Source organism: Rhodococcus sp. DMU2021 (assembly GCF_019641445.1).
In the GTDB taxonomy this organism is placed as follows: domain Bacteria; phylum Actinomycetota; class Actinomycetes; order Mycobacteriales; family Mycobacteriaceae; genus Rhodococcus; species Rhodococcus pyridinivorans.
In genome coordinates this window covers 166582-281924 of the sequence record NZ_JAIFKB010000004.1, presented here as the reverse complement: position 1 = coordinate 281924, position 115343 = coordinate 166582, and the positions used below count along the sequence as shown (strand labels likewise).

At 67.0% G+C, this 115343-nt stretch carries 99 protein-coding genes, 3 tRNA genes and 2 pseudogenes (2 of these 104 only partly in view); 48 read left to right on the top strand and 56 right to left on the bottom strand.

The genetic code is table 11. From position 1 onward, the window contains the following. From K3M35_RS09675 to K3M35_RS09665, 3 genes are all read right to left on the bottom strand, one after another. Positions 1 to 278 carry the 5' end (the start) of a glutamate synthase subunit beta gene (locus tag K3M35_RS09675; RefSeq protein WP_006553332.1) on the bottom strand. Its footprint begins 1174 nt before the window's first position, so only the first 278 of its 1452 coding nucleotides appear in the window; it begins with the start codon at positions 276 to 278; its stop codon lies beyond the left edge, outside the window. Further along, positions 271 to 4866 carry a glutamate synthase large subunit gene (gene gltB, locus K3M35_RS09670; RefSeq protein ID WP_220666339.1) on the bottom strand — a complete coding sequence of 1532 codons (4596 nt, stop codon included), beginning with the start codon at positions 4864 to 4866 and terminating at the stop codon, positions 271 to 273. Before gltB ends, K3M35_RS09675 begins: the two co-directional genes overlap by 8 nt. A gap of 300 nt (positions 4867 to 5166) precedes the next feature. Next, positions 5167 to 5736 (bottom strand): TetR/AcrR family transcriptional regulator, encoded by a 570-nt coding sequence (locus K3M35_RS09665; protein ID WP_259443801.1) that lies wholly within the window; start codon positions 5734 to 5736, stop codon positions 5167 to 5169. Positions 5737 to 5795: 59 nt separating this feature from the next. Between K3M35_RS09665 and K3M35_RS09660 the strand changes: the two genes are divergently transcribed. From K3M35_RS09660 to K3M35_RS09635, 6 genes are all read left to right on the top strand, one after another. Continuing rightward, a complete protein-coding gene (locus K3M35_RS09660; RefSeq protein WP_220666337.1) occupies positions 5796 to 6824 on the top strand; it encodes an FAD-dependent monooxygenase in 1029 nt (342 codons plus the stop codon). 94 nt (positions 6825 to 6918) lie between these two features. Then, on the top strand, positions 6919 to 7236 hold the full coding sequence (locus K3M35_RS09655) for a type VII secretion target (protein ID WP_220666336.1): 318 nt from the start codon (positions 6919 to 6921) through the stop codon (positions 7234 to 7236). Further along, positions 7237 to 9603 (top strand): hypothetical protein, encoded by a 2367-nt coding sequence (locus K3M35_RS09650; protein ID WP_220666335.1) that lies wholly within the window; start codon positions 7237 to 7239, stop codon positions 9601 to 9603. Between the two features lie 91 nt (positions 9604 to 9694). Next, positions 9695 to 10462 (top strand): hypothetical protein, encoded by a 768-nt coding sequence (locus tag K3M35_RS09645; RefSeq protein WP_230811237.1) that lies wholly within the window; start codon positions 9695 to 9697, stop codon positions 10460 to 10462. Positions 10463 to 10466: 4 nt separating this feature from the next. After that, the gene (locus tag K3M35_RS09640) at positions 10467 to 11258 is read left to right on the top strand and encodes a hypothetical protein (RefSeq protein ID WP_259443800.1); all 792 of its coding nucleotides are present in this window, start codon (positions 10467 to 10469) and stop codon (positions 11256 to 11258) included. 13 nt (positions 11259 to 11271) lie between these two features. Continuing rightward, positions 11272 to 11571 carry a YbaB/EbfC family nucleoid-associated protein gene (locus K3M35_RS09635; RefSeq protein WP_220666334.1) on the top strand — a complete coding sequence of 100 codons (300 nt, stop codon included), beginning with the start codon at positions 11272 to 11274 and terminating at the stop codon, positions 11569 to 11571. A gap of 122 nt (positions 11572 to 11693) precedes the next feature. Here K3M35_RS09635 and K3M35_RS09630 read toward each other — a convergent pair whose 3' ends face one another. From K3M35_RS09630 to K3M35_RS09615, 4 genes are all read right to left on the bottom strand, one after another. Then, a complete protein-coding gene (locus tag K3M35_RS09630) occupies positions 11694 to 13811 on the bottom strand; it encodes a catalase (protein WP_019290428.1) in 2118 nt (705 codons plus the stop codon). A gap of 97 nt (positions 13812 to 13908) precedes the next feature. Beyond that, positions 13909 to 14565 (bottom strand): superoxide dismutase family protein, encoded by a 657-nt coding sequence (locus tag K3M35_RS09625; RefSeq protein ID WP_033098111.1) that lies wholly within the window; start codon positions 14563 to 14565, stop codon positions 13909 to 13911. An 85-nt stretch (positions 14566 to 14650) separates the two neighbouring features. Next, positions 14651 to 15397 carry a Clp protease N-terminal domain-containing protein gene (locus tag K3M35_RS09620; protein WP_220666333.1) on the bottom strand — a complete coding sequence of 249 codons (747 nt, stop codon included), beginning with the start codon at positions 15395 to 15397 and terminating at the stop codon, positions 14651 to 14653. Between the two features lie 49 nt (positions 15398 to 15446). Continuing rightward, positions 15447 to 16868: a wax ester/triacylglycerol synthase domain-containing protein gene (locus tag K3M35_RS09615; protein ID WP_259443799.1), complete on the bottom strand. Its 1422-nt coding sequence runs from the start codon at positions 16866 to 16868 to the stop codon at positions 15447 to 15449. Positions 16869 to 17087: 219 nt separating this feature from the next. Here K3M35_RS09615 and K3M35_RS09610 point away from each other — a divergent pair, with 219 nt between their 5' ends. From K3M35_RS09610 to K3M35_RS09580, 7 genes are all read left to right on the top strand, one after another. Next, positions 17088 to 18143, top strand: coding sequence for an ABC transporter substrate-binding protein (locus K3M35_RS09610; protein WP_033098136.1), 1056 nt, complete (start codon positions 17088 to 17090; stop codon positions 18141 to 18143). A 20-nt stretch (positions 18144 to 18163) separates the two neighbouring features. Next, on the top strand, positions 18164 to 19567 hold the full coding sequence (locus K3M35_RS09605; protein WP_064256019.1) for an LLM class flavin-dependent oxidoreductase: 1404 nt from the start codon (positions 18164 to 18166) through the stop codon (positions 19565 to 19567). Positions 19568 to 19592: 25 nt separating this feature from the next. Beyond that, on the top strand, positions 19593 to 20480 hold the full coding sequence (locus K3M35_RS09600; RefSeq protein ID WP_220666332.1) for an ABC transporter permease: 888 nt from the start codon (positions 19593 to 19595) through the stop codon (positions 20478 to 20480). Beyond that, positions 20456 to 21178: an ABC transporter ATP-binding protein gene (locus K3M35_RS09595; protein WP_019290435.1), complete on the top strand. Its 723-nt coding sequence runs from the start codon at positions 20456 to 20458 to the stop codon at positions 21176 to 21178. Before K3M35_RS09600 ends, K3M35_RS09595 begins: the two co-directional genes overlap by 25 nt. 125 nt (positions 21179 to 21303) lie before the next feature. Then, positions 21304 to 22020: an SOS response-associated peptidase gene (locus K3M35_RS09590; RefSeq protein WP_217579324.1), complete on the top strand. Its 717-nt coding sequence runs from the start codon at positions 21304 to 21306 to the stop codon at positions 22018 to 22020. A gap of 67 nt (positions 22021 to 22087) precedes the next feature. Then, positions 22088 to 23347: a glycosyltransferase 87 family protein gene (locus K3M35_RS09585; RefSeq protein WP_217579325.1), complete on the top strand. Its 1260-nt coding sequence runs from the start codon at positions 22088 to 22090 to the stop codon at positions 23345 to 23347. A gap of 164 nt (positions 23348 to 23511) precedes the next feature. Further along, the gene (locus K3M35_RS09580) at positions 23512 to 25173 is read left to right on the top strand and encodes a catalase (protein WP_217579326.1); all 1662 of its coding nucleotides are present in this window, start codon (positions 23512 to 23514) and stop codon (positions 25171 to 25173) included. Positions 25174 to 25247: 74 nt separating this feature from the next. Here K3M35_RS09580 and K3M35_RS09575 read toward each other — a convergent pair whose 3' ends face one another. From K3M35_RS09575 to K3M35_RS26870, 10 genes and pseudogenes are all read right to left on the bottom strand, one after another. Next, positions 25248 to 26246: an MDR family oxidoreductase gene (locus K3M35_RS09575; protein ID WP_024102576.1), complete on the bottom strand. Its 999-nt coding sequence runs from the start codon at positions 26244 to 26246 to the stop codon at positions 25248 to 25250. A 46-nt stretch (positions 26247 to 26292) separates the two neighbouring features. Next, positions 26293 to 28575, bottom strand: coding sequence for a cation-translocating P-type ATPase (locus K3M35_RS09570; protein ID WP_217579327.1), 2283 nt, complete (start codon positions 28573 to 28575; stop codon positions 26293 to 26295). Positions 28576 to 28601: 26 nt separating this feature from the next. Beyond that, entirely contained in the window at positions 28602 to 29564 is a 963-nt protein-coding gene (locus K3M35_RS09565) for a hypothetical protein (RefSeq protein WP_220666331.1), read from the bottom strand. Then, a complete protein-coding gene (locus tag K3M35_RS09560; RefSeq protein ID WP_039584454.1) occupies positions 29561 to 29767 on the bottom strand; it encodes a heavy-metal-associated domain-containing protein in 207 nt (68 codons plus the stop codon). Before K3M35_RS09560 ends, K3M35_RS09565 begins: the two co-directional genes overlap by 4 nt. Before the next feature lie 29 nt (positions 29768 to 29796). After that, complete coding sequence (locus tag K3M35_RS09555; protein WP_033098102.1) at positions 29797 to 30144, bottom strand: metal-sensitive transcriptional regulator; 348 nt, start codon at positions 30142 to 30144, stop codon at positions 29797 to 29799. A gap of 247 nt (positions 30145 to 30391) precedes the next feature. Then, positions 30392 to 30598: a hypothetical protein gene (locus K3M35_RS09550; protein WP_217579329.1), complete on the bottom strand. Its 207-nt coding sequence runs from the start codon at positions 30596 to 30598 to the stop codon at positions 30392 to 30394. A gap of 45 nt (positions 30599 to 30643) precedes the next feature. Then, positions 30644 to 31285, bottom strand: coding sequence for a dihydrofolate reductase family protein (locus K3M35_RS09545; RefSeq protein ID WP_217579330.1), 642 nt, complete (start codon positions 31283 to 31285; stop codon positions 30644 to 30646). Positions 31286 to 31367: 82 nt separating this feature from the next. Then, positions 31368 to 31532: a hypothetical protein gene (locus K3M35_RS09540; RefSeq protein WP_217579331.1), complete on the bottom strand. Its 165-nt coding sequence runs from the start codon at positions 31530 to 31532 to the stop codon at positions 31368 to 31370. A gap of 115 nt (positions 31533 to 31647) precedes the next feature. Next, positions 31648 to 32082 (bottom strand): annotated as a pseudogene (locus K3M35_RS26875) (MFS transporter); the annotation flags it as partial. A gap of 65 nt (positions 32083 to 32147) precedes the next feature. Further along, positions 32148 to 32624 (bottom strand): annotated as a pseudogene (locus tag K3M35_RS26870) (MFS transporter); the annotation flags it as partial. Positions 32625 to 32681: 57 nt separating this feature from the next. On the opposite strand from K3M35_RS26870, the gene K3M35_RS09530 reads away from it, so the two are divergent. From K3M35_RS09530 to K3M35_RS26860, 4 genes are all read left to right on the top strand, one after another. After that, complete coding sequence (locus tag K3M35_RS09530) at positions 32682 to 33065, top strand: MerR family transcriptional regulator (protein WP_220666330.1); 384 nt, start codon at positions 32682 to 32684, stop codon at positions 33063 to 33065. Between the two features lie 427 nt (positions 33066 to 33492). Continuing rightward, a complete protein-coding gene (locus tag K3M35_RS09525; RefSeq protein WP_217579334.1) occupies positions 33493 to 34185 on the top strand; it encodes a pentapeptide repeat-containing protein in 693 nt (230 codons plus the stop codon). 123 nt (positions 34186 to 34308) lie between these two features. Continuing rightward, positions 34309 to 35007: an SLATT domain-containing protein gene (locus tag K3M35_RS26865; protein ID WP_217579335.1), complete on the top strand. Its 699-nt coding sequence runs from the start codon at positions 34309 to 34311 to the stop codon at positions 35005 to 35007. Between the two features lie 207 nt (positions 35008 to 35214). Continuing rightward, the gene (locus K3M35_RS26860; protein WP_217579336.1) at positions 35215 to 36750 is read left to right on the top strand and encodes a reverse transcriptase domain-containing protein; all 1536 of its coding nucleotides are present in this window, start codon (positions 35215 to 35217) and stop codon (positions 36748 to 36750) included. Between the two features lie 353 nt (positions 36751 to 37103). Here K3M35_RS26860 and K3M35_RS09510 read toward each other — a convergent pair whose 3' ends face one another. Next, on the bottom strand, positions 37104 to 37841 hold the full coding sequence (locus K3M35_RS09510; protein ID WP_220666329.1) for a methyltransferase domain-containing protein: 738 nt from the start codon (positions 37839 to 37841) through the stop codon (positions 37104 to 37106). Between the two features lie 129 nt (positions 37842 to 37970). Continuing rightward, positions 37971 to 38053: transfer RNA gene (locus K3M35_RS09505), tRNA-Leu, on the bottom strand. A 202-nt stretch (positions 38054 to 38255) separates the two neighbouring features. Between K3M35_RS09505 and K3M35_RS09500 the strand changes: the two genes are divergently transcribed. From K3M35_RS09500 to pknB, 7 genes are all read left to right on the top strand, one after another. Continuing rightward, entirely contained in the window at positions 38256 to 39578 is a 1323-nt protein-coding gene (locus K3M35_RS09500) for a DUF3662 and FHA domain-containing protein (protein ID WP_217579338.1), read from the top strand. A gap of 154 nt (positions 39579 to 39732) precedes the next feature. Next, complete coding sequence (locus K3M35_RS09495) at positions 39733 to 40194, top strand: FHA domain-containing protein (RefSeq protein WP_006550946.1); 462 nt, start codon at positions 39733 to 39735, stop codon at positions 40192 to 40194. Further along, entirely contained in the window at positions 40191 to 41720 is a 1530-nt protein-coding gene (locus K3M35_RS09490) for a PP2C family serine/threonine-protein phosphatase (RefSeq protein ID WP_200359126.1), read from the top strand. The genes K3M35_RS09495 and K3M35_RS09490 overlap by 4 nt, the downstream gene beginning before the upstream one ends. Further along, entirely contained in the window at positions 41720 to 43168 is a 1449-nt protein-coding gene (locus K3M35_RS09485) for an FtsW/RodA/SpoVE family cell cycle protein (RefSeq protein WP_006550944.1), read from the top strand. Before K3M35_RS09490 ends, K3M35_RS09485 begins: the two co-directional genes overlap by 1 nt. Further along, a complete protein-coding gene (locus K3M35_RS09480; protein WP_006550943.1) occupies positions 43165 to 44649 on the top strand; it encodes a penicillin-binding protein 2 in 1485 nt (494 codons plus the stop codon). Before K3M35_RS09485 ends, K3M35_RS09480 begins: the two co-directional genes overlap by 4 nt. Position 44650: 1 nt before the next feature. Then, positions 44651 to 46210 carry a serine/threonine-protein kinase gene (locus K3M35_RS09475; protein WP_094979646.1) on the top strand — a complete coding sequence of 520 codons (1560 nt, stop codon included), beginning with the start codon at positions 44651 to 44653 and terminating at the stop codon, positions 46208 to 46210. Continuing rightward, positions 46207 to 48111, top strand: a complete 1905-nt coding sequence (gene pknB / locus K3M35_RS09470) for a Stk1 family PASTA domain-containing Ser/Thr kinase (protein WP_006550941.1) — start codon at positions 46207 to 46209, stop codon at positions 48109 to 48111. The genes K3M35_RS09475 and pknB overlap by 4 nt, the downstream gene beginning before the upstream one ends. Positions 48112 to 48178: 67 nt before the next feature. Here pknB and K3M35_RS09465 read toward each other — a convergent pair whose 3' ends face one another. Beyond that, entirely contained in the window at positions 48179 to 48841 is a 663-nt protein-coding gene (locus K3M35_RS09465) for an aminodeoxychorismate/anthranilate synthase component II (RefSeq protein WP_006550940.1), read from the bottom strand. Between the two features lie 102 nt (positions 48842 to 48943). Continuing rightward, on the bottom strand, positions 48944 to 49669 hold the full coding sequence (locus K3M35_RS09460; protein WP_024102564.1) for a DUF881 domain-containing protein: 726 nt from the start codon (positions 49667 to 49669) through the stop codon (positions 48944 to 48946). A 103-nt stretch (positions 49670 to 49772) separates the two neighbouring features. Here K3M35_RS09460 and crgA point away from each other — a divergent pair, with 103 nt between their 5' ends. Both crgA and K3M35_RS09450 read left to right on the top strand, forming a co-directional pair. Further along, on the top strand, positions 49773 to 50036 hold the full coding sequence (gene crgA / locus K3M35_RS09455) for a cell division protein CrgA (RefSeq protein ID WP_006550938.1): 264 nt from the start codon (positions 49773 to 49775) through the stop codon (positions 50034 to 50036). Positions 50037 to 50142: 106 nt separating this feature from the next. Beyond that, positions 50143 to 50601: a PH domain-containing protein gene (locus K3M35_RS09450; protein ID WP_217579339.1), complete on the top strand. Its 459-nt coding sequence runs from the start codon at positions 50143 to 50145 to the stop codon at positions 50599 to 50601. Here the strand turns inward: K3M35_RS09450 and K3M35_RS09445 are convergent. Then, positions 50586 to 51512 carry a rhomboid family intramembrane serine protease gene (locus K3M35_RS09445; RefSeq protein ID WP_006550936.1) on the bottom strand — a complete coding sequence of 309 codons (927 nt, stop codon included), beginning with the start codon at positions 51510 to 51512 and terminating at the stop codon, positions 50586 to 50588. The genes K3M35_RS09450 and K3M35_RS09445 overlap by 16 nt on opposite strands. A gap of 10 nt (positions 51513 to 51522) precedes the next feature. Next, positions 51523 to 52050: a peptidylprolyl isomerase gene (locus K3M35_RS09440; RefSeq protein ID WP_024102562.1), complete on the bottom strand. Its 528-nt coding sequence runs from the start codon at positions 52048 to 52050 to the stop codon at positions 51523 to 51525. Between the two features lie 101 nt (positions 52051 to 52151). Here K3M35_RS09440 and K3M35_RS09435 point away from each other — a divergent pair, with 101 nt between their 5' ends. Then, entirely contained in the window at positions 52152 to 52616 is a 465-nt protein-coding gene (locus K3M35_RS09435; RefSeq protein ID WP_006550934.1) for a hypothetical protein, read from the top strand. A 354-nt stretch (positions 52617 to 52970) separates the two neighbouring features. Beyond that, a complete protein-coding gene (locus K3M35_RS09430) occupies positions 52971 to 54926 on the top strand; it encodes an acyl-CoA dehydrogenase family protein (RefSeq protein ID WP_220666328.1) in 1956 nt (651 codons plus the stop codon). A 73-nt stretch (positions 54927 to 54999) separates the two neighbouring features. Here the strand turns inward: K3M35_RS09430 and K3M35_RS09425 are convergent, their stop codons facing one another. After that, positions 55000 to 56292, bottom strand: a complete 1293-nt coding sequence (locus K3M35_RS09425) for a lipase family protein (RefSeq protein WP_220666327.1) — start codon at positions 56290 to 56292, stop codon at positions 55000 to 55002. A gap of 215 nt (positions 56293 to 56507) precedes the next feature. On the opposite strand from K3M35_RS09425, the gene K3M35_RS09420 reads away from it, so the two are divergent. Next, the gene (locus K3M35_RS09420; RefSeq protein ID WP_006550931.1) at positions 56508 to 57614 is read left to right on the top strand and encodes a hypothetical protein; all 1107 of its coding nucleotides are present in this window, start codon (positions 56508 to 56510) and stop codon (positions 57612 to 57614) included. Positions 57615 to 57642: 28 nt separating this feature from the next. Here K3M35_RS09420 and K3M35_RS09415 read toward each other — a convergent pair whose 3' ends face one another. The 4 genes from K3M35_RS09415 to K3M35_RS09400 form a co-directional block, all read right to left on the bottom strand. After that, positions 57643 to 58620, bottom strand: a complete 978-nt coding sequence (locus K3M35_RS09415; protein ID WP_016931505.1) for a R2-like ligand-binding oxidase — start codon at positions 58618 to 58620, stop codon at positions 57643 to 57645. A gap of 45 nt (positions 58621 to 58665) precedes the next feature. Beyond that, positions 58666 to 59841, bottom strand: a complete 1176-nt coding sequence (locus K3M35_RS09410; RefSeq protein WP_220666326.1) for a Dyp-type peroxidase — start codon at positions 59839 to 59841, stop codon at positions 58666 to 58668. Then, entirely contained in the window at positions 59834 to 60340 is a 507-nt protein-coding gene (locus K3M35_RS09405) for a copper chaperone PCu(A)C (protein WP_024102556.1), read from the bottom strand. Before K3M35_RS09405 ends, K3M35_RS09410 begins: the two co-directional genes overlap by 8 nt. Before the next feature lie 77 nt (positions 60341 to 60417). Then, positions 60418 to 60918: a hypothetical protein gene (locus K3M35_RS09400; RefSeq protein ID WP_220666325.1), complete on the bottom strand. Its 501-nt coding sequence runs from the start codon at positions 60916 to 60918 to the stop codon at positions 60418 to 60420. A 142-nt stretch (positions 60919 to 61060) separates the two neighbouring features. Here K3M35_RS09400 and K3M35_RS09395 point away from each other — a divergent pair, with 142 nt between their 5' ends. From K3M35_RS09395 to K3M35_RS09385, 3 genes are read left to right on the top strand one after another with little or no spacing between them, the layout of a single operon-like run. Continuing rightward, positions 61061 to 62191, top strand: a complete 1131-nt coding sequence (locus tag K3M35_RS09395; protein WP_033098092.1) for an FtsX-like permease family protein — start codon at positions 61061 to 61063, stop codon at positions 62189 to 62191. Beyond that, positions 62188 to 62868 (top strand): ABC transporter ATP-binding protein, encoded by a 681-nt coding sequence (locus tag K3M35_RS09390; protein WP_006550926.1) that lies wholly within the window; start codon positions 62188 to 62190, stop codon positions 62866 to 62868. The genes K3M35_RS09395 and K3M35_RS09390 overlap by 4 nt, the downstream gene beginning before the upstream one ends. 31 nt (positions 62869 to 62899) lie before the next feature. Further along, positions 62900 to 63472: a TetR/AcrR family transcriptional regulator gene (locus K3M35_RS09385; RefSeq protein WP_019290462.1), complete on the top strand. Its 573-nt coding sequence runs from the start codon at positions 62900 to 62902 to the stop codon at positions 63470 to 63472. A 36-nt stretch (positions 63473 to 63508) separates the two neighbouring features. On the opposite strand, the gene K3M35_RS09380 is transcribed toward K3M35_RS09385, so the two are convergent. The 17 genes from K3M35_RS09380 to dnaA all read right to left on the bottom strand — a co-directional run bounded on the left by K3M35_RS09380 (position 63509) and on the right by dnaA (position 83724). Then, positions 63509 to 63946, bottom strand: a complete 438-nt coding sequence (locus tag K3M35_RS09380) for a trans-aconitate 2-methyltransferase (protein WP_064256040.1) — start codon at positions 63944 to 63946, stop codon at positions 63509 to 63511. Between the two features lie 97 nt (positions 63947 to 64043). Next, a tRNA-Ala gene (locus K3M35_RS09375) sits at positions 64044 to 64116 on the bottom strand. Between the two features lie 137 nt (positions 64117 to 64253). Continuing rightward, a tRNA-Ile gene (locus K3M35_RS09370) sits at positions 64254 to 64327 on the bottom strand. Between the two features lie 75 nt (positions 64328 to 64402). Next, positions 64403 to 65665 (bottom strand): DUF3566 domain-containing protein, encoded by a 1263-nt coding sequence (locus K3M35_RS09365; RefSeq protein ID WP_220666324.1) that lies wholly within the window; start codon positions 65663 to 65665, stop codon positions 64403 to 64405. Then, on the bottom strand, positions 65666 to 68170 hold the full coding sequence (gene gyrA / locus K3M35_RS09360; RefSeq protein ID WP_024102549.1) for a DNA gyrase subunit A: 2505 nt from the start codon (positions 68168 to 68170) through the stop codon (positions 65666 to 65668). It abuts the gene before it with no gap. 148 nt (positions 68171 to 68318) lie between these two features. Beyond that, positions 68319 to 69152, bottom strand: coding sequence for an MHYT domain-containing protein (locus K3M35_RS09355; protein WP_039584437.1), 834 nt, complete (start codon positions 69150 to 69152; stop codon positions 68319 to 68321). 133 nt (positions 69153 to 69285) lie between these two features. Further along, positions 69286 to 70125, bottom strand: a complete 840-nt coding sequence (locus K3M35_RS09350) for an MHYT domain-containing protein (RefSeq protein WP_220666323.1) — start codon at positions 70123 to 70125, stop codon at positions 69286 to 69288. A 146-nt stretch (positions 70126 to 70271) separates the two neighbouring features. Continuing rightward, on the bottom strand, positions 70272 to 71084 hold the full coding sequence (locus tag K3M35_RS09345) for an MHYT domain-containing protein (protein ID WP_006550920.1): 813 nt from the start codon (positions 71082 to 71084) through the stop codon (positions 70272 to 70274). Further along, positions 71084 to 71638, bottom strand: coding sequence for an ATP/GTP-binding protein (locus K3M35_RS09340; protein ID WP_024102547.1), 555 nt, complete (start codon positions 71636 to 71638; stop codon positions 71084 to 71086). The genes K3M35_RS09345 and K3M35_RS09340 overlap by 1 nt, the downstream gene beginning before the upstream one ends. A gap of 13 nt (positions 71639 to 71651) precedes the next feature. After that, positions 71652 to 72026 carry a DUF742 domain-containing protein gene (locus tag K3M35_RS09335; RefSeq protein ID WP_006550918.1) on the bottom strand — a complete coding sequence of 125 codons (375 nt, stop codon included), beginning with the start codon at positions 72024 to 72026 and terminating at the stop codon, positions 71652 to 71654. A 13-nt stretch (positions 72027 to 72039) separates the two neighbouring features. Then, positions 72040 to 72456: a roadblock/LC7 domain-containing protein gene (locus tag K3M35_RS09330; protein ID WP_006550917.1), complete on the bottom strand. Its 417-nt coding sequence runs from the start codon at positions 72454 to 72456 to the stop codon at positions 72040 to 72042. Continuing rightward, positions 72453 to 75938, bottom strand: coding sequence for an ATP-binding protein (locus K3M35_RS09325; RefSeq protein ID WP_220666322.1), 3486 nt, complete (start codon positions 75936 to 75938; stop codon positions 72453 to 72455). Before K3M35_RS09325 ends, K3M35_RS09330 begins: the two co-directional genes overlap by 4 nt. Before the next feature lie 349 nt (positions 75939 to 76287). Beyond that, positions 76288 to 78324, bottom strand: a complete 2037-nt coding sequence (gyrB, locus tag K3M35_RS09320) for a DNA topoisomerase (ATP-hydrolyzing) subunit B (RefSeq protein ID WP_019290470.1) — start codon at positions 78322 to 78324, stop codon at positions 76288 to 76290. Between the two features lie 215 nt (positions 78325 to 78539). Next, positions 78540 to 79112 carry a DUF721 family protein gene (locus K3M35_RS09315; protein WP_019290471.1) on the bottom strand — a complete coding sequence of 191 codons (573 nt, stop codon included), beginning with the start codon at positions 79110 to 79112 and terminating at the stop codon, positions 78540 to 78542. Next, positions 79109 to 80341, bottom strand: a complete 1233-nt coding sequence (gene recF, locus K3M35_RS09310) for a DNA replication/repair protein RecF (protein WP_220666321.1) — start codon at positions 80339 to 80341, stop codon at positions 79109 to 79111. Before recF ends, K3M35_RS09315 begins: the two co-directional genes overlap by 4 nt. A gap of 22 nt (positions 80342 to 80363) precedes the next feature. Next, a complete protein-coding gene (gene dnaN / locus K3M35_RS09305; RefSeq protein WP_220666320.1) occupies positions 80364 to 81548 on the bottom strand; it encodes a DNA polymerase III subunit beta in 1185 nt (394 codons plus the stop codon). 502 nt (positions 81549 to 82050) lie between these two features. After that, positions 82051 to 83724 carry a chromosomal replication initiator protein DnaA gene (gene dnaA, locus K3M35_RS09300; protein WP_220666375.1) on the bottom strand — a complete coding sequence of 558 codons (1674 nt, stop codon included), beginning with the start codon at positions 83722 to 83724 and terminating at the stop codon, positions 82051 to 82053. 659 nt (positions 83725 to 84383) lie between these two features. Here dnaA and rpmH point away from each other — a divergent pair. The 9 genes from rpmH (at position 84384) to K3M35_RS09255 (ending at position 91325) form a co-directional block, all read left to right on the top strand. Next, positions 84384 to 84527: a 50S ribosomal protein L34 gene (rpmH, locus tag K3M35_RS09295; RefSeq protein ID WP_006550910.1), complete on the top strand. Its 144-nt coding sequence runs from the start codon at positions 84384 to 84386 to the stop codon at positions 84525 to 84527. 20 nt (positions 84528 to 84547) lie between these two features. Further along, positions 84548 to 84943: a ribonuclease P protein component gene (gene rnpA / locus K3M35_RS09290; protein ID WP_024102541.1), complete on the top strand. Its 396-nt coding sequence runs from the start codon at positions 84548 to 84550 to the stop codon at positions 84941 to 84943. Beyond that, positions 84940 to 85230 (top strand): membrane protein insertion efficiency factor YidD, encoded by a 291-nt coding sequence (gene yidD, locus K3M35_RS09285; RefSeq protein ID WP_006550908.1) that lies wholly within the window; start codon positions 84940 to 84942, stop codon positions 85228 to 85230. The genes rnpA and yidD overlap by 4 nt, the downstream gene beginning before the upstream one ends. 69 nt (positions 85231 to 85299) lie before the next feature. Beyond that, positions 85300 to 86394: a membrane protein insertase YidC gene (yidC, locus tag K3M35_RS09280; protein WP_064061425.1), complete on the top strand. Its 1095-nt coding sequence runs from the start codon at positions 85300 to 85302 to the stop codon at positions 86392 to 86394. Positions 86395 to 86416: 22 nt separating this feature from the next. After that, a complete protein-coding gene (locus tag K3M35_RS09275) occupies positions 86417 to 86962 on the top strand; it encodes a R3H domain-containing nucleic acid-binding protein (protein WP_006550906.1) in 546 nt (181 codons plus the stop codon). Positions 86963 to 87072: 110 nt separating this feature from the next. Further along, entirely contained in the window at positions 87073 to 87753 is a 681-nt protein-coding gene (gene rsmG / locus K3M35_RS09270; RefSeq protein ID WP_033098073.1) for a 16S rRNA (guanine(527)-N(7))-methyltransferase RsmG, read from the top strand. A 623-nt stretch (positions 87754 to 88376) separates the two neighbouring features. Next, positions 88377 to 89348 carry a ParA family protein gene (locus tag K3M35_RS09265; protein ID WP_006550904.1) on the top strand — a complete coding sequence of 324 codons (972 nt, stop codon included), beginning with the start codon at positions 88377 to 88379 and terminating at the stop codon, positions 89346 to 89348. Then, complete coding sequence (locus tag K3M35_RS09260) at positions 89345 to 90577, top strand: ParB/RepB/Spo0J family partition protein (protein ID WP_254707478.1); 1233 nt, start codon at positions 89345 to 89347, stop codon at positions 90575 to 90577. Before K3M35_RS09265 ends, K3M35_RS09260 begins: the two co-directional genes overlap by 4 nt. Positions 90578 to 90635: 58 nt before the next feature. After that, positions 90636 to 91325, top strand: a complete 690-nt coding sequence (locus tag K3M35_RS09255) for a hypothetical protein (protein ID WP_033098129.1) — start codon at positions 90636 to 90638, stop codon at positions 91323 to 91325. A 75-nt stretch (positions 91326 to 91400) separates the two neighbouring features. Here the strand turns inward: K3M35_RS09255 and K3M35_RS09250 are convergent, their stop codons facing one another. The 4 genes from K3M35_RS09250 to K3M35_RS09235 form a co-directional block, all read right to left on the bottom strand. After that, the gene (locus tag K3M35_RS09250; RefSeq protein ID WP_220666319.1) at positions 91401 to 92579 is read right to left on the bottom strand and encodes an N-acetylmuramoyl-L-alanine amidase; all 1179 of its coding nucleotides are present in this window, start codon (positions 92577 to 92579) and stop codon (positions 91401 to 91403) included. Positions 92580 to 92714: 135 nt separating this feature from the next. Beyond that, positions 92715 to 93044: a thioredoxin gene (gene trxA / locus K3M35_RS09245; protein WP_220666318.1), complete on the bottom strand. Its 330-nt coding sequence runs from the start codon at positions 93042 to 93044 to the stop codon at positions 92715 to 92717. A 46-nt stretch (positions 93045 to 93090) separates the two neighbouring features. Further along, entirely contained in the window at positions 93091 to 94056 is a 966-nt protein-coding gene (trxB, locus tag K3M35_RS09240) for a thioredoxin-disulfide reductase (RefSeq protein ID WP_220666317.1), read from the bottom strand. A gap of 200 nt (positions 94057 to 94256) precedes the next feature. Continuing rightward, entirely contained in the window at positions 94257 to 95456 is a 1200-nt protein-coding gene (locus tag K3M35_RS09235; protein ID WP_006550898.1) for an NADH:flavin oxidoreductase, read from the bottom strand. Positions 95457 to 95561: 105 nt separating this feature from the next. Between K3M35_RS09235 and K3M35_RS09230 the strand changes: the two genes are divergently transcribed. After that, positions 95562 to 96113, top strand: coding sequence for a TetR family transcriptional regulator (locus tag K3M35_RS09230; RefSeq protein WP_006550897.1), 552 nt, complete (start codon positions 95562 to 95564; stop codon positions 96111 to 96113). A gap of 36 nt (positions 96114 to 96149) precedes the next feature. Here the strand turns inward: K3M35_RS09230 and K3M35_RS09225 are convergent, their stop codons facing one another. From K3M35_RS09225 to K3M35_RS09205, 5 genes are all read right to left on the bottom strand, one after another. Continuing rightward, positions 96150 to 96872, bottom strand: coding sequence for a hypothetical protein (locus K3M35_RS09225; protein ID WP_019290481.1), 723 nt, complete (start codon positions 96870 to 96872; stop codon positions 96150 to 96152). A 54-nt stretch (positions 96873 to 96926) separates the two neighbouring features. Beyond that, positions 96927 to 97475 (bottom strand): RNA polymerase sigma factor SigM, encoded by a 549-nt coding sequence (gene sigM, locus K3M35_RS09220; RefSeq protein ID WP_033098127.1) that lies wholly within the window; start codon positions 97473 to 97475, stop codon positions 96927 to 96929. A 142-nt stretch (positions 97476 to 97617) separates the two neighbouring features. Next, on the bottom strand, positions 97618 to 101436 hold the full coding sequence (murJ, locus tag K3M35_RS09215) for a murein biosynthesis integral membrane protein MurJ (protein ID WP_220666316.1): 3819 nt from the start codon (positions 101434 to 101436) through the stop codon (positions 97618 to 97620). Beyond that, complete coding sequence (locus K3M35_RS09210) at positions 101433 to 103916, bottom strand: DUF6049 family protein (protein ID WP_220666315.1); 2484 nt, start codon at positions 103914 to 103916, stop codon at positions 101433 to 101435. Before K3M35_RS09210 ends, murJ begins: the two co-directional genes overlap by 4 nt. After that, complete coding sequence (locus K3M35_RS09205) at positions 103913 to 104518, bottom strand: NUDIX hydrolase (RefSeq protein WP_033098068.1); 606 nt, start codon at positions 104516 to 104518, stop codon at positions 103913 to 103915. Before K3M35_RS09205 ends, K3M35_RS09210 begins: the two co-directional genes overlap by 4 nt. 75 nt (positions 104519 to 104593) lie before the next feature. Between K3M35_RS09205 and K3M35_RS09200 the strand changes: the two genes are divergently transcribed. The 6 genes from K3M35_RS09200 (at position 104594) to K3M35_RS09175 (ending at position 113303) form a co-directional block, all read left to right on the top strand. Beyond that, on the top strand, positions 104594 to 106048 hold the full coding sequence (locus K3M35_RS09200) for a CCA tRNA nucleotidyltransferase (protein ID WP_006550891.1): 1455 nt from the start codon (positions 104594 to 104596) through the stop codon (positions 106046 to 106048). Positions 106049 to 106189: 141 nt separating this feature from the next. Then, positions 106190 to 110245, top strand: coding sequence for a bifunctional nitrate reductase/sulfite reductase flavoprotein subunit alpha (locus K3M35_RS09195; protein ID WP_220666314.1), 4056 nt, complete (start codon positions 106190 to 106192; stop codon positions 110243 to 110245). A gap of 64 nt (positions 110246 to 110309) precedes the next feature. Next, positions 110310 to 110714 (top strand): molybdopterin-binding protein, encoded by a 405-nt coding sequence (locus tag K3M35_RS09190; protein ID WP_220666313.1) that lies wholly within the window; start codon positions 110310 to 110312, stop codon positions 110712 to 110714. Then, a complete protein-coding gene (gene modA, locus K3M35_RS09185; protein ID WP_220666312.1) occupies positions 110711 to 111463 on the top strand; it encodes a molybdate ABC transporter substrate-binding protein in 753 nt (250 codons plus the stop codon). The genes K3M35_RS09190 and modA overlap by 4 nt, the downstream gene beginning before the upstream one ends. Next, the gene (locus K3M35_RS09180) at positions 111460 to 112245 is read left to right on the top strand and encodes an ABC transporter permease (protein WP_220666311.1); all 786 of its coding nucleotides are present in this window, start codon (positions 111460 to 111462) and stop codon (positions 112243 to 112245) included. Before modA ends, K3M35_RS09180 begins: the two co-directional genes overlap by 4 nt. Further along, complete coding sequence (locus K3M35_RS09175; RefSeq protein WP_006550885.1) at positions 112242 to 113303, top strand: sulfate/molybdate ABC transporter ATP-binding protein; 1062 nt, start codon at positions 112242 to 112244, stop codon at positions 113301 to 113303. Before K3M35_RS09180 ends, K3M35_RS09175 begins: the two co-directional genes overlap by 4 nt. A gap of 3 nt (positions 113304 to 113306) precedes the next feature. Here K3M35_RS09175 and K3M35_RS09170 read toward each other — a convergent pair whose 3' ends face one another. Together K3M35_RS09170 and K3M35_RS09165 are read right to left on the bottom strand one after the other, a co-directional pair. Then, positions 113307 to 114599, bottom strand: coding sequence for an MFS transporter (locus K3M35_RS09170; RefSeq protein WP_220666310.1), 1293 nt, complete (start codon positions 114597 to 114599; stop codon positions 113307 to 113309). A 10-nt stretch (positions 114600 to 114609) separates the two neighbouring features. Then, positions 114610 to 115343, bottom strand: partial view of an NAD-dependent epimerase/dehydratase family protein gene (locus tag K3M35_RS09165; RefSeq protein WP_006550883.1) — the 3' portion only. Its footprint extends 214 nt past the window's final position; 734 of the gene's 948 nt are visible here — the last part of the coding sequence; the start codon falls outside the window, past its right edge; the stop codon is at positions 114610 to 114612.

Genomic DNA, 115343 nt, shown 5'->3' with positions numbered 1-115343 from the left:
AACTCGGGGAAGTTGTTCGTGGCGTGGAGGCGCTCGATCCCGTCCTCCCACTTACCCTTGTAGGCGAGGTCGTTCCACTCGGGGATGAGATTCCCGAGCGGGCAACCGTTGTGGCAAAAGGGGATACCGCAGTCCATGCAACGGCTTGCCTGGGTCCGGAGGGTGTCGAGCGGGAACGGCTCGTAGACCTCCTTCCAGTCGAGGAGTCGCAGCGGGACAGGCCGGCGGACCGGCGTCTCGCGGGAACCGTGCTTGAGGAAACCGGTGGGATCAGCCACGAGCAGCCTCCATGATCGCCTCGTCCACGTTCGCACCACGGATGGTGGCGTCCTTGATAGCCATGAGTACCTTCTTGTAATCGCGAGGCATGACCTTCGCGAAGTGGCTGACCTGTTGTGACCAGTCGGCCAGGATGCGGGCTGCGACCTCGGAGCCCGTTTCGTCACGATGCCGTTCGACGGCGCCCTTGAGCCACGCGAAGTCCTCGCCCTCGAGATCCTCGAGGTCGACCAGCTCGGTGTTCAGGTTGTTCTCGAAGTCCTTGTCCGGGTTGTACACGAACGCGACGCCACCGGACATGCCCGCACCGAAGTTGCGGCCGGTCTTGCCGAGGATGACGACCTTGCCACCCGTCATGTACTCGCAGCCGTGGTCGCCGACGCCTTCGACGACGGCCGTGGCTCCGGAGTTGCGGACCGCGAAGCGCTCACCCGCGATGCCACGGATGAGGACCTCACCCGAGGTGGCACCGAACAGGATGACGTTGCCGGCGATGATGTTGTCCTCGGGCACGAAACCCTCGGCCGCATTGTGCGGCGGGCGCACGATGATGCGACCACCCGACAGGCCCTTGCCGACGAAGTCGTTCGCGTCGCCGTTGAGCCGCATCGTGATGCCGCGCGGGACGAACGCACCGAAGCTGTTGCCGGCCGAACCTGCGAAGGTGATGTCGATCGTGTTGTCCGGCAACCCTTCCGCACCGTACTTCTTGGTGAGCTCGTGGCCGAGCATCGTGCCGACGGTGCGGTTGACGTTGGTGATCGGAGTGTCGAACGAGACCGACGTACCCGACTCGAGAGCGGGCTGCGCTTTCGCCATCAGCTCGTTGTCGAGTGCCTTGTCGAGAGCGTGGTACTGCTCCTTGGTGCAGTGCATGTCCTGCTCCCCGAAGATCGGGGAGGTGACCTTCTCGAGCAGCGGCGACAGGTCGAGCTTCGACGCGCGGTAGTGCTCGACGGCCTTGCGGGTGTCGAGGACGTCCACCTGGCCGATGGCCTCGTCGAGACTGCGGAAACCGAGTTCGGCGAGGTACTCGCGCACCTCTTCGGCGATGTACAGCATGAAGTTCTCGACGAACTCCGGCTTGCCGGTGAACCGCTTGCGCAGCACCGGGTTCTGCGTCGCGACACCCACGGGGCAGGTGTCGAGGTGGCACACACGCATCATGATGCAGCCCGAGACCACGAGCGGCGCGGTCGCGAAACCGTACTCCTCGGCGCCGAGGAGAGCGGCGACCACGACGTCGCGGCCGGTCTTCATCTGGCCGTCGACCTGCACGACGATGCGGTCGCGCAGACCGTTGAGCATCAGCGTCTGCTGGGTCTCGGCGAGACCGATCTCCCAGGGAGCACCCGCGTGCTTGAGGGAGGTCAGCGGCGACGCGCCGGTACCACCGTCGTGACCCGAGATGAGCACGACGTCGGCGTGTGCCTTCGACACACCCGCGGCGACCGTGCCGACACCGAGTTCGGAGACCAGCTTCACGTGGATGCGGGCCTTCGGGTTGGCGTTCTTCAGGTCGTGGATCAGCTGCGCGAGATCCTCGATCGAGTAGATGTCGTGGTGCGGCGGCGGCGAGATCAGGCCCACGCCGGGCGTCGAGCCACGGACCTCGGCGACCCACGGGTACACCTTGTGCGGCGGCAGCTGGCCGCCCTCACCGGGCTTCGCGCCCTGCGCCATCTTGATCTGGATGTCGGTGCAGTTGCTCAGGTAGTGCGCGGTCACACCGAAGCGACCCGAGGCGACCTGCTTGATCGCCGAGCGCCGCCAGTCGCCGTTCTCGTCCGGGGTGAAACGGCTCGGATGCTCGCCGCCCTCACCGGAGTTCGAGCGGCCACCGAGACGGTTCATCGCGATCGCGAGGGTCTCGTGCGCCTCGGCCGAGATGGAGCCGTAGCTCATCGCACCGGTCGAGAAGCGCTTGACGATCTCGCTCGCCGGCTCGACCTCGTCGAGCGGCACCGGCGGGCGCACGCCCTTCTTGAACTCGAACAGACCGCGCAGCGACGCGAGTCGCTCCGACTGGTCGTCGACGAGCTTCGTGTACTCCTTGAAGATCGAGTACTGGCCGGTGCGGGTCGCGTGCTGGAGCTTGAACACCGTGTCCGGGTTGAACAGGTGGTACTCGCCCTCACGACGCCACTGGTACTCGCCACCCACCTCGAGCTCGCGGTGCGCGCGCTCGGACTGGCGGTCGAGGAAGGCCGTGCGGTGACGGGCCGCGACGTCCGCGGCGATCTCGTCGAGACCGACACCGCCGAGCTGCGACTGCAGACCGGTGAAGTACTCGTCGACGAGTTCCTGCGACAGGCCGATGACCTGGAACAGCTGCGCACCGGTGTAGGAGGCGAGCGTGGAGATGCCCATCTTGGACATCACCTTGAGCACGCCCTTCGAGGCCGCCTTGATGTAGTTGGCGATGGCCTTGTCGAGGGTCATGCCCTCGGGCAGGTCGCCGTTCTGCAACAGCTCGTCGATGCTCTCGAACGCCATGTACGGGTTGACCACGGCCGCACCGAAACCGCACAGGGCGGCGATGTGGTGGACCTCGCGGGCGTCGCCGGCCTCGACGAGCAGACCGACCTTGGTGCGGGTCTTCTCGCGGACGAGGTGGTGGTGCACCGCGGAGGTGAGCAGCAGCGACGGGATCGGCGCCAGCTTCTCGTCGGACTCGCGGTCGGACAGCACGATCAGGCGTGCGCCCTTCTCGATGGCCTGCGAGACCTGCTCGCGGATCGAGGCGAGGGCGCGACGCAGACCCTCACCGCCCTCCGCGACCGGGTACAGGCCGCGGATGATGACGCTGTTGAAGCCGGGGAACTGCTTCTCGTCGTTGACGTGGATGAGCTTCTGCAGGTCGTCGTTGTCGATGACCGGCGCACCGATGAGAATCTGCCGGCACGACGCCTCGGTCGGGTTCAGCAGGTCGCCCTCGGGGCCGAGCATGCCGCCCATGCTGGTGACGATCTCCTCGCGGATCGCGTCGAGCGGCGGGTTGGTGACCTGGGCGAACAGCTGCGAGAAGAAGTCGAACAGCTGACGCGGACGCGACGACAGCACGGCGATCGGCGTGTCGGTGCCCATCGAGCCGAGCGCCTCGGCTCCGGAGGCTGCCATCGGCTTGACGAGGAGGTCGACCTCTTCGCGGGTGTAGCCGAATACCTGCTGCCGCAGCACGACACGCTCGTGCGACATGTAGGTGTACTTGCTCTCGGGCAGATCCTCGAGACGGGTGACGCCGCCTGCGACCCACTCCTCGTAGGGATGCTCGGCGGCGAGCTCGCGCTTGATCTCCTCGTCCTCGACGATGCGGCCCTTGGCCGTGTCGACGAGGAACATGCGGCCCGGCTGCAGGCGACGCTTGCTGACGATCTTCTCGGTGGGGATGTCGAGCACACCCACCTCGGAGGCCATGACGACGAGGCCGTCGTCGGTGACCCAGGCACGCGAGGGGCGCAGGCCGTTGCGGTCGAGCACGGCGCCGATGACGGTGCCGTCGGTGAAGCACACCGAGGCCGGTCCGTCCCACGGCTCCATGAGGGCCGCGTGGTACTCGTAGAACGCGCGACGGGCCGGATCCATCGAGTCATGGCGCTCCCACGCCTCGGGGATCATCATGAGCACGGCGTGCGGCAGGCTGCGACCACCGAGGTGCAGCAGTTCGAGCACCTCGTCGAAACGCGCGGTGTCGGACGCACCCGGCGTGCAGACCGGGAAGATCTTCTCGAGCTTGTCGCGACCGCCGAAGACCTCGGTGTCGATGAGTGCCTCACGGGCGCGCATCCAGTTGGCATTGCCCGTGACGGTGTTGATCTCGCCGTTGTGCGCCACGCGGCGGAAGGGATGCGCGAGCGGCCACGACGGGAACGTGTTGGTGGAGAACCGCGAGTGCACGAGACCGAGGGCCGAGACGACGCGCTCGTCCTGCAGGTCGCGGTAGAAGCCCTTCATCTGGGGCGTGGTGAGCATGCCCTTGTAGACGAAGGTCGACGCCGACAGGCTCGGGAAGTAGACGGTCTCGCTGCCGGGACCGTCCTCGCCCGCCCCGTGGTGGCCGAGCTCGTGCTCGGTGCGCTTGCGCACGACGTACGCGCGGCGCTCGAGCTCGAGGCCGGTGAGCGCGCGGGCGCCGGAGGCGATGAAGATCTGCCGGAAGGTGGGCATGGCGTCCTTGGCCATGGAACCCAGCTCGGACTCGTCGATCGGCACCTCGCGCCAGCCGAGGACCTCGAGGCCCTCTTCGGCGACGATGCGGTCGACCTCGGCGGCCGCGGCGTCGGCCTTGGCGGTGTCCTTGGGCAGGAACGCGATACCGGTCGCGTATGCGCCTTCGGCGGGAAGATCGAAGTCGACGACCTCACGGAAGTAGGCGTCGGGGACCTGGATCAGGATGCCGGCGCCGTCGCCGGTGTTCTGTTCCGCTCCCGCTGCACCGCGGTGTTCGAGATTCACCAGGGCGGTGATCGCCTTCTCCACGATGTCGCGACTGCGACGACCGTGCATGTCGACGACGAACGCGACGCCACAGGAGTCGTGCTCGTTCGCCGGGTGGTAGAGCCCTCGAGGCCCGGGGAGATGAGTCATACCTAGCCTTCGTTGATGCGATAGCACCGACGACCAGCAGCGCTGATGGCCATCTACTGCCGTAGACGGGTATCGGCCGGGTGCCCGATACCTTCGACATCGCCAGTATCCGCTCATCCGCGACGGTGCGGGTGCCTTTTCGGCAGCGCGAGCGTGGACCCGGCGACCGGTGGGACGTCGTGGTCCCACCGTCTTCGAAACGAACGATATGCCAGGTGGCGGGGGGTAATGCAAGCAAGCCTGCCCTATTCTTCCGCCCACCTGCGGAAACGCAGCCGTAACGCACCGGAATCGCGGGCGTCACCCTGCCGTGGAAAGCAGCATTCGCACCATTCGGGACACGCCGTCGCGCGGGTCCGGCCCGTCGTCCTGCGAGGTGCAGCGATGCAGGATCAGTCCGTCCAGGTAGTCGATGAGAACCCGCGCGGCGGTGGCGGAATCGTCGACGCCGAGGCCCGCGAGCACGGTCCCGATCCATCCGCGCAGTTCGCTGCGGCGGGTTTCGACCCCGGCACGCAGTTCGGGCGTCGCCATCGCCTCGACGAACATCGCGAAGCGTGCGCGGGTCCGCACGAGGTCGTCCCCCGTCACGAACATCACATATCCGTGCACCAGGTCTTCGAGCTCACGTGCGTCCCCCGGCAACGCGGCGCCGATCGCCTCGAGCTGGACCCGGTCCCGCTCGAGGAGCCTGTCGAGCACCCCTTCGACGAGAGCCTGGCGGGTGCGGAAGTAGTTCGACGTGGAGCCGGCCGGCACACCGGCGATGGCATCCACGCGGCGGTGGGTGAGGGCGCGCAATCCTTCGGTCCCCACGAGTTCGATTGCGGCGTCGAGGACGGTGGCGCGTTTGTCGGTCACGAGAGGCATTCTACGAGGATCACTACAGGGGTAGTGACTGTCCACTACATACGTAGTACCGTCATGACATGAGCGTGAAGCCAGGCAGTGCAGCGATCCTCGGCGGCGGAATCGGAGGGCTCACCGCCGCGAACACCCTCCTCCGCCACGGATGGCACATCGACGTGTTCGAACGATCTCCGGAGCCTCCGCGCACCGGCACCGCGCTCGGGATGTGGCCTCCTGCCCTGGCCGCACTCGAAGTTGCCGGCGTCGGCGGACGGGTGGAACAACTCGGCGTGACACAGCGCTCCGCGACGCTCAGACGCTGGGACGGTGTGGTGCTCGCCCACGTCGGGGACCTTCGCCGGGCACCGGTCATGGTTTCCCGGCCCGCCCTCCTCGACATCCTGCTGTCCGGCCTCCCCGACCACATCGTGAAGTTCGACGCCCCCGCGCCACCGTTCACGGCCCTCGCCGGATACGACGTGATGATCGGCGCGGACGGAATCGGCAGTGCGGTACGTGACGAGGTGTTCGGTCCGGCCTACCGGCCCGTGCACACCGGGTACGGAGCGTGGCGCGGCTGGGTCGGCGGCTCCACCACGAACCATGGAGAAACCTGGGGTCCCGGCGCGCTCTTCGGAATCACCGACCGCGACGGCGACCTCACCAACTGGTTCGCCGCCGTCCGCACCACCGAAGGCACCGGCGGCACCCTCGACGACCTGTACGGCCGCTTCCACGACTGGCACCCCGGCGTACGCGACATCCTCGGCCGCCTCGACCCCGACGACGTCATGTACCACGACCTGTACGAATCCCCCCGTCTCCCGTCGTACGTCCGCGGCAACACCGCACTGATCGGCGACGCGGCGCATGCGATGGCACCGAATCTCGGCCGCGGCGCATGCGAAGCAATCGTCGACGCCACGACACTCGCGACGCTGTTGTCCGAGCATCCGGTACCGATCGCTCTGCAGCGCTATGACCGTGCCCGTCGACGCCGCACCCAGCTCCTCGTGCCCGCGTCACGGGCGGTCGCCAGGATCGCGACCGCGTCCCGGCTGACATCTCTCCGCGACTCCTCCATCACAGCATTCGGCCGCATCGCCTGAAACGTTCCGAAAATCACCCGGTCGAGGGAACCGATCGTCACGCTGCTGCGTCCAACCCTGATGGAACGTCTGCCGGACAGGAGTTGGTGAGCTGATGTCAGCGCTGAAGGTCGACCCGGACTCGTTGAAGAGCCTGGCCTATGTCCTGGAGGGAGAAGCCGAGACCATCTACGCTTTGGAACCGTCCGCGGCGCTCGGGTCGGTAGCGGGCGCGATGCCATCCTCAGCGGTCGGTGGGGTCGCCGGACGCGCGGGAGCACCACTCGACACCGCCTACCGCGCTATGGCCAACTGCCTGCGACGCATGGCCGAGGCCACCGAAGCGGCCGCACGGAACTACGAGGTGGCCGAGGAGGAATTCGGCCGCCAACTCGCGGCCGTCGGATCCGACTTCGAAGGAACGGCCCCGTAGATGTTGCCTCCTTCCGCGATCCGCTCGCTCGATCCGGCTGCGCTCACCACGGCTGCCGACGCGGTTGAGTCCGCAAACAACACATTCCGGGAGTCGACCCACCGCGTCGACCGGAATGTGGATGCCACGTTCGGTGGATGGGACGGTGAAGGCGGGGCAGCCGCCGCGGCACGTGCGTGGAGTGACCGGGTGGCCGGCCAAGGCATCAGCCGCGCTGTCGACGAGCAGGTCGACGCCCTCCGCGACGCTGCGAACACGCTCATTCCCGCCCGCGCCACCGTCGTCGGAATCGTCGACAATGCGGTTGCAGCCGGCTTCACCGTCCACGACGACGCGCGGGTCGAGGCACCCCGAACCCACACGGGCGACGCGCAGACCGACCTCGTCGTGCAAGCGGGTCTCGACGACACCGCCATGAACTTCGAGGTCCAACTGAAATCGGCGGTGCGCACATTCGACGAACTGGATCGAGACGCCGCCGTCCGACTCGAGCAGGTCAGCAACCGGCTCTCCACGTTCGGCGGCGAATTCCGTTCCCAGAACACACATTCCATCGATTCTCCGGACGGTGCTGCCGACGCTGCGCTCCTAGCATCCGGGGCTGCACGCGATACCGATCTCGAACGCATCGGACGCACCCTGTCGCTACCGTCGGGTGCGAGCATCGAGTACCTCGACGCCTTCTACAACAGCCTCGACGAGGACGAACTGGCGAACCTGCACGAGACGTACAAGACATGGGAAGCCGAAGGCAACCCCGACGCGGCGCGCTGGGCCGACGGTCTCGGCAACGGTCTGCTCATTCTGTCGAATCCCGAATACGGCGGGTCGTGGGAGTCGGTGCCGCAGGACATCCGAGACACCATTCGATACGGCTACGAACCCGACCCGAACGCCGAGCACCCCGGTGAACCACTGGACCGGCTGGATCGACTCGGCGCGATACTCGGCGAGGCCAACCCTCAGTATCGACCCGGAACCGAGATGGGCATCGAGATGAGCCGGGTCGCCGGATATATGGCGGGCATCCCCACCTACGCCGATCCCCACATCATTCCCACCCCCGACCCTTCCTATTACGACCACACGGCAAGCACATTCCTCGACATCGCCACCCGGAACACCGACACGTCGTATCACCTGCTCACCGGCACCGACGTCGACGGCAGCCCTGCGGACTTCAGTAGGGACGAGGTGCTCGTTCCGCTGCTCACCCGCGAATGGGCCGACGACGGAGCAACTCTGGCCGGCCTGACGGAGTGGATCGCTGCCGACGCGTTGCCCGCCGACCCGGGTGACCCCGCCGCAGTAATCCGAGCCGAACGTGCGGGCGAGGCAGCATTCGGTTTGGCCGAGGTGTTGTCTGCGCCGGAATCGGAGTGGAACTCCGACAACAACTTCAACCGTTTCCTCCATATGCCGGGTGCCTTCCGGGAAGAAACCGACCTGACCATAGGTGACGTCAATCCTGTTGCTGTCCGTTCCTTCGCGACCGCCCTGTCACCGTTCGTCGGCGACATGGTCGGTTCCGTCGACGACGCCACCGCCACCAGCGGCTTCGGTGAACTCGGCCCCGTCCCGGCGACGCGCGTATTCACCCTCATGAACACCGACCCTGCGGCAGGTGCCCTTCTCAACGGTGCAGCAATCGCGCAGGCCACCGATTTCGACCGCCGGTTCGCTCTCGAACAACTCGACGGTGTGAACAAGTACAGCTACGGAACGTATTCGGGCCGGTTGCAAAGCCTCGTCGAGGTCGGTTTGAGCAGCACCTACGAGAACGAGAAGCTGGTCGAGCAGGCGGCGATCGACAACCGGAACCAGTCCAGAGCAGACGCGTATGCCGTGGCCCAAACCCTCGTCACCGGTGCGGTGACGGCGTTGCCGGGTGGCGTGGTCACGGGTCCGCTCGTGTACTCGACAGGGGTTCTGTTGCAATCCGAAATCGTCGATGCTGAAGGGCGATACGTGGGGCATCCGTCGGGGGTCGAGGGGTTCGATTCCGAAATGTATCTGACGGAGACGGGTGCTGAGAATACTCGGAGATACAACATGATCGGCGCGTTGGTCGATTCTGGCACAGTCGATCCGGCGAACCTCCCATTGGCATGGCACGAGAACGGCGTCCTCAAAGATCGCAACAACATCGGGGACGCTGCCTTGGCGAATATCGGGGATAACACGCTGGTCGAGTCAGGGATAGAACGGCATGCTATCGACGGCTATCTCCGTAGTTCCTTCTTGGGTCAGGGCGACCTCCGGAACATTGTCTACGCAGATCAAAGAGACGGTGAGGACAGTTTCCGCGACATTGTCGTGAACGATGTCGTTCCGCACGGAGGCGAACGCTGGAACTACGGTGCGTGATTTCGTGGCTGTATCTTCGTCGTCATCTTCACGAATACACGTTATCGAAAGGTCCGCAATGAATTATCCGCCGAGGCTATTCGTAGCGGTAATGAGTGCTCTTGCAATCGCTGCAACGGCATGTACAACCAACGAGATCACACCGGTCGAGACCAGCCGGCCTCCCGCCACGCCGACGATCTATCAGCCACCCGGACAGGTCCGAAACTCCACCTTCGTGTGGTCCGCAGAACCGGGAATCGACCTTGCGGATCAACGCAGCATCCTCACCCGAGCCGCGTACGAATCCATGATCATCGCCCACTACGGCGGACTCGATACCACCTATCCCGGGTTCGCCGGAGCACTCGTCCCTTCCTACGCACGCAAAGTCCCAACTGCGCTGGAAACGTCCCTCGTCGGAACATTTCGGGCGCACATCCTCCAGGTGCTCGATACGGCGGCTGGGTTCAAAGCAACCGTGTGCACCCAATGGTCGAAGGTGGGCATCAGGGTCCGAGACGGCGACTATCGCATCAACCAATTTTCCGGGCAGGAGGAATTTGTCGAGTTCACCCGTGACACCGAGGAACATCGGCTCGAAGGGCAACTCCACAGGCACGACCCGGAACCACCGACACCAAGCGATCAGTACCTGACTTCTCTCCCCACCACCGAGCACCAATGGTCCGCTCCTACGGAAGATCTGTTCACCGATACCGGACTCAGAATCGACTTCGGGGGCGACTTGGGCGAAACGATGTATCGATGCGAAGCATGGGGTCGCAGCATCGAACCCAGCTTGCCGCCCTACAGAAGTTCCGAAACCATCATCTCCCCCACCCCACCCGAAACCCTGCCCGCCTACCCGGGCTGGTGAGAACATGAACCGAATTATTTGCGCTGCAATAGCATTCCTTGTCGGATCATCCCTACTTGCAAGCTGCACACCCGATCGAGCGCCGGCACCGGTTGCGCCCCAGACCATCATCACCGCCGAGTACGAACCACCCGGACAGGTCCGAAGTTCCACCTTCGTGTGGTCCGCAGAACCCGACGTCGACCTGTTCGATGAACGCGGCAGGTTGATTCGCGCAGCACAGGAATCGAAGATTATCGCCTACTACGCAGGAATCGATGTCACATACCCAGGCTTCGCCGAGGCGCTCGATCCACACTACGCAATCGGGATCAGTACAACACTGCAGACATCTCTCGCTGGCACCATCCGCGCACATATCCTCGAAATCAACGACATACACGAGGGATTCAAAGCGACCATCTGCAGTCAAGAATCGAATTTGGCCACACGAGTACGCGATGAGGACTATCGGATCAAGGTTTTCTCCGGCCGTGAAGAGTTTGTGGAATTCGGCCCGACAACCGAAGCGCACCGCCACGAAAAATGGATGCAACGGCACGAACCACCGCGCCCCGCGCCGGAAACACAATACTTGTCGGCGCTCCCCACCTCTGAGCATCGATGGTCTGCCCCAACGGAAGATCTGTTCACCGGAACGGGACTGACAGTCACCTTCGGCTCCGACCTCGGCGAGACGATGCATCGCTGCGAGGAGTGGGGTCGCAGTATCGAACCCGATGTGCCGGACAGAGGGTCCGAGCTCATCATCTCCCCCACCCCACCCGAAACCCTCCCCGCCTACCCGGGCTGGTGAGAAAGGAACCGTGTTGACGTATCCAGAAGAACTCTCCATCGCCGTCAGGCGTGTGCAGGACACGATCGAACGGATAGTAGGCAACGGATCGGTCCACGGCATCCGTATCAGCGTCACCCCGACCGGCCGCATCGTCGCCCTCGAGATCCCGCCCGAGGCGTACAACTGGTCGCCGGACGTGCTCGCGACTCGCATTACCGCCGCCCACGACCTCGCATCCGCGGACGCCGACGAGCAGGCCCGCTACGCGCGCGTCGAGTTGGCCGACGACCCGCGTATCCGGCGCATCGTCTCTGGGATCGGGCAACGCTGACCTCGAGGTGAACGGCCCGTAAATAACAACTGGCCGCAGCGATAAGAATCAGCTGCGGCCAGAGGTAACGAAAGAATAACTTGGGGCACCCGAAACCGTAAGCCCGTCTCAGGTGAGGTCTGTCACAAAGTGTCTCGTTGCCACACCCGGTGGGTACCGAGCAGATCGAGCACCTGCGTAACCGCCGTCTGGGGATCGTCCGCGACGACGACACCCGGTGCCGCCAGACCCTCGAGTGCCGCAGCTCCCGGACCCCACGCCGCCAAGGTTTTCTGGTGGCGGAACGTCTCGTCCACGAGGATCTGCACCCTCTTATCTGCGGGTGCAGCGGCCAGAATGACCGCGTCGAACTCGATCGAGCGGGCCGTGAGGAAGGTGCGCGAGATCGGCACGACTCCCCCGAGCATCCCGCCGTGCGGGGCGACGACCAGCGGGACGCAGTCGGCCGCGTCCACGGCCTGCACGGCCGCGAGCACCTGATCGACGTCGGTGGTGTCGTCGGCGACGATGCCGATCAACCGGCCCTGCACGGGCCACGTCTTGCCGACCTGCGCCAGCGCGGGGCTCTGCGGGAGATCGGAGACCTCGACGGTCGGCTTCGGAGCGGGCAGACCGAGACCGGCCGCCACCTTCTCGCACAACCCGGTGTCGATGTTCGCCAGGATCTGCAGCTGCCGCTCCTTGATGGACTGCTCGTAGCACTTGCCCAGCTCGAAGGTGTAGGCGTAGGCCACGTGGTCCTGCTCTATCTCCGACAGGCTCAGGTAGAACTGGCGGACCTGCGTGTAGTGGTCGTCGAACGACCGGGAGACCTCACGCTCCTTCTTCGCCGCCGGTACCTCCACCGGCAGGTCGACGAAGGCACCCTCGGTGACACCGGCCATGAACGGGCATCCCGCGTCGAGCGAGTTCGGCTTGTACGGAGCGACACCGGTGTGGACGGCGTGCTGATGGAAGCCGTCGCGGAACATGTCGTTGACGGGTGCGTGCGGACGGTTGATCGGGATCTGCCCGAAGTTCGGTCCACCGAGTCGCGTCAGCTGGGTGTCGAGGTACGAGAACAGGCGGCCCTGCAGCAGCGGATCGTCGGTGACGTCGATGCCCGGGACGAGATGGCCCGGGTGGAAGGCGACCTGCTCGGTCTCGGCGAAGAAATTGGTGGGGTTGGCATTGAGGACCATCGTGCCGATGATCTGCACGGGCGCGAGTTCCTCGGGGACGATCTTGGTGGGATCGAGCAGGTCGATGCCTTCGAAGACCTGCTCCGGGGTGTCCGGGAAGACCTGTACGCCGAGATCCCATTCGGGGTAGGCACCGGCCTCGATCGCGTCGGCGAGGTCGCGGCGGTGGAAGTCGGGATCGAAGCCGTTGATGAGCTGGGCTTCCTCCCACACCAGCGAATGCACGCCGAGCCGCGGCTTCCAGTGGAACTTCACCAGCGCGGTATCACCCTCGGCGTTGACCACACGGAAGGTGTGGACGCCGAAGCCCTCCATCATGCGGTAGGAGCGCGGGATGCCGCGGTCGGACATGTTCCACATCGTGTGCGCCGTGGCCTCGGTGTGGAGCGAGACGAAATCCCAGAACGTGTCGTGAGCGCTCTGTGCCTGCGGGATCTCGCGATCCGGGTGCGGTTTGGCCGCGTGGACGACGTCCGGGAACTTGATGGCGTCCTGGATGAAGAACACCGGGATGTTGTTGCCGACGAGGTCGAAAGTGCCTTCCTCGGTGTAGAACTTCGTCGCGAAGCCACGAGTGTCGCGTACCGTGTCGGCCGAGCCACGGGAACCGAGCACCGTCGAGAACCGCACGAACACCGGTGTCTCCACGTCCTTCTGGAGGAACTGGGCACGCGTGATCGAGCTTGCGGCACCCGTCGCGCGGAAAACGCCGTGGGCACCGGCGCCGCGGGCGTGCACCACGCGCTCCGGGATGCGTTCGTGGTCGAAGTGGGTGATCTTCTCGCGGAAGTGATGATCCTGCAACAGGATCGGCCCGCGCCGACCGGCCTTGAGCGAGTGGTCGGTATCCGTCAGCCGCGCCCCCTGAGCCGTCGTCAGGTACTCGCCCTGCTGGGCACGGCCGCGCGGCAGATCCGCGGGAGTGCCGGTGGCCGTCCTGACCTCGGGCTCCGCCTGATCGGGCTTGGGCTCGGGCGGAGTCGTGGGCGTCGTGGGTTCCTCCACGGGTGGCACGGTGGACGAGGGAACACCGGGGATCTTCGGGGTGTCGGCGGGCATGGGAACTCCGATTCGTGTGCTGTCGTCGGGGCTGGACACGTCTTTCCCACGGCTACCCGGAAGGACGGCGGCCAAACGCGGCGGCGGGGCCGTCGGGTCAGAAGTCCTCGTCGATGCAGGCGAGCCGGTCGCCGGCCTGTCCGGCCTCACCCGGTGCGGTCTTGGTGTGCTGTGCGTGGAGCACCACCGAGTTGGCTTCGCCGTCGCGGAACTCCCAGTCGACGGTCGTGGACGCCTCGGCGTTGCCCTGCGCGTCGGTGGTGATGTCGAGCCAGATCTCGTTCTGCGGATTGGCGTAGGCGGGATCGGTGGACGGGGAGTCGGGGTTCGCCGCCGGGTCGACCCGGTTCTGGTAGTGCGGCCCCGAATCGGACGGGTTCGGCCCGCACGGCCGGGTGTGGACGTGCGCCCCGAAGTCCCGATCGGGTTGCAGACCCATCACCCTGAGGGTGACGGTGGTCCGGCCGTTCTCCTCTTCGGATTCGACGTCGAAGGTCGCGCCGACCGGCACGGCCGCTTCGTCGTAGGTGAAGGCATTGTCGTCGTCGCCTCCCTCGTTCGGGAGCCCGAAGGCGTCGCCACTCATCCCGGGCAGCGGCGTGGGCATGGAATCGGTGGTGGTGGTCGTGAGCGAAGTGGGTGGGGTCTCGACGGTGGTCTCGGTGTCGGTGGACGAGTCGTCGCTGCTGCACCCGGCAGCCACGAGCGTGGCGACGGAGAAGCCCGCGACGAGACATGCGTGACGTGTGTTCATGACTTCGACGTACCCCGAGGGGCCGTCGGCGAACCTGGCCGCAGGGAACGTGCCCGCGCCGGGGGCGCGCATGCCCTGCCCGGCGCTACGACCCGGCCTCGCCGTCCTCGGCCTTCTGTGCCTCGACGATCGCGGCGAGATCCTCCGCGACCTTCTTCTCCACGGCGCTCTTGTTCACGCCGGCCGCCGAGAGCACGCCGTCGCCGTTCTCGAGTTCGAGGAGCGCGAGGAGGATGTGCTCGGTGCCGATGTAGTTGTGCCCGAGTCGCAGGGCTTCGCGGAAGGTCAGCTCGAGGGCCTTGCGGGCACCCGCGTCGTACGGGATGAGTTCGGGGACGTCGCTCGACGGTTCGGGGAGTGTCGCCACGGCGGCCGAGCGCAGCGCCGCGAAGTCGACATCCTGGGCCGCGAGTGCGCGGGCGGCGAGCGACTCGGTGTCGACGAGCAGACCGAGGATCAGATGGACGGGCGTGATCTCGGGGCTTCCCGTGGCACGCGCTTCGTTCATCGACGCCATCACGGTGTTCTGCGCGCGCGGGGTGAATCGCGAGAACCCCTGCTCGGGGTCGAGGTCGTTGTCGCTCTTCGAGACGAACCGTTTCTGGGCTGCCTGCTTGGACACGCCCATGCTCTGCCCGATCTCGGACCACGACTTGCCGGACCGTCGGGCCTGATCGACGAAGTGGCCGATCAGGTGATCGGCGACCTCACCGAGGTGGTCGGCCGCGATGACGGCATCGGAGAGTTGTTCGAGCGGATCGTCGTGGACCTTCTTGATCGCATCGATGAGGTCGTCGAGCCGGATGGGATGGGACGGCCGAATGGGTTCCATGCGTCAACTCTAAGTTGACGCATGGTTTCCGTCAACCTTGGGTTGACGATCAGGTTTGCGCGGTCGTCGTAGCGGAGAGCGAGACCTCGATGCGCGTGCCCTCGCCTCCCACGGCGAGCACGTCGCCGAAGCCCTCCACCAGCGACTCGACGAGGACGGGCAGGTCGGGGACGGCGGCGGAGTCTGCGTTGATTCCGATGCAGCAGTGGCTCGTGTGCGACATCAGCGTGATGTTGACGGCCGAACCGACGGTGGGAGCGAACGGGTAGTACCTCAGCACCTCCGCCCCGGCCATGTACAGCGGGATCGGGGAACCCGGGACGTTCGACGCGAGAAAGTCGATGTGCTCGAGGATCCCACCCAGCACACCGGCCGGGAGCACGTTGAGCACACCCGCGATGGCGGACGAGAGCGGCACGGCCGGTTCGTCCCGCCACGACCGGACGATCCGGTCCACCCGGTGCATCGACGCGACCGGATCGGCGACATCGAGGGGAAGAGCGAACCGCGCCAGGGTGATCCGGTTTCCTCCGATCGCGTCACTCTCGCGCCGGAGACTGATCGGCAGCGTCGCCCTCAGTTCGGCGACCTGCGCGCCGTGCCGGGAATGGTAGTGCTTCAGCCCCAACAGGATTCCGGCCAGGAAAGCGTCGTTGAGCGAGGAGTCCGCTGCCCGTCCGGCCTGCCGCAGAGCGTCGAGCGGCAGATCGAGGGCTGCGACCTCCCGGACGGTGCTGCGGCCGATCATCACCGGGGAGAGCGTCGTGAACACCGGTTGCACGAACCGGGCCGTCGAGCGGGCCGTGTCCACCACGCTGCGCAGCGCCGCGACCGGATTCGTCACCGACCTCAGACCGGAACGCACGAGCCACGGCACACCCCTCCCCACTATCTCGCCGGCCGTCGAGAGGTACCAACCCACGGAATCGGCGAGGGCCGACGCCGGAGCCGAGGTCGGCGGATCCTCGGGCAGTGGCCCGCGGTCGGTACCGTCGCGCTCGAAGTCGACCATCTCGTTCGCGATCTGAATGCCGCCGATGCCGTCGGTGAGCGAGTGGTGCACCTTGAGAACGATCGCGGCGCGACCGTCGGCGAGGCCGTCGACGATCGTCGCCTCCCAGAGGGGACGGTCCTTGTCGAAGGCCGACATCGCCGCGGCGCGCACGAGCGGGAGCACGGCGTCCAGTCCCCCGGGATGCGGGAGCGCGATGCGCCGCAGATGCCAGGACAGGTCGAAGTCGGGGTCGTCCACCCATCGCGGTGGGGTCCGCCCGAACGGGGATTCGACGAGCTTGCGGCGGAAGCTCGGCACCGCACGTGTTCCGCGCTCCATCATCCCGACGAAGCGCTCCTGGTCGGGTGACCGGTCGAGCAGAGCCACCGCGACGATCGTGGACCGCAGGACGGGGTCCTTCTCCATCCGCCACGACATCAGATCCGGCTGCGACATGTGCCGACCGTCCGCACCCATGCGCACCACCTCCCGCCTCCGGTTCTCCTCGCACGGTAACCGCCGCGATGTGCGGATACCGGCGATATCGGCCCGCGAACAGCACCGATGGGCCGGATCGAGGACCTTTCGCTCATGCTGACGCAAACCCTGGTCCCCCGCCGACGGATCGCACAGGATCGGTGACGACTTCGACGCCGTCGAAGTTCGCTCCCCATCGCCAGTACCGTGAGGAAGTCCATGCCCCGTCTACGTCGTGCCGGATCGACGGCCGTCATCGCGCTCCTTCTGACCGCGGTCGCGGCATGTAGCTCCGGTTCCTCGGGCGACGGCCTCGCTTCCGACAGCGCGCTGCCCACGGAGATCCCGGCGGGCACCAAGCTCGTCATCGCCGACCAGGGTGAGCGACAGCTGTCCCTCCTCACCGGTTCCGGACAACTCGACGCCTTGCCGTTCGAGTACGAGTTCGCGACCTTCCAGGGCGCGCCCGCGATCCTCGAGGCCTTCCGCGCCGACGCGGTCGACGTCGCGTGGGCCGGCGAGATCATGACCGTCCAGTCGCTGGTCGCCGGTGACGACGTGCAGGTCGTCGCGGCCATGCAGACGAACAACAGCCTCAACATGGGCATCGCCCCGAACGCTTCGGACATCACGACGCTCGCGGACCTGAAGGGCAAGCGCATCGGCTACGCCGAGGGCACCTCGCAGCAGGCCTTCGTGCTCCGCGGTCTCGACAAGGCAGGCCTGTCGGTCGACGACGTCGAGCTCGTGTCGATGTCGCTGCCGGACTTCCCGGATGCACTGCGCTCCAACCAGATCGACGCCGCCCCGATGAGCGAGCCGGTCTTCTCCCGGTACATGCAGACCCCGGGTGCGACGTCGCTGCCGCGCCCCGAGATCGAGGACCTCAGCGAAGGCATCTCGTACCTCTACTCGAGCAAGAAGGCCCTGTCCGACCCGGCGACCGCCGCAGCGGTCCGCGCCTACGTCACCGCGTACATCACGTCCGTCGACTGGGCCGACAACAACCGCGACGCGTACATCGACACCTACTTCGTGAAGAGCCAGGGCCTGACGGCCGAGGCCGGCGAGCGCATCCTCGACACCTCCGGGATCACCACCTTCCCACACCTCGACGAGGAGCTCATCGCGACCCAGCAGCACACCATCGACGTGATCAATGCCGCCGGTGAACTGCCCAAGCCCGTCGACGCCGCCGACGCCTTCGATCTGCGCTTCGACGAGGTCGTCACCGAAGCGGTCGCCGAGACCGGCGCCTCCCACACCCGCAGCTGACCTTCCGAGGGGAATCCGACATGACGAACCGCCAGCTCAACCTCAACGCCTTCATCTACCCGACCGGCCACCACGAGGCCTCGTGGCGCCATTCCGGCAGCGTGCCCGAGCGTCTCTACGACGTCACCTACTTCCAGGAACTCGCCCGCCTCGCGGAGAGCGCGAAACTCGACGCGGTGTTCTTCGCCGACGGTCCGGCTCTGCGCACCGAGGTGAAATACCGTCCGGACTACGGCCTCGAACCGATCACCACGCTGGTCGCGATGGCCACGGTCACCACGCATCTCGGGCTGATCGCCACGGCGTCGACCACCTACTACGAGCCCTACAACCTCGCCCGGTTGTTCTCCTCGCTCGATCACATCTCCGGTGGCCGCGCCGCCTGGAACATCGTCACCACCGCGACCGACGCAGCGGCAGCGAACTTCGGGTACACCGAACACCCCGACGTGCACGAACGATACGCCCGGGCACGCGAATTCGTCGACGCCGCGATCAAGCTGTGGGATTCGTGGGAGGACGACGCACTCGTCCTCGACAAGACCGCCGGCGTCTACGCCGACCCGGACAAGATCCACCGCATCGACGTCGAGGGTGACTACGTCAAGGTGCGCGGCCCGTTCGGTTCGGCCCGCTCGCCGCAAGGGCGCCCGGTGCTCGTGCAGGCCGGATCCTCCAACGACGGCCGCGATTTCGCGTCGACCTACGCCGAGGCGATCTTCACCGCGCACCAGCGCATCGAGGACGCCCAGGCCTTCTACACCGACATCAAGACCCGCGCAGCAGCATTCGGACGCAACCCCGATCACGTGAAGATCCTTCCCGGCCTGAGCCCGTTCATCGGCGCAACCGAGGCCGAAGCGAAGGAACTGCATCGCGAGTTCAACGAACTCACCATCGTCGAATACGGTCTCGGGCAGCTCCAGAAGATGGGCCGCATCGACGTGTCCCGGCTCGAGTTGGACGAGAAGGTGCCGGTCGAATTGTTCGCCGGCGCAGGCGACATCACCGACAACAACAACAGCCGCCGCCTGGTCTTCGCGAAGATCGTCGAGCGCGAACAGCCGACCCTGCGTCAGCTGCTGCACAAGCTCGCCGGCGCACGCGGCCACAACGTCGTCGCGGGCACGCCGGTGCAGATCGCCGACATCATCGAGGAGTGGTTCACCAACGGCGCCGCCGACGGCTTCAACATCATGCCGCCGCAGTACCCGCAGGGCCTCGAGGCGTTCGCTTCCCAGGTGGTGCCGATCCTGCAGGAGCGCAGCCTGTTCCGGACCGAGTACACCGGCACCACCCTGCGCGACCACTACGGCTTGCCGCGTCCGGAGAGCCAGTACGCACACGAACTCGCCCTGTCCGGTGCCACCGGTGATTTCGCACCGGGCGGCGCCACCGGCGACTTCGCACTGTCCGGCGTCTGATCGAACCGACGAAAGGACTGGAGCCATGAGCGTCTCCGTCGAACCCCGGCGTTTCGGCAGTGGCCTGGCCGGTGACGCCGACACCGACCAGAAGCCCGACTCCGGCGCGACGGCCGACCTGTCGCCGCGCACGACCCGCAGCCGCCTCGCTCCCGGCAAGCCGATCAAGTTCGGCCTGGCGATCGGCCCGGCGCTGCTGCTGGTGGCATGGATCGTCACCTCGGTCACCGGGGCACTCGATCCGAAGACCCTCTCGGCGCCGTGGACGGTCGTCACCACCGCATGGGAACTGATCGGCGACGGGCGACTGCAGTCGAACCTGTGGACCTCCGTCCAGCGCGCCCTGATCGGCGGGGTCATCGGCGTCGTCCTCGGACTGGTGCTCGCACTGGCCGCCGGCCTGTCGCGCATCGGTGAGGCGCTGATCGACGGACCGGTGCAGATCAAGCGCTCCATCCCCACCCTGGCCTTGATGCCGCTGGCGATCCTGTGGTTCGGCATCGGCGAGGAGATGAAGATCCTGCTCATCGCCCTGTCGGTCTTCGTCCCCGTCTACATCAACACCTACTCGGCGCTGCGCGGCATCGACGCCCGTTACGTCGAACTGGCCGAGACGCTGGATCTGTCCCGCGCCCAGTTCGTCCGGCGCATCGCCCTGCCGGGGGCGCTGCCCGGTTTCTTCACCGGCCTGCGCCTGGCGGTGACCATCTCGTGGCTGGCCCTGGTGGTCGTCGAGCAGGTCAACGCTTCGAGCGGTATCGGCTACCTGATGTACCAGGCCCGCAATTACGGCATGACCGAGATCATCATCGTCGGACTGGTGGTCTACGCGATCCTCGGATTCGGCAGCGACCTGCTGGTCCGTGCGGCAGAGAGGAAGGCGCTGGCATGGCGCAGGACGATCGGCAACTGACCGTACGCACCCGGGGACTGAGCCGCGGCTTCGACGGACGTGCGGTGCTGAACAACATCGACCTCGAGATCGCCCCCGGCGAGTTCGTGGCACTGCTCGGCCGCAGCGGCTCGGGCAAGAGCACCCTGTTGCGTGCCCTGGCCGAACTCGACCACGGCGTGCCCGGTTCTGGCACCCTCGAGGTGCCGCAGAAGCGGGCGGTGGTCTTCCAGGACTCGCGACTGCTGCCCTGGGCGCGGGTGCTCGACAACGTGATCCTCGGCCTCGACGGCGACGACGCCGCCGAGCGCGGCCGCACGGCCCTGGCGGAGGTCGGGCTCGCCGGACGCGAGAAGGCCTGGCCCACCGAGCTGTCCGGGGGTGAACAGCAGCGGGTGTCGCTGGCGCGGTCGCTCGTGCGCGAACCCGAACTGTTGCTCGCCGACGAACCGTTCGGTGCCCTCGACGCACTGACGAAGATCAGGATGCACGGACTGCTGCAGGAACTGTGCGCCAAGCACCGGCCCGCGGTCCTGCTCGTCACCCACGACGTGGACGAGGCTATCGCTCTCGCCGACCGCGTGCTCGTGCTCGACCACGGCTCGTTCGCCGTCGAACTGACCATCGACCTGCCGCATCCGCGAGCCGATCACGTCGTCGAGATCGCGGAGTACCGCCGCACCCTGCTCGAGGCACTGGGGGTCGAGGTCGCCGTCTGAGCGATCCACGCTGTCTCCGATGGAGCGACCCCCCCCGCTCCGTCTCCGTCCGAGCGATCCGCTCCGGAGCGATCGATGAGAGAGAATCGAATCGTCGCTCCGGAGTCGCCGACGGGAGATGCATCGTGTGTGGACGCTATGCCAGCACCAGTACCCGTGGGGATCTGCTCGCGGCCTACGACGCCGTCGAGGCAGTGGGTGAGGAACTGCCCCCGTCGTACAACATCGCCCCCACCCAGCGCGTGAACGTCGTGCTCGAGCGGGCGCCACGCGAGGACCCGGATGCCGAGCCGATCCGCATCGTGTCCTCGCAGATCAAGTGGGGGCTCGTGCCGTTCTGGGCGAAGGACCCGAAGATCGGGTCGCGGATGATCAACGCCCGGTCCGAGACCATCACCCAGAAGCCGGCCTTCAAGGCGGCCGCGGCGAAGCGGCGGTGCGTGCTGCCGGCCGACGGATACTACGAGTGGATGAAGGGTGAGGACGGGAAGAAGATCCCGTTCTTCCTGCACGCGGACGGGCCGATCTCGATGGCCGGGCTCTACGAGCTGTGGCAGGACCCGGAGCTGCCGGAGGACCATCCCGACCGCTGGTTGTGGACGTGCACCGTGCTGACCCGTCCGGCGACCGACGCCGCCGGGCACATCCACGAACGGTCGCCGGTGATCCTGCCCGACACCTTCGTCGATCCGTGGCTCGATCCCGACCTGAAGAACCGCGACGACGTCGACGCCCTGCTGAATTCGATTCCCGAACCGACCCTCGAACCGTACGAGGTGAGCACGGCGGTCAATTCGCCGCGGAACAACAACCCCGACCTGCTGCGTCCTGTCGATTCGTGATATTTCGGCCGTATGGCGTTCCCCACGTCGGACCGGAACGAATATCGGAATTGACTAAAGTTGCCGGGTGCGACAATCACGGCTGACTCCGACCGGTTCGACGACGCCTCCGTTCCTCACCGGATCTCGCGGTACCGCCGTCGCGGTGATCGCGTCGCTCGTCTCCGCGGGTGTGCTCATCGCGATCCTCGTCAGAAGCGAACTCATCGACTTCCTGGTCTACCGGATGGGCGCGCGGGTCCTGCTCGACGGCGCCGACATCTACGGGCAGATGCCTCCGGTGACCGATGACTTCGCGTTGCCGTTCACCTACCCGCCGCTGTCGGCGATGCTCTTCGCTCCCCTGGCGCTGATCCCCGTGACGTTCGGCAAGATCGTCTTCACCCTCGTCTCGGTCGCCGCGCTCGTCGTCACCCTACGGGTCGTGCTGGACCGGCTCCGTCCGGACTTCGAGGCGCGGACGGCGTGGATCGTCACCGCGGTCGCGGTCGCCGGAGCACTGTTGCTCGAACCCGTGCGTGAGACGATCTCGTTCGGGCAGATCAACCTCGTCCTGATGGCGCTCGTCGCCCTCGACGTCCTGGTGAAGACCCCGAAGTGGCCGCGCGGAATGCTGATCGGACTGGCCGCCGCCGTCAAGCTCACGCCCATCGCGTTCCTGCTGCTGTTCCTGCTGCGGCGCGACCGGCGGACCAGTGCCATCATCATCGCGTCGACCTTCGGGTTCACCGCCCTCGCATTCGCCGTGATGCCCGCGACCTCCGCGAAGTACTGGCTGGACACCCTGCCCGACACCGGCCGGATCGGCGCGGCGTACTTCGCCACCAACCAGTCCTTCAAGGCCGTGATCTCCCGCTTCGGGCCGCCCGAACTCATGGCTTCCGTGCTGTGGCTGCTGGCCGTCGCGGTGATGCTGCTGGTCGCGGTGGTGGCCATCCGCCGTGCCCTCGAGCAGGGCGATCTCGTGCTCGCCCTGTTCGCGAACGCGACGGCCGTGCTGCTGGCGTCGCCGGTGTCGTGGTCGCACCACTGGGTGTGGGTCGCGCCGGCACTGCTGGCCCTCGCACTAGCGGCGGGGCGCGCAACCGATGCGCAGAGACTCACCGCGATCGCCGTCGGCGTCACGCTCGTTTTCCTGATCGGCCCGCACCACCTGTTCCCCACGGGAGGCGATCTCGAACTCGGCTGGGCCGCATGGCAGCACCTGCTCGGCACGCTCTACGTCACGGTCGGATTCGGATTCCTGCTCTGGCTCGCCTTCGGTCGGCGGACCGATCCGGACTCCGCCTCACCGAAACAACTGCCGAACGCGGAGACCGCGAGTTGATCGTGTAGACGGTGCGCCGGTTGTCGGGCATCCGGGTTGTTGTTCGCGAAAGGCCGACGAGAACCCGGAAAGAACGTAATAGTGAGAGGATGTCGCCCCCGCACAGGACGGTCGACAACTCGATTACGAGAAAGCCCATCAACTGCATCCGAGGGGAGAACACCGTGACCGATGTTTCGTCGCAGGGCCCGGCCCGGAGTGACGACCGACGTGTGTTGACGAACCGCCAGGGCCATCCCGTATACGACAACCAGAATCAGAGGACGGTGGGCCCACGCGGACCCGCGACGCTGGAGAACTATCAGTTCCTCGAAAAGATCAGCCATTTCGATCGAGAACGCATTCCGGAAAGAGTGGTGCACGCGCGCGGTTTCGTCGCCTACGGATATTTCGAAGCCACCGGGAAATGGGGCGATGAACCCATCACGAACTACACGCGCGCAAAACTCTTCGCCGAGCCGGGGAAGCGGACCGACGTCGCCATCCGGCTCTCCACGGTCATCGGTGGACGCGACTCATCGGAAACCGCCCGCGATCCGCGAGGTTTCGCGGTCAAGTTCTACACCGAGGACGGTAACTGGGATCTTGTCGGAAACAACCTCGCGGTCTTCTTCATTCGCGACGCGATCAAGTTCCCCGACGTCATCCATTCGCTGAAGCCCGACCCCGTCACTTTCCGGCAGGAACCCGCACGCATCTTCGACTTCATGTCGCAGACCCCCGAAGCAATGCACATGCTGGTGAATCTGTTCAGTCCCCGGGGCATTCCGGCCAACTACCGGACTCAGCAGGGCTTCGGGGTCAACACCTACAAGTGGGTCAACGCCGAGGGCGTGACACACCTCGTGAAATACCATTGGATTCCGAAGATCGGTGTCAAGAGCCTGACCGAGGACGACGCGGCGGCCATTCAGGCGCACGATCTCGGGCATGCCAGCAAGGACATGTACGAGGCCATCGAGCGCGGTGACCATCCCGAATGGGAACTGCGCGTACAGATGATGAGCGACGACGACCATCCGGAGTTGAACTTCGACCCCCTGGACGACACGAAGGTCTGGCCGGAGAACGAATTCCCCGCCATGCCGGTCGGCAGGATGGTGATCGACCGCAACGTCGAGAACCACTTCCTCGAGAACGAACAGATCTCCTTCGGCACCGGCGTCCTCGTCGACGGACTCGACTTTTCCGACGACAAGATGCTCGTAGGACGCACGTTCTCCTATTCCGACACGCAGCGTTACCGGGTGGGTCCCAATTACCTGCAACTTCCGGTCAACTCGGCGAAGAACGCCCACGTGGCCACCAATCAGCAGGGCGGACCGATGGCATACGGCGTCGACGATGTCGGCGACAACCCGCACGTGAACTACGAACCGTCCATCACCGGCGGTCTGCGCGAGGCCGAGGTCCCGACCCACGACGATCAGGGGCCGGAGATCCGGGGTCGTCTCACGCGCAAACGTATTCCGCGTACCAACGACTACGAGCAGGCCGGTCAGCGCTACCAGCTCATGGAGCAGTGGGAGAAGGACGACCTGGTGAAGAACCTCGTCGACGGTATCGGTCAGGCCGTCCGCGACGTGCAGGAGCGGATGGTGTGGCACTTCTTCATGTGCGACGACGAGCTCGGACAACGCGTCGGCGACGGACTCGGTATCAGTGCCGACGACGTACGGGATCTACCTCCGTTGCAGAGCCAGACCCTCGACGAGGACGAACTGCAACGCGCAGCGAATCTCGGCAAGAACGGTCCCCGTGATGTGACCGGATTACAGATGACGCATTGCGTGCCCAACGAGCGCGAGGTCCACGCGTCCTCGTAGCGTCCGTCCGTCTCGGCCCGGTGGGCAGTCACTTGTCGAAGTGGCTGCCCACCGGTCGTTCTCCGGAACCGTTCTCAGGCGGTGACGTCGACGACCACCCGGCCGCGCACCTTGCCCGCGAGGATCTCCTCGGCTAGTCGCGGGACGTCCGAGAGCGGTTCGACCCGCGACAGCGAATCCAGGGTGCTCGCAGGCAGATCGCGGGCGAGACGATCCCATGCCGACCGGCGCAGCGGAGCCGGCGCCATCACCGAGTCGACGCCCAGCAAGGCGACGCCGCGCAGGATGTGCGGCATCACCGTGGCATCGGGCATCGACGGCGACTCCGTGAGACCGCACGCGGCGACGGCACCGCCGTAGCGGATCTGCGACAGCACGTTCACGAGCGTCGAACCGCCGACCGCGTCCACCGCGGCATCCCAGCGTTCCTTGCCCAGGGGCCGGCCCTTGCCCTGCAGTTCGGCGCGGTCGACGAACGACGACGCACCGAGTTCGCTCAGGAAGTCGTGGGTCTCGGGACGGCCGGTCGCGGCGACGACCGTGTGCCCCGCGGCAGCGGCGAGGGCGACGGCGATCGACCCGACGCCACCGGCCGCGCCGGTGACGAGCAGTTCCGCGTCCGATGCGATCCCGTACCGCTCGAGCGCGTCGAGGCACAGGGCGGACGTGTAGCCGGCGGTGCCGATGGCCATGGCGTCGCGGGTGGAGAAGGCGTCGGGGATGCGCACGAGCCATTCGGGCTTCACACGCTGGCGCCGGGTGTACCCGCCAGACTGGGTCTCGGACAGACCCCAGCCGTTGACGACGACGCGGTCGCCCGGCTTCCAGTCGGGATTGCTGCTCTCGAGGACGGTCCCGGCGAGATCGGCTCCGGCGACCAGCGGGGTGCGTCGCGCCATCTTCTGCGGTCCCGCGATCACGAGACCATCCTTGTAGTTCAGCGAGGAGTACTCGACCTCGACGAGGACGTCGTGGTCGGGAAGGTCGGTGTCGGTCAGTTCGCGGAACTGTGCCACCTGGCCGTCGTCGGTGTCGTCGACGACCAGGGCACGGAAGGAGGACTGCTGTGTCATGGATCCGATCCTGACAGGCCGTCCTCCTCCCTGCAGCCTAAAGCGGTCAGGCCGCGTGTGCGCGGAACCGTCGCAGTCGCAGGCTGTTGGAGACCACGAAGACCGACGAGAACGCCATCGCGGCACCGGCGAGCATCGGGTTCAGCAGGCCCGCGGCCGCCAGCGGCAGTGCCGCGACGTTGTATGCGAACGCCCAGAACAGGTTGCCCTTGATCGTCGTCAGCGTCCGGCGCGACAACCGGATGGCGTCGACCGCGACCATGAGGTCGCCGCGGACCAACGTCAGGTCGCTCGCCTCGATCGCGACGTCGGTGCCCGTGCCCATCGCCAGGCCCAGGTCGGCGCGGGCGAGCGCCGCGGCGTCGTTGACACCGTCGCCGACCATCGCGACCACCGCGCCTTCGCGCTGGAGTCGCTCGACCACGTCGACCTTGTCGGTGGGCAGCACGTCGGCGATCACGTCGGCCTCGTCGATGCCGACCTCGGCCGCCACGGTGTGCGCGACGGCGGCGTTGTCGCCGGTGAGCAGGATCGGACGCAGGCCGAGTTCCCGCAGTTCGGCGACGGCCTTCGCGGAGGTCGGCTTGACTGCGTCCGCCACGACGACGATGCCGCGGGCCTTTCCGTTCCAGCCGACGGCGATGGCCGTGCCACCGGACTTCTGGGCCTGCTCGAACGCCTGCTGCAGCTTCTCGGAGAGGTGCTGCGACCAGTCGGCCAGCAGCTTCGGGCGTCCCACCAGCACCGCGCGGCTGGTGTCGCCCTCGACGAGCACTCCCTGGACACCGAGACCCTCGACGTTCGTGAAGTCCTCGACCTGGGGCAGGCCGCCGAACCTGTCCGCAGCAGCTTCGCTGACGGCACGTGCGATCGGGTGTTCCGACGCCGACTCGAGTGCCCCGGCGTACCGCAGCACCTCGTCGGCGTTCTCACCGTCGTCGGCGACGACCTCGCGCAGGGTCATCCGGCCGGTGGTGACCGTGCCGGTCTTGTCGAGGACCACGGTGTCGACCGAGCGGGTCGATTCGAGGACCTCGGGGCCCTTGATGAGGATGCCGAGCTGAGCGCCGCGACCGGTACCGACCATCAGCGCGGTCGGGGTGGCCAGGCCGAGGGCGCAGGGGCAGGCGATGATCAGCACGGCGACCGCCGCGGTGAAGGCCGCCGCGGGCCCGTTGCCGGTGCCGAGCCAGAAACCGAGGGTGCCGGCCGCGATCAGCAGGACGATCGGCACGAAGATGCCGGAGATCCGGTCGGCCAGACGCTGCACCTGGGCCTTGCCGTTCTGGGCGTCCTCCACCAGCTTCGCCATCTGCGCGAGCTGGGTGTCGGAGCCCACGCGGGTCGCGCGCACCACAAGTCGTCCACCGACGTCGACCGTTCCGCCGACGACACTGTCGCCCACACCGACCTCGACGGGAACCGATTCACCGGTCAGCATCGACGCGTCGACCGCCGACGTGCCCCGTTCGATCACACCGTCGGTGGCGATCTTCTCGCCCGGGCGCACGACGAACAGATCTCCGACCGCCAACTGCTCCAACGGAATTCGGGTCTCGGTGGTCCCGTCCGGTCCGAGGACCGCGACGTCCTTGGCTCCGAGTTCGAGCAGGGCACGCAGGGCGGCGCCGGCACGTCGCTTCGACCGTTGCTCGAAGTAGCGCCCGGCGAGGATGAACGTCGTGACACCGGCCGCGGCCTCGAGATAGATGTTGCCGCTGCCGTCGCCCCGCGCGATGGTGAACTCGAACGGGTGGACCATCCCCGGTTCACCCGCCGTTCCCCAGAACAGGGCGTAGACCGACCACCCTAGGGCGGCAAGGGTTCCCAGCGACACGAGCGTGTCCATGGTGGACGTGCCATGACGCAGGTTGATCCACGCCGCCCGGTGGAAGGGCCAGGCACCCCACACCACGACCGGCGCGGCGAGGGTGAGCGAAAGCCACTGCCAGTTGGTGAACTGCAGGGCCGGGATCATCGCCATCGCGATCACCGGCACCGTCAGGATCGCCGAAACGACGAGCCTGTGACGAAGCGGCGCAACGGGATCGGATTCGGGCACGTCACCGGTCCGGCCGGTCGCCTGCGCGGACGGCGGCGGCAGTGCGGCGCCGTAGCCGGCCTGCTCGACGACCGTGACGAGATCCTCGGGTGTCACGTCGTCGGGGTAGCTGACCTTCGCCTTCTCCGTGGCGTAGTTGACGGTCGCGGTGACGCCGTCGAGCTTGTTGAGCTTGCGCTCGATGCGATTGGCGCAGGATGCGCAGGTCATGCCGGTGATGGCGAGCTCGATCGATTCGGCGGCGACCGGCTGACTCTGCGTGGTCATGTGCGTCTCCTCGGAAGAATGGGCCGTCAGCGGCCGGAATGGCTGTGGTCACCGTGTGCGCCGGACCCCGGCTGCACCTCGCCGGTGCCTCCGGCGGTGAGGGTGAAGGCCGCGGTGCGAACCACTCCGTCGTGCTGGAAGTCGAGATATAGGTGATAGGTGCCGGCACTCGGGACGGAGGTGTGGAAGACGACCTCGGGACCGGGTCGTGTGGTGCCGTCGCCGGGTGTCCCGTCCGGATGGACGTGCAGATAGGCGAGGTCGCCGCCGCGCAGCGCCACCAGGTGTCCGTAGGCACCGAGATAGGGCTGCAGGTCGGTGAGCGGCCGTCCGTCCTTGCTCACCGTGAGGGTGAGCATCGCGTCGCTGCCCGACGACAGGTCGCCGTCGAGGGTGACCTCGTAGTCGTCGACGGTTGTGGTGCGGTTGTCGGCCTGCGGTGCGGCAGGAACGAATTCGCCTGCCACCGCGAGGTCGGTGCCCAACGTGAGCGGCTCTCCCCCGGTGGGTGTGAAGTCGGTGAAGACCCGCCACGTGCCGGGCGTGAGGTCGACGTCGACGGACCAGATGCCGGTGTTCTCGTCGAGCACGGGATGGACGTGCTGGAATCCGGTGAAGTCGCGGCGCACGGCGATCAGGTGCAGCTCTTTGTCGTGGGTGACGTCGAAGTCGGTCACCGGCGCGCCGCCGGGACCGTTGATCGCGAATGTCAGGTTCCTGTCCTCGCCCGACTCGAGGTCGGTCTCGGCGAGTGCGAGGGCATAACCGTTCCGGTACGTCATCAGACCTCCCGGGATCTCCTCCACAGCAGGTGTTTCGGCGGCGCTGCCGGTGACGGTGCCATTACCGTGACCGGCGTCGTGGGCGCTCGCGGTCGGATCCTCGGTCTGCTCTTCCACCGGGCCGACGGCCGCGCCGACGAGCAACGCGATACCGAAGACAGCGGCTACGGCGGTGACGAAGCCGGTGAGCTTGGCCGGGGTGTTCATGCGAGGCTGTAGCCGGCCTCCTCGACGGCGGCCGCGACGGCGGCATCGTCGAGGGACTCGGCGCTCGTGACGGTGACGGCACCGGTGGCCAGATCGACCGCGACGTTCTCGACGCCCGGGATCTCCTGGACCTCTTCGGTGACCGACGCGACGCAGTGCTCGCAGGTCATGCCAGTGACGGTGTAGGTGCTGGTCCGGCTCATGGAAACTCCTCGGATACGGGTCTGGACGATCAGGAACGGACGAGTCGCGCGATGGCGTCGCCGGCTTCCTTCAACTTGAGGTCGGCCTCGTCGCCGCCGGCGCGCACGGCACCGGCCACGCAGTGCGCCATGTGCTCGTCGAGCAGACCGAGCGCGACGGCCTCGAGGGCCTTCTTCATCGCCGCGATCTGCGTGAGGATGTCGATGCAGTACTTCTCTTCCTCGACCATCCGCTGCAGGCCGCGGGCCTGCCCCTCGATGCGACGCAGTCGCTTGAGGTAGTCGGCCTTGGTGTTGTTGGCGATATAGCTGTGCTGATGCGCGTCGTCGTGTGCGACGGCATCGGTGTGCACGGTCTCGCTCGGGGTATTCGGCATCGGAATCGTCCTTGTCGCGTCGGTCGTCCTGCCAGATACCATACCCCCCTAGGGTATGCACGGCAACCAACAGACTGTGCAGGCTATTTGCGCAGGTAGAGGCGCATGACATCGTGATGGCTGCAAGAGTGCCCAGCATCCCTCGAAAATGCGGGGCCGCTCCGAAGAGGTTCCGTAGCCGGTGGACGACATGCCCGAGCGCCTCACGAGGCGATCGAGCGCCTCGTAGCCGATTCGTCGCGGGACGTCACGGCACGTGCATCATCTTCCCGGCGAGGGTGAACAGCCGGCGGGAGAGCCGGATGACAGGGATACCCAGTGGGATCAGCAGGATCGTCACGCACCACACCGCACCCAGGAGCATCACCACGGCGGCGACGATCCCCAGAACGGTGCCGAGCAGGGCGGTGAGAAGTCCGAGCACGACATTCAGTAGGCCACTCAGAGCACGCATGACGACCTCCTAGCCACACCCCCATTATGCGCCGCCCCCGGGTGTTCACTTCCTCCAGAACAGGTGATGCATCACCCCGCTCGTGCTGGGCACGACCTCGAGGTGGAAACGATCCCGTAGTTCGTCCGGGGAGTCCCAGAGCTTCAGGCCGGCGCCGTACCGCACCGGCGACACCACCACGTGCATGGTGTCGACCAGATCGGCGTCGAGGAACTGCCGGATGGTGGAGACGCCACCCCCGAGGCGGACGTCCTTGCCCTGCGCGGCGGCGCGGGCCTGATCGAGCACCGCGGCCGGTTCGCCGTTCACGAAGTGGAAGGTGGTGTCGGCGAGCGTGAAGGACGGGCGTTCGTGGTGGGTCAGGACGAACACCGGGGTGCGGAAGGGTGGCTCATCGCCCCACCAGCCCTGCCACTCGTGGTCCTTCCAGGGACCCCGCTGGGGTCCGAACTTGTTGCGTCCCATGATCTCCGCACCGATGTTGCAGGAGAAATCCCGGATGAAGTAGTCGTCGAGTCCGCGGCTCCCGCCGGGCTCGGTGCGCAGGTTCCAACTCGCCGTGGCTGCGGCCCACTCGAACATCGGGCTCGGATCCAGGCCGAAGGGACTTTCGGCACTCTGGTCCTTCCCCGCGCCGATCCCGTCGCTCGACACGGTGAAGTTCTGTACTCGCAGCAACTGGCCCACTCTCTTCTCCTCGCATCCCAATCGCACCGGTACGAAGAGGAAGACCCCGGGAACCACGCGAAGTCATCGGCCGCTGCGCGGATCACGGAGACGGTTCCGGCGCCGTCCGGGCGAGGAGCACGAGAGCGACTGCACCGACCGCGGTGACGACCAGGGCGACCGGGGCCAGACGGTCGACACCGGAACCGACGACCACGCCCCCGAGAGCGGCACCGGCGGCGACACCGAGGTTGAAGGTCGCGACCACGACTCCGCCGGCGGTCGTGCGAAATCGCGCGGATGCCAGTCGGAGGACCCCGGACTTGCATCGCGGGCGGGAACACCCCGGAGACGAGCCCCCACAGCACGATCGCGAGCACGAACAACACCGGCACGGTCGGCGCGACGGCCACGATGACGAAGGCCGTGAGCAGAACGAGGACCGTGGCGGGGATGGTTGCTCTCGGCCAGCGGTCCGACAACCATCCGGAGGCGGGGACACCGACAGCGCCGGTCGCTCCGAACATCGCCAGGAGAATCGGCAGGGATCCGGATCCGAACCGAGCCTCGTCGGTGACGATCATCGAGATGTAGGTGAACACCACGAAATGTCCCAGGAGCACCAGTGTTCCTGCCAGAGCCGTGCCCGTCGACGCGATCGCGCTGCGGTCCCATCCCGAGCCCGAGATGTGCTCGTCCGCCCCGGGGCTCCCACCGCCTCCGGTGGTCCTCCCGGGGTCGGTGAGGATCGGTGCGAGGGCGATCGCGGTGACGGCCAGGACCGCCGATGCCACACCGAAGACGCCGCGCCAGCCCACGACGTCGACCAGTGCCGCCCCGATCGGAAGACCCAGCAGTCCGCGACGGCCGGACCCGCGAGCACGATCGCCAGGGCCCTCCCGATCCGGTCGGGGTGCACGATCTCGGAGACGTACACGACGATCACCGCCCAGAAGACGCCGTGCGCGGCCGCGGAGACGATCCGGCCGGCGAGGACGATCTCGAAGGTTGGAGCGAGCGACATCGCCAGCACCGCGGCGGCCACCACCGCGAGCGCGGCCGGGAGCAGCCGGGTGCGGCGGACGTTCCGCGTGACCCGGACGAGCGGCATGCTGGTCACGGCGATCGTGAGCGCCCACGCGGTGACCAGACCTCCCACCACGGCAGGTTCGACGCCCAGGCCGTTTCCGATCTGCAGGAGGAGTCCAGACGGGAGCATCTCCACGGTCACCATCGCGAAGGTCGAGAAGGACAGGGTGATCAGCGTCGCCCAGGGAAGTGCGTGATCTGTCGAAGAAGCGTTCGAAATCGTCGTTGCCGTGGGAATTCTCGTCGGTTCACGTGCGTCGGTATCGGTCATGGCACCATGCTGAACGTTGACATCGGTGTCAAGGTCAAGCCCGAAACGGGGAGAGTCATGCGAATCGGTGAACTGTCCCGGCGAACCGGCCTCAGTACCCGGATGCTGCGGTACTACGAACAGGAAGGCCTGATCCATCCCGAACGAGGTGCGAACGGATATCGCGACTACACCGACGACGACGTGGCGCGCGCGAAATTGATCCGCAACCTCGTCGGCTCGGGCGTGCCCACACGCTTGGTCGCGATCGTCCTCGAGCAGCACGACGACCGGGATGGCACGTGGACGAGCAAGTACGACAGAGACTTTGCCGCTCGTCTCGTCGGCGAGATCGAGGATCTCGACGGCTGGATCGCCTGCCTGACGCGTAGTCGCGAGGCCCTCGGCGAGTTGCTGCGCCTCACCCTGACGCACGTGGGGTCGCGCGAGGCGAGCGTCTGAACGCGGGCTCTTCCCGAGGTCCGACGACAGCCGTCCGGCCCGCTGACACCGCCCGTGCCGACTGGTATTTTCGTGGCCAGTGATCAGCACCGTGTATCCGTGAGACAGATGTCCCGCGCCGTCCGCGAACCGCGCCTGCAGGCGGCGGTGATTCCGTGTGCCCCGAGAGGGAACCCGCGTCAGGGTTCCCCGATCCCGCCGTGCATCGGAATCGACTCTCGGAGTTTACATGTTCACCCCATCGCTTCACTCGTCCCCGTCGCCGACCGTTCATCGATCCGACCTCCAGGGCGACTGCAGCCGTTGCTTCGCACTGTGTTGTACGGCTTTCGGTTTCACGAGGTCTTCGGATTTCGCCGAGGACAAGCCCGCCGGGTCACCGTGCCGGCACCTCGATGCGTCCTTCGCGTGCACCATCCATGAGACGTTGCTGTCCCGCGGTTTCCGCGGGTGCACGGTCTTCGACTGTTTCGGTGCGGGACAGGCGGTCTCCCAGCGGTTGTTCGCCGGCGCGAGCTGGCGGGACCGACCCGACACCCGTGACCGGATGTTCTCGGCGTTCGCCGTCGTAAAAGAACTGCACGAGATGATGTGGCATCTGCTCGAAGCCCAGCAACGCACCTACGATCCGGAACTCGCGGACGACGCGCGGGAGCTCGTCGCATCCCTGGACTCCCTGACCCGAAGGAGCGTGGACGAACTCGAGTCCCTCGAGATCGACGGGATACGCGCATCCGTTCGACCGGTCCTGCTGGAGGTCAGTGCGGAGGTCCGGGCTTCGTACTTCGCGGACGACGGACGGATGAATCCCGATCTCCTCCCCGGCGCCGATCTCGCCGGCACCGACCTGCGCGGCCACCGGTTGTGCGGCGCCGACCTGCGGAATGCACTGCTCATCGGCGCCGACCTACGAGGATGCGACCTCGCGGGGGCGGACCTGCTCGGTGCGGATCTCCGCGGCGCGCGGGTGGAGGACGCCGATCTGTCCCTCGCTCTGTATCTCACCGGACCGCAACTCGCCGCCGCGCACGGCAATCGACGCACCCGGGTGCCCGCGGGCGTGCCGGTACCGCGGAGTTGGCTCGACGTCTATCCAGTCCAGTGCCATAGTGTGGACTAGCGAAACATATTTTAGCTACACGGTTGCGGAACTCTTACCCATCTGATATTAATCAGACTCCAGTCTCCATGGAAATGCTTTTCCTAAACTATAAATTAAATAGGTTATTGTGACCTAATTGGCGTGGAGGGTACTCTCTTGCTCTTATATAAGAGTCGGCGACGACGCAATACTACACTTCGCAAACCTGCTATAAGCTCCGAAGATTCCAAACTTCGTGAACAACTGAAAAGGATCGAGGATCGTACGTACAAAACGTACCGAGCCAGACAGTCAGCATCTACACGCTTGAGCCAGCGTGCACGTGCGTGGAATTGGGCTGTCGTTTCGCTCTCTACCGCTACCACCGTTGCAGCCATAGGCATGCTGACTAAGCCAGACATGTACGGGCCCAATAGTGGGACCTTGATGGTCTGCCTTTCCGTCCTCGTCCTGGTTGCAACCCTTTCAACCACGAACATGGACTATCCAGGGCGAAGCCGCGACATGTTTCTGAACTATCGCAAAATTCAACGACTCTCCGTAGAGATCGAAGAAACTCGGAACAATGAGGGACCTCTAAAATCAGAATGGGTAAAAGAAATATCGAATAGATATCAAGTCATTCTAGATGAGACCGAAAATCATACGGAGGGTGATTACCTACGACACTTTTCCGAATCGCTGAAGAAAACAGATCCCTACTTTTCGGACAGTAAATCTCTTCATTGGAAACGTCGGCGCAAGACTAGCATTGACACAGCAATAACATTACTCCCCTACGGGACATTGGTTCTACCGATCAGCCTCCTAGGCCCGCTAGTCGCGAGCTTGCTCGAATAGCTCCTCATACTGGCGGCAGATGGTAGATTCAGCGTGGGTCCCAAGAGGGGCTAGGCCACCCGACTACAAGGCAAACCCTCCGTGGTTTGCAATGCACCAGTTGTGCGAGCAACTGGCGCGCGTGAAGCAGCATTTCTAGGCGGGTTTAGCCGGCGAGCGGGGACCAACTCCCAGAGTTGGTCCCCGCTCGCATTATGAAAGGGTGAAATGAACGAGTTAGCGAAGCTCATAAAGGAAGCAGCGAGTAAGAAGATCAGCGTTCAGGAACAACGTAGGAAGCAAGCTCAAACAGAAACTGTTCGTCGCCAACGAAGGTCTACTCTTAATCTACCTGAGCTTGAAGTTAGAGAGCCGGCAACCTGGGCATACCATCCTAGTCACAACCCCTTCCATGTTCGCGCAAGAGCCGCATCAATTGGCCACGCAATCGATTTGGCCATCAAATCTCGCAACTATGCTCCGCTACCGCCAGCAGGTTTCCAAATACCCAAAGCAAACGGGAAGCACCGGACCGTTACCTCGTTTTCAATAGCAGACGAGGTCGTATCAAAAAGACTTTATTCGTCTCTAATAAACAAGAATCGAACAAGGCTTAGTGCGCGGTCGTACGCGTACAGAAAAGATTTGAATATCAATGATGCAATTTCCCATATTCAATCCGAGTGGCGCGACGAACACCGAATCTATCTAGCCGAGTATGACTTTACGGACTACTTTGGATCGATCGATCATGATCAAATTTGGTCAACGATATCGAGAATTGGATTATCAATAACAAGAACTGAGAGACACTTACTGCGCGCTTTTATGCAGGCACCGCAACCTACAATTCTTCCGAACTGCATGCCTGCTTCGGCTGATTCTCGGAGTAAAGGAATACATCAAGGGACCACCATAAGCCTACTTCTGGCAAATATTGTTGCGACGCCTTTTGATCGAGAATTAGAACGCTTAGGGGTTTCTTTCACCCGATACGCAGATGATATCGTAATTTGGAGTCGCGATTATGGAAACATAAACCGTGCCGTAGACGAGCTTCACAGATTTGCCGAACGCATTGGGTGCCAAATAAATCACAGCAAAAGTCGGGGTGTTTCACTTTTAACTAGCCCAGACGCGAGATCGGCGGAGCTGCTCACGTCACATCACACTGAATTCTTGAGTCATAGAATATCACTTAGGAAAATTTCCCTATCAGATAGAGCGATTGCGAACGCAAAACACACAATAGAGGAATATATTTATAATCACTTGCTACGCGAGCCGCTCAGAGGTTCCCAAGATCTCGGTCGACTACGAGGAAATTTGGACCGCGACTATATTGCATTATTATCGCAACTCAGACGGTACCTTTATGGAAGTTTGAGCGAAGAGCAACTACGGCGGCTGCTACGCGGACCTTTACCTTCCATGATATCCCTTGGCGGTTTGCTAGGGCGCCACCCGATGGTTGATGATGTTCAACAACTTAGGGCACTCGATAGGTGGATGTCTACACAGATTTGGCTTGCAATGCGGAAACGCGAACGTCTGCTTAGTCAAAAGATATCTCATACTCCGCAACCGTGGGGATACACCAAAGAAGACCTGTACAAGTTTACGACCAGGTCCAGCAGGGGTTCTCATCTTCCGGTTGATGGGCGTGTGCCGAGTGCTGTTCGGATGAACGAGCTCGTTCGACGCGCTGTACGTGCTCATGGTACTAGAGTTGCAACCCACACTACGTCTCTTTATAGATGGTAATATTCATTTTTCATTTAGAAGACAAGGGAGATAAGGGAGATAAGGGAGATTTCCACTGTCGCAACATTTTTCGATGATAACTATGGCGAATACGTGCGAATGAAACAGAAACGTATCTTTTTCTTTCAGCGCCCCGTCGATGACAGTTCGGCCATACACCCCGAGATCCAAGCCGCCACCATTACCGATGCTCCTGAATCCTCTCGCCGGAGCAAAACGATGGATTTGGTGTACCTCGTTGAATTATCGAGAACTTTCAGTAGGTCCACAACGCCTGGTGCAATATCGCGCGGAAGCGCTCCAAGACTCTCCCATTCAACCTACTTACCCCGTGTCGGCGCTTACCCTCCCTGCTAAATCGAACTAGATTCCCCTGAAGCCTCCGGACCGGGCGAGATTGTGCGGCTGCACACCAGCATGTAGTGGGCGCCCTTCTGGAATCGGTAGCCGACCTCCACGACCTCACTCTCGATGCCGTCTTCCCGGAGATCACCGAGCAGTTCGTCCAGGTAGGGGTAGCGGACAGAGGATCCCGATTCCACGAGGGGAAAGATGCGCAGTTCCTCACGCGCGACCCGCATCAGTTCCCGGATCGCGGCCAGGTGGAAGGTGCGATCGAGTCGATCGGCGTAGCTGAACAGCAGGTGCGAACTGAGCACGAGATCGAATGCCGCATCGGGGAACGGCAGGGACGGCAAACACCCGGCGACATATCGGTGCGGATGCCGACGGATGTCCTCGGCGAAATCCCGGACCGCCTGCCGCCGCACCCGTGCGTGTTCGTCGGGGTCGGCGAAGAACGTCCAGTCGTAGTTCTCGGCGTGGTCCCGGATGTACCGGTTCCCGCGCTCGGCCTCAGCAGCGGCAACGACGGTGAGGTGCTCAGCGTCGGAGTCGGAGTAGGCCGTGTCGCAGGCCGTCACGTCACCACCGAGGCGGTTCACCACGGCGGTGAAGCCCGCCGCGCCGGCCGGGCAGTCCAGGATCCTCCGCGACAGATCGTCGTCGGAGAGGTCGAACATCGACCGGTACTCGTCCAGGGAGCGCGAGCTGATGAGGATCGCGCCGATATCTGCCGTGTTGGGAGTCACCGGGCCATCACCGCCCCAGTAAAGCACGGCCGAAAAGGCATCGGATCGGGGCCGGACAAACGAAAACGAGGTCACGATCTCCGAAGAGTTCGTGACCTCGTCCGTCGCAGTTCGTGGAACTGCACACTGTGGGCGAAGGGGGACTTGAACCCCCACGTCCCGAAGGACACTGGCACCTGAAGCCAGCGCGTCTGCCATTCCGCCACTCGCCCGAGCAACGCCGAAAACAGTAACACACACCGGAGCCGAACAACTATTCGCCTGGTCAGAGGGCCGCGAACACTTCCGGCTCGATCGCCGAGCACATCCGGGCGAGACGTGCCGCATACCGCAGGGTCGAATCCGGGGAAAAGTGGATACCATGCAGTGACGAGATCTGCATTGCGACACGCTGAGTACGGAAAGGGGGTCGCCATGGGCATCGCCCAGCGCTTCGAGCGCAAACTCCAGGCCGCGATCGGCGACGCTTTCGCCCGCGTGTTCGGCGGCGGCGTCGTGCCCCAGGAAGTCGAGGCGGCGCTGCAGCAGGAGGCAACGGACGGCGTCCGACAGCTCGATCGGGGCCACATGCTCGCCCCCAATCACTACGTCATCACGATCAGCGAAACCGATCACGACGCCCTCGCAGCGGATCGGGACTTGACTGTGAAGGCATTCTCCCGTCACCTTGAGGACTTCATCCGAGAACAGGGATGGCAGACATACGGTGAGATCCAAGTCGTCTTCGAGTCGTCGTCGGCACTGCACACCGGGCAGTTCCGGACTCGCGGCTCGGTAGATCCCGATGCGGGGCGCTCAGCGACGCGTGCTCCGTCACCGCGGAACCCGCAGAACCGCCCACCCGTGACCTCTGAACCAGGAGCTGGCCCAATGACGCAGAACCCCGGCTACGACCCCAGCCGTGACCCCGCCGAGGCGGAACCGCAGTACGCACGCAACGGTCACGCGCACGTCGGCCAGGAGCAGCGCTACAACCAGGGCTACGGCAACGCCGGCTACGACCAGGCTCCCGGCGGTTACGACCAGCAGGGCGGCTACGACCAGCAGGGCGGTTACGACCAGCAGGCGTACGGCCAGGCCTACAGCGAGCAGGACTACCAGCAGGGCGGCTACGACCAGGGTGGCTACGACCAGCAGGCCTACGGCGCTCGAGGCGCCCAACCGCAGGCGTACGGCCAGGACTACCCGCAGCAGGGCGGGTACGACCAGCAGGCGTACGGCCAGCAGGGTTACGCACAGCCCGGTTACGACCAGGCCTACCAGGACCAGGGCTACCAGCAGGGCGGCTACGACCAGCAGGCCTACGGCCAGCAGAGCTACGCACAGCCGGGTTACGACCAGCAGTATGGCGCGCAGCAGGGCGGTTACGACCAGGGCTACGCCGCCGCGGCCCCCGGCTACGACCAGGGTTACCAGCAGGCCGGCTACCAGTCCCCCGCCGCCGGTCGGGTGCTGACCGCGACGCTCCAGCTCGAGGACGGCAGCGGCCGCTACTACCAGCTCCGCGAGGGCAGCAACATCATCGGCCGCGGCCAGGACGCACAGTTCCGCTTGCCCGACACCGGCGTCTCGCGTCGCCACATCGACATCCGCTGGGACGGCCAGGTCGCGATGCTCTCCGATCTCGGGTCGACGAACGGCACGACGGTCAACGGCGCCTCGGTGCAGGACTGGCAGCTCGCCGATGGTGACGTGATTCGCGCCGGGCACTCCGAAATCCTCGTGCGCATCCTCTGATCAGCCGGTATCGAAGGACCTACCGGACCCGTTCATACCGTCCGACGCGTGTGACAGCGCGTCGGACGCTGCATGGAGTCGTCCGGTGTCCGTATTGTGAGTGACCGCACGACCTGGAACACGACCGGTCGACTACCCCGAAGGAGGATGCACCGTGCAGGGGCTGATTCTGCAGCTGACCCGAGCGGGATTCCTCCTCCTGCTGTGGTTGTTCGTATGGGCGGTGTTGCGCACGCTCCGGTCCGACATCTACGCCGGTGCCGCGCGACCGCTCCCGCGTTACTCGCCCAAGCAGTCGGTGCTGCCGACGCTGAGCCGCAACAAGACCGCCAAGTACCTGGTGGTCACGCAGGGCGCGCTGGCCGGCACGAGGATCACGCTCGGCACCCAGCCGGTTCTCATCGGCCGTGCCGACGACTCCACACTCGTGCTGACCGACGACTACGCATCCACGCGCCACGCACGCCTGTCGCCACGAGGTTCCGACTGGTACGTCGAAGACCTGGGGTCGACGAACGGCACGTATCTCGACCGCGCGAAGGTCACCACCGCTGTCCGTGTCCCGCTCGGAACCCCGGTCCGGGTGGGCAAGACCGTGATCGAGCTCCGCCCGTGACCCTCGTACTCCGATATGCCGCCCGCAGCGATCGCGGCCTCGTGCGCTCCAACAACGAGGACTCCGTCTACGCCGGTGCCCGCCTGCTCGCCCTCGCCGACGGCATGGGCGGCCACGCGGCCGGTGAGGTCGCCTCACAGCTGATGATCGCGGCGCTCGCCCACCTCGACGACGACGAGCCGGGCGGCGACCTCCTCGGTAAGCTCGCCGCGGCCGTCCGCGAAGGCAACGCCTCCATCGCCGACCAGGTCGAGGAAGAGCCCGAACTCGACGGCATGGGCACGACGCTCACGGCCATCCTCTTCGCAGGCAGCAAACTCGGACTCGCCCACATCGGCGATTCCCGCGCCTATCTGCTGCGCGACGACCAGCTCACCCAGATCACCCGCGACGACACCTTCGTGCAGTCGCTCGTGGACGAGGGCCGCATCACCCCCGAGCAGGCGCACACGCACCCGCAGCGGTCGTTGATCATGCGCGCCCTGACGGGCAGCGAGGTCGAACCGACCCTCACCGTGCGCGAGGCCCGCGCCGGCGACCGCTACCTCGTGTGCTCCGACGGTCTGTCCGACGTCGTCAGCGACGAGACGATCGCCGACACCATGCGGCAGGGCACGCACGACGAGTGCGCCGACCGGCTCATCGAGCTGGCGCTGCGCAGCGGCGGCCCCGACAACGTCACAGTGGTCGTCGCCGACGTGATCGATCTCGACTACGGCCAGTCGCATCCCATCGTCGCCGGAGCGGCATCCGCGGACGACGACGAGGACACTCCCCCGCCGAACACCGCAGCGGGTCGCGCCGCCGCGATGCGGCCACCGCGCGCCACCCCGAAGCGGGTCATCAACAAGGCCCCGGAACCGGCGCCGAAGAAGAAGCGCAGCCGCCTGTGGTGGCCGGTCGCCGCCGTCGTGATCATCGCGGTGCTGGTCGGTGGCCTGTTCGTCGGCCGCCAGCTGATCCGCAACAACTACTACGTCGGCGCCGACGACGGTCGCGTGACCGTGCTGCGCGGTATCCCCGGCGACGTCTTCGGTTACTCGCTGCAGGAGGCCGCGCGCGTCGGGTGCGTCACCGACGAGGGCGACCTCACGCTCGTCGATCCGAACAGCGCGTCGTGCCGGGTCATGCTCGTCGACGACCTGTGGCCCGCCGCTCGCGAGCAGGTCCGTGCCGGGCTTCCGTCGGGGTCGCTCGACGACACCCGCGAGCAGATGCAGCGGCTCGCCGAACTGGACCTGCTGCCGGTGTGCACCCCGGAGGAACCCGAGCCCGCTCCCGCACCGGCCCCCGGCCCGGGAGAGCCGGCGCCGACGCCCGGACCGAACGGCACCCCGCCCACCGAGACACCCACGGTGCAGCCGCCGGCGTCCGGTGAGCCGCAGCCGGGCCAACCGGCACCGGCCTCCCAGCCCGGCGAACTGCTTCCCGGCGAGCCGACTCCCGGCGAACCCGCTCCGAACACGGAGCCGGCTCCCGAGCCCGCGCCCCAGATCCCCGGTCAGAACTGCAGGGTGGGCGCCTGATGTCGGTGTCCCATGGTGTGGGGGACTTCCCGAGCCCTCCGGGAGGTTTCGCCCCGGCGCCCGTCCAGTCGACCCGGCGCAACACCGAACTGGCCCTGATCGTCGCGGCCATCGGTGTCACGACGGTGTCGCTCATGCTCGTCGAGGTCTCGATGGAGCAGGCGCTGACCCTCGACCTGCTCAAGTACGGGGTGACCTTCGCTGCGCTGTTCCTCGCCGCGCACCTCGCGGTCCGGCGCTTCGCGAAGTACGCCGATCCCCTGCTGTTGCCGATCGTCGCGCTGCTCAACGGTCTCGGACTCGTGCTCATCCACCGGCTCGACCTGTCCGATCAGGAGAACGCCCGTTACATGGGCCTGCCGCCGCCGTCGCCCGATGCGACGCAGCAGGTGCTGTGGACGGCGCTCGGCATCGCGCTGTTCATCGTCGTGCTCGTGTTCCTGCACGACTACCGTCTGCTCGCGCGGTTCAGCTACACGCTCGGTCTCATCGGCCTGATCGCACTCGCGATCCCGGCCCTGCTGCCGAGCAGGTTCTCCGAGGTCAACGGCGCCAAGATCTGGATCCGGCTGCCCGGTTTCAGCATCCAGCCCGGCGAGTTCGCGAAGATCCTGCTGATCATCTTCTTCGCATCGGTCCTGGTGGCGAAGCGCGACCTGTTCACCACCGCAGGCAAGCACTTCCTGGGGATGGACTTCCCCCGCGCCCGCGATCTCGGCCCGATCCTGGCGGCCTGGATCATCTCGATCGGTGTGATGGTCTTCGAGAAGGACCTCGGCACGTCGCTGCTGCTGTTCACCACCGTGCTGGTGATGCTCTACATCGCGACCGAACGTGTCGGCTGGCTGATCATCGGATTCTCGTTGCTCGCCGTCGGCTTCTACGCGGCGTACCAGATGTTCGGTCACGTGCGGGTGCGCGTGGAGACCTGGCTCGATCCGCTCGCCGACTACAACAACACCGGCTACCAGATCTCCCAGTCGCTGTTCGGTCTCGCGACCGGCGGGGTCGCCGGCACCGGCCTGGGCAGCGGACGGCCGGGGCAGGTGCCGTTCGCGAAGACCGACTTCATCGTCGCCGCGATCGGTGAGGAACTCGGCCTGATCGGCCTGGCCGCCATCCTGCTGTTGTTCCTGATCCTCGTCGTCCGCGGCATGCGCACGGCGCTGGCGGTGCGCGACAGCTTCGGCAAGCTGCTCGCCGCCGGCCTGTCGTTCACCCTCGCCGTCCAACTGTTCGTGGTGGTCGGCGGTGTCACGAAGTTGATCCCCCTGACCGGCCTGACCACACCGTTCGTGTCCTACGGTGGTTCGTCGCTGCTCGCAAACTATCTGCTCCTGGCTCTGTTGATGAAGATCTCGCACGCTGCCCGCCAACCCGCGATCCCCCGTAAGAAAGCGCCCACGCCGATCGCCGAGGCCAAGACGGAAATGATGGGGCGCGAATGAACGGTCCGCTCCGCAAGGTCGCGATGGCCGTGATGTTCATGGTCGTCGCGCTGCTCGCAAACGCCACCTACGTGCAGGTCATCAAGGCCGACGATCTCCGTACCGATCCGCGCAACTCGCGTGTGCTGATCGACGAGTACTCCCGTCAGCGCGGACAGATCGTCGCGGCCGGTCAGGCTCTCGCGGTGTCGGTGCCCACCGACAGCCGCTACAAGTACCTGCGCGAATACCCGGCGCCGCCGACCCAGCCGATGAGCCCGCTGGCCTACGCGCCGGTGACCGGCTTCTACTCGATGCAATACGGCAGTACCGGACTCGAACGGTCCGAGGATTCGCTGCTCAACGGTTCCGACAACCTGCTGTTCGGACGTCGACTGTTCGACCTGGTGTCGGGCCGCAACCCGCGCGGCGGAAACGTCGTGTCCACGATCGATCCGGTCGTTCAGCAGGTGGCCTACGACGAGCTGACCTCGAAGGGTTACACGGGCTCGGTGGTCGCGATCGAACCGAGCACCGGCAGGATCCTCGGGATGGTGAGCACGCCGAGTTACGACCCCAACCGGTTGTCGGGACACGACGGCGCCGCGACCTCGCAGGCCTGGGACGAGCTCAACGCCGATCCCGAGAAGCCGATGCTCAACCGCGCGATCTCCCAGACCTACCCTCCGGGCTCGACCTTCAAGGTCGTCGTGACGGCGGCCGCGCTCGAGAACGGCGTCACCCCCGACACGCAGTTCACCGCAGCGCCGCAGATCACCCTGCCCGACACCGCGACGACCCTCGAGAACTACGGCGGGGCCGCGTGCGGCGACGCATCGACGGTGACGCTGCGGGAGGCGTTCGCGCGGTCGTGCAACACGGCCTTCGTCGAGATGGGCATCGACGACGGACGCGAGGCCCTGGTCTCGCAGGCGGAGAAGCTCGGCATCGGCGAGACCCTCGACGTCCCGCTGCCCGTCGCGGCGAGCACCGTCGGCCCCATCCCGGACGGCGCGGCACTCGGCCAGTCGAGCATCGGCCAGCGGGATGTGGCCCTTACTCCGTTGCAGAACGCGTCGATCGCCGCGACCATCGCCAACGGCGGGGTGCGCATGAAGCCGTATCTCGTCGACCGTCGGCAGGGGCCCGACCTGACGGTGCTCGAGGAGACCAAGCCCGAATCGCTGGGCCAGGCGATCTCGCCGGAGGTCTCGGCGACCCTCACCGACCTGATGATCGGTGCCGAGAACAACGCCGGCGGTGGCGGTGCCATCCAGGGTGTGCAGATCGCGTCGAAGACGGGCACCGCGGAACACGGCAACGATCCGCGGAACACCCCGCCGCACACCTGGTACATCGCATTCGCACCTGCACAACAACCCCGCATCGCCGTCGCGGTGATCGTGGAGGACGGCGGCGACCGAGCACTCGCCGCGACCGGCGGTTCGGTGGCCGCCCCGATCGGACGGGCCGTCATCTCGGCCGGATTACAGGGAGGCTGACATGGCTCTGAGCAGCGGCGCCATGATCGCCGACCGTTACCGTCTCCAGCGACTCATCGCGACCGGCGGAATGGGTCAGGTGTGGGAAGGACTCGACACCCGGCTCGACCGGCGGGTCGCGGTGAAGGTCCTCAAGGCCGAGTTGTCCGGCGACGAGGACTTCCTCGCCCGGTTCCGTTTCGAGGCCCGCACCACCGCCCAGCTCAACCATCCCGGCATCGCCGGGGTGTTCGACTACGGCGAGACCACCGACGCCGAGGGCCAGTCCATCGCCTATCTCGTGATGGAACTCGTACACGGCGAACCGCTCAACGCCGTCCTGTCGCGGCTCGGACGCCTGTCGCTGCCGCACGCGCTCGACATGCTCGAGCAGACCGGACGCGCCCTGCAGGCGGCCCACAACGCCGGCGTGGTGCACCGCGACGTCAAGCCCGGCAACATCCTCATCACCCCGACGGGCCAGGTGAAGATCACCGACTTCGGTATCGCGAAGGCAGTCGACGCCTCCCCGGTCACCCGCACCGGCATGGTGATGGGCACCGCACAGTACATCGCTCCCGAGCAGGCACTGGGTCAGGAGGCGACGTCCGCGAGCGACGTGTACTCGCTGGCCGTCGTCGGCTACGAGGTGCTGTCGGGACGCCGTCCGTTCCTCGGCGACAGCGTCGTGACCGTCGCGATGAAGCATGTCCAGGAGACCCCGGCGCCGCTGCCGACGGATCTTCCGCCCGAGGTGCGCGAACTCATCGAGATCGCGATGTCGAAGGACCCGGCCTACCGCTATTCGAACGGTGGCGAATTCGCCAACGCCGTCGCTGCGGTGCGGTCCGGACGGCCCGTGCCCCCGCCCGGCAACGTGCCGCCGGTGACCAGCGCCAACCGCGTGCTTCCGCCCGGCGTGCCCGGGACGGCCCACACTTCTTCGACCCGTGCCCTGCACCCGACGCAGTACGACCAGACGGCCTATTCGTCGGTTCCCCGCTCGGCTCAGCCGCCGACCGCCGGCCGTCCGCCGGTGGCAGGTCCGCCGACAACGGGAGTGCCCGCCGACGATGACGGACGACGGTCCCCGAGTCCCACAGCGCTGGCCTGGGCCGCAGGTGCGGCAGTGGTGCTCGCCCTCGTGACGCTGGGAATCGTGCTGTTGGGTGGCGACGACGAGGAGACCCCGCGCGCTCCGTCTCCGACGACGCAACTCACCACGACCCGCGCGACCACCACGACGACCCGTCCGCCGCTGACCACCACGACGACGTTCGTGCCGCTGCCGCCGCCCGTCGAGACGGAGACCTTCACGCCTCCTCCGACCACGACGACGACGCAGCCGCCGACGACCACGGTGGAGCCGACGACCGAGCCGACCACGACGCAACCGCCCACCACCACGACCGCCCCGACCACGACGACGACCACCACAGCGGAGGACACGGGTGGCGGCGACGGCGGCACGGGCGGCGCGGAGGGTAACGGCGACGACGAGACCGACCCCGAGGCCGCCGGTGGAGGGGACGATAATTCATCCGAAACCAGCAACGGTACGAACAACCAAGGAACGTCATGACCACACCCCGCAAGCTCTCCTCCCGCTACGAGCTGGGTGAGATCCTCGGCTTCGGCGGTATGTCCGAGGTGCACCTCGCGCGGGATCTGCGGCTCGGCCGGGATGTGGCCATCAAGGTGTTGCGCGCCGACCTCGCACGCGACCCCACGTTCTACCTGCGCTTTCGGCGCGAAGCGCAGAATGCCGCTGCGCTGAACCATCCGGCGATCGTCGCCGTCTACGACACCGGTGAGGCCGAGACCGAGGCCGGGCCGCTCCCGTACATCGTCATGGAGTACGTCGAGGGCGACACGCTGCGCGACATCGTGCGCGCCGACGGGCCGATGACCCCCAAGCGGGCGATGGAGATCATCGCCGACGTGTGCGCGGCCCTGGACTTCAGCCACCGCAACATGATCGTGCACCGCGACGTGAAGCCGGCCAACGTCATGATCAACAAGGCCGGCGCGGTGAAGGTCATGGACTTCGGCATCGCCCGGGCCATCTCCGACGCCGCGAGCCCGATGACGCAGACCGCCGCGGTGATCGGCACCGCACAGTACCTCTCCCCGGAGCAGGCGCGCGGTGAACAGGTCGACGCCCGGTCCGACGTGTACTCGGTGGGCTGCGTCCTGTTCGAGATCCTCACCGGCGAGCCCCCCTTCAAAGGCGACTCGCCCGTCGCGGTGGCCTACCAGCACGTGCGGGAGGATCCGCCGCTGCCGTCATCGGTGAATTCGTCGGTGCCGCCCGAGCTCGACTCGGTGATCCTCAAGGCGATGGCGAAGAACCCCGCGAACCGCTACCAGTCGGCTGCGGAGATGCGCAGCGACCTGATCCGCGTGCTGAGCGGGCAGCGTCCGAGTGCGCCGATGGTGATGACCGACGAGGACCGCACGACGCTGATCGACTCCGTCGACAACAACACGGGGCGGCACGGCCGCGTCGCGGCCGCCGGTGCCGCCGGGGCACCCGCCGAGGATTCCGGCGGCGGCTCAGTTCTCAAAAAGGTGCTGCTCGGCATCGCCGCGCTCGCCGTGGTCGGTATCGTCGGCGTCTTCCTGTGGTCGCTCGGACCCGGTTCGACGGCCGCCCAGGTCACGGTGCCCGACGTCCGCAACGTCTCCGCCGAGCTCGCCGAGAGCCAGCTGCAGAACGCCGGCTTCCGGGTCTCGATCCAGCAGAAGAGCGATCCGGTCGTCGCGAACGGCAACGTCATCAACACCCGTCCCGTGCCCGGGAGCCAGGCCGAGGAGGGTTCAACCGTCACCCTCGAGGTCTCGACAGGACCGGAACAGGTGCAGATCCCGCGGCTCGAAGGCATGACGCAGGAACGCGCAGCCCAGGAGCTGTCCGCCGCCGGTCTCCGGCTCGACCCGAACGTCGGACGTGCTCCGTCGAATGCCGACGACGAGGACCTCGTCGTCGACCAGAGTCCCGGTGCGGGAGCCAGCGTCGACCGCGACAGCCCCATCACCATCACTTTGGGATCCGGCCCCGAACTGGTGCGCGTCCCCAACGTCGTGGGCCAGACCGTCGAGGTGGCGAGCGACAACATCGAGGGTGCCGGTTTCGAGGTCGTCGTCGAGAACATCGACTCCAGCGAGACCGAGGGCACTGTCGTCTCGACGAGTCCGGCCGGTGGCGCCTCCACCGAACAGGGGTCGACGGTGACGGTGCGAGTGTCCAACGGCGACCGCATCGAGATGCCCGTCGTCACCAACCGGTCGGTGTCGGATGCACTCGCCGCTCTGCGCGGCGCCGGCTGGACGGGCAACGCCTCTCAGCTCCAGCAGACGCGTGAGGCGACACTCGATGTCGATCTCGTCGGCACCGTGATCACGCAGGCCCAGCCGCCAGGTTCGGAGATCTCGAAAAACCAGCCCCTCACCGTGGGCGTCGGTGTGCTCGGCATCCGCTGAACGAGCTTTCGACGAAAGGCGCCGATCCTCGAAGGACCGGCGCCTTTCTCGTCGGAAATGGGGTGCGTCAGGCGGCTCCGCCGTCGAGCGCGCGTGCCATCTGCGCCTCGAGGCGCGCGACGAGCGTCTCGTCCGGTGCCTCGCCGCAGGCCGCGAGCCAGTTCGCGAGCATGCGGTGACCGCCCTGGGTGAGCACCGATTCGGGGTGGAACTGCACACCGTGGATCGGCAGCTCGGCGTGACGCAGGGCCATGACGATGCCGGTCTCCGTGTGGCCGGTGGGCTCGAGTTCGGCGGGCATCGTCTCGGGCAGCACGGTCAGCGAGTGGTAGCGGGTCGCGGTGAACGGATCGGGCAGGCCCGCGAGCACACCGGCACCGTTGTGACGAACCAGGCTGGTCTTGCCGTGCAGCAGTTCGGGGGCGCGATCGACGGTCGCGCCGAACGCGACACCGATGGACTGGTGGCCGAGGCACACACCGAGCAGCGGAGTGCTGCTGTCGGCACATGCCTTGACCAGATCGATGCTCGCCCCGGCGCGTTCGGGTGTGCCCGGCCCTGGGCTGAGGAGGATGCCGTCGTACTCCTTCGCGACCCGCGCGAGAGCACCCGGTGCGGTGAGCCGCTCGTCATCGTTGCGCCACACGTCGGCCGTCGTTCCGAGCTGCCCCAGATACTGGACCAGGTTGAAGACGAAGCTGTCGTAGTTGTCGACGACGAGAATGCGCATGAGACGAGGGTACTCAGTGGCCGGTAGAGGGCGACCCGCCCGGTGGCCGGCAGAGGGCGACCCGCCCGGTGGCCCGATTCGGACAGTGCTCCCGGGCACCGCTCAGCGCGCGGACGAACTACCGGTATAGGCGGGGACCGACAGATCCTCCGACGCCTGCTGCGTGTAGCCGAGTTGATAGCGGGCCGCGTACTGCTTGTAGATGCGGATACCGGGCTCGGCGTCGAGCGCGGCCTGCAGCCGTGCCGGGTCGCCGAGCGCGGTGACGACATAGGGCGGTGAGTAGGTGCGTCCGTGCAGCAGCAGCGTGTTGCCGATGCAGCGTGGCGCCGACGTCGCGACGATCCGCTGATCCTGCATGGCCACGGCCTCGGCACCGCCGGCCCACATCGCGTTGAGCACGCTCTGCACGTCCTGCTGGTGCACGACGAGATCGTCGGGTGAGGCACCGGACGGATAGCGCCCGTTGGCGTCGCGGGGTGCGTCGGTGAGAGTGACGGTCACACCCGGACCGCGGCGGGCCACGAGTCCGGCCGGGTCCTCGATCGCGGACAGGTCGTCGAGCACCGCGGCGACGTCCTCGTCGTTCACCGCGGCACGGTCCTGGAGTTCGTCGATGCGGGTAGTGAGATCGTCTCGGGTGGCGGCCAGTTCGTCGGCCTTCTCCTGCGCGGCCCGGACCAGATCGGACAGTCGCGGGGAGTCGCCGGCGCGCAGTTCGTCGCCTTCGGACACTCCGCGGGTGGTACCCACGAGCAGACCGGCCACGAGGCAGACGACGAGGGTCGCGACACCCCACACGGGCGCGCGCAGTCGTCGTTCCGACACGTCGTACCTCCGATCCTGGCCTTACGTTAGCGTGATCTCAACAGGTAGTTGACCGACCACTCCATCCGTGTACGACGGGTGGAGACGTGAGAACGAGGACACCATGCCCAAGTCGAAGGTTCGCAAGAAGGACGTCTCCGCGACCCGGACGGTGAGCCGCACACCGGTGAAGGTCAAGGGCACGCCGTCGAGCACGTTGTACGTGACGGTGATGCTCGCCCTGATGGTCATCGGGTTGCTGTGGCTGATCGTCTACTACCTCGCGGCCGAGCAGATCACGTGGATGAACGATCTCGGTGCCTGGAACTTCCTGATCGGTTTCGGGTTCATGGTGGTCGGTCTGATCATGACGATGAACTGGCGCTGACCTCCACCCCGCTCGGGTTACACCGATGTTATTCATCCCCACCTGGGGATAACACTGTGCACAACCGGTGAGAGGTCCCCGGGGAACGGATCGGAAGAGGACGCAGATGCCCGACGAGACACCGCTGCGGTGGGCGACGCCGCCCGCCGCGATAGCGGCGTTGTCGGCCGCCGGTCTCGCCTTGGCCGTGACCGCCGCGGTTGCGGTTCCCGACGCGGCCGGTCGCGTACTGGTGGGTTTCGCGGCGGTGCTCGTCCTCGTGATGGTCGCGCTCGCGCTGCGGCAGCGTCCGCGTCTCGAAGTGCTCCCTGGAGGAACGGGGATCGCGACGATGCGGTTGACGGGTCGTCGCGAGTTCACGCGCGCGGCCCTGCACCGCGTGCGGATCGTCGAGTACCCGCGCTTCGGGCGGCGCGTGCCGATGCTCGAGATCGACACGATCGACCCCGCGACCGGCACGGAGAACCTGATGATCTTCGGCCGGTGGGATCTGGGCACCGACCCGCGGAACGTGCACGCCGCGCTGGCGATGCGCGATCTCGCGCCCGATCAGACACCCAGTTGATCGCGTAGCCGCACGACGGCGAGCACGATCGCGACCAGCGTCACCGCGACGACCGCGACCAGCGCGATCCATCCGGTGCGCACGATGCGGTCCCGGTCGGTGCCGGCACCGAGATACTGCGGGGCGTAGAGCAGGGCCGCTGTCGCGGCGGCACCGGCGACGAGACCGCCCAGGTGACCCCACAGGGAGATGCCCGGGACGGTGATGCTGATGATCACGTTGAGGCCGACGATGGTCAGCACGGGTGCCGGGCTGCGACGCAGGCGCAGCAGGATGACGGCCTGCGCGCCGAGCAGACCGAAGACCGCTCCCGACGCTCCGGCGGTGACCGCTCCGGTCTCCATGAACATCACTGCGGCGGACCCGCCGAGGATCGACACGAGGTAGACCGAGAGGTACCGGGCGCGTCCGAGCACGAGTTCGGTGTCGCGTCCGATCACCCACAGGGCGAACATGTTGACGGCCAGATGGAGCAGGCCGAAGTGCAGGAATCCGCTGCCGAGGATCCGGATGTACTCGCCGTGCGCGGCGATGATGGGCGGCCACAACGCCCAGTCGAGGAACAGCGCCGAGCCCTGCTCGTTGGTCATCACGCTGCCCGACTGCGCGGCGGTGATGCCGAAGACGAGCACATTCAGCGCGATGAGCACGTACGTCACGATCGGCGAGGGCCGATCGGAACGGACGGGTGCGCCGGCGATGGTGCGGGCCTGCGGTGTCGACCGTTCGGCCGCGGCGACGCAGTCGACGCAGTGCTGACCGACCGAGGCGGGACGCAGGCACTCGGGGCACGCGGGCCGGCCGCATCGGGAGCAGGCGAGAAGGGTCGGGCGGTCGGGATGGCGAACGCACCGCGGCTGGGGTTGCGGGCCACCACCCTCGGCCGCGGAGCCCCAGCCGGGGTTCGTCATGGGAACTCTCTCAGGAGATGGTGATGCTGTTGATCACGACGTCGTCGACCGGGCGATCGGCGCGGTCGGTGGCGGTGGTCGCGATCGCGTCGACGACCTTCTTCGACTCGGCGTCGACGACCTCACCGAAGATGGTGTGGCGACGGTTGAGGTGCGGGGTCGGGCCGACGGTGATGAAGAACTGCGAGCCGTTGGTGCCCGGGCCGGCGTTCGCCATCGCGAGCAGGTAGCCGCGGTCGAACTGCAGCTCGGGGTGGAACTCGTCGGCGAACTGGTAGCCCGGGCCGCCGCGGCCGGTGCCGGTGGGGTCGCCACCCTGGATCATGAAGCCGTCGATGACGCGGTGGAAGACCGCGCCGTCGTAGAACGGACCGCTGGTCTCGCCCTTGGCGTTCTGGGTCTTGTACTCCTTGGTGCCCTGAGCCAGGCCGACGAAGTTCTCGACGGTCTTCGGCGCGTGGTTGCCGAAAAGCGCAATCGCAATGTCGCCGCGGTTCGTGTGGAGCGTGGCCGTTGCTGTCTGATGCGGTGAAGTCACCCCACCATGGTGCCATTGCCCGCTTCCCGGGCAGGACAGGCGGCGCGGGACACGCTCTCCGGTCACGACCACAGGTCCGGGCGGTATGGAAGAGTGGACGCATGAGCAAGCTGATTCATGCCGAGACCGACGACGTGTGGCTTCCGGCATTCGTGCGACGTCACGACGAATCCGGCAATCTCGCGGGTGCTCTCCGCGTGGCCGGCGAGGGCGCGGTAGCTCTCGCGCAGGGCTCGAGTGCGGCCGGACTGTTCGCAGCACGCAAGGGTCTGGACGTCGCGGGCGAACTGCTCTCGGTGGCCCGGCGGGCCGCGGCCGAGCGGTGTGCCGCGAAGTCGTCCTCTCGTCCGGAGCGCACGGGCAGGCGGTTCGGTCTCGTCGTCGCCGGCGCGGTTGCCGTCGTGGCCGCAGGCGGGGTCGTGTTCTACCGGCGACGACGGCCGGATCACCCTCCGATCGCTCCGGAACCGCCGCGCGTGCGGCCCGCGGAGTCCGCGGCGACGACGACCGACGAGGCCGCCTCGACGCCGGTCTCCCCCGAGTCCACCGACACCTCGGAGGCCTGATCGCCGTCCGCGGTGCCGAATTCTCGTTCCGCCGATCGGATCTCGCGGTCGACGATGAGGCACGCCGCGAAGTAGAGCGCGCCGAGGAAAGTGAGCAGGACGGGGACGAAGGCCAGGAATTCCATGGCCACCTCCGTTCCGATCCGCGATGGGGATCGGCGAGTGACGGGCGGGGCACGTCGTCGGTGACTATTCGAGCGTAGGCGCGTCCGGGAGTACCCGCACGTCCCCGACGACTTCCGCGGTAGTGATCTAGTTCACATCCGACTGCTTCATGATCGACTCGGCCGAACCTGTGATAAGAGGCACATCCGGGTGCATACTCACCAGTAGGCACGCGACCCGGAGGCAGTCATGGCAGAGAGCGCCGATGCCCGAACCCCACAGGTCACCGAGCGGCAGGCTCGTGAAGTAGCGGAGCAGGCGCGCGAATCCGAGTGGAACAAGCCGTCCTTCGCGAAGGAACTGTTCCTCGGACGGCTCACCCTCGACCTCGTCCACCCCTTCCCGCGACCGACACCCGACGAGGACTCCCGTACCGAGGAGTTCCTCGCACGCCTGCGCGCCGCGTGCAGTTCGATGGACGGCGGCCGCATCGAACGCGACGCGCGGATACCCGACGAATACGTCCGCGAGCTGGCCGAACTCGGCTGCTTCGGCATGAAGATCCCGCAGGAGTACGGCGGCCTCGGGCTGTCGCAGGTCGCCTACAACCGGGCCCTGACGGTCGTCGCCTGCGTGCATCCCAGCATCGGCGCGCTGCTGTCGGCCCATCAGTCGATCGGTGTGCCGGAACCGCTCAAGCTCGCCGGCACCCCTGAGCAGAAGCAGCGCTTCCTGCCGCGATGCGCGCGCGGCGCCATCTCGGCTTTCCTGCTCACCGAACCCGACGTCGGGTCCGACCCCGCCCGACTCGCGTCCACCGCCATCCCGGTCGAGGACGGCAGCGCCTACGAACTCGAGGGCGTCAAGCTGTGGACGACCAACGGGGTGGTCGCCGAACTGCTCGTCGTCATGGCCCGCGTACCGAAGAGCGAGGGCCATCGCGGCGGGATCTCCGCCTTCGTCGTGGAAGCGGATTCACCCGGCATCACCGTCGAACGCCACAACTCCTTCATGGGCCTGCGCGGCATCGAGAACGGCGTGACCCGGCTGCACAAGGTGCGGGTTCCGAAGGAGAACCTCATCGGACGTGAGGGCGATGGGCTGAAGATCGCGTTGACGACGCTCAACGCCGGTCGCCTCGCCATCCCCGCGATGTGCTCGGGTGCCGGCAAGTGGGCGCTGAAGATCGCCCGCGAATGGTCGTCGGAGCGGGTGCAGTGGGGCAAGCCGGTCGGTGAGCACGAGGCCGTCGCCGCGAAGATCTCGTTCATCGCCGCGACCACCTACGCACTCGAGTCCGTCGTCGAACTGTCGGGCCAGATGAACGACGAACAGCGCAACGACATCCGCATCGAGGCGGCACTGGCGAAGTTGTGGGCGAGCGAGATGGGATGCCTCATCGCCGACGAACTCGTGCAGATCCGCGGCGGACGCGGCTACGAGACCGCCGAGTCGCTGGCGGCGCGCGGCGAACGGGCCGTTCCCGCAGAGCAACTCGTCCGCGACCTGCGGATCAACCGCATCTTCGAGGGGTCGAGCGAGATCATGCGTCTCCTCGTCGCCCGCGAGGCGGTCGACGCCCACCTGCGCGCAGCCGGCGAACTCGCCGACCCCGATTCGACGGGCAAGGAGAAGGCGCAGGCCGCGGTACGGGCGAGCGGGTTCTACGCCCGATGGCTCCCGAAACTCGTCACCGGCAAGGGACAGCTACCGCGGACCTACAACGAATTCGGTTTTCTGGCAACACATCTGAGGTACATCGAACGCAGCTCGCGCAAGCTCGCCCGCTCGACCTTCTACGGGATGGCCCGCTGGCAGGCCGGACTCGAGAAGCGGGAGAACTTCCTCGGACGGATCGTCGACATCGGAGCCGAGCTGTTCGCCGCGACCGCCGTGTGCGTGCGCGCCGAACGGCAACGCGTCGACGGGCACCCGGGAGCCGACGCGGCCTTCGAACTGGCCGACGCGTTCTGCAAGCAGTCGCGGCTGCGCGTGGAGAAGTTGTTCGACGCCCTGTGGACGAACACCGACGCCGAGGATCGTCGCACCGCGGCCGGCGTTCTCGAGGGCAGATACGAGTGGCTCGAGCGCGGTGTGCTCGATCCGAGCGAGGGCACCGGTCCGTGGATCTCCCGCTGGGAACCGGGCCCGTCGACCGAGACGAACGTCGCGCGCCGGATCATCGACACCCGTCACTCGGTGTAGACCCTGCACACGAATCCGGCCCGCACCCCCGGAAGGGAGTGCGGGCCGGATCGATTGCGGATTCGAAGGAGCGTCAGAAGGCTCCACAGTTCGACGGTGCGGGCTCACCGCGCAGTCGCGCTTCGATGTACGCGACGGAGTCGGGCAGTCCGCCGATCATGGGCACCGCATGGTTGATGATGAAGCCGGGCAGGATCGGCGGCGTCGTGTTGGGCAGTAACTGCACCGTCGCGCCCTGATCGCACCAGTCCAGCGCCAGCTGACGGCCCTGACCGTAGGGGACCGTGTCGTCCTGCGTGCCGTGCTGGAGGAGGACGGGCACGGCGGGCGTGCGGTTGCCGATGCGCTGCTCCGCGAGGATCTTCTGGACCTGGGGCAGGCGGTCGAGCACGACATCGAGGGGCTCACCCGTGCGGGTGTAGTCGCCGGTGCGCTGGAATGCGAAATTCGCCACCGTCTCCGGGACGCACTGGTTCGCCACGGCCGCGAGCATCTTGCGGCCGCGATCACTGATCTCGGCGTCGATCTCGTCGCGGATCTCCGGGTAGGCGTCGGCCAGACCGTTGATCGTGTACCCGATGGCACCGGTGAGCAGCGTGCCGTCGATCTGCTTCAACGTGGCCACGAGGTCGGCGGGCGGAGCACCCACGTAGGCGCCGACGAGGTTCAGTTCGGGGGCGTACTCGGGAGCGAGCTCGGCCGCAGCGCCCGACGCGCCGCCGCCCTGCGAGTAACCGAAGAGGCCGACCGGGCTGTTCTCGGTCACCGACGCGTTCTCGAGCTTCAGCGCCGCGCGCACCGAGTCGAGCACCGCGTGGGCTTCGGCGGCGCGGTTCACGTAGGTGTGGTGCCCCGGCGTACCGAGACCGTCGTAGTCGGTGACGACCACGGCGATGCCGCGCAGCAGCAGCGCGTTGATCGACAGCACCTCGTACTCGGTGAAGAAGTCGAGGGGCGGATTATAGTTGACGAGCGCGCCGAGATTGCGGGACGGCGCGCACTGGTCACCCTGACCGTGGGTACCGACGGCCAACGCGACGAGCGGCCGGTCGCCGGGACCGTTCCACGGCGTCGACGGCTCGATGTAGGTGCCGCTCACCGCGTTGGGTGCGCCCTTGGCGTCGTTGCTGCGGTACAGCAGCTTGGTGCCCTGACCCGGGAAGATGCCGTCGGCGACCGGTGCGCGCAATGCCAGATCGGACGGTGCCGTGCGCAGGACGTCGCCGGGAACACCCGTCGGCAGTGGGTCGGGCGGGAGATAGAAGTCCGTCTCGGCTCCCGCTGTCGCCGCGGTTCCGAGAATTCCGCCAGCAAGGACGGTCGTCGTCACCGCCGCGGCCATCCACTTCCGAGCGCGCCCCACCATGTTGTTCCTCCACCTGGATCCACCGGAACCGTGTGTCCCTCGTCACGGCGGTACGGACTGTAACACGCACTTACCGGAAAGTAAGGTCGGCACTTCCCTCCCTGTCTGCCACAATCGTTCTTCGCGCCCGAAGCGGTGCATTTGTCCGGCGCACCCGGAGCGAGTCGGGTCCTCGGCAGCACGACGGACGAGCAGCCTCTCGAGGAAGGGAAGACATGGCAATCGGTGTCGGCCTCCGGATCGGGCGAGTCGTGTCCACGGCGGTCATCGCATCCAACGAACCCGGCACTCCCGACCCTGTCGTCCTCGCCCGCGACTCCGTCCTGCACGTCGACCACGACGGCAACACGTCGCTCGGCAGCGTGGCGCACGGGGACGAAGCACGCACGATCGCGGGCTTCCTCACGCGGGTCGGCGACGCCTCGGGCATCACCGCGAGCGACGGTCGCATGTACCGCGCCGAGGACGCGATGGCCACCGCCATCCACTGCCTGTTGCGGGAGTGCCACCCGTTGCCGACCTTCGGCGGCATGGACCGGGACAGCGACCCCGGCTACGCCGCCACCTACCCGTCGCACTGGGATCCGGACACCATCGCGACCTTGCGTGCCGCCCTGGACTACGCGAATCTGCGGCACGTGGATCTCGTGTCCGACGCGCAGGCGGCCGCCGCCTGGTACGCCTCCGAGATCTCCGAGACCCCTGGCCAACTCGTGGGGGTCTTCCATCTCGACGACGGCGGCTCGACCGTCACCCTCGTACGCTCGGGCGTGCCCGCCGGCAAGGCCTACCGCACCCCCGCCCAGGGCGCACCCTCCCCGGCGGCCCAACTCGCCACGGCCCTCGGATCGTTCGGCTGGATACCGGACAATCTCGAGGCCGTCGTCGTCATGGGCGACGGTCTCGTCGCACGAGATCGCACCCACATCCAGGAGATCGCGAACAGCCTCGCCACGAAGCTCACGGTGCGCAGCCTCGTCGGGCCGGGCCCGGAACAGACGGCGGCGCTCGGCGCCGCGATCCTCGCGGCCGGATTCACGCCGGCACGCGAGACCAACAAGACCCGGATCGGACTTCCACCTTCCTACGACGAAACCGACGTACTCACCGGCGGTTTCGCTCGGCTGCGCGAACTCGAGGAGAGACGTCTCGGGGCCGAGAGCACCGCCGAGAACCGCGGAGCCGCGAGGAAGGAGGCCACACCCGTTCCGGTGCTCACCACGGGCACCGCAGACGAGAACACCGGCAACACGAGAACGGTCGTCATCGGGGTGGTCGCCGTTCTCGTGCTGATCGCGATCCTCGCCGGCATGCTGCTCTGATCGATCTCCTGTCTCCGATCGACCCTGCTCAGTCCGCCGGGGTGCGGTCGGGAGCCGGAACCGCAGCGAGCGCGGCGGCGTCCTCGTCCCCGAAACGGTCCTCGAGCACGGCGGGAGCGAAATCGAGATCGATCTCCTCCAGCGGGCGTCCGCGCGCGGATTCTATTGCGCCGAGCCGTCTCTGTGCCCGGTCGGCCGCATAGGAGATGAACTCGTCGTTGTCGAGACCGTAGGGCTGTTCGTCGAACTGCTCGTTCTGCCACTGGATCATTCCGGTCGCGAGGGGAAGCAACTCCTCCATCCGCTGCAACACGACGTTCCAGTTCGAGTCGTCCGCTGCCACATGCCGTCGGCAGGTGAACGTGCCCCAGGCCATGTGCCGGCGCTCGTCGGAACCGATCCGCCGGATGATCTCCTGCATGCCCGGCAGGATCCCGTACTTGGTGCACACCTTCTGCCACGCGTAGTAGCCCGTCAGCGCGAGACTGCCCTCGATGACGTGGTTGTAGGTGACACTCGCGCGGACCTGATTGGCCGGGGACGGATCTCGATCGAGCACGCGCAGGCTGTGCGGCAGTTCCTCGTAGAACAGCCGCCGGTAGTAGGGATTCTCGGCAACGAACGGGTGCAGGTCGGATGTCAGTCCCACGGTGTCCATCCAGCGACGGAACACCTGCACGTGCTTGGCCTCCTCGTAGCAGAACTGGGTCAGGTACATCTCGTCACCCAACCGGCCCTCCGCTTCCATGGCGCGGAGGAACGGAAGGATGTCCTGCGTGACGGCCTCCTCGCCGGCGACGAACAACGCGACCAGATAGGTCGAACTGCGGCGTTGTTCCGAGTTGAGCGACGCCCAGTCCTCGGCGTCGTGGGAGAAGTCGATGTCCATCGGATCCCAGTGCGCTGCGTTGCCCTTCGCGAAGAGCCGGAGCGGGAAGGCGTCCCAGTTCAGGCCGCCTTCCCGCAGCGACGCGAAACCCTGACGTATCTGTGTAATCTCGGTCACACCCTCGAGGCTAGACCTCGATTCCACATACGTCGCGGTCTTGTCTCAGTCACCCAGCAAGGTGTCGCCGGGATACCCCTTCGGACCGAATCCCGGAGGGACGAGAAAGACCGCCGACCCGATCGGCGTGATCCACGGATTCAGCGCGTCGTGCTCGGCGAGGCGCTGCTGCACCGGGACGAACTGACGGTCCACGTCCACCTGGTAGGTGGCGAACAGCAATCCGGCGCCGTCCTGGTCGTCGTAGTTGTAACCCCGTCGCAGGAACTGCTCGTCGCCGGTGCGGGGACGTGCCCGCGCGACGTGCGATTCCGGCGGGATCACCGGGATACCGAACCGGTCGGTGGCCTCGAAGTCGGCGTCGTCGTGTTCCTCCGAACCCGTCAGCGGAGCACCGTTCGACAGTCGCCGGCCGACGGCGAGTTCCCGAGCGGGACGGTCCAGCTCGTCCCAGGTGTCGAGTTCCATGCGGATCCGGCGCAGCACGAGCGAGGTGCCACCGGCCATCCACGGCGGGTCACCCGGATTCCACACCTGCCGGTCGAAGTCCGGGCTGTGCGGCGCGGGATTGACGGTGCCGTCTACCTGCCCCATGAGGTTGCGCATGGTCGTCCCATCGGGTCGCGTGCCGGCCGCACGCCGGAACCCTCGCTGGATCCAGCGGACCGTCGCCACCGATCGCACACTCCTGGTGAGTGTGAGGACCGCGTGCGAGACGGTCACCGGGTCGTCGGCGCAGACCTGCAACAGCAGGTCGCCGCCGGACCATCGTTCCTCGAGCCGGTCGATCGAGAAGGCCGGCAGCGGCTTCAGCCACGCGGGTCGTCGGTCGGTCAGGCCCGCGGCGTCGAAGACCGCGGGACCGTAGCCGACCGTGACCGTCAGCCGGGCCGGGTCGACGGCGAGTTCGGGTTCGGTGTCGCCCAGCGCCGGCGTCCCGGTGGTGAGTCGCCGCGAATCCTCGGCCCACACCCGCATGATCCCGACGAGCCCGTCACGATCGACACCCTCGGCGAGGTCCAGTGCCACGAACGACGCGAAGGACTGCGCGGGGGTGTCGATACCAGCCTGATGGGTGCCGTGGATCTCCACGGTCCGCGCGCCGATCGGTTCGGAGATGCGGGACGCGACCGCCGTCCCACCTCCGACCGCGCCGAGTCCTGCTGCACCCAGCGCGGCGACACCGCCCCCGAGCAGGGTGCGTCGAGTGAACCTAGCCATCGTGGGCTGCCCCGTCGTGGGACGGCACGTACTCCTCCTGTGCCCCGGCGAAGTCGCGGACCTGGGCCGTGAACTCCTCGGTCGATCCGTCCGCGAACTCGAGTGTGAAGGTCACCGTGCTCCCGGGTCGCAGAGGCTCCACGAGGTCCATGAGCATGAGGTGGTCGCCGCCGGGCGCGAGGCTGTGCACGGTGTCCGCGGGGATGACGAGCCCGTCCCCCATCTCCTGCATCACCATCGAGGCGCCGCCGGACGACACCATCTCGTGCAGTTCCGTGGTGGCGGATGCAGGACTGGACGCGCCGACGATGTGCACGTCACTGCTGCCGGTGTTCTCGATCTCGGCGAAGGCACCGGTCATCCCGGTGTCGGATGCCTTGACCCAGGCTTCGGACACGACGACGGCCTCGGCCGAGTCGGTGGTGCCGGTGTCGGAACCGCAGGCGGCGGCGAGCAGGGCCGTTGCGGCGATCGCAGTGCCGAACATGGTCTTCTTCATGATTCTCCGTAAGTGTCGGTGCCTCTGCGGGTACACGGAACGAGCGGTCGCCGGCGGCGGCGACCGAGAAGGTTGACCTAGCGGAGAACAACGGGAGGTGCGCGGCTGCCGGTTCCGCCGACGAGTAGTACGCCGGGACCGATATCGGGGCGGTGGATCGTCGGGACAGGTTCGGCGACGGCCACGGGCAGCGTGCGGTACGTCTCGGGAACGATCCGGCGCAGCGCTGCGAGTGCTGCTTCGCAGCCCTTCTCGGCACCCCGTACCAATACTGCGGCGAGGAGGACGGCAACCGCGTGGGCGGACATCATTCCGGATCCCGGTGTGTGCAGGTGACCGTCGTGGAGTCCCAGCACGAGGTGGCCGGCGACCTGCCCGAGGACGAGGACGAGCGGCACCGGAAGCCTGGTTTCGCCGGTGAGGACTCCGACAGCGAAGGCAAGCCCGAGGAGGAACACCAGGGCGTCCTGGTGGGGCATCGCTCCGCCGGCGAAGGCGTGCGCGGCGATGCTCAGTGCGGCCGAGATTCCGCTCACGAAGACCGCGCGCATGCGCATCACGGTGTTCACCTCGGCCATGAAGCCAGAATACTTCCCTCACCTGCGATTACTACCCCATGTAGTAACTATCACCGAATATAACGACAGAGCGTCGGTAAGATATCGACGTGCCGTCGAGAAGATTGGGCACATACCCGGTCCAGCCCACGAAGGACTCCACATGTTTCTTGCCATGCGCGAACTATGGTTCGCGCGCACCCGCTTCCTGTTGATGGGCGCCGTCGTCGCGCTCATCTCGATCCTCATGGTGATCCTGTCCGGTCTGTCGTCCGGTCTCGTCGTCGACGGCGTCTCCGCACTGCAGCGCACACCGGTGCAGGCATTCGCCTTCGCCGAAGGAACCAAGGCCGACTCCGCATTCTCCCGATCCGTGGTCACGGAAGACCAGGCCGACACCTGGCGTGCCCGCCCGGACGTCGCTCGCGCCGAACTGTTCGGCAACACCATCGTCAACGCGAAAACCGAGAGCGGGGTCCCCGTGGACCTCACACTCTTCGGCATCCGGCCGGGCTCGTTCCTCGAACCCTCGGTCTCCGAGGGGGCACCGCTCGGTGGTGACACCGATGTCGTCCTCAGCGACAGCGCCCGCGCCACCGGCGTCGAACTCGGCGACACGATCGTCGTCGATCGTCTCGGTACCCGGTTGGACGTCGTCGGGTTCACCTCCGACAAGCGCACCTTCGGTCACGTCGACGTCGCCTACCTTCCCCTGAGCACCTGGCAGGAGATCCACGCCGGTGTCCGGCTCGGTGAACAGGTCCCTCCGAGCGCGTACACCGAAGCCAGTGTGGTCGCGATCGAGGGTGTGGACGGAGCACTGCCCGATCTCACCGCGGGTGACGCAGCAGCCGGTACGACAGCGAAGACCCTGGAGGAATCGTTCGATTCCTCCCCCGGCTACAGCGCCGAGATGATGACGATGTCGATGATCACCGCCTTCCTCTACGCGATCTCAGCCCTCGTCGTAGGAGCGTTCTTCACGATCTGGACCGTGCAGCGCAGCCGTGAGATCGCCGTCCTCCGCGCCATGGGCGCCTCCACCGGATTCCTCCTGCGCGACGCCCTCCTGCAGGCCGTGATCGTGCTCGTCGGCTCGGTCGCCTTCGGTGTGCTCGTCGGTCTCGGACTCGGGTCGGGCCTCGAGGGCAGCGGCATGCCTTTCGTCCTCGAATCCGGCCCCGTCGCTCGAGGTGCCGTTCTGCTCGTCGTCCTCGGCCTGCTCGGCGCCGCCCTCGCCGTGGTCCGCATCGTCCGTGTCGATCCGCTCGCTGCCCTGGGAGAGAACAGATGACCGTCACCACCTCCACCGGCCTCGCACTGTCCGACGTCTGCCTGTCCTTCGGCGACGGCGACAGCACGGTCCACGCCCTCGATCACGTCGACCTGGGCGTCGAGCCGGGTGAACTGGTCGCCGTCGTCGGGCCGTCCGGTGCCGGCAAATCGAGTCTGCTGGCGGTCGCCGGTGGCCTCGGCCGACCCACTTCCGGCACCGTGAGTGTCGACGGTATCGAGGTGACCGCACTCGACCCGCGGGCGACCGCGAAGCTGCGCCGAGAGCGGGTCGGGTTCGTATTCCAGTCCGGCAATCTCCTCCCCGCCCTGACCGCACGCGATCAACTGCTCCTCGTCGAGAAGATCGCCGGACGCCCCGGACGGAACCCTGACGAGCTGCTCGCCTCGGTGGGTATGGAGCACCGCGCCCAGCGGCGACCCGGGCAGCTCTCGGGCGGTGAGCGTCAACGTGTCGGCATCGCGCGGGCCCTGATGGCCGAACCGTCGTTGTTGCTCGTCGACGAACCCACCGCCGCCCTCGATCGGAAACGCAGCCACGAGGTCGTCGAACTGCTGGCACGGGAAACCCACACCAGTGGAGTGGCTACGATCATGGTCACCCACGACCACGAAATCCTGCGGCACTGCGACCGCGTGCTCGAAATGGTCGACGGAAGACTTCGACCACACGACTGAACGGTCGACAGCCGAACGAGGAGGGCCGGCGGTGCCGAAGATTTCCGCAGCGACGGTCGCGGAGCACCGCGCAGCGCAGCGCCGTGCCCTCCTCGACGCGGCGCTCGAACTCCTCGCCGAGAAACCGGAACAGGCACCCTCGCTCGGCGACGTGGCGCGTCGTGCGGGTCTGGCCCGGTCGAGCGTCTACAACTACTTCGATTCGCGCGACGACCTGCTGCACGCGGTCGTCGTCGACATGTTCCCGCGCTGGAACACGCGCGTGGTCGAGGCGATGGAGAAGGTGTCCGATCCGACGGAGCGGGTGCTGACGTACATCGACGTCAATCTGCAGCTGGTCGCCGAGGGAGAGCACGCGATCGTCGGTGCTCTCGCCGCTTTCACCCCTCAGGCGTTCAGTGACGAGAGCATGCACGCCATGCATCAGGACCTCGTCCTCCCCCTCGTCGAGTCGCTGCGGGCCCTCGGAGTCGCGGATCCCGAACTCGATGCCGAGCTCGTCACCGCGCTCGTGCACAAGGGAACGGAATTGATCGAATCCGGCCGCAAGCTCGACGAGGTGCGCTCCTCGATCCGCAGGGTTCTCACCACCGCCCTGTCCTGATGTTTCACGTGAAACGGTGCACCGATTAGGGACTCTTCACGATCCTCTCGGGATCGGAAGTTCCCTCAACGGCTCACCACCGTCGATGAACAGTCGCGCATCCGGGCGCGTCGCCGCCGCGATGCGTGCCAGAGCTGCCCTACCGGCTTCGGGGTGCCGTCCGTCGAGGGCGCCGACCCTGATTGCGAAGACTAGGTCGAACGGCTCCTCGTCCACGCCCGGGACGAAGTCCTCGACGGCGACACAGCGCGCCCTCAACCGGCCCGCAGCGATCAGATCTCCAGACGACGAGGTCAGCCGGTCGATCGCCACCGGGGACCGGTCGAGAGCGAGAATGTGTCCGGTGGTCAACCGTTCGGCGACCGCACGCGCTGCAGCCCCGGGCCCACAGCCGATCTCCAGCACCCTCAGGTGCGGCTCCAGAGGCAGGGCCGCGACGATCTCGGCGAGTCGCGGAGAGAGGCGAGGCGTCACCCTTCGAGTGTGGGATGTAGGCGCACCATCGGGGGCAGCAACAGAGAAAGGGCGCTTCCGGAATCCCGGAAACGCCCTCTACCTGAATATTTTCTTGTGGAGCCTAGGAGATTCGAACTCCTGACATCTGCCTTGCAAAGGCAGCGCTCTACCAACTGAGCTAAGGCCCCGTCCGCCGCGTCAGCGACTGGGAACCGCGTGCCATTCGTCTTCGCTCCGAAGCATGCGAGCGATTCCGAGAACGATCAGAATCCCGGTTCCCACGAGTGCGAGAACCCTCATTCCGATCATCCTTTCGGCACGGGAGTGGGCCTAGGAGGACTTGAACCTCCGACCTCTTCGTTATCAGCGAAGCGCTCTAACCGCCTGAGCTATAGGCCCTCGAACCGAGATGGAACACTACCCCACCGGGGTCGCCGGAAACAAATCGCCTCGGCGGGGCAGCGTTCCGGCAGGTCAATCCGGGTCGGCGAGGGTGGCCTGAACGCCGCCTACGAGATCGGTGCAGAGGTTGTAGATGAACGCACCGAGGGTCGCGAGAGCCGTCAGCAACACCGTGTTGGCGATGCCGATGATCGTCGCGTAGCCGAACACCTGGCCGGCCGAGACGAGCGCACCGCTACCGGCGTCGGAGACGATGTCGGTGAACGCACTGTTGAGGCGTTCCCATACCCCCATGCCGGCCAGCACGCCGTAGAGTAGGCCGACCGCGATCATCCACACGAAGAACAACGACACCGAGATCACCGACGAGATCTTCAGCATCGACCAGGGGTCGATACGGCGGATCTGCACGGTGGCCCGCAGCGGTCCGGCGGCGGGGATCGCCGTGGGCACCGCGGTGGTGGCGGGGGCGCTCACCTGCGGGGTCTCCCCCGTGCTCGGCGAACCGGTCGACGGATGCTTCACTGCGGACAGATCCGGCAGGTCCTTGGCGAGATCCTTGCGTTCGATGTGCCGTGTCGGGCCGTCGATTACCGCGGACTTCGCCTTCGCTGCAGCAGCCCGGTCGCGCGTCCCGCGCGCGGCGTCTCCGCCCCCGGCCGGGCTAGCTCCTCCGGCGGCATTGGGAGCCGCTGTGCCGGTCACGACGGGACGCGTCGACGGCTCCGGGCCTCCGGCCGCAGAGCCCTTGGCCGAGGCCCCAGCGGGGCGCTGAGGCGCTCCACCCTGCTTGGACAGACCCTGACCCACACCCGGAACGTTCGTCTGCGGAGCGTTCTGCGGGGAGCCCGACTGCGCCGACGCCGCTCCCCGCTGCCAGGGAGGGGTCGGGCCGCCGGAGCGGGGCATCTGGGCGGTGCGTTGCTGACCTGTGGCCGGCTGATCGGCCGCAGCCGATCCGTTCTTACCGTCCGCTGAGGCACCACCGGACTTCTGGGAGCCGCCCTGAGCAGGCGTGTCCTGCGCCGCCTTCGCCGTCGGCTCGGCGGCCTTCCGGCCTGCTGCCGGCTGCTGGTCGGCCGGACCCTGCACGGGTGCCGGGTCCGCTGCTCCCGCTGCGGGAGCGGACGAACCCTCCGCCGGTGCCCCAGGAGCCTGCGAAGGCTGGGCCGGTGACGACTGCGACGGCCGGTTCTCCGGCGCCGGTTTCTGCTCCGAGGCCGGGCCCTGCTGCGTGCCCTTGTTCTCGGGCTTCACCTCGTTCTCTGTACGGTCCTCCGGCTTCCGACCGGTTTGCCCGCGATCGGCCCCGTTCGGTCCCTGGGGAGTGCTCACTTACGACTCCTTAGCTCCGGCTGCGTCGGCTTCGTCCGGCTCGTCGGCGTTGCGCGCGATCGCGAGCAATGTATCGCCCTCGGCCAGGTTCATGAGCCGCACGCCCTTGGTCTGACGGCCTGCCTTGCGCACCTGCTTCGCCGCAGTGCGGATGACACCGCCGCTCGAGGTGATGGCGTACAACTCGTCGTCGTCCTCGACGATGCGCGCCCCGACCAGGTTGCCACGCTTGCGGTCGTACTGGATGGTCAGAACACCCTTACCGCCGCGACCTTGGACCGGGTAGTCCTCCATCGGGGTGCGCTTGGCGTAACCACCCGAGGTAGCGACCAGCAGGTACGTGCCCTCCTTGACGACGTTGAGCGAGAGCAGCTTGTCCTCGCCGTTGAACCGCATGCCCTGCACACCGGAGGTCGCGCGGCCCATCGGACGCAGCGCCTCGTCGGTGGCCGAGAAACGGATCGACTGGCCCTGCTGCGAGACGAGCAGCAGATCGTCCTCGGCGGAGCACAACACCGCGCCGACGAGCTCGTCGTCGCCGCGCAGGTTGATCGCGACGATGCCGCCCGAACGGTTTGAGTCGAAGTCCGACAGGCGCGACTTCTTGACCAGGCCGTTGCGGGTCGCGAGCACCAGGTACGGCGCATCCTCGTAGGTTTTGAGGCGGATGACGCCCTGGATGCGCTCGTCGGGCTGGAAGGCCAGGAGGTTCGCGACGTGCTGACCACGCGCCGTGCGATTCGCCTCGGGCAGCTCGTACGCCTTCGCGCGGTAGACGCGGCCCTTCGTCGTGAAGAACAGCAGCCAGTCGTGCGTGGACGTCACGAAGAAGTGCTTGACGATGTCGTCCTGCTTGAGCTCGGCACCCTTGACGCCCTTGCCGCCGCGCTTCTGCGAGCGGTACAGGTCGGTGCGCGTGCGCTTGGCGTAACCGGTCTCGGTGATGGTGACGACGACGTCCTCACGTGCGATGAGGTCCTCGTCGTTGACATCGCCGTCGGCCGCGACAAGCCGCGTGCGGCGCTCGTCGCCGTACTTGTCGACGATCTCCTTCAGCTCGTCGCGGACGATGGCGCGCTGCCGCTCCGGACGGGCCAGGATGTCCTTGTAGTCCTCGATCTCGCGCTCGATCTCGGCGAGGTCGTCGACGATCTTCTGACGCTCGAGAGCAGCCAGGCGACGCAGCTGCATCGCCAGGATGGCGTCGGCCTGGATCTCGTCGACCGTGAGCAGATCGATCAGGCCGGCGCGCGCGATGTCGACGGTCTGCGACGCGCGGATGAGCGCGATGACCTCGTCGAGCGCGTCGAGGGCCTTGACCAGGCCGCGCAAAATGTGGGCGCGTTCCTCGGCCTTGCGCAGCAGGTACCGCGTACGCCGGACGATGACCTCGATCTGGTGGTTGACGTACAACCGGATCATCTGGTCGAGGCGCAGCGTGCGCGGCACCCCGTCGACGATCGACAGCATGTTGCAGCCGAAACTCGTCTGCAGCTGCGTGTGCTTGTAGAGGTTGTTGAGAACCACCTTGGCCACCGCGTCGCGGCGGACAGTGACGACGATGCGCATGCCCACGCGGTCGGACGACTCGTCGTGGATGTCGGAGATGCCCGCGATCTTGCCGTCGCGGACCTGTTCGGCGATCGACGTGATGAGGTTGTCCGGGTTGACCATGTACGGCAGCTCGGTGATGACGATGCTGGTGCGGCCCTTGGAGTCCTCTTCGATCTCCACGACGCCGCGCATCTTCACCGATCCGCGACCGGTCGTGTAGGCATCGTGGATGCCCTGCGTGCCCGTGATCAGGCCGGCGGTCGGGAAGTCCGGTCCCTTGATCCGCTCCATGACCGCGGCGAGGGTGGTCTCCTCGTCGGCCTCGAAGTTGTCGAGCGCCCAGTAGATGGCCTCCGCAACCTCCCCGAGATTGTGCGGCGGGATGTTGGTGGCCATACCGACCGCGATACCGCCCGAACCGTTGATCAACAGGTTGGGGATACGGCTGGGGAGAACCGTCGGTTCCTGCGTGCGGCCGTCGTAGTTCGGCTGGAAATCGACCGTCTCGTGGTCGATCTCCCGCAGCATCTCCATCGCGAGCGGCGTGAGCCGGCACTCGGTGTACCGCATGGCGGCGGCGCCGTCGTTGCCGCGGGAACCGAAGTTGCCCTGGCCGTCGACGAGTGGATAGCGCATCGACCACGGCTGCGCCAGACGCACGAGCGTGTCGTAGATCGACGCGTCGCCGTGCGGGTGGTAGTTGCCCATGGTCTCGGCGACCGCGCGCGCCGACTTCACGTACCCGCGGTCGGGGCGGAAGCCGTTGTCGAACATCGCATAGAGCACGCGTCGGTGCACCGGTTTGAGACCGTCACGCACGTCGGGCAGAGCACGGCCCACGATCACGCTCATCGCATAATCGATGTAACTGCTCTGCATCTCCTGCTGGATGTCGACGGGCTCGATGCGGTCGTGCCCCGGCCCCTCCGGAGGCAACGTGGTGTCGGTCATGAGCTCCTTCTTCTACTCGGCTCGCACGCCCGGCTCCGGCCTTCGGCCCGACGGACGTCTCGCAACCACACGAGTCTATAGGTGCAGGTCAGCCGATGCCGAGAAGGACAGGCACTTCACAGCCCGAGATCTGTCCGGAACCGAGTTCTCACATGTGGGATCCGGTGACCGGGTCGCGGTCCACCTGCCGTTCCGCCTCCGACGCCCACTGCCCGAGCCGGGCGTCGCGCACGGCGTCCTCCGGGTCGGAGGCGAGCAGCAGCGCGGTGATCGGCACGGCCAGGACGATGATGCCGAGGACGAACGCAGGGAACAGCAGCGACATCACGGTCATGCCTTCGGGCGCGGGCATGCTCGGATCGAGGGTGACCCGCACGCCGGCCATGCCGGTGTAGTGCAGCGCCACGACCGCGCATCCCATGACGAAGGCCGCGACGACGCGGATCTCGAGACGACGCGTGCGGCGGGCCAGTGCGAGCGCGGCCGTGGAGGCGACGACACCGATGATCACCGAGGCGATCACGTACCCCGTCTCGTGTTCGATCGCGCCCCGGATGCGGATGGCGTACATGCCGCTGTAGTGCATCATGCTGACGGCGGCGCCCATGAGCAGACCGCCGATGAGCAACCGCACCGATTCGGGAATGCGGTGCTTGCTGACGTCGTGCACGTCGGCGATCCGCAGACCCACGAGGGTCGCGACGACGGCGAGCACGACAGAGAAGACCGTCGGTGCCAGTTCGTATCGGATGGTCGTACCCGGCACGGAGAAGCCCATCATGCCGATGAAATGCATGAGCCAGATGCCCACGCCGCCGATGGACAACGATGCCATGAGGAGCCACCAGTTGCCGCTGCGCCGCGGCTCTTCGAGCGACCGCCGGACACAGGACAATCCGACGAAGGAGCCCATCACAGCGGTGGCGTAGGAGAGGAGGAAAACCCACATCCCCATGGAGAAGTGGTGTACGTCGTGCGACACGTGAGGTCCTCACAGCGGCGCGCTGTCACCACCGCGCTCGGAGGGCACGCGCCACGACCTACCCGATGCGGGCTGCACCCCGACTTTCCAGCAGCGTAAGCGAGCTTATCGCGCTGTGGGTGTTCACATCACATCACCGTTTCACATGTCGTCCGTAAGGACGGGAGACCGTCTCGGGGCCGTCCCCACCGAGCCAGATCGCCATCTCCCGCTCCTGCTCGAGGTCCTGTGTGCTCGCCGATGCCATCAGAGCTACGACCGGCACCGCGAGCAGCGCGACACCGATGATGAATCCAGGGAACAGCAGGGTCATGATGGTCATCCCCTCCGGATTCGGAGCGGACGGATCGACGGTCACCGCGATCCCGGCCATGCCCGTGTAGTGCAGTGCCACCACGGCGCATCCCATGAGGGCGGCGGCCGGGATCCGCACGGCCGGCCGTTCCGCGACCCGCGACAGCCACAACGCGACGATCGACGCGACGACACCGATCGCGACGGACGCCGCGACGTACGACCGTCCCTGCTCGAGTTCGCCCTGGATCCGCACCGCGGCCATGCCGCTGTAGTGCATGCCGGCGACCGCGAAGCCCATGATCACGCCGCCGACGAGAAGCCGGACATCCGACGGCAACCCACGGATCCACTGCACGTCGGTGTCGAGGATCCGCAATCCGACCAGCGTGGCCGTCACGGCGAGCGCGACCGACAGCAACGTCAGTCCGAGGTCGTAACGGATCGCGGAACCGGGTACGTCGAAGCCCATCATCCCGATGAAGTGCATCAACCAGATTCCGACGCCCCCGATGGACAGGGCTGCCATGAGTGTCCATCGGGTCCGGGCGACCGACGTCCATGCGTTCGCAGCCTTGCGCGCGCAGGACAGACCGGCATAGCACCCCACTGCGGACGTGATGTAGGCGAGTGCGAAAAGCCAACCGCCCATGGAAAAATGGTGAACCTCGTGCGACATGTTGCCCCCCAGGAAGCGGCACGCACGGCACATCGATCCGTGTCGTGCCGAGTAGACCGACAGCGACCCCCGACGCTGCACAGAAGACTACTCCACTTCCGGGATTTCAACCAGATATGTTGACTTACAACATGTTCGGACGATATTCAGAAGGTCCGACCGTCGACGGGATCTACCGGGCCGTCGGCCGCCCACCGCTCGGATTCCTCTTCCAGTTCCGCCGCAAGACGATCCGGGGCCTGGAGCACCAGGACGATCGGAACGGCCAGCAGCAACAGGCCTACGACGAAGAGCGGGAAGAGAATGGAGAAGACCTCGATCCCACCGGAAACCACCACGGCGGGGTCGATCTCCACACGGACCGACGCGGCGGCGAGGAAGTGCACCGCGATCACGGCGACGCCGGCCAACGCGCTGCTCAGCAGGCGCTTGGGCCACGTGTCCGCCGTCTTCACCTGGGCCAGGAAGCCCACGGCCGTCGCGATCGCCAGCCCCACCGCTGCGGCGACCCAGAGCGGATCGAAGGTCAGCGATCCCTGGATCCGCACCGCTGCGAGGACCGAGAACGGCGCGCCCGCAAGGCCGGCGCCCAGCACGAGAGCACCCGTGACCGTCCGGGCGAGGGTGGCGGGAGCGTTGTCCGGGATCGCGACGAGCAGCGCCACGTACACCGACACCAGCGCGACGAGCATCGAGAACACGATGGTGACGGTGTCGAACCGCACCACACTGTCCTCGACGTTGAAGCCCGCCATCGGAAGGAACATAGCGAGCCAGACACCGACGCCACCGCTCACCAGGGCAGCGAGAATCATCCAGTACGAACGCAATCGGTCGCTGGAGGTGGTGCGGACCCGTCGAGCACCGGTGACCCCGATGAACACCCCGATCGCCGAGGTCAGATAGGCAAGGACCGTGACCCACGAGCCCATCGTGAAGAGTTCGAGGCCCTCCCCCATTACTGGGTCACCGGCTGGTGCAGCTTCCGCAGAGCGTATTCGGTGACGGTGACCAGGGCCTGCTTCGCCGACTCACGTGCTCGCGCATCGATCGACACGATCGGCACATCCGCCGAGATCGCCATCGCCTGACGGATGTCCTCGAGCGGGTACCGGGGAGCATCGTCGAATTCGTTGATGGCGACGATGAACGGGAGATTGCGCGCCTCGAAGAAGTCGACGGCGGCGAAGCTCTCATCCAGGCGACGCGTATCGATCAGCACAATCGCCCCGATGGCGCCGCGGATCAGGTCGTCCCACATGAACCAGAAGCGGTGCTGTCCGGGCGTGCCGAACAGGTAGAGGACGAGGTCGTCGGCCAGACTGATACGACCGAAGTCCATGGCGACCGTGGTGGTCGCCTTCTGCGGTGTCGCAGAGAGGTTGTCGACGCCGTCGCTGGCGTTCGTCACGAGCGCCTCGGTACGAAGCGGCACGATTTCCGACACCGTCCCGACCAGAGTCGTCTTACCGACGCCGAAGCCTCCGGCGATCACGATCTTGGTCGAGGTCACGCGCTTCGTGGCGTTAGAGTTCGCGAAGTCCACTGAGGACCCTTTCAATCAGCTCACGACGCTCCGCGTCGCTCGAATCGTCTTTCAGCGTGGCCAGGATCTGTACGTGTCCGGCTTCGACGAGATCGGCGACGAGCACGCGTGCCACGCCGATCGGCACCCCCACGCGCGCGGCGATCTCCGCGACGGAGGGTGATTCCTTGCACAGCTCCAGGATCGTGGCATTGATGTTGTCCAGATCCCGGGACCGATCGTCGGTTCCCGGAATGGCCTGGATGAGCGCCTCCAACGCCAATTCGACCGCAGGACTCGTACGTCCCGAAGTCAGGGAGTAGGGCCGGACCAGACTGGGCTGATCCGGCACGGACTCCGGCTTCCGCGATTCCATGGCCACCTCGACGTCAGGACCCTAGACCGACCCGCGGGGTGGCTTCGACCGAAGCACCCACTCGATCGACCAAGAGCGCCATCTCGTAACCGACCTGTCCGATGTCGCACTCGGAGGCGGTCAGAGCCGCCAGGTGCGAGCCGTCGCCGACGCTCATCAGCAGCAAGTAGCCGTGCTGCATCTCCACGACGGACTGCAGCACACCCCCACCGTCGAACAGCTGCGACACACCGTTGGACAGGCTGGCCAGACCCGAGGTCACCGCAGCGAGCTGCTCGGCACGATCCACCGGGAGGTGGGCGCTGGCGGCCATGAGCAGACCGTCGGCGGACACGAGCACGGCATGCGAGACACCCGGGACTTCGCGCGCGAAGTTGGAAACCAACCAGTCCAATGGACGAGCTGCGTCGGATCCATGATCAATATTCATCGAACTCCCTGTTCGTCGTTCTCGCGATTGCTGGAATTCGCCGAGGCGCGTCCGTTGCGGACACCCTGCTGATGGCGGCTCAAGTTGGCCCGGATGGCTTCCGGGTCTCGACGTCGAATGGTCCTCGGCAGCTCACCCGTTGCCGGTGCCCGAACAGCACCCGGCACCAGACGCTCGCCGGGAGCGCGCCGCGGAAGACCCGCGGTGGTGTGCTCCTCCACGGGGGACTCGGTAGCACGCTGTGCGGCTTCCCAACCCGCGTCCGCCGCGGAGCGCCACTCCCGCTTCCTGCGGTCCTCCGGAAGGCTCGTCGGGTCGACGAGCCAGTCCGACATCATCGTGGTGAAGATCGGGGTGTTCGCCGGCTGCGGACGGGCCGACGCGAGGTCGGACCGCGGTTGGAAGAACGATGCGGTCTTCGCCGAGTTGGTCCGGTAGCGATGGCGGGCCGCCTGCTGCGCGTCGCTGTGCGGCGAGACGGAGCCACCGTCGGCGATGCTCGGACCGGAGACCGCTGCGGCCGAATCGGGTTCGGAAGCGTTGGTCGACGCAGCGGGTTGCGGCGGAAGCCCCGGCGTGCTGCCCGGCTGACGACGCGGCAGACCGGGCGTGCTTCCCGGACGACGCTGCGGGAAACCCGTCGAGGGTTCCTGCTGCCGACGATCCGCATCCTGCTCGGGGGCGCGCTGTGCGTCCGGCGCGGGGGCGCGCTGGGGCAGGTCGGGACGGTTCGGTGTGTCCGGGCGACCTGCGGCGTCGCCACCTGCGAGCGGTCCCGCCGACGGCTGTTGCTGCGGCCGGTTCTGCGGAACGGACGGGGACGATCCGGAAGCCCGTCCCGGCAGGCCGGGAGTCGCGCCCGGCCGACGCTGCGGAAGACCGGGGGACGCGGGTCGCTGCTGCGGGGCGGGTGCACGATGCGCCGAACCCTGCTGGGGCTCACGGACCGGCAAGGACTGCGACTGCGACTGCTGGGAGTCCGTTGGCGACAGGCCCGGTGTGGCACCGGGACGACGCTGCGGAAGACCCGAAAGCCCTTCCCGGCGAGACCGATCGGCGTCGGGTCGTGGCCCGGCACCGTTGCGGCCGTCGAGCGGGTGACCGTTGGTCTCGTCCGGCCCGCGACGAGGACCGCGCGGAGGCAGCGACGACGCGAAGGCTGCGGCGGCGTCCGGCTCGATCCGGCGCGGCTGCGGCGACCGGGGTGGAGTCGGGAGACCAGGCGTCTCGCCCGGCTGACGCGTGGGCAGACCCGGAGTTCCACCCGGGCGACGCTGCGGAAGCCCCGACGGGCCGAACTCGCGGGATGCCGGCGGTGCCTGATTGTCGCGCTGCGGCTCGTCGCGTCGCTCGTCGTCGTAGGACGGCTCCGCATCCCATGCGGCGGAAGCGCTCTCGTCGACATCGGCGGCGTAACCGTTGTTCGCGTAGCCGTTGTCGTAGGCATCGTCGGACTCGTCCGCACGGACATCGTCGGCGGAGTCGAGCGACTGCGAGGACGCGTACTCGTGCCGGTCGTCGGCCGCGGGCAGACCCTGCGGGGCGACGGGCGCCGAGAGCGCCTGCGGTGCCGAGTACTCCTCCGCTTCGATCTCGATGCGCGGCTGGGGACCGGTGTGCGACAACGCCAACGGGGAGACCAGCAGGACGTCCGGGATGTGGACGCTCGCGGTGATACCCGGGTTGCGCGCGGTGTCGAAGGTCGGGCGCAGGCGCACGGTGAGACCGTGCCGCTCGGCCAGTCGCGAGACCACGAACAGACCCATGTGGCGTGCGGTGTCGGGACCGACCTCGCCGCCCTTGGCGAGACGCTGGTTGATGGACTCGAGTTCGTCGGCCGGGATACCGATACCGCGGTCGGCGATCTCGACGAGCAGGCCACCGTCGACGGCTCGCGCGAAGCTGAAGGTGACGTTGCTGTCGGGCGGCGACGCGCGCAGCGAGTTGTCGACCAGCTCGGCGAGCAGATGCACGATGTCGGTCGCGACCGCGCCGCTGAGGGCACCGTCGGGAGTCGAACCGATCTGCACGCGCTGGTAGTCTTCGACCTCCGACATCGCGGCGCGCAGGATGTCGCCGAGCTGCACGGGCGCGGAGTGACCGCGGCGCGTGCGGGTACCGGAGAGAATCAGCAGGTTGTCGCCGTTCCGGCGCATACGCGCGGCGAGGTGGTCGAGGCGGAACAGGCTCTCGAGTCGGGCCGGATCCTTCTCCTCGTACTCGAGTCGTTCGATGAGGCCGAGCTGCTGCTCGACGAGCGACTTGGAGCGACGTGCGAGTGTCTCGAACATGTCGCTGATCTGCAGGCGGAGGTGTGCCTGCTCGCCGGCGAGACGCAGTGCCTGCCCGTGCATGTCGTCGACGGCGCGGGCGAGCTGACCGATCTCCTCGGTGGTGTGCACCGGGACTCGGGTGAACTCGATATCCTCGATGTTGTCGCCGACCTTGATGCGGTCGATGGCCTCGGGCAGCTCCTGCCGCGCGACCTTCAGCGTGCCGTAACGCAGGCGGCGGATCGGGCCGACCAGTGAGCGGGACACGAGCAATGCGAGCACGAGGGCTGCGAGCAGGGCTGCGAGCACGATCGCGGTGTCGCGGAGAGCGGCCGAGCGGGTTTCCGCGGCGCGGTCCTGAATCGTGGTGCTGACCTGCGACGACGCCTCGTCGATGATGGTGCCGTAGATGTCGACACTGTTGAGCAGCGACGCGCGGATGTCGAGGATCGGGAGCGGACCGGAACCGGCCGCGTCGACCATGTCGGCACGTTCCTGGACGCCGGCCCGCAGTTCGGCGATCTGCTGATCGGCCATCAGGTAGGAGCGGGCGAGCAGGTCGAGCATCGCGAGCTCGGCGCCGGAGGCGGACACCAGCGCGGTGCCCGGCTGGGTCGGGTCGTCGATCAGCTGGAGCAGACCGAGAACCTGACCGAAGAGGTAGCGCTGCGAGTACCACGCGTTGATCAGCTGGTCGCCGTAGCCGATGATCTCGCGATCGTCGACCTCGTCGAGGATGGCCTCGACGACACGGTTGAGGCTGTCGCGCACCTCGTTGGTGACGGCACCGATCTCCTCGATCGGCACCGGACCCGCCTGAATCTTCGTGTAGAGCGACTGGGCCGTGGCGGCGGTGCGGCTGAGGTCGGCGGTCACGGCGGGATCGAGCTCGGGGTTCTCCGTGATCGCGGCGATCGTGCCGAAAGCGTCACCGAGAGCCGCCATTTCCTCGGGGGTCGCCGTTCCGACCGCGGCATCCGCGGTGGCGGTGGCGAACGCCGTCGAGAAATCCACGATGTCCGGCACGGCTGCGACCTGATCGGCTGCGGACGAGAAGTGGACGGCGTTGCTGAGCTCGTTCTCGACCCGAAGACCACCGAGGACCATTGCCACAGTCACGGGGACAGCGAGAACGGCGGTGACCTTCCTGCGAAGACCCCACCCCTCGATGTTCCACCACCGCTGCTGGGGCGGCGACTTGTCACTCATGGATCACAGCTCTCCTTCCACCCCGTCCGCGCCGGGCGACGAACACCAGTCGGCACTGCACTCCGTTGAGCGCGTTTTCGATCGAGTGCAGTCGAACGAGACGTTTCGGGTGAGGGCACCATATCGGGACATACAGCGGATACGGAAGAGTGAGTTCTTCCCGTACCCCGCGCTGCCCCAGCCCCCTCGTCGGCAGCCACACGTACAGATGGCCGATAGAAGTGTACTCACGAGTAACGAAGAAGGCTAACGGCCCTGCCCACTTCCGGGCGCACGACATGCGAATCCCCGCCGTGATGTACGACACAGCGGGGATTCGCATGCAGTTCTCCGGCGCTGCCGACCGTGATCAGACGTCGAGGAAGCGGACATCCTTCGCGTTACGGGTGATGAAGCTCCGTCGTGCCGCGACGTCCTCACCCATCAGAACGCTGAACAGCTCGTCGGCGGCAGCGGCGTCGTCAAGGGTCACCTGACGCAGGACGCGGACGCTCGGATCCATGGTGGTCTCCCACAGCTCTTTGGCGTTCATTTCACCGAGGCCCTTGTAGCGCTGGATGCCGTCGTCCTTGTTGATCCTCTTGCCGGCCTTCAGACCCGCCTCGAGCAGGGCGTCGCGCTCGCGGTCGGAGTACGCGAACTCCGGCTCGCTGCGCTGCCACTTGAGCTTGTACAGCGGCGGCTGTGCCAGGAAGACGTGGCCTTCCTCGACCAGCGGCCGCATGAAGCGGAAGAGCAGCGTGAGCAGCAGCGTCGCGATGTGCTGACCGTCGACGTCGGCGTCGGCCATCAGGACGATCTTGTGGTACCGCAGCTTCGAGATGTCGAATTCCTCGTGGATGCCGGTACCGAACGCCGTGATGATCGACTGGACCTCGGCGTTCTTGAGGACCTTGTCGATCCGGGCCTTCTCGACGTTGATGATCTTGCCGCGCAGCGGAAGGATCGCCTGGTACATCGAGTCGCGACCCGACTTGGCGGAGCCACCCGCGGAGTCGCCCTCCACGATGTAGATCTCACACTTGCTCGGGTCCTTCGACCGGCAGTCGGCGAGCTTGCCGGGCAGACCACCGATGTCGGTCGCGCTCTTGCGGCGGACGAGCTCGCGCGCCTTACGAGCGGCGACACGCGCGTGCGCCGACGACACGGCCTTGGTGACGATCGTCTTCGCGTCGGCCGGGTTGGCCTCGAACCAGTGCGAGATGTGTTCGTTGCACGCCTTCTGCACGAAGGACTTCACCTCGGTGTTGCCGAGCTTGGTCTTCGTCTGGCCCTCGAACTGCGGCTCAGCGACCTTGACGGAGATGATCGCCGCGAGACCCTCACGGATGTCGTCACCCGTGAGGTTCGGGTCCTTGTCCTTGAGGAGTTTCTTGTCCTTCGCGTAGCGGTTGACGACCGTGGTCAGCGCCGCACGGAAGCCTTCCTCGTGCGTACCGCCCTCGTGGGTGTTGATGGTGTTGGCGAAGGTGTGGACGGACTCGGAGTAACCCGAGTTCCACTGCATCGCGACCTCGAGTTCGTGGCCGGTGCCCTTGGCGGTGAACCCGACGACGGAGTTGTGGATCGGCGACTTCGTGCGGTTGATGTGGCGCACGTAGTCCTCGAGACCACCCGGGTAGTGGTAGGTGCGGACCTTGACCTTGTGCACCTCGGGCTCGGTCGCCTCGACGGCCTGGTCCTCGGCGGTCTTCGGCGCCTCGGCGGTCTCCGGGACGTCCTCGTCGGTGACCTCTTCGGGAGCGACCCGCTCGTCGGTGAGAGTGATGGTCAGTCCCTTGTTGAGGAACGCCATCTCCTGCAGGCGACGCGCGACGGTCTCGAAGTTGAACGTCGTGGTCTCGAAGATCTCCGGGTCCGGCCAGAAGCGGACGGTGGTACCGGTCTGCTTGGTGGCCTCACCGCGGACGAGCTCGCCCGGCTTCGAGGCGGTGTACGTCTGCTCCCAGTGGTAGCCGTCGTTGTCGATCTCGACCTCGAGGGTTGTGGACAGGGCGTTCACCACGGAGATACCGACACCGTGCAGACCGCCGGAGACGGCGTAGGCATCGGAGTCGAACTTGCCACCCGCGTGGAGCTGGGTGAGGACGACCTCGACGGTGGGCACACCGGAGGCGTGCATACCGACGGGGATACCGCGACCGTCGTCGACGACCTGGACACCGCCGTCGGCGAGGAGGGTGACCTCCACCTTCGACGCGTAACCGGCCATGGCCTCGTCGACGGAGTTGTCGACGACCTCCCAGATCAGGTGGTGCAGGCCACGCTCTCCGGTGGAACCGATGTACATACCGGGGCGCTTGCGCACCGCCTCGAGACCCTCGAGGACGGTGATGGACGACGCACCGTACTCACTCTTGTTGTTGTTCGACTTCTGGGCAGCCACGGGTGGGTAGCTCTCCTTCTCCGATCGGCCCCGCGCACGCGCGCGACGCATTCCTGTCCATCCTACGTGCCCGTGAGCCTTGCGCCGGGGTGGACACGAAAGCGGGCGTTCCGTACCGCTGACGTCCCCGTAGCGGCCTGTTCGCGACCCGGACAACGTGATTTCCTACGCGCTCCGATTTTCGCCCCTCGTACGGGCCGGGAGCGAGCCCGGGATCACCCGTAGGTGTCGCGCGGTCCGCGGCCGCGGATGTGGCGTTCGCCTTTCCGCCAGCTCGGAGCCGTCGGGCCGGTGATCCGCAGTTCCTTGACCACCCCGTGCCCCACGGCCGCGGCGATCTTGGCGAGAATCTGCGATTGCATCATCCGCAGCTGGGTCGCCCAGGCGGTCGACTCGGCCGAGACGTGCAGGATCCCGTCGCGCAGTGTGGTCGGCTGGGCATGGCTCGCGATGTCGTCGCCGACGACCCGCGCCCAGCTTCCCATGACGGTGCCCTCGGACACGTGCGCCGACCAGCCCCGCTGTTTGGACAGCGACTGCGCGAGCGAACCGAGGGTCTGGGGATCGCGGTCGTCCGGCCCGGGCCCCGACCAGCCACGACGTCGGCGTTTCGGGCGCAGCGGCCCGCGCGACGCGCGTCCCTGGCCGACGGCCTTACCGCTCGCCTTGGCGGCAGCTCGAGCCTCCTCGAGCGCGCGGCGGGCCAGATCGATGCCCTTCGGCTCCGGCTCGTCCGCGCTGCGCTCCGGCCCGGCACCGCGTTCGGGACCTGCTTGTTCGTCGTTCATCCGACCTCCCCGGTGAGCGGGTCCGTCTCCCGTTGCACCGATCCCAGCACAGAGACACGACCTTCTTCGGTGTCCTCGGCATTCACGGGGTATCGGGCGCCGTTCAGTTCGGCCGGCACGTCCTCCGGCACGGCCGCCGTGATCAGCACCTGTTCGGCCGTCGCGGCGACCTCGGCGAGGGCGGAGCGGCGCCGTCGGTCGAGTTCGGCGAAGACGTCGTCGAGCATGAGAACGGGATCGGTGCCGTCGGTGCGGAGCAGGGCGAATGCCCCGAGCCGCAGTGCGAGCGCGAACGACCACGATTCGCCGTGGCTCGCATAGCCTTTCGCGGGTTCGGCACCGAGCGTCAGGTCGAGATCGTCGCGGTGGGGTCCGACGAGGCAGACGCCGCGTTCGATCTCCTTCGACCGCACCTCCGCGAGGCGGTGGAGGAAGACGGTCTCGAGAAACTCCCGGTCGTCGGGCGCGGGCGTGCGGGCCGGGTCGGAGAACTCCGGCGGCAGCGCGTCGGCCAGGCTGCTGCGATAACGCAGGCTCGCCGGACGCGACTCGGGTGCGATCGACCGGTACGCCTCGGACACGTGCGGGGCCAGTTCGTGCAGCAACGCGATGCGCGCGGCGAGCAGCTCGGCTCCGTGGGCCGCGAGATGACCGTCCCACACGTCGAGGGTCGCCAGAGCGCCCGCCCCGTCGCTCGAGCGACTCCCTCGCCGCAGTGCTCCCCCCGCGGTCTTGAGCAGGGCGGATCGCTGGCGCAGCACCTTGTCGTAGTCGGCCCGAACCCCGCTCATCCGCGGGAAACGCGTGCTGAGCAGTTCGTCGAGGAACCGCCGGCGATCACCCGGGTCGCCGCGCACGAGCGACAGATCCTCCGGGGCGAAGAGCACCGTGCGGAGGATGCCGAGGATCTCTCGAGGACGCCGGGCGGGCGACTGATTGATCCGCGCCCGGTTCTGCTTGCCCTCGTTGATCTCGATGTCGATACCGAGCTCACGACCGTTGTTGACGACCAGCGCCCCGGCGAACGCCCGCGACGTGCCGGCCCGCAGCAGCGGGCCGTCGGAGGACACCCGGTGCGACGACAGCGTCGACAGATATCCGAGGGCCTCGAGCAGATTGGTCTTCCCGTGTCCGTTGCGCCCGACGAAGACCGTCGCCCCCGGAGTGAGGTCGACGGAAACCGTTCTCCACGAACGGAAGTCGCGCAGCGAGAAGGTGCGAACGTACACGGGGGTCCAGTCTCGGGGCCGGTCAGCCCGGCAGGCGCACCGGCATCAGAAGATAGGTGTAATCGCTGTCCGGAGCGGCGAACGTACCCGAGGAATCCGGCACGGGCTCCTCGTCGAGCGCCGGCCGCAGCACGGCCGGACGACTCGAAGTGGTGAACCCGAACGAGACCTTGTCGGTGTGCAGCGACGTCAGACCGTCGAGCAAGTAGCCGGGGTTGAACGCGATGATCAGCGGCTCACCGAAGAACTCCGCGGGATGCGATTCCTCGGCGCGGCCGGCGTCGTCGCCACCGGCGGACAGCATCACGCTGCCCTCGGTGAACTCGAGTCGGACCTGCGCACCGCGCTCGGCGACCAGCGCGACACGCTTGATCGCGTCGACCAACGGTGCGATTTCGACGGTCGCCATCGCGGTGTGCTCGTTGGGGAGCAACTGGCGGAACTTGGGGAATTCGGCGTCGAGCAGGCGCGTGGTGGTGCGGCGACCTTCGGCGACGATGCCGAGCAGGCCCTCGGCGCCCACCGACGACCCGCTGCCGAGCGCGAGCTGGACCGGGGAGTTGGACGACCCGCCAACAGTTTTCGCGGCCTCGGAGAGGGTCTTTGCGGGCACGAGCACGGCCGAGCTGGTGGACTCCGCGGTGGGCATCCACTCGAGCTTGCGCACTGCGAGACGGAAACGGTCGGTGGCAGCGAGCACCATGTCGGTGCCCTCGATCTCGACTCGGATGCCCGTGAGCATGGGAAGCGTGTCGTCCTTGCCGGCGGCGACGGCGACCTGGCTGATGGCCTCGGCGAACAGATCGCCGGAGAGTGCACCGGTCTGCTGCGGGAGCGCGGGCAGCTGCGGGTAGTCCTCCACAGGCATGGTGGGGAGCGAGAACTTGGCGCTACCGCACGTGATGAGCACACGGGTGCCGTCGAGCACGACATCCACAGGCTTGTGGGGCAACGCGCGGGTGATGTCGGCGAGCAGCTTGCCGGACACCAGCACCTGACCGGGGGTGATGACCTCGACCGAGACGTGGACCTGCGCGGATACCTCGTAATCGAAGCCCGAGACCGTCAGCCCGCGTTCGTCCGCTCCGAGCAGGACACCGCCCAGGACGGGAACGGGGGGTCGCGACGGAAGGCTTCGGGCAACCCATGCAACGGAATCAGCGAAGTCCTCGCGAGGCACACGAAACTTCATACTTCCCAGCTCCATCGCCCGGTGGATCCCTTCGATCGTGGTCTCGACAAGTCTACGAAGTCTGTCACAGAACCCCGACACCGATGAGAGCGGAGCCGGGGGATGCGGGTCCACGTTATGCCTTCCCTCGCTGCTTGGAAAGCCGGGAGGCTCGAGGCGTGAGCCTCATTCGAGGGCCTGTGGACCGACGCTCTCCACACACCTGTTTTGAAAGAAGATTTCTGAAGAGAACTCACAGAAGTAGTAATAGGGCCTGTGGAATCTGTGGACGAACGACCGTCTAGGCTGGTGGGGCAACGTTCTCGAGGGCGTCGAACTCGAGGATGAACTCGAGGAGTTCTCGAGGATGAATGTGGATTCCTCGAGACTGTTCATTCTTTGTCCACCGTTCGTCCACAAAGATCCCACGTTCTGCACACCCTTGTCCACAGGTGTGGGGACCGGAAATTTCTCGAGATACGGGACAGGGAGCGCCCTGTGGACGCTCCCTGTGGATGGAAACTCGAGGCTCGAGGAATCAGCGCTTGGACCGCTGTTTGATACGCGCGGTGAGCTCCTGCACCTGGTCGTAGACCTTGCGACGCTCGGTCATCTCCTTGCGAATCTTCTTGTCCGCGTACATGACTGTGGTGTGGTCGCGACCGAAGGTCTGCCCGATCTTCGGCAGCGACAGGTCGGTGAGCTCGCGGCACAGATACATCGCGATCTGGCGGGCCTGCGCCAGCGGCCGTGCCTTTCCGGGCCCGCACAGGTCGTCTATCGACGTCCCGAAGTACTCCGCGGTCACAGCCATGATCGTGGCGGCATTGATCTCGAGAGCCGAGGAATCCGGCATCAGATCACGCAGCACGACCTCGGCGAGGGTGAGATCGAGCGGCTGCCTGTTGAGCGACGCGAAGGCCGTCACACGGATCAGGGCACCCTCGAGTTCGCGGATATTGCGTTCGATCCGGCTCGCGATCAGCTCGAGCACGTCGTGCGGCACGTTCAGACCGTCCATGCGTGCTTTCTTCGACAGGATCGCGATGCGCGTCTCGAGTTCGGGAGGCTGGACGTCGGTGATCAGTCCCCACTCGAACCGGGTCCGCAGTCGTTCCTCGAGCGTCGCGAGCTGCTTGGGCGGCCGGTCGGACGAGACGACGATCTGCTTGTTGGCGTTGTGGAGGGTGTTGAAAGTGTGGAAGAACTCCTCCTGGATGCCTTCCTTGCCCTCGATGAACTGGATGTCGTCGACGAGGAGGATGTCGGTCTCGCGGTAGCGCCGCTTGAACGCGACCTTGCGGTCGTCGCGGAGGCTGTTGATGAAGTCGTTGGTGAACTCCTCGGTGGAGACGTACTTCACCCGCATGCCCGGGAAGAGGCGCTGTGCATAGTGGCCGGCGGCGTGCAGCAGATGGGTCTTCCCCAGGCCCGAGGCGCCCCAGATGAACAGGGGGTTGTAGGCGCGCGCCGGTGCCTCGGCGATGGCCACCGCCGCGGCGTGCGCGAACCGGTTCGACGCACCGATCACGAAGGTGTCGAAGGTGTACTTCGCGTTGAGGCTGCTGCTGCCGATGGGCGGCGTCTCGGGCGGCGGGGGCTGGGTGAAATAGGACGGCCACGACTCGCGGACGGCGGTCATCGCCTCCCGGTCGTCGTCGACCTCCTCGAGTTCGCCGTGGTCGGCCTCGAGCATGTCGTGCTCGCGCGAGGAGATCAGGCGTCGCCGATAGGCCGCACCCTCACCGGGAAGCATGCCGTCCCGGGTGAATCCCCCGTCCATCGGCCCGACGCCGTCCCTGGCCACAGCCCCGTCCCGCGCGCCGGCGACATCCCGGGGCATCGGAGGGTCGCGACGCAGATCACGGCTGCGGGGCTCTGCCGTGCGCGGGTCACGGCTGCGGGGCTCTGCCGTGCGCGGATTCACAGGCTGTGCATCTTCCGGCAGACCCTCGAGGGGCAGCGTGTCGCGGGGTTCGGCGTAGGGATCCTCGGCGGGGTCGTCCATGCGTTCCCGCGGTTCGACACGCACACCGAGACCCTCGACCCGGTGACCGAGGTGCCGGTTGAGGGTGCGGAGGATGGGTTCGCGCAGATCGCGTTCGATCGATTGCTGGGCGAGGGTGGACGGCACCGAGAGCAGCGCGAATCCCTGTGCGAGCGTGATCGGTTTTACCAGCGCGAGCCATGCCTTCTGGCTCTTCGTCAGCATTCCGTCGTCGATGGTCAGCTCGGATACGACGTCCGTCCACACATCGGCCAGCGCGTTCGGCTCGTCGCTCACGCAGCTTCCCTCCCTTTGGTCACCGGTTTTCCACACGATTATCCACAGGTGTGGACAACCGGGGGAATCACCGGGTGGATGTGTGGATGGGAGGTGTGTATTCGCTCGGCGGGGCTCGTGGGCCCGGGCGGTCTGCGGGGATCAGTGTGACACACGGTGCGACGCGGTCCGACTCCGTGTTCGGTGAACGCGCCCGGAGAAGCTGCGCGACGACGCCCGAAGAGGCGCGGGGCAGCAGGCCGTCACCGGCCGGCACATCGTCGTCGAACGGAGCGAGACGCGGGACTGCACAGGTAGTCGCGATGCGCCGTCGAAGACATGGCCCAAAGCGTACCCGAGCTGTGCTCCGGATCACATATCTTCTCGGCGAGTAGTTTTCGCCGAACAGGTCCGGCGTGTCGCGTTGATCGGCGCTGTTCGTCGCGGTTTGATTTCGCGCCCGCGTCCGAGTAGCCTCGAACAGTCACTCATACCGAGGTGACGGGTTCGTCCGGCTCGAGTCGAGCAATACGAATCCTGCGAATTCACGTACACGTTGGACGACGGTGCTTGCCGCGCCGTCGCAGAATTATCGAGGAGTGTCGACCGTGGCCAAGGGCAAGCGGACGTTCCAGCCGAACAACCGACGCCGCGCGCGCGTTCACGGCTTCCGTCTCCGGATGCGCACCCGTGCGGGTCGCGCGATCGTTTCGGCGCGTCGCCGTAAGGGCCGCGCTTCTCTCACCGCCTGATTCCCTAACGGGAGCTCGGGGTGCTACCTGAGCCGTATCGACTGCGGCGCCACTCGGATTTCTCGGATACCGTCCGCCGAGGGCGTCGTCAGGGGCGGCGGGATCTGGTCGTTCACGTTCTCGAACGCGATCGCACCGAGTCCTTGGTGAGTGTCGGCGGTCCGCGTTTCGGACTGGTCGTGAGCAAGGCTGTCGGGCCGGCGGTGATTCGACATCGAGTCGCACGCCGGCTTCGTCATATCTGTGCAGGTCTCGTCGAGGCTCTGCCCTCCGAGACCGACATCGTGCTGCGCGCACTACCCGGCGCTGCCATCGCGGATTCCCGTGAGCTCGACAAGCAGGTGCGGTCGGGTCTCACCCGCCTCGGACTGCTCGACGCCGGTGCTTCCGCCTCGCATGGGAGTGCTCGCGCATGACCGAGCCCGAGCGGAGGTCGTGGTGGCGGTCCCTGCGGTCCGCCCCGGCCCGGGCATTGATCTTCTGTATCGAGCTCTATCGCACCTATGTGTCGCCCACACGGATGCCGACCTGTCGATTCACCCCGACTTGTAGCGAGTACGCCGTGGAGGCGCTGCGCACGCGGGGTGTCGTCGTCGGTGCGGTCCTGGCATCGGTGAGACTGCTCAAGTGTGGCCCCTGGCACCCTGGTGGGTGGGATCCGGTACCCGAACGGAAACATCGGTCGTCCCCAGTGGGTACCTGACCGGAGCCGAGACCCGAGACCGACGCCTCTTCGTGGCGATCATGGACGACCAGAGGAGTACATAGAGCCGTGCTCGACTTCATCTACTATCCCGTGTCCTGGATCCTCTGGGTCTGGCACAAAGTCTTCGCCGCGATCCCGTTCCTAGGACCGGACAGCGGTTGGACCTGGGCGCTGTCGGTGGTGTTCCTCGTGTTCACCCTGCGCGCGATTCTCTACAAGCCCTTCGTCAAGCAGGTTCGCACGACCCGCCAGATGCAGGAGTTGCAGCCGCAGATCAAGGCACTTCAGAAGAAGTACGCCAAGGACCGGCAGCGCCAGGCACTCGAGATGCAGAAGCTCCAGAAGGAGCACGGCTTCAATCCGTTGATGGGCTGTCTGCCCGTTCTGCTGCAGGTCCCGGTCTTCATCGGCTTGTTCCACGTGCTGCGCTCGTTCAACCGCACGGGTACCGGCTTCGGCCAGCTCGGGCTGACTCCGGAGGAGAACGCGCAGATCGGCAACTATGCGTTCAGCCCGGATGACGTCCAGTCGTTCCTGAGCGCCCGCCTGTTCGGTGCTCCGATTTCGTCGTGGATCACGCAGCCGATGGCGTCGCTCGAGGCGTTCGAGCCTTTCGGCGGCATTCCGACGCGCTGGCAAATTGCCGCCGTCGCGGTGCCGCTCATGATCGTCGCCGGCGTCGCCACGCACTTCAACGCTCGTGCCTCGGTCTCCCGCCAGAGCGCGCAGGCCGCCGCGAACCCGCAGGCCGCGATCATGAACAAGCTGGCCCTGTACGTCTTCCCACTCGGTGTGCTCGTCGGTGGTCCGTTCCTGCCGATCGCCGTCATCATCTACTGGGTCAGCAACAACATCTGGACCTACGGACAGCAGCACCTCGTCTTCCGCCGTATCGACAAGGAGGAAGAGGAGAAGAAGGCTGCGGCTCTGGCCCGCCGGAACGAGAACGCACCGAAGCCGGGTGCTCGCCCCGACAAGTCCAAGAAGAAGGGCTCGGCCGCAGCGTCCGACGCCGTCGATGCCACGGTCGACGAGACCGGCGAGGTGTCGCTGCAGAAGGACGCCGCGGCCGGCGACGGCTCCCCTGCGGCTTCGAAGTCCGGTGCGTCCGCTCCCAAGCCGGGTAGCCGACCCAAGAACTCCAAGCGCAAGCGGCGCTGACCGAAGTAGAAGAGAGCTGAATATGGCCAGTGACCTGGACAAGGTGGAAGAGGACCTCGCGGTGGCACCCGAGGAGCGCGACACTGCGGCGGACGCCGATCTCGATGACGACTACCTCATCGAAGAAGGCGAGATCGCCGGCGACTACCTGGAGCAGTTGCTCGACGTTCTCGATTTCGACGGTGACATCGACCTCGACGTCGAGGGCGACCGCGCGGTCGTGAGCATCGACGGCGGTAAGGATCTGACCAAGCTGGTGGGTCGCAACGGTGAGGTTCTCGACGCTCTGCAGGAGCTCACCCGTCTAGCCGTGCAGCAGGCGACCGGCGAGCGCAGCAAGCTCATGCTCGACATCGCCGGGTGGCGTGCAGGCAAGCGTGCCGAGCTCTCATCGCTCGGCGCGTCGGCCGCGAAGCGCGTGCTCGAGACCAGCAAGCGCGAAGAGCTCGAGCCGATGACGCCGTTCGAGCGCAAGATCGTGCACGACGCCGTCGCGAAGATCGACGGTGTGTCCAGCGAGAGCGAGGGTGCGGAACCGCACCGCCGTGTGGTGATCGTCAAGGATTGAGTCGGCCGTGCCGACCGAAGAGGGACTCTGCGTCGTCAGGGTCCCTCTTCGCCTTTTCGTAACTGATGCTGTGGGTCCCGATGTTGTTTCGGGTGAGCCGACAGGAAAGGATGTTTCACGTGGAACAGCACGAGGCGGAACTGTCGGCGGTCGCGCAGCGGGTCTTCGGGGATCGGACCGAACTTGCCGAGCGGTACCACCATTCGTTGTCGACGGCAGGTGTCGAGCGGGGGCTCATCGGGCCGCGTGAGGTGCCGCGCCTGTGGGAACGACACATTCTCAACTGCGCTGTGGTGGGCGAACTCATCCAGGAGGGTGAGACAGTCGTCGACGTGGGCAGCGGTGCCGGTCTGCCGGGTATTCCTCTCGCACTTGCCCGTCCCGACCTCCAGGTCACGCTCGTCGAGCCGCTTCTGCGCCGCACCGTCTATCTGGCGGAGTTCGTCGAATCCCACGGGATCGAGAACATTCTCGTGGTCCGTGGCCGTGCTGAGCAGCCGAGCGTCCTCCAGGAGGCGGGCGGCGCAGACGTCGTGACTTCCCGTGCCGTCGCACCTCTCGCCAAGCTCGCCAAGTGGTCGCTCCCCCTCGTCCACGAGGGAGGCCGGATGCTGGCGTTGAAGGGTTCGTCCGCTCGAGAAGAGATCGACCGCGATCACGACGAACTCGCTCGCCTCGGTGCCGGCAATCTCGAGGTGCTCGAGTGCGGAGGCAATCTCCTTCCGACACCCACGATCGTCGTGAAGGCCGAGCGGATTCCGCGGCCGGCGCGGCGTCGCAAGAAGCGCTGAGCGAATCGCCTGGCGCGACGATCGCCCCGACACCCTCCCTCCCCTACCGGGTCGGGAGGGTGTTGCCGTTTCCGAGACATTCTTTCCGACTCGAGGAATCTACTCGAGTACATTACCGGTGCAAAACGGTTGTTTCGGACGTTGTCACACCAGACCCGATCACCCCATGACGTTTCGTCACTGTGATGTTTCAGATTCCCTGAAATGTGTTTATCAAACGAATTATCTTCCTGTGCACTACGATTGAAACTCACTAATGTGAATAGTATTGCGGACCAGAGCATTTCAGTCTGGGTGTTCGCGTTTCTCGGGCCCACTCGTGTGGGTCGGGATTGTTTCACGTGAAACCACCGAGCCGCTCCTCCGCCTGTTTCACGTGAAACAACTCCGCTCCCCGTTTCACGTGAAACGTCACCCGGCCATGTCGTCGACGGAACCTAGAATGCGGATGGGATACTGAACCAACTGAGAATGCGTGCGCGTGGTCGGAAGGCCGGGGACAGCTCCGGGCCCGGGACTCGCATTCTCCCTTCGGCGCCTCGACCCGGTCTTCGAAGTCGCGACCGGGAAGCGACGAGGATGTAGCGTGCGAACCGAGCGGATCTACGTGTAAGGAGTGTTCTATGACGGGTGGATCTGAATCCGCTGTTTCACGTGAAACCGGAGGCGCCGAGGACGACTTCTCCCCCGTACCCTTCGACGGTTTCTCCACCGTCGACACCCCGATCGGCGCGGCTGCTCATCGCGCCACCCAGGTCCTGCATCCGAGCGATGCCAACGCACTGCCCAAGCCGCGCGAGCGTCGCGTCTTCACGATCGCCAATCAGAAGGGCGGGGTCGGTAAGACCACCACGGCGGTGAACATCGCCTCCGCGCTCGCCGTGCAAGGATTGTCGGTCCTCGTGGTCGACCTCGATCCGCAGGGCAACGCGAGCACCGCCCTGGGCGTGCCGCACTATTCCGGTGTGCCCTCGAGCTACGAGATCCTCCTCGGCGAGATCAATGCCGCCGAGGCCGTGCAGCAGAGCCCGCACAACGAACGCCTCTTCTGTATCCCCGCCACGATCGATCTCGCCGGTGCCGAGATCGAACTCGTCTCGATGGTCGCGCGCGAGAACCGCCTCCGGAACGCCCTCACCAAGGAGGCGCTAGGCGACCGCGAGTTCGACTACGTGATCATCGACTGCCCGCCGTCGCTCGGTCTGCTCACGGTCAACGCGCTCGTCGCGGCGAAGGAAGTTCTCATACCCATCCAATGCGAGTACTACGCACTCGAAGGTGTCGGGCAGCTCCTGCGCAACATCGAGCTCGTCCAGTCGCACCTCAACCCCGAACTGCACGTCTCCACCGTCCTCCTGACGATGTACGACGGTCGCACCAAGCTGGCCGATCAGGTCGCCGCAGAGGTGCGTGCGCACTTCGGCAGCGCGGTGCTGCGTTCGGTCATTCCCCGCAGCGTGAAGGTTTCCGAAGCTCCCGGTTACGGGATGACCGTTCTCGACTACGATCCTGGATCGCGCGGCGCGATGAGCTACCTCGACGCCGGGCGCGAGTTGGCGGCACGCGGGGTACACGAGAATCAGGGGAACGGATGAGCGCGACACGTAAAGGCGGGCTCGGTCGAGGTCTGGCAGCGCTCATCCCCACCGGTCCCCCGGTGGATGCAGAGCAGAAGCCCACGGCCGCCCCGAGTTCCACTGCCGCCGCCCCCACGGCCACCGCTCCCACCAATACCGCGGCTCCGGCCGTTCCTGCGCCGGCCAAGTCCGCACCGGCCGCGGGTGAACCGTCGAAGCCTGCTTCGGGCGGACAGTCCAAGTCGGCTGCGTCGCGTCGCCCCGGCTCGTCGGTCCTGAACCTCCCGTCCTCGGGTCTGGGTATGGCGGCCGCCGATCTCATCATCGGCGACGGCAGAACGCCGGCGCCCGCGTCCCCGGCGGAGCCTGTCGAGGACGACGCGGCACGGGCGTCCGGAGCGGCATCCGAAAGCGAACCCCTCCCCTCCCCCACCGGAGCGGTGTACCTCGAGATCCCGATCGACCGGATCGAGCCCAACCCGAAGCAGCCGCGGCAGGTCTTCGACGAGGAAGCGCTCGCCGAGCTCGTCCACTCCGTCCGCGAGTTCGGGCTCATGCAGCCGGTCGTGGTCCGCCGTCTCGAAGGCGACCGATTCCAGCTCGTGATGGGTGAGCGTCGCTGGCGTGCCGTCCAGGAGGCAGGCCTCGGCACGATCCCCGCGATCGTCCGCGACACCGAGGACGAATCGCTGTTGCGCGACGCGCTGCTCGAGAACATCCACCGGGTGCAGCTCAACCCCCTCGAAGAGGCCGCGGCCTATCAGCAGTTGCTCGAGGAGTTCGAGGTCACCCACGAGGAACTCGCGAGTCGGCTCGGACGGTCGCGGCCGGTCATCACGAACATGATCCGGCTGCTCAAATTGCCGGTCGCGGTGCAACGACGCGTGGCGGCCGGAGTGCTGTCGGCCGGGCACGCGCGTGCCTTGTTGGCGCTCGAGGCCGGTGCCGACGCTCAGGAGGCACTCGCCGCACGCATCGTCGCCGAGGGCCTGTCCGTGCGGGCGACGGAAGAAGCCGTCGTGCTCGCCAACCGCAACGACACCCCCGACGCTCCGCAGCAGAAGCGTCGGAAGCCCATCCAGATGCCGGGGCTGCAGGACGTCGCGGAGCGTCTGTCGAACTCCTTCGACACGCGCGTGACCGTGAGCCTCGGCAAGCGCAAGGGCAAGATCGTGGTGGAGTTCGGTTCGGTCGACGACCTCGAACGCATCGTGAAGATGATGGAGTCTCAGACCGACCTTTCTTGACTCCTCGTCGGAGCAAGACAACAGTCTGTAGACGAAAGACGTGGAGGCGAGCTATCCCGTGTCGACCCGAGTATCACCGCTCACGTTGAGTGGGATCGAGCAGTTGCCTGCTCATGCGCGACGGTGCGTTTTCTGGGAGCTGGATCCCACCTCATCGCCCGACGTTCAGCAATTCGCCGACCCCGAATTCGAGAAGGAAGCATGGCTGTCCATGGTCCTTCTCGAATGGGGGTCGTGCGGCCAGATCGCGACGATCGGCGACAAGGCCGCCGGGTGCGCGCTCTACGCTCCGCCGGGCATGGTTCCCCGCGCGCAGGCCTTCCCTACCGCGCCCGTCAGCGCCGACGCGATCCTGCTGACATCCATGCGGACCGAACCGCACGCGGACGAGCCGGATGTCGGAGCCGACCTCATCCGCGGTGTCGTCGCCGATCTCGTCCGTCGTAACGTCCGTGCCATCGAGGCCTTCGGGATCCGACGTACCGCCGATGTAGAAGCGAGCGATGTGCCGCACGCGACGGCCGCACTCGGGTGCTCCGACACGGAGTGCATGATCGACGCAGACTTCCTCGAGGACATGGGCTTCGAGGTCGTCGCCCCGCACTACCGCTACCCGCGGCTGCGTCTCGAGCTCGACCGCGACCACGAGTGGAAGTTCGCCGTGGAGGCCGCCCTCGATCGGCTCCTCGAGGAGTCCTCTCTCACCGTCGCGGATCTGACCGCAGGTTCGGCCGTCGGCGCCCACTGACGTACACCGGACACCGACGAAAAAGGACCGCCCCGCAGACTCTGCGAGGCGGTCCTTTTCTCGTCTACGGGCCTGCTAGCGACTGTCGGAGATGGACAACTCTTCGGCAAGCAACTCGGCGAAGGTGTACGTGCCGGTCGGCTGGTCGTCCTGGCCGAGCAGGTACAGCCGCTTCACCGCGATGAGGATCGCCTCGGCGATGATGTCGCGGCTGCGCGGATCGGCGAGCAGCGCGGCGTCCTGCTCGTTGGTGAGGTAACCGAGATCGATCTGCACCGTCGGCATGTTCGTCAGGCGCAGCAGATCCCAGGTGCGGCCGTGGCTGCGGCAGTCCTGCAGGTTCGTGCGGGCGACGATCTCGCGCTGGATGTAACCGGAGAGCACCTGTCCGATCATCGACTCGGACCCGTGCGAGTTGCCGTAGTGGAAGCTCGCGATGCCGTTCGCGGCGGGGCTGTGGCTCGCGTCGCACCGCAGCGAGATCATGAGGTCGGCACCGAACGCGTTGGACGTGCCCGCGCGTTCGACGTCGGTCGGATTCACGTGGTACGGCCGCGACAGGAAGGTCTCCATGCCCGTCGCCGCCATCCGGCCCTCGAGCCGACGCGCGAGATCCCACAGGATGTCGGCCTCGGAGATCGGGCCGTGAGGGCTCGGCACGATGATGCCGTGGGTGTTACCGCCGAGACCCGGGTCGATGACGATGCGCTTGCCGCTGAGCTGCGGACCGGAGCGGCGCACGATCTCCTCCTCGGAGATCGCGTGGGGCGACCCGCCCGACACGCGCGTGCCGAGCAGTTCGAGCGAGCGCAGTGTCTCGGCACCGCAGATGCCGTCGGAGGCGAGTCCGATCTCGCGCTGGAAGGAGCACAGACCCTCGTGGGTCTTCGGCCCGAAGTAGCCGTCCACGCGGTCGACGTAGAAGCCGAGATCCTGCAGACGGGTCTGCAGGGCCGCGACATCGTCGCCGTAAAGCGGAGCGGAGAGCTGATACATCAGGGTGCGCGCACCGAGCTTGTACGACGCTTCCTTCAAGGAACGGTAGGTCGCGGGGCCTACGGTCCCGTCGACGAGCAGACCGCGCTGCTGCTGGAACGCGCGCACGGCTCCGTCGAGTTCACGATCGAAGGGGACGTCCGATCCCATCCAGTCGCCCGACTCCTCGGGCTCGTTGTGCAGGAAGCCCAGGCCGGCCAAGGTGCTCCGGATCTCGGCGACCGCCGGACCGTGGTCGCCGTGACGAAGAGGGCGCATGTATCGGGCCTTTCCGTGCTGACAGGATCGGTGCCCGGCGTGAGGGCTGGGCAGCATCGAACGGGAGTGGGATGAAGGATGTGCCCGTGAAGACGGGCTCACGGGCACATCCGAGAGGTTGATCCTGGGACGGTACTACAGGACGTCCGCGAGATCCCGAAGCAACGCCGCCTTGCCCTTGGCCCCCACGATCGTCTTCGTCGGCTTGCCACCGGAGAAGAGGATCATAGTGGGAATCGACATGACCTGGTAGTCGCGTGCGGCCGACGGATTGGCGTCGATGTCGAGCTTGGCGACGGTCAGCTTGTCGCCGTGTTCGGCCGCGATCTCCTCGAGAACCGGAGCGACCATCTTGCACGGACCGCACCAAGTGGCCCAGAAGTCGACGAGGACGGGCTTCTCGGACTGCAGTACGTCCTCGACGAACGACGAGTCGGTGATGGTGACGGTGTTCTTGTCGGACACGGATGTCTCCTGAATCTCGGGGTGGAATGTGGAACGGGGTGGTGGATCAGGCCTCGGCGAGCGTCGGCGCCTCGACCTCGCGGTTCGCGACGAGCCACCGCTCCGCGTCGATGGACGCCGAGCATCCGGTGCCGGCGGCGGTGATCGCCTGGCGGTAGGTGTGGTCGACGAGGTCGCCCGCGGCGAAGACACCCGGCACGGAGGTCGCGGTGGACGCCACCGAGACCTTCACGTAGCCCTCGTCGTCGAGGTCGACCTGACCCTTGACGAGCGAGCTGCGCGGGTCGTGGCCGACGGCGACGAACAAGCCGGTGACCGGCAGGTCGCTGCGCTCGCCGGTGACGGTGTCCTCGAGGACGAGGTTGGTGACGCTGTTCTCGCCCTGCACCTCGGCGACCTTCGCGTTGGTGACGAAGCGGATCTTCTCGTTGGCGCGGGCGCGCTCGAGCATGATCTTCGAGGCGCGGAACTCCTCGCGGCGGTGGATGAGGGTGACGCTGCGCGCGAAGCGCGTCAGGAAGGTCGCCTCCTCCATCGCGGAGTCGCCACCGCCGACGACGGCGATGTCCTGGTCGCGGAAGAAGAAGCCGTCGCAGGTCGCGCAGGCGGAAACGCCGCGGCCGAGCAGCTGCGACTCCCCGGGCACACCGAGGTAACGCGGCTCGGCGCCCATCGCGAGGATGACGGCGTGGCTGCGGTAGGTCTCGCCATTGGCGACGACCGTCTTGACCGGGCCCGTGAGGTCCATCTCGTCGACGTCCTCGGTGCGCAGATCGGCGCCGAAACGCAGTGCCTGCTCACGCATCTGGTCCATGAGCTCCGGGCCCATGATCCCGTCCTTGAAGCCCGGGAAGTTCTCGACCCCGGTGGTGGTCATGAGCTCGCCACCGAACTGCGTTCCCTCGAAGACGAGCGGGGTGAGTTCGGCGCGGGCCGCGTAGATGGCGGCGGTGTATCCGGCCGGTCCCGAACCGACGATGATGAGGTCGTGAATCGTGGGCGAGGTCGTCATGCGGCGGAGCCTTCCGGTTGGGTGAACGGGGGCGCGAGGACTGCGGGCGATCCGGCCGGAACCGGACGGCAGCCTACAGATACTGTCAACACCAGGGTAAACGGTGTTGTTCCCCTTCCGCCGTGCGTCCCGCCACAGAGGCCCTGTACGGACCGGCCGGTCGCCCGACCGGCCCGCCCTCGATGCGAACCGGTACGGTCTCAGGCCGCGCCGGGCACGTCCCGCAGCGTCTCGCGGATCACGCAACGCGTGCCCGTATAGATGGTCGGCATGCACTTGTTGCAGTGGATACACAGACCTTCGTGTGCCGTCTTCTCCTCGAACTTGCGGACGAGATACGGATCACGCAGCAGCGCGCGGCCCATGGCGACGAACTCGAAGCCTTCGTCGAGCGCCGTCTCGATAGTGTCGAGCCGGTTGATGCCGCCGAGCAGGATCAGCGGGATCTTCAGTTCCTCGCGGAACTGCCGGGCCATGGGCAGGAAGAATGCCTCCTCGAACGGGAGCTTCGGGAAGATCTTCGGCCCGTAGACCTTCAGTCCCCAGCCGACGACCTTCGGCTGCGACGCCTGGAACTCCTTCATGGGGACGTCGCCGCGGAAGAAGTACATCCCGTTCAACAGCGAGCTCCCGCCGGTGAGCTGCATGGCATGGATGGTGCCGTCGGACTCGATGAGCTTGGCCATGGGCAGGGACTCGTCGAGCCACAGACCCTGGGGCACGCCGTCGGTCATGTTGAACTTCGCGATGACGGCCACCCCCTCCCCCACCGCCGTGCGGACGGCCTCGAGCACGCGACGCGGGAAGGCGGTACGGCCCTCGATGCTGCCGCCGTACTTGTCGGAGCGCTTGTTGAGATTCGGGCTCATGAAGGAGCTGAGCAGGTAGTTGTGCCCGAGGTGGACCTCGACGGCGTCGAATCCGGCCTCGACGGCGAAGCGCGCGGCGCGTGCGTAGTCCTCGACCACCCGATCGAGCTGCTCGAGTGTCGCGCCGCGGACGAGCCCCATGGCGGGGGCGCTGATGCGCGTGGACGGCGCGAGCGTCTTCATCTTGTTGGAGATCTGGTTGGCGACGAGTCCGGCGTGGCCGATCTGCGCGGAGGCCAGACCCCCGGCGGCGTGCACGGCGTCGGTGAGCCGGGTCAGGCCGGGGACGGAGTCGGCGTCGAGCACGAGGGTGTCGCGGTGGACGCGGCCGTCGTGGGAGACCGAGCAGTAGGCGACGGTCGTGAGGGCGGTGCCGCCGCGGGCGACCTCGGCGTGGAATTCGACGAGTTCGTCGCTGACGGCTCCTCGAGGCATGACCCCTTCGAAGGTTGCCGCCTTGACGATGCGGTTGCGGAGGGTGAGCGGCCCGAGTCGGGCCGGTTCGAACACGGTGGGTCGCGGCGAAGACATGCCCCTACTTTCGATGCCAGTGGTATCGTAATTGCGCTTCGACTATAACGCTCGTCACACTCCGCGCCAGATCGATTCCCACTCGGTCCCGACATCACGGATCCCATGCCCAGCACCGCTCCGGGGCGCCCCCGCGACCCCCGAATAGACAACGACGTCCTCACCGCCACCCGCGAGATGCTCCGCTCCCACGGCTGGGACGGGCTGAGCCTGCGGGCGGTCGCCGCCCGCGCCGGCGTCGGCCGCGCCGCACTCACGCGTCGGTGGCCGACCAAGGCCCACCTGGTGCTCGACGCACTGCTCGGTTCCGCACCCGATCTGACGCCCTACGACGGCATCGATCGCAAGGGCTGGATCGAATGGGTGGTCACCGGGAGCATCGAATTGTTCTCCCGGCCGGAGGTCCGCGCTGCGCTCCCGGGGCTTCTCGCGGCACTGCGGGACCACGACGACCTCCGCAACACGCTCTGGCGCACGTTCAGCGGCCCCAGCACCGCCCTGTTCGCCGACGGCGACGGCTCGGACGTCGAGATCGACGCCAAGGCCGTGCTCGTGATGGCAGCGGGGTCGGCGTTGTTCGCCGGCCTCATCGCCGCGGAGGACGACACACCCGCGCTGCGCGCGCGGATCCTGGAACTGTTGTCGACCGTGGCGTAGCGCCGGACCCGAGCGCCGGACCCGAGCGCCGAAAGGTCAGCCGATCGTCTTGCGGACCAATATCGCGGGATCATCTGCGTCGCAGTCGGTTCCGACCACCAGAGCGGTAAGCGCCGGTGCGTCCGGTCCGCTCAACAGGACGAGGACGGCATCGTCGCCGGCGTACCGCACCGCGCGTGAACCGATCGGTGATCGGCCTTCGAAACCGTTCGCGTCCAAGCATTCTCGGAGACGATCGGCTCCACCGAGGAGACCGGGATCGGTGTCGCCGATCATCGCCCGCAGGGTGGAGGGTTCGAACAGGGCCTCGTCTTCCGCTGCCGCGACGGGAACACCGGTCGGGTCGTCGCTACCGAAAGCCGTTTCGCGCACGACCACCACGAGCAACACCGCCACTGCAGCCGCGACCGCGGCACCGGCCACCGCCCACCGGCGACGCCGTGCGATGCGGGACGGTGTGGACCGGACATCGGACCGGTCGTCGGATCGATCCTCCGCGAGCGCGGCACCGATACGCGCGGCGATCTCGGGCGGAATCGATTCCTTCGGTGGAGCGCCGCGCAGGGCCGACAACCGCGCCTGCGTCGCGTCGAGCCGCGCCAGATACACGACGGCCCCGGGATCGCGGCGCACGCGCGGCCACAACCGGGCGGCGAGCTCCTCGTCGAGCACCCCGGCATGCAGATCGGCGAGCAACTCCGCGGAGTACGGCGGGCGCATCTCGGCGGAGTTCGACGGACGCATCTCGTCCTCGTTCATGCGCGACTCTCCTCCGCGGTTCGGCATCCCTCACCAGAGTAAGACGGAGGAGGATCACGATCGGTTCCCCTCGGAGCGAAGGTCGTCGAGAAGAACTGCGAGCCGGCTCCGCGCGCGGGCACAGCGGCTCTTGACCGTTCCCTCCGGAACACCGAGACGTTGCGCCGCCTCCCGGACGGAGAAACCTTCCACATCCACCGCGACGACGGCTGCCCGCTGGTCGGGTGGCAGTGCGAACAGGGCGGATTCGATGTCGAGTGCGATCTCGGTGTCGTGGATGGGATCGCGCGGGGTACGCAGGTCGTGCGAATCGTCCTCGAACAGTGGGACGGTCACGCGGACACGATTGCGGCGGATGCGATCGAGGCACGCGTTGACGACGATCGAATGCAACCAGCTGCGGACCGCGGCGTCCTCCCGGAAACCCGAAGCCCTCCGGTGCGCCGAGAGCAGTGCCTCCTGCAGCGCGTCGGCCGCGTCCTCGTTCGAGTAACTCGTCCGCCGCGCGACCTGCCACAGATGGTCGTGATGTCGTGCCAGCAAGGCGGAGAAGGCATGCCGATCGCCTGCGATGTGTGCTGCGAGCAGCTCGGCATCCGACACTGCTCCATCGGACGCCACCCCGTCCGACACGCTTCCGCCGTCGTCGACACCCCCGTCGGGCACGGCGATTTTTGCGATCCCCCCGAAAATTCGCACGCGCGGATGGTAGCCGATCCGGACGATTCCGCCCGGCTGTCCGCGGTCAGCGTGCGGCTTCGAATTCCACTTCGGAGAGGGAACTCTTGTTGCTTCCGCCGCTCGAGCTCAGATCGGTGATCCACACCAGCACGTGCGAAGTCTGGCCGTCCGCCTCGACCGGGATCGTGGTCTCACCGGAAGCCAGTGTGCCCGAACCGATCACCTGCGTCTGATCGAGCGACGTCGACTCGGACGGTGCGCTGCGCACCTCGACGACCGTGCCCGGCGTGTCGGTGGTGACCTTCACCGCGGACAGTTCCGACGCGTCGGCGAGCGTGAACAGAAGTCCGACACCGTTCTTCAGCGACGGGAACGGATCGAAGTAGGCATCGGTGCTCCACGAGGTGGACGGATCACCGTCGATCGCCTGCGACGCGGTGGCGGGCGAATCGGGTGTGCCCTGAGGCGAGAACACCGACACGGAGGTCGCGGAGACCGGAGCGCTCGCCGCCGGTCGCGGCGGCGCGGCCTCGACCTGCTCGTCGCCCGCCCCCTCCTCGGCGGGTGCCTCGGCAGTGGGAGTCAGACCGAACTCCTGACTCGTCAGCGGAGCATCGTTGGCATCGCCGGCGAGCAGGTTCGCGATCCACCATCCGATGAGCGCGAGCAACAGCACTGTCGTGGCACCGAGCGCGGCCAGGGCGATGAGCATCCGCTGCGAATGTTTCTTTTTCTGTTCCAGCGCTTCGGGATCCGCGAGTGCATGCGTCTCCGCGGCGGCAGCGCGCTGCCCGATCCGCAGTGCCGGGATCATCTCGGTCTTCTGATCGACGACCGACGCCTGGTCGAGGATGTGCTGCACGGTCGCGGCGGTCCGGATACCGCCGTCCTCGGACAGGGCACGCACCGCGACCGCCGAGATCTCGAACGGCACATCGGGACGCAGGACGCGCGGCTCCACCGGCACACCGTCCTTGCGGTCGGGCTCCGGCATTCCGCCGACGGTGGCACCGCTGTGGTGCGGGACGGGAACGCCGCCCGGAGCCGATGGCTCACCGAGCGGCCACCGTCCGGTGATGAGTCCGTACAGGCTCGCGCCGAGACCGCGCACGTCGGACATCGCGTCGGAATCGGAGAAGGTCGCGGGGAAGGCCAGCACGGCGTCACCCGCCACGCTGATGCGGATGCGATCCGGGTGGTCGATCGACAGCGCGCTGCCCGCACGGTGCGACGCCTCGGCGGCGGCCGCGAGCGCGCGGATCGCGCGTGCCGCACCGATCGGCGACGGCTCGGTGGTGGACATCTCCTTCAGCGACCGGCCGGGAGTCCACTCCGAGATGACGATGCCGCCCGAGCTGCCGCGCACCACGTCGAGGACGCGGGCGAGTCCGGGCGAATTGATACGACCGAGGCGCAGGGTGCGCGAGAGCACGGCCTGCGGCGAGTCGGGGCCGGTGCCGTCGGCCGCGCGCTGTTCCGCGTCGACGAAGGTCAGCGCGACCTCGCGATCGAGCTTGACGTCGAGTGCCTGCCAGAAACGCAGACCACGCGCGCCTCCGTGCGGGGCGAGCAGACGGTAGCGACCACCGGCGACCGAGGCACCGGCGATGAGATCGGGGCCGCGCATCGGACGGCGCGGCTGGGAGGCCGGGCCCGCGACACGCACCGGCGGGAGCTGCGGGGATCCGACGGGGATGACACCCGTGTCGAGGTTCGGATCGCGCGGCGGGCGCTTGCCGTCCTTGTCGGCAGACTTCTGCCGTGCGGCGGCATCGATGGTGGACTTGCCGGCAGCGTGGTCGTCGCTCACCCTCACTCCTTCGTTGTCGACTCGTCCACTTCCGGTGTGCAGACGCGGGTCGCCGCTGGGGGCCGCGAAGAACCGTGGTCGACGGCTCCCGGACCGTACCTGCTGCTGATCAGGGTACGGGAGTTGTCCGTGCGCATTGCTGCGACCGGGCACGTCCCTGATGGCGGGCATGACCTCTGTGATGGCGTCATAAGGTCCGACGCCGTACTCGCCGTAGTCGATACGCGGCAGGATGACGGTCTTCTCGGCATCCGATTCGGCGTAGCGCGGACGCGGGACGGGGGCGGGAGCCGGTGCCTCGTCGGAGGTGGTTCCGGTCTCGGGTTCGGAGGGGGCCTCCTCGACCGGGGCGGTGCCGCGCAGTGCCGCGACCTTCCGTCGCACGGCCGCTTCGATCGCGAGGATCTCGGGCACCTTGAGCAGGTACATCCCGACCAGCGCGACGAGCACCATGAGCACACCGTTGAGCCCGACCCGCACGAGCGAGCCGATGCCCCCGAAGCGGTCGGCAAGGACGTCGAGTTGCAGGAGACGGTCGGTGACGAGCACGACAATCGCCGCGGCGAGCGACGCGAGCACGACGTGCCAGACGGTGCGTCCGACGTTTGCCATCTGCAGGTCGCCGAGTGTGCGGTGCAGCAGATAGCCGCCGATGAACGCTCCGACGGTGAACGCGACGCCCGTGGCCGCGCCGAGGAGCAGCACCACCTGCTCGCCGTTCGCCGCGACGACGGGCGCCAGCGCGGACAGGCCGATCTTGACGGCGGTGATGCCGAGGATGATCCAGGTGGGGGTCCAGGCCTGTTCCCTGGCATAGAACACGCGCAGGTGGATGAGCACCAGCGCGTACGGGATGAGCGTGAACGCCGACCAGCTCACCGCCTGGCCGAGGCGTTCGGCGTTGCTGCCGCCGAAGTTGCCGTAGCCGTACAGCGCGGCGCCGACCTGCGAACCCGCGATCGTCAGGAAGGTGACGATCGGGATGAGCGAGATCATGGTGAGGCGGGTCGCGACGGACAGGTCGTCGACGACGGCCGGGGTGTCGTCCGCGGCGGCGTTGCGACTCAGGCGCGGCATGATCGCGGTGAGCACGGTGACCCCGAGGACGCCGTAGGGCAGCTGCAGCAGCAGCCACGCGTTGTTGTAGATCGCGGGACCTGCCTCGTCGGCGCCTGACGACACACGCGTGGCGAAGACCATCCCGGCCTGGCTGATCAGCACGTACAGCACGATCGCGGCGGCCATGCCACCGAACTGCCGGAGCCGGTCGTCGAGACCCCACAACGGCCTGAGATTGATGCCTTCGCGGCGCAGCGCGGGTACCAGGCACATCGCCTGCGTGATGACGCCGAGCAGCACGCCGATGCCGAGGACGAGCAGTTTCGGATCGCTCATCCGCACCGGATCGAGCGTGATCTCGCCCGGCATCAGGTAGTAGATCACCAGCACGGTGAGCACCACGAGGTTGTTGCACACCGGGGCCCAGGCGCCCGGCTTGAACACCTGCCGGGTGTTGAGGATGCCCGTGAACAGGCCCGACAACCCGTAGAACATGATCGCGGGCAGGAGCAGGTACGACAGCGCTGTGGTCAGCGACGTCGAGACCTTGCCGGACTCGTCGAGGAAGACGTGGGTGGTCAGGACCGGGGCTGCGGCCACCGCGAGAACGGTCGCCGTGCCGAGCAGCACCAGCGCCGCGGTGAACAGTCGCCGGACGAAGGCCTCACCGCCGTCGGGGTCCTCCCGCTCGGCCCGCACCAGCACCGGCACGACGATCGAGGTCAGGACGGCGCCGAGCACCAGCTCGGAGATCATGTTGGGGATCTGGTGCGCCACGGTGAAGGACGACGCGACGCTCGCACCGAGCAGGGTCAGGATGAGCAGCTGCTTGAGGAAGCCGGTGATGCGGCTGACCAGGGTCGCCACGGCGATGGAGCCGGTCGCCGCGAGCAGGCTCTGCGGCCTGCGGCGACCCGCACCGGCACCCGTGACGTCCGGTGAGGCGGTGGGAGAGTCCGACGGTCCCGGGTTCGGGTGTGTCTCCACGTCGTCCCGTGTGGAGTTCCCGGTCATTTCTCATACCCTTCGTCGGCTGGATCCGGCTCTCCCCGGAACCGGTGCAGAAGTCGCCTGCCCGCCAGGAACAGCAGGAGGGCTCCCGCACATCCCGTGACGACGGCGAGGATCTGGCCGTACGCATTGGAACGTACCGTCACCGTCGTCGAGCTGCCGAGAGGCAGGCCGGAGTCGGTGGTGAGTGCGAACTCCAACCGGAGGTTCCGCGAGTCGCTGATCTGAGCCGGCACCGTGAGGGTGCGGCTGCCGCGCGGCGGGAGCTGGGTCGGCCCGATATCGGTGATGTCCACCGTGTCGGGCGCGTCCACCTGCAGCCGCACGGTGATGCCCACGGGCAGGTCGTTGCGCGCGGTGAGCAGCAGCGGACTCTGTTCGGACGTCAGGGTGTACACACCGCCGGTCGAGATGACCGTCACGGCGTCGTAGATGTCGTCGACGGCCTCCCGCACCTCGGAGGCGCGGTGCTCGCCGGTCGCGTAGGCACCGTCGGCGTCGGCACCGCGACGACCGGCCAGGCTCATCGCGCGCAGCAGGTCCTCGCGCAGCGGGGCGGTGAACTGCTGCGGGGTGAGCTGGGCCTGCGGGTCCTCGACCAGCGCCGTCTGGATCGCGTCGAGGCGGCCGATCTGTTCCTCGGCCTCGGACACGACCGCCGCGGAGGCGCCGTCGGTGATCGCCTGCTCGGGATAGACCAGCATCGAGGCCGTCGGGTCGTTCGCGGTGTTCGCGGCCGCGTCGACGAGCGCGGCGAGCGGTCGCGGCGTGGTCAGGCCCGAGCGGACGAGCGTGGAGAGCATCGACAGCACGGAGGCGGCGTCGTCGGGCGATGCCGACCAGTTCTGCGGCGGCGCGAACAGCACCGATCGGCCTGCGGCCGGCAGTGCCGCCCCGGTGACCTCGCTGACCGTCGGCACCATGGCCGGCCAGGCCAGCGCGCCGAGGGCGTCCTGCAGGCGGGCCGTCGAGGAATCGCGGGAGAGGTCGTAGCGCGCCGAGGAGGGGACGAAGGACGGCGTCTGCGGGTCGGTGCCCATCCCGGCCAGTGCCGCGGACGCGGACGAGTCGAACAGGGCGGCGGTGAGGCCGGAGACACCGGAGATCCGGAAGCCGTTGCCGCCCGGTGCGGTGGACGGCGTCGACGACGTGCCCGCGAGCAGGGCGCGTCCGCCCTCGAGGGCGTTGTCGGACACCAGAGCGGTCACCGGGCCGTCGGCGGCGAGCATCGATCCGGTCTTCTCGGTGAGTACGCCGGAGTCGGGCCACATCACGCCCGGAGTGGAGGTGACGCCGAGGATGGAGTCGACGATGGCCGCCGGTGATTCGAGCGCGGAGTCGGTCAGGGACGAGTCGGCGAGGTCGCCGAGCGCGGTCAGGTCGACCTGTGCGAACGGAACGGCCATCGTGCAGGTCGTCGCCGCGAGGGCACGCAACCGCTCGAGCCAGGCGACCGCGGCATCCGTGCCCGAGCCCGGACGCGCATCGCCGGTCGGTTCGTTCGGATCCTCGACGACGAGATAATCGCGTGTCATGTTCGCGACGGTCACGAGCAGGTCCGGGTCCACGGCCAGGCACAGTCCCTCGAGGACGCGGGGTTCGGTGCGGGCGGTGTCCTCGACGGCGCGCAGCAGACCGTCGAGCCTCCCGCCCTCGGTGAGCGAGGCCGCGAGGTCGTCGTCGACCAGGCGTACCGGCTCGGTGCCGGAACCGGCCACGCCGGCGGCGAGCCTCGGCCGATCGGCCAGTGGCCACAGCATCGTGACCGCGGCGGGGCGGGACACGTCGGGCGGTACGGCGGGGAACGCCTTCTCCTCGCGGTCGAGCCGGCCGTCGTCGGACGAGCGGGTCGTGCCCCGCGACCCGCCGTTCCCGGTTTCGGTCTCCTCGGTGACCTCGTCGCTCGCGGGAACCGCGAGCACGGGCAGCAGGAAGCGTGCGTCGTCGAGCCGGGCCGCCCCGCCGTATTCGGGGACCCCGTTGACGTTCACCAGCAGCGGGTAGACGCCGGGAGTGTCGATGTCGAGCGACGGCACGAGATCGGAGCGCAGCGGCAGTTCGAGTTCGAAGTCGGCACGTTCGCCCTGCCCCAGCCGGTCGGCGACCTCCTCGAACTCACCGACCGTGTCGAATCCGGCCTGGTCGAGGGACAGCGAGGTGCGCAGCGCTGCGGAGTCGGAGACCACCGGTGCGCGCTGCAGCCGCACCCAGACGTCCTCGACGTCCCGGTCGCCGATGTTCGCCACCGTGCCGCGGACCGTGACGACGGACTCGCTCGTGAGAGTCACCGTCTGCGGCGTCACCTCGTCGATACTCAACTCGAGGAAGCGCGGCTCGTGGGGGTCGGTCTGGGCTGCGGCCGGATTCGCCGAGGCCGTCGGGAGAAGAGTCGTCGGCAGAAGAGGCGTCACGCCTGCCGTTGTGAGGACGAGTACGAGCACGGCGAGCACCGCGGCGCCCGCCCGGGACACCACCACCGTCATCCGCGTGGGGCCCCCGGTTCGTCGGCATCGGGGAGTCGCGTGTGGTCCATCTCGGCGATGAGCTGATCGGCGATGTCGGCGAGCTTGCGTTCGTCGGCGTACGCCAGGCGGGTCCGCAGTTCGCGCAGCGGCACCCACGCCACCTCGGTGACCTCGACGTCCGCGTCGGAGAGTTCTCCGCCGAGATAACGCAGCAGATAGTGGTGCACGGTCTTGTGGACCCGGCGGCCCTCGGTGACGAACCAGTAATCGATGCTGCCCAGCTCGGCGAGCACCGAACTGCGCACGCCGGTCTCCTCGCGGACCTCGCGCATCGCGGTTTCCTCGGCGGTCTCACCCTGCTCGATGTGGCCCTTCGGCAACGACCACAGCAGGCGTCCCCGCCGGTCGGTGCGGCCGATCAGGGCTGCGCAGAGTTTCTCGGGCGGACCACCGAGTCCGTCGACCACCAGACCTCCCGCGGAAGTCTCGCGGACGGTCCGCATGCGAGGTCCGGGCGAAGCGGACGATCCGGGCGAAGCACCGTGTGCGGTCTTCTTTGCGCCCGCGCCACGCCGCCGCGAGCTGCGGCGGTTACGGTTGGCACGTTCGGCGGGCGACACCTCATAGATAGTAGATGGACCGACGTCGGTCCCGGCTCAACCACACGAACGCGCTGCTCGGTAAGGTGCAAAGACGTGAACTCCCCCACCGCAGACACCGACCGTCGTACCCGGCTGCTCGCCGGAGCCGAGGCCACTCTGCGCGATCTGTCCGACATCCTCGCCCCGCTGGGGGCGCGATTCGCCGAAGCCGGACACGAGCTGTATCTCGTGGGGGGCAGCGTGCGCGACGCGGTGCTCGGTCGCCTCGGCACCGACCTCGACTTCACCACCGATGCGCGTCCGGAGGTCGTGCAGGAGCTGCTGCGCGGATTCGTCGACCACCAGTGGGACACGGGTATCGACTTCGGGACCATCAGTGCGGTGAAGGGACTCGAGCAACTCGAGATCACCACCTTCCGCAGCGACGCCTACGACCGTGTCACGCGTCACCCCATCGTGAAGTACGGCACGAGTCTCGAGGACGATCTCGTGCGCCGCGACTTCACCGTCAACGCGATGGCCGTGCGGATCGGACCGGACGGTGCGGGTGAGTTCGTCGACCCGCTCGGCGGCATGGACTCCCTGCTCGCCGGCGTGCTCGACACCCCGGCGAAGCCCGAGGACTCCTTCCACGACGATCCGCTGCGCATGCTGCGCGCGGCGCGGTTCGTCTCCCAGCTCGGCTTCGCCCTCACCGAGCGCGTGCACACCGCGATCGTCTCGATGGCCGACGAGATCCTGCGGATCAGCGCCGAGCGGGTGCAGGCCGAGCTCGACAAGCTGATCCTCGGCGACTATCCGATCGAGGGCATCGACACGATGGTCGAGACCGGTCTGGCGCAGCGGGTGATCCCCGAGATCCCCGCGATGAAGCTCGAGATCGACGAGCACCACCAGCACAAGGACGTGTACTGGCACTCGCTGACCGTCCTGAAGCAGGCCATCGACCTCGAGGACGGCGATCCCGATCTCGTCCTGCGGTGGGCCGCGCTGCTGCACGACATCGGCAAGCCCGACACCAAACGCAACGAGCCGCAGGGCGGCGTCAGCTTCCACCACCACGAGGTGGTCGGAGCGAAGCTCGTGCGCAAGCGCATGCGCGCCCTCAAGTACTCGAAGCAGATGATCGAGGACGTCAGCCGTCTGGTCTTCCTGCACCTGCGCTTCCACGGCTACGGCAGAGGACAGTGGACGGATTCGGCCGTGCGCCGTTACGTGCACGACGCCGGGCCGCTGCTGCCGAAGCTCCACAAGCTGGTGCGCGCCGATTGCACGACCCGCAACAAGCGTCGGGCCGCCGCGCTGCAGGCCACCTACGACGGTCTCGAGGAACGGATCGAGCGCATCGCCGCCGAGGAGGATCTCGCCAAGGTCCGGCCCGACCTCGACGGCAACGCGATCATGGAACTGCTGGGTATCTCCGCAGGTCCGACGGTCGGCAAGGCGTGGAACTTCCTCAAGGAACTGCGGCTCGACCGCGGCCCGCTCGAGCGCGACGAGGCCGAGGCCGCGCTGCTCGAGTGGTGGGCACAGCAGCAGGAGGCCTGACTCCGAACGTCTGATCTCACATCGTCGTGACGGCGGCGTGAGCCAGATGTCACCGCGTGCTCACCGCGGGTGACGCCACCGCAACACCGCTTCTCCAGCATGGACACCGGCGTAGTCGAGACGGTGTCGAGGAGTTGCGGGATGCAGGACGAGATCACCACGGTGAAATCCACCTGCTCCTACTGCGGTGTGGGATGCGGGATGCTCCTCGACGTCGCCGTCGACCCGGAGACGGGTGACCGACGCGTGGTGAGGGCATACGGAGACAAGGATCACCCGACCAACAGGGGTCGGTTGTGCACGAAGGGCGCGACCAGCGCGGAGATGCTCGCGGCCGGGGGCCGGCTCGATACGGCGTGGATGCGTTCCGAGCGGGCGGCCGAGGTCGCCCCGCTCCCCTTCGACGATGCGATCGCCGAGACCGCGCGGCGCCTGAACGATATCGTCTCGGCCCACGGCTCCGACGCGGTGGCTCTCTACGTCTCGGGACAGATGTCGCTCGAGGCCCAGTATCTCGCGACGAAGCTCGCGAAGGGATACCTGCGCACCTCGCACATGGAATCGAACTCGAGACTGTGCATGGCCGGCGCCGCGACCGGGTACAAGCAGTCGCTCGGATCCGACGGCCCGCCCGGCTCGTACGAGGACTTCGACCGCGCCGACGTCTTCTTCGTGTCGGGTTCCAATATGGCCGACTGCCATCCCATTCTGTTCCTGCGCATGATGGATCGGGTCAAGGCGGGAGCGCGACTGATCGTCGTCGATCCGCGGCGCAGCGCGACCGCCGACAAGGCCGACCTGTTTCTGCAGATCGCGCCGGGCACCGACCTGGCGCTTCTCAACGGTCTGCTGCACCTGATCGTCGAGAACGGACACGTCGACCGCGACTTCGTCGAGAAGCACACCGACGGCTGGGACGCGATGGAGTCCTTCCTCGCCGACTACCCACCGCACGTCGTCGCCGAAGTCACCGGTCTGGCCGAGGCCGACATCCGCACCGCGGCGCAGTGGATCGGCGAGGCCGGGGAGTGGATGAGTTGCTGGACGATGGGTTTGAACCAGAGCACCCACGGCACGTGGAACACCAACGCGATCTGCAATCTGCACCTCGCGACCGGGGCGATCTCCCGCACCGGCAGCGGGCCGTTCTCCCTCACCGGTCAGCCCAACGCGATGGGCGGCCGCGAGATGGGATACATGGGACCGGGTCTGCCCGGTCAGCGCAGTGTCCTCTCCGACGACGACCGCGCGTTCGTCGAAGATCGCTGGTCGCTGCCGCGCGGCACGCTGCGCACCGAGGGCGGCGCCGGCACCGTCGACATGTTCGAGCGCATGGCCGCCGGAGAGATCAAGGCGTGCTGGATCATCTGCACCAATCCCGTAGCGTCGATCGCGAATCGGAGCACCGTTCTCGAGGCACTCGGGAAGGCCGAGCTGGTGATCGTGCAGGACGTCTATCGCGAGACCGAAACTGCTTCGTACGCAGACGTTCTCCTACCCGCAGCTCTGTGGGCCGAATCCGAGTATGTCACCGTCGGATCCGACCGCACCGTCAATCTTCTACAGCAGGCCGTCGAACCCGTCGGTGAGTCGCTGCCCGACTGGGAGATCATCGCACGGGTCGCTCAGGAGATGGGTTTCGGCGACGCCTTCGACTATTCGAGTGCCGAGGAAATCTTCGAGGAGATCACCGGATTCGCGAATCCGCAGACCGGCTACGACCTGCGCGGCATGACCTACGACCGACTGCGGGAAGGGCCCGTGCAATGGCCGTGCCCGCCGGAGTCGGCCGCGACACGGCACCCCGTCCGCTATCTCAACGACGGGACGAGCCGGACCCCGGTGGTGCGCGAGGACGGTTCCCGTCCGCGACTGGCGTTCGCGACCCCCGACGGCCGCGCTCGTTTCTTCCCTCGCCCGCACATGCCCGCCGCGGAAATGCCGGACGACGACCACCCCTTCGTCCTGAACACCGGACGCGTCCCGCACCAGTGGCACACCCTCACCAAGACCGGGAAGGTCGAGAAACTCACCAAACTGAATCCCGGACCGTTCGTCGAGATCAATCCCGATGATGCACAGCGACTGTCGATCGTCGACGGCGACCGGGTCGAGATCGCATCGCGGCGCGGCCGGGCCGTGCTGCCGGCCGTCGTCACCGACCGGGTGCTGCCCGGGAACTGTTTCGCGCCCTTCCACTGGAACGACCTCTTCGGCGACGATCTCGCCATCAACGCCGTGACGAACGACGCCGTCGACCCGGCATCCCTGCAGCCCGAATTCAAGGTCTGCGCCGTGTCGGTGGAGAAGGTCGCGGGTGCGGTCGAACCGGTGCTCGAGAGCGGTTCGGTGCTCGACCGTCTCGAGTCTGCGCTGGGACTCGGGACGATTCCCGCACCCACCTTCGACGACGCCGAACGAGGTTATCTCGCAGGTCTTCTCGCCGGACTCAGGACGGCGGAGATCACTGCCGCGCCGACCCTTCCGCCGACCGCGCCGTTCCCGGCCGACAAGCGGGTATGGGTCGACGGACTGCTCGCCGGGATGTACGCGCACTCGGCCCCGGTTCCCGACGCGACGCCCACCGAGGCGGTGCCGGACGGGCCGGTCGTCGTGGTGGCCTGGGCGTCGCAGACGGGCAACGCCGAATCCTTCGCGGCGAGTTGCGCACAACGGCTCCGCGATGCCGGTCGGGTCGTGCGGCTGAGGGGGCTGAACGAACTCGACGTCGCCGCGCTGGCCGACATCGACGACCTCGTGGTCGTCACGAGCACCTTCGGCGACGGCGACCCACCCGACAACGGCGGGTCGTTCTGGCGGTCGCTCGCGGCGGACACCGCGCCCGAACTGAGCGGAACGCGTTATGCAGTAATGGCTTTCGGCGATTCGAGCTACGACGATTTCTGCGGCTTCGGGCGCCGTGTCGATGACCGTCTGAGCACTCTCGGCGCGACCCGCCTGGCCGAGCGCGTCGACTGCGAACCCGGAGAGGACGAGCGCGCGCAGAACTGGCTCGACGCCCTCGTACCGCTGCTGGGAGGCTCGACGACCCCGGTCGCATCGGCTGCTCCCGCAGCCCCTGCCTATACCCGCAACTCGCCGCTCGTCACCCGGATCACCCGCAACATTGCACTGAGCGGTGCGGGTTCGGCGAAGGACGTGCGTCAGTTCGGATTCGAGATCTTCGATCCAGCATTCGAATACGAGGCCGGCGACGCACTCGGGGTGATGCCGACGAACGGCCCGGAGGCCGTCGACGAATGGCTGCAGGTCACCGCCCTCGACCCGGAGACCGCCGTCGAACTCGGCGACCGTCCTACCGTGCCGCTGCGCGAGGCCGCGACCCGTCACCTCGACATCACCCGGGTGACACCGGAACTGCTCCGGTTCGTGCAGAAGCAGAGCGGCAGTGCCGAACTCGCGAAACTCCTGCGACCGGGCAACAAGATCGAGCTGCAGCAGTGGCTGTACGGGAGGCAGGCGATGGACGTCATCGCCGAGTACCCGTTCAAGGCGCCCTGGGACGAATGGAAGGACCTCCTCGGCCGTCTGCGTCCGCGCCTGTACTCGATCTCGTCGAGCCCGAAGACGAACCCGCGCGAGGTGCAACTGACGGTGTCGGTGGTGCGCTACGAATTCGAGGGTCGATCCCGGGCGGGCGTGTGCTCGTCGTTCCTCGCGGATCACAGCAAGGGTGTGGACATCCCGATCTTCGTGCAGCGCAACGAGCACTTCCGGCCACCGGCACCCGAGACCGACATGATCATGGTCGGTCCCGGTACGGGCATCGCACCGTTCCGCGGTTTCCTCCACGACCGTCGCGAGGCCGGGCACACGGGCCGCAACTGGTTGTTCTTCGGCGACCAGCGATCCGAGACCGACTATCTCTACCGCGACGAGATCGAGTCGATGCACGCCGACGGTTTCCTCACCGAGCTGGGACTGTCCTTCTCCCGCGACCAGCGGCAGAAGATCTACGTGCAGGACCGGATGCGCGAGCATGGTGCGCAGGTGTGGAAGTGGCTGCAGAACGGTGCCCACTTCTATGTGTGCGGCGACGCCGGACGTATGGCGAAGGACGTCGACGCGGCCCTGCGCGAGGTGGTGCAGGCACACGGACGGCTCGACCGCGACGCCGCCGCGGCGTACGTCGAGCAGATGGCCGCCGACAAGCGGTACGTCCGCGATGTCTACTGATCTGCTTGTCGGTCCGCAGATGCGGATATAACGTAGCGTTCATGACGCATCTGCGGAGACACGCGTGACCTCCCTCCGGATCCGCGACGCCGCGTCGTTGCTGGGGGTCAGCGACGACACGGTCCGTCGCTGGATCGACCAGGGGCTGCTGCGCGCCGGCAAGGATTCCGCCGGACGCAAGACAGTCGACGGTCGCGAGCTGGCGGAGTTCGCCCGCACTCAGGCCGATGCCGGTCCCGATCCGCTCGGGGTGGGCAGCTCCGCTCGCAATCGCTTCGTCGGGCTGGTTACGCGCGTCGTCTCCGACACCGTCATGTCGCAGGTGGAGATGCAGTGCGGTCCGCACCGCATCGTCTCGCTCATGAGCACCGAGGCCGTGAACGAACTCGGTCTCGAGCCGGGCAGCATCGGGGTGGCCGTCGTCAAGGCGACCACTGTCATCGTCGAGACACCCGGAGGGGACGGATGAGGCGCCGGGCGCTCGCCGCGTTCGCTGCCGGTCTCATCGCTGCGGCACTGACGTCGTGCGGCACCGGCGGTGGCTCGGATGTCCTCACCGTTTATGCGGCGGCCTCGCTCCGGGCGCCGTTCACCGAGATCGCCGAACGATTCGAGGAGGCGAACCCCGGAGTGTCGGTGGAATTCTCGTTCGCCGGCTCGTCCGATCTCGAGACCCAACTCGAGCAGGGGGCACCCGCCGACGTCTTCGCCTCCGCCGACACCCGGACGATGGACGCCGCCGTCGCGGCCGGGCTCGTTGCCGGTGAGCCGATCCCGTTCGCGACCAACATGCTCACGATCGTCACCGAACCGGGGAACCCGAAGAACGTCACCTCGTTCGACGATCTCACCGGCGACGGTCTCTCGGTGGTCGTGTGTGCGCCCCAGGTGCCGTGCGGGGCGGCGACCGAGCGACTCGAGGAGACCGGCGGTGTCGAGCTCGCGCCGGTGTCCGAGGAATCGTCGGTGACCGACGTGCTCGGCAAGGTCACTTCCGGTCAGGCCGACGCCGGTCTGGTCTACGTCACGGACGCGAGGGGGGCCGGCGAGAAGGTCACCGTTGTCCCCGTCCCGGAAGCTGCGGAGATCGTCAACATCTATCCCGTTGCACCACTTTCGAATTCCCGAAATCCCGGTCGCGCCGACGCCTTCGTGCGCTTCGTCACCGGCACGGGCGGTCGTGCCGTCCTGGCCGACGCAGGATTCGGTGCACCGTGACCGCGACGGGACTACCCCGGTGGTTGTTCGTTCCCGCGGCACTCGGGTTGCTGTTCGTCGTCGTGCCCCTGGTGTCGATGCTGCTCACCGTCGACTGGACGACCTTCCCCTCGCTGGTGACATCCCCGGCGTCCCTCGACGCGCTCGTCCTGAGCCTGCGCACCTCCGCGGCGGCCACGATCCTGTGCATCCTGCTCGGCGTGCCTCTCGCAATGGTTCTGGCGCGCAGTAGCTTCCGGTGGATGTCGGTGATCCGCGGGTTCGTCCTGCTGCCGCTCGTGCTGCCCCCGGTCGTGGGCGGTATCGCCCTGCTCTACACCTTCGGTCGTCGCGGACTGATCGGTGAGCACCTCGATGCGCTCGGGATCCACATCGCCTTCACCACCACCGCGGTCGTGCTCGCGCAGACCTTCGTCGCACTGCCCTTCCTCGTCACGAGTCTCGAAGGTGCGCTGCGCAGTGCGGGTTCACGCTACGAGGACGTCGCGGCGACACTCGGTGCGCGTCCCACGACGGTCTTCCGGCGCATCACCCTGCCCCTCGTGCTGCCCGGCCTGGTCTCCGGTTCGGTACTCGCATTCGCCCGCGCACTGGGCGAATTCGGCGCGACCCTCACCTTCGCCGGCAGCCTCCAGGGTGTGACGCGCACGCTGCCGCTCGAGATCTATCTGCAGCGGGAAACCGATCCCGATGCCGCCGTCGCGCTGTCGCTCGTGTTGATCCTGGTGGCCGTCGTGATCGTCGTGGCCGTGTACTCGCGGCGGAAGGACCGCCCGCTGTGAGCCTGACGGTGCGGGCCCGGGTCGCCGCACGCGATGTCGACGTCGACCTCGAGGTCGCGCAGGGTGAGATCGTCGCGGTGCTCGGCCCCAACGGAGCCGGCAAGTCGACGCTGCTGGGAGTGGTCTCCGGTCTGCTGCGTCCCGATGCGGGTCGCGTGGAACTCGACGGTCGCGTCCTCACCGATACCGCGACCGGCGTCGCCGTCGCTCCGCACGACCGGTCGGTGGTGCTGCTCGCCCAGCAGGCGCTGCTCTTCCCGCACCTGACGGTCGCGGACAACGTCGAGTTCGCACCGCGCAGTGCGGGTGCGGGTCGGCGTGAGGCCCGTGTGCGCGCCGAGAGGTGGCTGCAGGAGGTCGATGCCGCAGCACTCGCCGATCGTCGTCCGCACGAGTTATCGGGTGGGCAGGCGCAACGGGTCGCACTCGCACGTGCCCTCGCGGCCGAACCGCACCTGCTTTTGCTCGACGAGCCGATGGCCGCGCTCGACGTCACCGCGACACCGGTGTTGCGGTCGTTGCTGCGACGCGTCCTGCGCGACAGTGGACGCACGGGCCTGCTCGTCACCCACGACCCGCTCGACGTGCTCGCCCTCGCCGATCGGGTGATCGTGATCGAGGCCGGGCGGATCGTCGAGGACGGGCCGGTACGCCGGGTGCTGACCCGGCCGCGCAGCGCCTTCGCCGCCCGCATCGCGGGGAGCAATCTCGTCACCGGCATCGTGCGAGCCGAGGCGCTGGAATCCGCGGACGGTCTCGTCCACGGCCGCGTCCACGACGACTGCGTCCCGGGTACGGCCGCCGTCGCCGTCTTCGCGCCGTCGGCGGTCGCCGTCTACACCGAAGCCCCGCACGGGAGCCCGCGCAACGCCCTGAGGGTGAGGATCGCGGAACTCGAGGCGCAGGGTTCGTCGGTGCTCGTGCGATCGGATACGGGTATCGCCGCGGAGATCACGACGGCGGCACTCGCCGACCTCGACGTCCATCCGGGCGACTCCGTATGGTTCGTCGTCAAGGCCACGGAGGTGGGGATCCATCCGGCCGCGCTGAGCGCGTGATCGCTACTGCCGCGTGCGGCGCACGACGAACACGGCGACGAGCCCGATCAGGTAGACGACCCCACCTGCGACGGCCAGCTCGGGTGTGCGCCCGTCGGGGTCGATGACGAAGGCCGCCACGACGATCGCGCCGAGGAAGGCGATGTTGAAGACGGTGTCCTGCAGCGCGAAGACCTGACCTCGGCGCGCGTCGTCGATATCGATCTGCATCGCGGCGTCGCCGGTGAGTTTGATGGTCTGACCGGCGAGGCCGAGCAGAAAGGCCGCGACGAGCAACGGTCCGGCCGACACGGTGGTGACGAACGCGAACTGCACGATCGCGGCGGCGATCAACCCGACTGTGACGGTGCGCGGCCGGCCCAGCCGCGGGATCAGGATCGGTGCGAGCACCGCTGCGAGGAGCATGCCGGTGGCGGTGCAGGCGACCGCGACACCGAATCCGGAGAATCCCACGAGCAGGTCGGAGCCATTCTCCTCGGCACGCAGGACGAGCACCATGATGAGCGTGTCGACGCCGAACACGATGCGGTGCGCGCCGATTCCGAGCATCGCGATCGTCACGCCAGGAGCTTCGAGGACGGCTCCTGCACCGGTCCGCAGACCCGACAGGACGGTGCAGATCACGGTCCGGGGACGTATTCCCTCGGGGCCGAGGGCATTCGCGGCGAATCCCGCTGCGGCGACCGCACCGACGAGCGAACCGCTCACTCCGAGGAGGACGGCCGTCCCGGAGCCAGTGTCGCCCGCGCCCACGAATCCTATGGTCGCGACCGCCGTGGCGGCCCCGACCGCCGAGACACCCGAACCGACCGTCGCCAGAACGGAATTGACCGGGACGAGCCACGACTGGGCGACCACGTGTGGGAGCGAGGCCGAGACGCCCGCCAGGACGAATCTGCTCACACCGATGGCGGCGAGCGCGAGCAGCATGAGTGGGGTCTGCGGTCCCCCGAGGAGCAACACGGCCGCCGCTGCCGCGATGAACACTCCGCGGAGCAGGTTGGCCCAGACGAGGACGAGGCGCCGGTCCCACCGGTCGAGCAGGGCGCCGGCGAACGGACCGATCACCGAGTACGGCAACAGCAGCACCGCGAAGCCTGCCGCGATCGTCACCGGGTCGGTGTGACGTTCGGGGTTGAACAGGATCGCCCCGCCGAGTGCGGCCTGGAACAGTCCGTCACCGAACTGGCTCGCGAACCGCACTCCGGTCAGTCGTACGAGACCCGGCGAGTTCCGCAGGGCGGTTGCGGTCGATCGCCACGCCCGCTGCCTGGACTGCTGCCCGGAGTCTCGCACAAGCACGACACTATCGGCTCCGCCACCATTCGACGGTGCGGGCGGCCGCCTCGTCGAGCGGGGTGGGCGACAGGCCGAGTACCTGTTCGGTGCGGGTCGAGTCCATGACGAACGGGGCATCGAACTGGTAGAGCATCTCGGCGAGTTCCTTCATGTCCCGGTTCACGTGGCCGCCGGCCCGCACCAGCCAGGACGGGATCGTCCCCACCGCGGGCGCGGGCAGGCCGGCCGTCCGCGTGAAGGCGGTGGCGATCTCGCGCTGTGCCACGGCCGGTCCGGTGGGTGCGTGGATCACGGTGTTCCACACGGTCGGCTCCCCCGCTGCCGCGATCATCGCCGCGGCCAGGTCGGGAACGTAGGTGAACGAATGCGGGACGTCGGCCGAGCCGAGCACCCGCACCTTCTTCCCGGCGAGCACGGTGGGCACCATGCGTGCGCCGGCCATCGCGTTCAGTACCCGCGGACCGAAGAAGTCCGACGCGACCACGCTCACCGTCGGTGCGCGATGCGCTGCCCGGGCGGCGAGGAGCTGCCGTCGGACACCGCGCTTGCCGGTGTCGGCCTCGCGGGGCGAGTCCTCGGTCATGACCCGGTCGGGTTCGCTGTACGAGTAGAGGCTCTCGGGGAAGACGACGACCGTCTTCTCCGACAGGTTCGCGGCGGCGTCGAGAACGACCCGCTCGGCGACGGGGAGTTCGCGTGCCCACACGTCGGCGCGGTAGGCCGACCCGTGGACGCACATGT

Bases quoted from the DNA above. Each gene is read 5' to 3' on its own strand.
- gltB (WP_220666339.1), bottom strand. From the start codon at position 4,866: ATGACTCATCTCCCCGGGCCTCGAGGGCTCTACCACCCGGCGAACGAG.
- K3M35_RS09665 (WP_259443801.1), bottom strand. From the start codon at position 5,736: ATGCCTCTCGTGACCGACAAACGCGCCACCGTCCTCGACGCCGCAATC.
- K3M35_RS09660 (WP_220666337.1), top strand. From the start codon at position 5,796: ATGAGCGTGAAGCCAGGCAGTGCAGCGATCCTCGGCGGCGGAATCGGA.
- K3M35_RS09655 (WP_220666336.1), top strand. From the start codon at position 6,919: ATGTCAGCGCTGAAGGTCGACCCGGACTCGTTGAAGAGCCTGGCCTAT.
- K3M35_RS09650 (WP_220666335.1), top strand. From the start codon at position 7,237: ATGTTGCCTCCTTCCGCGATCCGCTCGCTCGATCCGGCTGCGCTCACC.
- K3M35_RS09645 (WP_230811237.1), top strand. From the start codon at position 9,695: ATGAGTGCTCTTGCAATCGCTGCAACGGCATGTACAACCAACGAGATC.
- K3M35_RS09640 (WP_259443800.1), top strand. From the start codon at position 10,467: ATGAACCGAATTATTTGCGCTGCAATAGCATTCCTTGTCGGATCATCC.
- K3M35_RS09630 (WP_019290428.1), bottom strand. From the start codon at position 13,811: ATGCCCGCCGACACCCCGAAGATCCCCGGTGTTCCCTCGTCCACCGTG.
- K3M35_RS09625 (WP_033098111.1), bottom strand. From the start codon at position 14,565: ATGAACACACGTCACGCATGTCTCGTCGCGGGCTTCTCCGTCGCCACG.
- K3M35_RS09620 (WP_220666333.1), bottom strand. From the start codon at position 15,397: ATGGAACCCATTCGGCCGTCCCATCCCATCCGGCTCGACGACCTCATC.
- K3M35_RS09615 (WP_259443799.1), bottom strand. From the start codon at position 16,868: ATGGGTGCGGACGGTCGGCACATGTCGCAGCCGGATCTGATGTCGTGG.
- K3M35_RS09610 (WP_033098136.1), top strand. From the start codon at position 17,088: ATGCCCCGTCTACGTCGTGCCGGATCGACGGCCGTCATCGCGCTCCTT.
- K3M35_RS09605 (WP_064256019.1), top strand. From the start codon at position 18,164: ATGACGAACCGCCAGCTCAACCTCAACGCCTTCATCTACCCGACCGGC.
- K3M35_RS09600 (WP_220666332.1), top strand. From the start codon at position 19,593: ATGAGCGTCTCCGTCGAACCCCGGCGTTTCGGCAGTGGCCTGGCCGGT.
- K3M35_RS09595 (WP_019290435.1), top strand. From the start codon at position 20,456: ATGGCGCAGGACGATCGGCAACTGACCGTACGCACCCGGGGACTGAGC.
- K3M35_RS09575 (WP_024102576.1), bottom strand. From the start codon at position 26,246: ATGACACAGCAGTCCTCCTTCCGTGCCCTGGTCGTCGACGACACCGAC.
- K3M35_RS09570 (WP_217579327.1), bottom strand. From the start codon at position 28,575: ATGACCACGCAGAGTCAGCCGGTCGCCGCCGAATCGATCGAGCTCGCC.
- K3M35_RS09565 (WP_220666331.1), bottom strand. From the start codon at position 29,564: ATGAACACCCCGGCCAAGCTCACCGGCTTCGTCACCGCCGTAGCCGCT.
- K3M35_RS09560 (WP_039584454.1), bottom strand. From the start codon at position 29,767: ATGAGCCGGACCAGCACCTACACCGTCACTGGCATGACCTGCGAGCAC.
- K3M35_RS09555 (WP_033098102.1), bottom strand. From the start codon at position 30,144: ATGCCGAATACCCCGAGCGAGACCGTGCACACCGATGCCGTCGCACAC.
- K3M35_RS09550 (WP_217579329.1), bottom strand. From the start codon at position 30,598: ATGCGTGCTCTGAGTGGCCTACTGAATGTCGTGCTCGGACTTCTCACC.
- K3M35_RS09530 (WP_220666330.1), top strand. From the start codon at position 32,682: ATGCGAATCGGTGAACTGTCCCGGCGAACCGGCCTCAGTACCCGGATG.
- K3M35_RS26860 (WP_217579336.1), top strand. From the start codon at position 35,215: ATGAACGAGTTAGCGAAGCTCATAAAGGAAGCAGCGAGTAAGAAGATC.
- K3M35_RS09500 (WP_217579338.1), top strand. From the start codon at position 38,256: ATGGGCATCGCCCAGCGCTTCGAGCGCAAACTCCAGGCCGCGATCGGC.
- K3M35_RS09485 (WP_006550944.1), top strand. From the start codon at position 41,720: ATGTCGGTGTCCCATGGTGTGGGGGACTTCCCGAGCCCTCCGGGAGGT.
- K3M35_RS09480 (WP_006550943.1), top strand. From the start codon at position 43,165: ATGAACGGTCCGCTCCGCAAGGTCGCGATGGCCGTGATGTTCATGGTC.
- K3M35_RS09475 (WP_094979646.1), top strand. From the start codon at position 44,651: ATGGCTCTGAGCAGCGGCGCCATGATCGCCGACCGTTACCGTCTCCAG.
- pknB (WP_006550941.1), top strand. From the start codon at position 46,207: ATGACCACACCCCGCAAGCTCTCCTCCCGCTACGAGCTGGGTGAGATC.
- K3M35_RS09465 (WP_006550940.1), bottom strand. From the start codon at position 48,841: ATGCGCATTCTCGTCGTCGACAACTACGACAGCTTCGTCTTCAACCTG.
- crgA (WP_006550938.1), top strand. From the start codon at position 49,773: ATGCCCAAGTCGAAGGTTCGCAAGAAGGACGTCTCCGCGACCCGGACG.
- K3M35_RS09450 (WP_217579339.1), top strand. From the start codon at position 50,143: ATGCCCGACGAGACACCGCTGCGGTGGGCGACGCCGCCCGCCGCGATA.
- K3M35_RS09445 (WP_006550936.1), bottom strand. From the start codon at position 51,512: ATGACGAACCCCGGCTGGGGCTCCGCGGCCGAGGGTGGTGGCCCGCAA.
- K3M35_RS09435 (WP_006550934.1), top strand. From the start codon at position 52,152: ATGAGCAAGCTGATTCATGCCGAGACCGACGACGTGTGGCTTCCGGCA.
- K3M35_RS09430 (WP_220666328.1), top strand. From the start codon at position 52,971: ATGGCAGAGAGCGCCGATGCCCGAACCCCACAGGTCACCGAGCGGCAG.
- K3M35_RS09425 (WP_220666327.1), bottom strand. From the start codon at position 56,292: ATGGTGGGGCGCGCTCGGAAGTGGATGGCCGCGGCGGTGACGACGACC.
- K3M35_RS09420 (WP_006550931.1), top strand. From the start codon at position 56,508: ATGGCAATCGGTGTCGGCCTCCGGATCGGGCGAGTCGTGTCCACGGCG.
- K3M35_RS09410 (WP_220666326.1), bottom strand. From the start codon at position 59,841: ATGGCTAGGTTCACTCGACGCACCCTGCTCGGGGGCGGTGTCGCCGCG.
- K3M35_RS09405 (WP_024102556.1), bottom strand. From the start codon at position 60,340: ATGAAGAAGACCATGTTCGGCACTGCGATCGCCGCAACGGCCCTGCTC.
- K3M35_RS09400 (WP_220666325.1), bottom strand. From the start codon at position 60,918: ATGGCCGAGGTGAACACCGTGATGCGCATGCGCGCGGTCTTCGTGAGC.
- K3M35_RS09395 (WP_033098092.1), top strand. From the start codon at position 61,061: ATGTTTCTTGCCATGCGCGAACTATGGTTCGCGCGCACCCGCTTCCTG.
- K3M35_RS09390 (WP_006550926.1), top strand. From the start codon at position 62,188: ATGACCGTCACCACCTCCACCGGCCTCGCACTGTCCGACGTCTGCCTG.
- gyrA (WP_024102549.1), bottom strand. From the start codon at position 68,170: ATGACCGACACCACGTTGCCTCCGGAGGGGCCGGGGCACGACCGCATC.
- K3M35_RS09350 (WP_220666323.1), bottom strand. From the start codon at position 70,125: ATGTCGCACGAGGTTCACCATTTTTCCATGGGCGGTTGGCTTTTCGCA.
- K3M35_RS09345 (WP_006550920.1), bottom strand. From the start codon at position 71,084: ATGGGGGAGGGCCTCGAACTCTTCACGATGGGCTCGTGGGTCACGGTC.
- K3M35_RS09335 (WP_006550918.1), bottom strand. From the start codon at position 72,026: ATGGAATCGCGGAAGCCGGAGTCCGTGCCGGATCAGCCCAGTCTGGTC.
- K3M35_RS09330 (WP_006550917.1), bottom strand. From the start codon at position 72,456: ATGAATATTGATCATGGATCCGACGCAGCTCGTCCATTGGACTGGTTG.
- K3M35_RS09325 (WP_220666322.1), bottom strand. From the start codon at position 75,938: ATGAGTGACAAGTCGCCGCCCCAGCAGCGGTGGTGGAACATCGAGGGG.
- K3M35_RS09315 (WP_019290471.1), bottom strand. From the start codon at position 79,112: ATGAACGACGAACAAGCAGGTCCCGAACGCGGTGCCGGGCCGGAGCGC.
- dnaN (WP_220666320.1), bottom strand. From the start codon at position 81,548: ATGGAGCTGGGAAGTATGAAGTTTCGTGTGCCTCGCGAGGACTTCGCT.
- dnaA (WP_220666375.1), bottom strand. From the start codon at position 83,724: ATGCTGACGAAGAGCCAGAAGGCATGGCTCGCGCTGGTAAAACCGATC.
- yidD (WP_006550908.1), top strand. From the start codon at position 84,940: ATGACCGAGCCCGAGCGGAGGTCGTGGTGGCGGTCCCTGCGGTCCGCC.
- K3M35_RS09275 (WP_006550906.1), top strand. From the start codon at position 86,417: ATGGCCAGTGACCTGGACAAGGTGGAAGAGGACCTCGCGGTGGCACCC.
- rsmG (WP_033098073.1), top strand. From the start codon at position 87,073: ATGTTTCACGTGGAACAGCACGAGGCGGAACTGTCGGCGGTCGCGCAG.
- K3M35_RS09265 (WP_006550904.1), top strand. From the start codon at position 88,377: ATGACGGGTGGATCTGAATCCGCTGTTTCACGTGAAACCGGAGGCGCC.
- K3M35_RS09260 (WP_254707478.1), top strand. From the start codon at position 89,345: ATGAGCGCGACACGTAAAGGCGGGCTCGGTCGAGGTCTGGCAGCGCTC.
- K3M35_RS09250 (WP_220666319.1), bottom strand. From the start codon at position 92,579: ATGCGCCCTCTTCGTCACGGCGACCACGGTCCGGCGGTCGCCGAGATC.
- trxB (WP_220666317.1), bottom strand. From the start codon at position 94,056: ATGACGACCTCGCCCACGATTCACGACCTCATCATCGTCGGTTCGGGA.
- K3M35_RS09235 (WP_006550898.1), bottom strand. From the start codon at position 95,456: ATGTCTTCGCCGCGACCCACCGTGTTCGAACCGGCCCGACTCGGGCCG.
- K3M35_RS09230 (WP_006550897.1), top strand. From the start codon at position 95,562: ATGCCCAGCACCGCTCCGGGGCGCCCCCGCGACCCCCGAATAGACAAC.
- K3M35_RS09225 (WP_019290481.1), bottom strand. From the start codon at position 96,872: ATGAACGAGGACGAGATGCGTCCGTCGAACTCCGCCGAGATGCGCCCG.
- murJ (WP_220666316.1), bottom strand. From the start codon at position 101,436: ATGACCGGGAACTCCACACGGGACGACGTGGAGACACACCCGAACCCG.
- K3M35_RS09210 (WP_220666315.1), bottom strand. From the start codon at position 103,916: ATGACGGTGGTGGTGTCCCGGGCGGGCGCCGCGGTGCTCGCCGTGCTC.
- K3M35_RS09195 (WP_220666314.1), top strand. From the start codon at position 106,190: ATGCAGGACGAGATCACCACGGTGAAATCCACCTGCTCCTACTGCGGT.
- modA (WP_220666312.1), top strand. From the start codon at position 110,711: ATGAGGCGCCGGGCGCTCGCCGCGTTCGCTGCCGGTCTCATCGCTGCG.